119 protein-coding genes and 1 tRNA gene (2 of these 120 cut by a window edge) are annotated in these 115343 nt (G+C 42.2%); 39 read left to right on the forward strand and 81 right to left on the reverse strand.

Annotated features, from left to right (window positions below; translation table 11 throughout):
• Both J8Z24_RS18095 and J8Z24_RS18100 read left to right on the forward strand, forming a co-directional pair.
• Positions 1–700, forward strand: the final stretch of a protein-coding gene (locus tag J8Z24_RS18095; RefSeq protein ID WP_252095901.1) for an alanine/glycine:cation symporter family protein. The gene continues 719 nt to the left of window position 1, outside the view; 700 of the gene's 1419 nt are visible here — the last part of the coding sequence; the start codon falls outside the window, past its left edge; its stop codon occupies positions 698–700.
• Positions 701–863: 163 nt separating this feature from the next.
• A tRNA-Pro gene (locus J8Z24_RS18100) sits at positions 864–940 on the forward strand.
• Positions 941–1130: 190 nt separating this feature from the next.
• Here J8Z24_RS18100 and J8Z24_RS18105 read toward each other — a convergent pair.
• From J8Z24_RS18105 to J8Z24_RS18275, 36 genes are all read right to left on the reverse strand, one after another.
• Positions 1131–2141 carry a contractile injection system protein, VgrG/Pvc8 family gene (locus tag J8Z24_RS18105; RefSeq protein WP_252095902.1) on the reverse strand — a complete coding sequence of 337 codons (1011 nt, stop codon included), beginning with the start codon at positions 2139–2141 and terminating at the stop codon, positions 1131–1133.
• On the reverse strand, positions 2132–2341 hold the full coding sequence (locus J8Z24_RS18110) for a tail protein X (protein ID WP_252095903.1): 210 nt from the start codon (positions 2339–2341) through the stop codon (positions 2132–2134). Before J8Z24_RS18110 ends, J8Z24_RS18105 begins: the two co-directional genes overlap by 10 nt.
• Positions 2319–2717, reverse strand: a complete 399-nt coding sequence (locus J8Z24_RS18115; RefSeq protein ID WP_252095904.1) for a phage tail protein — start codon at positions 2715–2717, stop codon at positions 2319–2321. Before J8Z24_RS18115 ends, J8Z24_RS18110 begins: the two co-directional genes overlap by 23 nt.
• Entirely contained in the window at positions 2714–5527 is a 2814-nt protein-coding gene (locus J8Z24_RS18120; protein ID WP_252095905.1) for a phage tail tape measure protein, read from the reverse strand. Before J8Z24_RS18120 ends, J8Z24_RS18115 begins: the two co-directional genes overlap by 4 nt.
• Positions 5528–5648: 121 nt before the next feature.
• Positions 5649–6215, reverse strand: a complete 567-nt coding sequence (locus J8Z24_RS18125; RefSeq protein WP_252095906.1) for a phage tail assembly protein — start codon at positions 6213–6215, stop codon at positions 5649–5651.
• A gap of 67 nt (positions 6216–6282) precedes the next feature.
• Positions 6283–6789, reverse strand: a complete 507-nt coding sequence (locus tag J8Z24_RS18130; protein WP_252095907.1) for a phage major tail tube protein — start codon at positions 6787–6789, stop codon at positions 6283–6285.
• A gap of 1 nt (position 6790) precedes the next feature.
• Positions 6791–7960, reverse strand: coding sequence for a phage tail sheath protein (locus tag J8Z24_RS18135; RefSeq protein ID WP_252095908.1), 1170 nt, complete (start codon positions 7958–7960; stop codon positions 6791–6793).
• Positions 7960–8145, reverse strand: coding sequence for a hypothetical protein (locus J8Z24_RS18140; protein WP_252095909.1), 186 nt, complete (start codon positions 8143–8145; stop codon positions 7960–7962). Before J8Z24_RS18140 ends, J8Z24_RS18135 begins: the two co-directional genes overlap by 1 nt.
• Before the next feature lie 93 nt (positions 8146–8238).
• Complete coding sequence (locus J8Z24_RS18145) at positions 8239–8472, reverse strand: hypothetical protein (protein ID WP_252095910.1); 234 nt, start codon at positions 8470–8472, stop codon at positions 8239–8241.
• Complete coding sequence (locus tag J8Z24_RS18150) at positions 8472–9200, reverse strand: hypothetical protein (protein ID WP_252095911.1); 729 nt, start codon at positions 9198–9200, stop codon at positions 8472–8474. The genes J8Z24_RS18145 and J8Z24_RS18150 overlap by 1 nt, the downstream gene beginning before the upstream one ends.
• Positions 9201–9212: 12 nt before the next feature.
• Positions 9213–9866 (reverse strand): hypothetical protein, encoded by a 654-nt coding sequence (locus tag J8Z24_RS18155; RefSeq protein WP_252095912.1) that lies wholly within the window; start codon positions 9864–9866, stop codon positions 9213–9215.
• A 3-nt stretch (positions 9867–9869) separates the two neighbouring features.
• The gene (locus J8Z24_RS18160) at positions 9870–10175 is read right to left on the reverse strand and encodes a hypothetical protein (protein WP_252095913.1); all 306 of its coding nucleotides are present in this window, start codon (positions 10173–10175) and stop codon (positions 9870–9872) included.
• Positions 10172–10537, reverse strand: coding sequence for a hypothetical protein (locus J8Z24_RS18165; RefSeq protein WP_252095914.1), 366 nt, complete (start codon positions 10535–10537; stop codon positions 10172–10174). The genes J8Z24_RS18160 and J8Z24_RS18165 overlap by 4 nt, the downstream gene beginning before the upstream one ends.
• Positions 10537–11547: a phage tail protein gene (locus tag J8Z24_RS18170; RefSeq protein ID WP_252095915.1), complete on the reverse strand. Its 1011-nt coding sequence runs from the start codon at positions 11545–11547 to the stop codon at positions 10537–10539. Before J8Z24_RS18170 ends, J8Z24_RS18165 begins: the two co-directional genes overlap by 1 nt.
• Complete coding sequence (locus tag J8Z24_RS18175; protein WP_252095916.1) at positions 11544–12314, reverse strand: phage tail protein I; 771 nt, start codon at positions 12312–12314, stop codon at positions 11544–11546. Before J8Z24_RS18175 ends, J8Z24_RS18170 begins: the two co-directional genes overlap by 4 nt.
• A complete protein-coding gene (locus J8Z24_RS18180) occupies positions 12265–13275 on the reverse strand; it encodes a baseplate J/gp47 family protein (RefSeq protein WP_252095917.1) in 1011 nt (336 codons plus the stop codon). The genes J8Z24_RS18175 and J8Z24_RS18180 overlap by 50 nt, the downstream gene beginning before the upstream one ends.
• Positions 13247–13609, reverse strand: coding sequence for a phage baseplate protein (locus tag J8Z24_RS18185; RefSeq protein ID WP_252095918.1), 363 nt, complete (start codon positions 13607–13609; stop codon positions 13247–13249). Before J8Z24_RS18185 ends, J8Z24_RS18180 begins: the two co-directional genes overlap by 29 nt.
• Positions 13606–13803, reverse strand: a complete 198-nt coding sequence (locus J8Z24_RS18190; protein WP_252095919.1) for a hypothetical protein — start codon at positions 13801–13803, stop codon at positions 13606–13608. Before J8Z24_RS18190 ends, J8Z24_RS18185 begins: the two co-directional genes overlap by 4 nt.
• Before the next feature lies 1 nt (position 13804).
• Positions 13805–14446, reverse strand: coding sequence for a phage baseplate assembly protein V (locus J8Z24_RS18195; protein ID WP_252095920.1), 642 nt, complete (start codon positions 14444–14446; stop codon positions 13805–13807).
• The gene (locus J8Z24_RS18200) at positions 14430–14969 is read right to left on the reverse strand and encodes a hypothetical protein (RefSeq protein WP_252095921.1); all 540 of its coding nucleotides are present in this window, start codon (positions 14967–14969) and stop codon (positions 14430–14432) included. The genes J8Z24_RS18195 and J8Z24_RS18200 overlap by 17 nt, the downstream gene beginning before the upstream one ends.
• Positions 14966–15601, reverse strand: coding sequence for a hypothetical protein (locus tag J8Z24_RS18205; protein WP_252095922.1), 636 nt, complete (start codon positions 15599–15601; stop codon positions 14966–14968). Before J8Z24_RS18205 ends, J8Z24_RS18200 begins: the two co-directional genes overlap by 4 nt.
• Positions 15567–15917: a hypothetical protein gene (locus tag J8Z24_RS18210; protein WP_252095923.1), complete on the reverse strand. Its 351-nt coding sequence runs from the start codon at positions 15915–15917 to the stop codon at positions 15567–15569. The genes J8Z24_RS18205 and J8Z24_RS18210 overlap by 35 nt, the downstream gene beginning before the upstream one ends.
• Positions 15917–16903 carry a major capsid protein gene (locus tag J8Z24_RS18215; protein WP_235367785.1) on the reverse strand — a complete coding sequence of 329 codons (987 nt, stop codon included), beginning with the start codon at positions 16901–16903 and terminating at the stop codon, positions 15917–15919. Before J8Z24_RS18215 ends, J8Z24_RS18210 begins: the two co-directional genes overlap by 1 nt.
• Positions 16904–16981: 78 nt before the next feature.
• Positions 16982–17335, reverse strand: a complete 354-nt coding sequence (locus J8Z24_RS18220) for a head decoration protein (RefSeq protein ID WP_252095925.1) — start codon at positions 17333–17335, stop codon at positions 16982–16984.
• The gene (locus tag J8Z24_RS18225; RefSeq protein WP_252095926.1) at positions 17335–18690 is read right to left on the reverse strand and encodes a S49 family peptidase; all 1356 of its coding nucleotides are present in this window, start codon (positions 18688–18690) and stop codon (positions 17335–17337) included. The genes J8Z24_RS18220 and J8Z24_RS18225 overlap by 1 nt, the downstream gene beginning before the upstream one ends.
• Positions 18687–20180 (reverse strand): phage portal protein, encoded by a 1494-nt coding sequence (locus J8Z24_RS18230; protein ID WP_235367788.1) that lies wholly within the window; start codon positions 20178–20180, stop codon positions 18687–18689. Before J8Z24_RS18230 ends, J8Z24_RS18225 begins: the two co-directional genes overlap by 4 nt.
• A 14-nt stretch (positions 20181–20194) precedes the next feature.
• On the reverse strand, positions 20195–20410 hold the full coding sequence (locus J8Z24_RS18235; RefSeq protein ID WP_252095927.1) for a phage head-tail joining protein: 216 nt from the start codon (positions 20408–20410) through the stop codon (positions 20195–20197).
• Between the two features lie 11 nt (positions 20411–20421).
• Positions 20422–22467, reverse strand: a complete 2046-nt coding sequence (locus J8Z24_RS18240) for a phage terminase large subunit family protein (RefSeq protein ID WP_252095928.1) — start codon at positions 22465–22467, stop codon at positions 20422–20424.
• The gene (locus J8Z24_RS18245; RefSeq protein WP_252095929.1) at positions 22460–22954 is read right to left on the reverse strand and encodes a DUF1441 family protein; all 495 of its coding nucleotides are present in this window, start codon (positions 22952–22954) and stop codon (positions 22460–22462) included. The genes J8Z24_RS18240 and J8Z24_RS18245 overlap by 8 nt, the downstream gene beginning before the upstream one ends.
• 206 nt (positions 22955–23160) lie before the next feature.
• Positions 23161–23409, reverse strand: a complete 249-nt coding sequence (locus tag J8Z24_RS18250) for a hypothetical protein (protein WP_252095930.1) — start codon at positions 23407–23409, stop codon at positions 23161–23163.
• The gene (locus tag J8Z24_RS18255; protein ID WP_252095931.1) at positions 23406–23804 is read right to left on the reverse strand and encodes a 3TM-type holin; all 399 of its coding nucleotides are present in this window, start codon (positions 23802–23804) and stop codon (positions 23406–23408) included. The genes J8Z24_RS18250 and J8Z24_RS18255 overlap by 4 nt, the downstream gene beginning before the upstream one ends.
• A 12-nt stretch (positions 23805–23816) precedes the next feature.
• Entirely contained in the window at positions 23817–23942 is a 126-nt protein-coding gene (locus tag J8Z24_RS21860; protein WP_286037152.1) for a hypothetical protein, read from the reverse strand.
• Between the two features lie 89 nt (positions 23943–24031).
• Positions 24032–24448 (reverse strand): glycoside hydrolase family protein, encoded by a 417-nt coding sequence (locus J8Z24_RS18260; RefSeq protein ID WP_252095932.1) that lies wholly within the window; start codon positions 24446–24448, stop codon positions 24032–24034.
• Between the two features lie 125 nt (positions 24449–24573).
• Entirely contained in the window at positions 24574–24900 is a 327-nt protein-coding gene (locus tag J8Z24_RS18265; RefSeq protein ID WP_252095933.1) for a hypothetical protein, read from the reverse strand.
• Positions 24881–25117, reverse strand: a complete 237-nt coding sequence (locus tag J8Z24_RS18270) for a helix-turn-helix domain-containing protein (RefSeq protein WP_252095934.1) — start codon at positions 25115–25117, stop codon at positions 24881–24883. Before J8Z24_RS18270 ends, J8Z24_RS18265 begins: the two co-directional genes overlap by 20 nt.
• A 67-nt stretch (positions 25118–25184) precedes the next feature.
• Complete coding sequence (locus tag J8Z24_RS18275) at positions 25185–26390, reverse strand: tyrosine-type recombinase/integrase (RefSeq protein ID WP_252095935.1); 1206 nt, start codon at positions 26388–26390, stop codon at positions 25185–25187.
• Positions 26391–26558: 168 nt separating this feature from the next.
• Here J8Z24_RS18275 and J8Z24_RS18280 point away from each other — a divergent pair, with 168 nt between their 5' ends.
• The 3 genes from J8Z24_RS18280 (at position 26559) to J8Z24_RS18290 (ending at position 28921) form a co-directional block, all read left to right on the forward strand.
• Positions 26559–27170: a DUF6037 family protein gene (locus J8Z24_RS18280; protein ID WP_252095936.1), complete on the forward strand. Its 612-nt coding sequence runs from the start codon at positions 26559–26561 to the stop codon at positions 27168–27170.
• Positions 27171–27263: 93 nt separating this feature from the next.
• Positions 27264–27677, forward strand: a complete 414-nt coding sequence (locus J8Z24_RS18285; protein ID WP_138582910.1) for a LexA family protein — start codon at positions 27264–27266, stop codon at positions 27675–27677.
• Positions 27665–28921 (forward strand): Y-family DNA polymerase, encoded by a 1257-nt coding sequence (locus J8Z24_RS18290; protein ID WP_252095937.1) that lies wholly within the window; start codon positions 27665–27667, stop codon positions 28919–28921. The genes J8Z24_RS18285 and J8Z24_RS18290 overlap by 13 nt, the downstream gene beginning before the upstream one ends.
• A gap of 102 nt (positions 28922–29023) precedes the next feature.
• On the opposite strand, the gene J8Z24_RS18295 is transcribed toward J8Z24_RS18290, so the two are convergent.
• Genes J8Z24_RS18295 through J8Z24_RS18315 form a run of 5 tightly spaced genes read right to left on the reverse strand, consistent with a single transcriptional unit; the run spans position 29024 to position 33038 of the window.
• Positions 29024–30283: a hypothetical protein gene (locus J8Z24_RS18295; RefSeq protein ID WP_252095938.1), complete on the reverse strand. Its 1260-nt coding sequence runs from the start codon at positions 30281–30283 to the stop codon at positions 29024–29026.
• The gene (locus J8Z24_RS18300) at positions 30280–31638 is read right to left on the reverse strand and encodes an AAA family ATPase (RefSeq protein WP_252095939.1); all 1359 of its coding nucleotides are present in this window, start codon (positions 31636–31638) and stop codon (positions 30280–30282) included. The genes J8Z24_RS18295 and J8Z24_RS18300 overlap by 4 nt, the downstream gene beginning before the upstream one ends.
• Positions 31639–31679: 41 nt before the next feature.
• The gene (locus tag J8Z24_RS18305) at positions 31680–31877 is read right to left on the reverse strand and encodes a helix-turn-helix transcriptional regulator (RefSeq protein ID WP_138581935.1); all 198 of its coding nucleotides are present in this window, start codon (positions 31875–31877) and stop codon (positions 31680–31682) included.
• The gene (locus J8Z24_RS18310) at positions 31877–32122 is read right to left on the reverse strand and encodes a hypothetical protein (protein WP_252095940.1); all 246 of its coding nucleotides are present in this window, start codon (positions 32120–32122) and stop codon (positions 31877–31879) included. The genes J8Z24_RS18305 and J8Z24_RS18310 overlap by 1 nt, the downstream gene beginning before the upstream one ends.
• Positions 32123–32129: 7 nt before the next feature.
• Entirely contained in the window at positions 32130–33038 is a 909-nt protein-coding gene (locus J8Z24_RS18315; RefSeq protein WP_252095941.1) for a helix-turn-helix domain-containing protein, read from the reverse strand.
• 280 nt (positions 33039–33318) lie between these two features.
• Here J8Z24_RS18315 and J8Z24_RS18320 point away from each other — a divergent pair, with 280 nt between their 5' ends.
• Positions 33319–33627, forward strand: coding sequence for a hypothetical protein (locus J8Z24_RS18320; protein ID WP_252095942.1), 309 nt, complete (start codon positions 33319–33321; stop codon positions 33625–33627).
• On the opposite strand, the gene J8Z24_RS18325 is transcribed toward J8Z24_RS18320, so the two are convergent.
• Positions 33624–33908, reverse strand: coding sequence for a hypothetical protein (locus J8Z24_RS18325; protein ID WP_252095943.1), 285 nt, complete (start codon positions 33906–33908; stop codon positions 33624–33626). The two genes, J8Z24_RS18320 and J8Z24_RS18325, sit on opposite strands and share 4 nt — an antisense overlap.
• A 32-nt stretch (positions 33909–33940) precedes the next feature.
• Positions 33941–34546 carry a 3'-5' exonuclease gene (locus J8Z24_RS18330; protein ID WP_252095944.1) on the reverse strand — a complete coding sequence of 202 codons (606 nt, stop codon included), beginning with the start codon at positions 34544–34546 and terminating at the stop codon, positions 33941–33943.
• A 114-nt stretch (positions 34547–34660) separates the two neighbouring features.
• Between J8Z24_RS18330 and J8Z24_RS18335 the strand changes: the two genes are divergently transcribed.
• The gene (locus J8Z24_RS18335; protein WP_252095945.1) at positions 34661–35116 is read left to right on the forward strand and encodes a hypothetical protein; all 456 of its coding nucleotides are present in this window, start codon (positions 34661–34663) and stop codon (positions 35114–35116) included.
• Here J8Z24_RS18335 and J8Z24_RS18340 read toward each other — a convergent pair.
• Entirely contained in the window at positions 35100–35366 is a 267-nt protein-coding gene (locus tag J8Z24_RS18340; protein WP_252095946.1) for a hypothetical protein, read from the reverse strand. The two genes, J8Z24_RS18335 and J8Z24_RS18340, sit on opposite strands and share 17 nt — an antisense overlap.
• A gap of 96 nt (positions 35367–35462) precedes the next feature.
• Here J8Z24_RS18340 and J8Z24_RS18345 point away from each other — a divergent pair, with 96 nt between their 5' ends.
• Positions 35463–35726, forward strand: a complete 264-nt coding sequence (locus J8Z24_RS18345; protein WP_252095947.1) for a hypothetical protein — start codon at positions 35463–35465, stop codon at positions 35724–35726.
• A gap of 16 nt (positions 35727–35742) precedes the next feature.
• Here the strand turns inward: J8Z24_RS18345 and J8Z24_RS18350 are convergent, their stop codons facing one another.
• Positions 35743–36006 carry a hypothetical protein gene (locus J8Z24_RS18350; RefSeq protein ID WP_252095948.1) on the reverse strand — a complete coding sequence of 88 codons (264 nt, stop codon included), beginning with the start codon at positions 36004–36006 and terminating at the stop codon, positions 35743–35745.
• A 175-nt stretch (positions 36007–36181) separates the two neighbouring features.
• On the opposite strand from J8Z24_RS18350, the gene J8Z24_RS18355 reads away from it, so the two are divergent.
• Complete coding sequence (locus J8Z24_RS18355; protein ID WP_252095949.1) at positions 36182–36688, forward strand: hypothetical protein; 507 nt, start codon at positions 36182–36184, stop codon at positions 36686–36688.
• A 60-nt stretch (positions 36689–36748) separates the two neighbouring features.
• Here J8Z24_RS18355 and J8Z24_RS18360 read toward each other — a convergent pair whose 3' ends face one another.
• The 3 genes from J8Z24_RS18360 to J8Z24_RS21865 form a co-directional block, all read right to left on the reverse strand.
• Entirely contained in the window at positions 36749–37162 is a 414-nt protein-coding gene (locus J8Z24_RS18360) for a helix-turn-helix domain-containing protein (RefSeq protein ID WP_252095950.1), read from the reverse strand.
• A 79-nt stretch (positions 37163–37241) separates the two neighbouring features.
• Complete coding sequence (locus J8Z24_RS18365) at positions 37242–37562, reverse strand: hypothetical protein (RefSeq protein WP_252095951.1); 321 nt, start codon at positions 37560–37562, stop codon at positions 37242–37244.
• 514 nt (positions 37563–38076) lie between these two features.
• Positions 38077–38211: a hypothetical protein gene (locus J8Z24_RS21865; protein ID WP_286037153.1), complete on the reverse strand. Its 135-nt coding sequence runs from the start codon at positions 38209–38211 to the stop codon at positions 38077–38079.
• Positions 38212–38596: 385 nt separating this feature from the next.
• On the opposite strand from J8Z24_RS21865, the gene J8Z24_RS18370 reads away from it, so the two are divergent.
• The 7 genes from J8Z24_RS18370 (at position 38597) to J8Z24_RS18400 (ending at position 42360) form a co-directional block, all read left to right on the forward strand.
• Positions 38597–38938 carry a hypothetical protein gene (locus tag J8Z24_RS18370; protein ID WP_252095952.1) on the forward strand — a complete coding sequence of 114 codons (342 nt, stop codon included), beginning with the start codon at positions 38597–38599 and terminating at the stop codon, positions 38936–38938.
• A gap of 89 nt (positions 38939–39027) precedes the next feature.
• Positions 39028–39171, forward strand: coding sequence for a hypothetical protein (locus tag J8Z24_RS18375; protein WP_252095953.1), 144 nt, complete (start codon positions 39028–39030; stop codon positions 39169–39171).
• 10 nt (positions 39172–39181) lie between these two features.
• A complete protein-coding gene (locus tag J8Z24_RS18380) occupies positions 39182–39763 on the forward strand; it encodes a hypothetical protein (RefSeq protein ID WP_252095955.1) in 582 nt (193 codons plus the stop codon).
• Positions 39760–39990: a hypothetical protein gene (locus tag J8Z24_RS18385; protein ID WP_252095956.1), complete on the forward strand. Its 231-nt coding sequence runs from the start codon at positions 39760–39762 to the stop codon at positions 39988–39990. Before J8Z24_RS18380 ends, J8Z24_RS18385 begins: the two co-directional genes overlap by 4 nt.
• A complete protein-coding gene (locus J8Z24_RS18390) occupies positions 39990–40910 on the forward strand; it encodes an HNH endonuclease signature motif containing protein (RefSeq protein WP_252095957.1) in 921 nt (306 codons plus the stop codon). The genes J8Z24_RS18385 and J8Z24_RS18390 overlap by 1 nt, the downstream gene beginning before the upstream one ends.
• Before the next feature lie 53 nt (positions 40911–40963).
• Entirely contained in the window at positions 40964–41179 is a 216-nt protein-coding gene (locus J8Z24_RS18395) for a hypothetical protein (RefSeq protein ID WP_138581919.1), read from the forward strand.
• Positions 41180–41181: 2 nt separating this feature from the next.
• Complete coding sequence (locus J8Z24_RS18400; RefSeq protein ID WP_252095958.1) at positions 41182–42360, forward strand: phage integrase Arm DNA-binding domain-containing protein; 1179 nt, start codon at positions 41182–41184, stop codon at positions 42358–42360.
• Between the two features lie 1139 nt (positions 42361–43499).
• Here the strand turns inward: J8Z24_RS18400 and J8Z24_RS18405 are convergent.
• The 3 genes from J8Z24_RS18405 to J8Z24_RS18415 are packed head-to-tail and all read right to left on the reverse strand — an operon-like array spanning position 43500 to position 44957.
• Positions 43500–43853, reverse strand: a complete 354-nt coding sequence (locus J8Z24_RS18405) for a hypothetical protein (RefSeq protein WP_252095959.1) — start codon at positions 43851–43853, stop codon at positions 43500–43502.
• On the reverse strand, positions 43837–44082 hold the full coding sequence (locus J8Z24_RS18410; protein ID WP_252095960.1) for a hypothetical protein: 246 nt from the start codon (positions 44080–44082) through the stop codon (positions 43837–43839). The genes J8Z24_RS18405 and J8Z24_RS18410 overlap by 17 nt, the downstream gene beginning before the upstream one ends.
• Positions 44079–44957 carry an LAPAL motif-containing putative phage structural protein gene (locus J8Z24_RS18415; RefSeq protein WP_252095961.1) on the reverse strand — a complete coding sequence of 293 codons (879 nt, stop codon included), beginning with the start codon at positions 44955–44957 and terminating at the stop codon, positions 44079–44081. The genes J8Z24_RS18410 and J8Z24_RS18415 overlap by 4 nt, the downstream gene beginning before the upstream one ends.
• 717 nt (positions 44958–45674) lie before the next feature.
• Between J8Z24_RS18415 and J8Z24_RS18420 the strand changes: the two genes are divergently transcribed.
• Together J8Z24_RS18420 and J8Z24_RS18425 are read left to right on the forward strand one after the other, a co-directional pair.
• The gene (locus J8Z24_RS18420; RefSeq protein WP_147391420.1) at positions 45675–46667 is read left to right on the forward strand and encodes a hypothetical protein; all 993 of its coding nucleotides are present in this window, start codon (positions 45675–45677) and stop codon (positions 46665–46667) included.
• A gap of 513 nt (positions 46668–47180) precedes the next feature.
• Positions 47181–48695, forward strand: a complete 1515-nt coding sequence (locus J8Z24_RS18425) for a methyl-accepting chemotaxis protein (protein WP_252095962.1) — start codon at positions 47181–47183, stop codon at positions 48693–48695.
• A 186-nt stretch (positions 48696–48881) separates the two neighbouring features.
• On the opposite strand, the gene J8Z24_RS18430 is transcribed toward J8Z24_RS18425, so the two are convergent.
• Positions 48882–49274, reverse strand: a complete 393-nt coding sequence (locus J8Z24_RS18430; protein WP_128730940.1) for a tellurite resistance TerB family protein — start codon at positions 49272–49274, stop codon at positions 48882–48884.
• Positions 49275–49594: 320 nt separating this feature from the next.
• Between J8Z24_RS18430 and J8Z24_RS18435 the strand changes: the two genes are divergently transcribed.
• The gene (locus J8Z24_RS18435; RefSeq protein ID WP_147391406.1) at positions 49595–50002 is read left to right on the forward strand and encodes a hypothetical protein; all 408 of its coding nucleotides are present in this window, start codon (positions 49595–49597) and stop codon (positions 50000–50002) included.
• An 86-nt stretch (positions 50003–50088) separates the two neighbouring features.
• Positions 50089–51015 carry a M14 family metallopeptidase gene (locus J8Z24_RS18440; RefSeq protein WP_176032100.1) on the forward strand — a complete coding sequence of 309 codons (927 nt, stop codon included), beginning with the start codon at positions 50089–50091 and terminating at the stop codon, positions 51013–51015.
• Positions 51016–51135: 120 nt separating this feature from the next.
• Here the strand turns inward: J8Z24_RS18440 and J8Z24_RS18445 are convergent, their stop codons facing one another.
• A complete protein-coding gene (locus J8Z24_RS18445; protein WP_125253018.1) occupies positions 51136–51723 on the reverse strand; it encodes a CBS domain-containing protein in 588 nt (195 codons plus the stop codon).
• Between the two features lie 591 nt (positions 51724–52314).
• Between J8Z24_RS18445 and J8Z24_RS18450 the strand changes: the two genes are divergently transcribed.
• Positions 52315–53271 (forward strand): FHA domain-containing protein, encoded by a 957-nt coding sequence (locus tag J8Z24_RS18450; RefSeq protein ID WP_125253019.1) that lies wholly within the window; start codon positions 52315–52317, stop codon positions 53269–53271.
• Positions 53272–53595: 324 nt separating this feature from the next.
• On the opposite strand, the gene J8Z24_RS18455 is transcribed toward J8Z24_RS18450, so the two are convergent.
• The 9 genes from J8Z24_RS18455 to norR form a co-directional block, all read right to left on the reverse strand.
• A complete protein-coding gene (locus J8Z24_RS18455; RefSeq protein ID WP_252095963.1) occupies positions 53596–53754 on the reverse strand; it encodes a hypothetical protein in 159 nt (52 codons plus the stop codon).
• A gap of 154 nt (positions 53755–53908) precedes the next feature.
• Positions 53909–54418, reverse strand: coding sequence for an Mpo1 family 2-hydroxy fatty acid dioxygenase (locus J8Z24_RS18460; RefSeq protein WP_252095964.1), 510 nt, complete (start codon positions 54416–54418; stop codon positions 53909–53911).
• 87 nt (positions 54419–54505) lie between these two features.
• Positions 54506–54880 (reverse strand): DUF1294 domain-containing protein, encoded by a 375-nt coding sequence (locus J8Z24_RS18465; protein WP_125253022.1) that lies wholly within the window; start codon positions 54878–54880, stop codon positions 54506–54508.
• Positions 54880–57093, reverse strand: a complete 2214-nt coding sequence (locus tag J8Z24_RS18470; RefSeq protein WP_353507004.1) for an exonuclease domain-containing protein — start codon at positions 57091–57093, stop codon at positions 54880–54882. Before J8Z24_RS18470 ends, J8Z24_RS18465 begins: the two co-directional genes overlap by 1 nt.
• Before the next feature lie 232 nt (positions 57094–57325).
• The gene (locus J8Z24_RS18475) at positions 57326–60544 is read right to left on the reverse strand and encodes a response regulator (protein ID WP_176032096.1); all 3219 of its coding nucleotides are present in this window, start codon (positions 60542–60544) and stop codon (positions 57326–57328) included.
• A gap of 92 nt (positions 60545–60636) precedes the next feature.
• Positions 60637–61866, reverse strand: coding sequence for an ABC transporter substrate-binding protein (locus J8Z24_RS18480; RefSeq protein ID WP_176032095.1), 1230 nt, complete (start codon positions 61864–61866; stop codon positions 60637–60639).
• A 318-nt stretch (positions 61867–62184) separates the two neighbouring features.
• Positions 62185–62667 (reverse strand): bacterioferritin, encoded by a 483-nt coding sequence (bfr, locus tag J8Z24_RS18485; protein WP_128730946.1) that lies wholly within the window; start codon positions 62665–62667, stop codon positions 62185–62187.
• Between the two features lie 3 nt (positions 62668–62670).
• Positions 62671–63141 carry a bacterioferritin gene (bfr, locus tag J8Z24_RS18490; protein WP_125253026.1) on the reverse strand — a complete coding sequence of 157 codons (471 nt, stop codon included), beginning with the start codon at positions 63139–63141 and terminating at the stop codon, positions 62671–62673.
• A gap of 186 nt (positions 63142–63327) precedes the next feature.
• Positions 63328–64890 carry a nitric oxide reductase transcriptional regulator NorR gene (gene norR / locus J8Z24_RS18495; RefSeq protein ID WP_176032094.1) on the reverse strand — a complete coding sequence of 521 codons (1563 nt, stop codon included), beginning with the start codon at positions 64888–64890 and terminating at the stop codon, positions 63328–63330.
• Between the two features lie 164 nt (positions 64891–65054).
• On the opposite strand from norR, the gene J8Z24_RS18500 reads away from it, so the two are divergent.
• The 5 genes from J8Z24_RS18500 (at position 65055) to J8Z24_RS18520 (ending at position 69079) form a co-directional block, all read left to right on the forward strand.
• Positions 65055–65270 carry a hypothetical protein gene (locus tag J8Z24_RS18500; RefSeq protein ID WP_252095967.1) on the forward strand — a complete coding sequence of 72 codons (216 nt, stop codon included), beginning with the start codon at positions 65055–65057 and terminating at the stop codon, positions 65268–65270.
• Positions 65271–66488, forward strand: coding sequence for an NnrS family protein (locus J8Z24_RS18505; protein WP_252095968.1), 1218 nt, complete (start codon positions 65271–65273; stop codon positions 66486–66488). It abuts the gene before it with no gap.
• 78 nt (positions 66489–66566) lie between these two features.
• Positions 66567–67739, forward strand: a complete 1173-nt coding sequence (gene hmpA, locus J8Z24_RS18510; RefSeq protein ID WP_176032091.1) for an NO-inducible flavohemoprotein — start codon at positions 66567–66569, stop codon at positions 67737–67739.
• 151 nt (positions 67740–67890) lie between these two features.
• Positions 67891–68364, forward strand: a complete 474-nt coding sequence (locus J8Z24_RS18515) for a low molecular weight protein-tyrosine-phosphatase (protein ID WP_147390478.1) — start codon at positions 67891–67893, stop codon at positions 68362–68364.
• Between the two features lie 70 nt (positions 68365–68434).
• Positions 68435–69079 carry a 2OG-Fe(II) oxygenase gene (locus J8Z24_RS18520; RefSeq protein ID WP_176032090.1) on the forward strand — a complete coding sequence of 215 codons (645 nt, stop codon included), beginning with the start codon at positions 68435–68437 and terminating at the stop codon, positions 69077–69079.
• A gap of 24 nt (positions 69080–69103) precedes the next feature.
• Here J8Z24_RS18520 and J8Z24_RS18525 read toward each other — a convergent pair whose 3' ends face one another.
• The 10 genes from J8Z24_RS18525 to J8Z24_RS18570 form a co-directional block, all read right to left on the reverse strand.
• Positions 69104–70528: a hybrid sensor histidine kinase/response regulator gene (locus tag J8Z24_RS18525; protein WP_252095969.1), complete on the reverse strand. Its 1425-nt coding sequence runs from the start codon at positions 70526–70528 to the stop codon at positions 69104–69106.
• Between the two features lie 179 nt (positions 70529–70707).
• Positions 70708–71289, reverse strand: coding sequence for a thymidine kinase (locus J8Z24_RS18530; RefSeq protein WP_252095970.1), 582 nt, complete (start codon positions 71287–71289; stop codon positions 70708–70710).
• 56 nt (positions 71290–71345) lie between these two features.
• Positions 71346–72119: a transporter substrate-binding domain-containing protein gene (locus J8Z24_RS18535; protein WP_252095971.1), complete on the reverse strand. Its 774-nt coding sequence runs from the start codon at positions 72117–72119 to the stop codon at positions 71346–71348.
• 56 nt (positions 72120–72175) lie between these two features.
• Positions 72176–72637: a methylated-DNA--[protein]-cysteine S-methyltransferase gene (locus J8Z24_RS18540; RefSeq protein WP_252095973.1), complete on the reverse strand. Its 462-nt coding sequence runs from the start codon at positions 72635–72637 to the stop codon at positions 72176–72178.
• Positions 72634–73992: a DNA-3-methyladenine glycosylase 2 family protein gene (locus tag J8Z24_RS18545; RefSeq protein WP_176032089.1), complete on the reverse strand. Its 1359-nt coding sequence runs from the start codon at positions 73990–73992 to the stop codon at positions 72634–72636. Before J8Z24_RS18545 ends, J8Z24_RS18540 begins: the two co-directional genes overlap by 4 nt.
• 176 nt (positions 73993–74168) lie before the next feature.
• Positions 74169–74789 (reverse strand): superoxide dismutase, encoded by a 621-nt coding sequence (locus J8Z24_RS18550; RefSeq protein ID WP_125253036.1) that lies wholly within the window; start codon positions 74787–74789, stop codon positions 74169–74171.
• Between the two features lie 14 nt (positions 74790–74803).
• Positions 74804–75322, reverse strand: coding sequence for a DUF2753 family protein (locus J8Z24_RS18555; RefSeq protein ID WP_128730958.1), 519 nt, complete (start codon positions 75320–75322; stop codon positions 74804–74806).
• A 263-nt stretch (positions 75323–75585) separates the two neighbouring features.
• Positions 75586–78714 (reverse strand): efflux RND transporter permease subunit, encoded by a 3129-nt coding sequence (locus J8Z24_RS18560; RefSeq protein WP_252096020.1) that lies wholly within the window; start codon positions 78712–78714, stop codon positions 75586–75588.
• 12 nt (positions 78715–78726) lie between these two features.
• Positions 78727–79845: an efflux RND transporter periplasmic adaptor subunit gene (locus tag J8Z24_RS18565; protein WP_176032087.1), complete on the reverse strand. Its 1119-nt coding sequence runs from the start codon at positions 79843–79845 to the stop codon at positions 78727–78729.
• Positions 79846–80739: 894 nt separating this feature from the next.
• Entirely contained in the window at positions 80740–81066 is a 327-nt protein-coding gene (locus tag J8Z24_RS18570; RefSeq protein WP_176032086.1) for a hypothetical protein, read from the reverse strand.
• A gap of 270 nt (positions 81067–81336) precedes the next feature.
• Between J8Z24_RS18570 and bfr (J8Z24_RS18575) the strand changes: the two genes are divergently transcribed.
• Positions 81337–81804, forward strand: a complete 468-nt coding sequence (bfr, locus tag J8Z24_RS18575) for a bacterioferritin (RefSeq protein WP_125253040.1) — start codon at positions 81337–81339, stop codon at positions 81802–81804.
• Positions 81805–81818: 14 nt separating this feature from the next.
• A complete protein-coding gene (gene bfr, locus J8Z24_RS18580; RefSeq protein ID WP_176032085.1) occupies positions 81819–82283 on the forward strand; it encodes a bacterioferritin in 465 nt (154 codons plus the stop codon).
• Between the two features lie 33 nt (positions 82284–82316).
• Here bfr (J8Z24_RS18580) and J8Z24_RS18585 read toward each other — a convergent pair whose 3' ends face one another.
• Positions 82317–82511 (reverse strand): (2Fe-2S)-binding protein, encoded by a 195-nt coding sequence (locus tag J8Z24_RS18585; protein ID WP_176032084.1) that lies wholly within the window; start codon positions 82509–82511, stop codon positions 82317–82319.
• 735 nt (positions 82512–83246) lie between these two features.
• Between J8Z24_RS18585 and J8Z24_RS18590 the strand changes: the two genes are divergently transcribed.
• Entirely contained in the window at positions 83247–87734 is a 4488-nt protein-coding gene (locus J8Z24_RS18590) for an EAL domain-containing protein (protein ID WP_252095974.1), read from the forward strand.
• A 382-nt stretch (positions 87735–88116) separates the two neighbouring features.
• On the opposite strand, the gene J8Z24_RS18595 is transcribed toward J8Z24_RS18590, so the two are convergent.
• The 3 genes from J8Z24_RS18595 to J8Z24_RS18605 all read right to left on the reverse strand — a co-directional run bounded on the left by J8Z24_RS18595 (position 88117) and on the right by J8Z24_RS18605 (position 92824).
• Positions 88117–90879: a hybrid sensor histidine kinase/response regulator gene (locus J8Z24_RS18595; RefSeq protein WP_176032082.1), complete on the reverse strand. Its 2763-nt coding sequence runs from the start codon at positions 90877–90879 to the stop codon at positions 88117–88119.
• Positions 90880–90981: 102 nt separating this feature from the next.
• Positions 90982–91872 (reverse strand): cation diffusion facilitator family transporter, encoded by an 891-nt coding sequence (locus J8Z24_RS18600; protein WP_147390024.1) that lies wholly within the window; start codon positions 91870–91872, stop codon positions 90982–90984.
• Positions 91873–92338: 466 nt separating this feature from the next.
• A complete protein-coding gene (locus tag J8Z24_RS18605; RefSeq protein ID WP_176032081.1) occupies positions 92339–92824 on the reverse strand; it encodes a GAF domain-containing protein in 486 nt (161 codons plus the stop codon).
• A gap of 68 nt (positions 92825–92892) precedes the next feature.
• Between J8Z24_RS18605 and J8Z24_RS18610 the strand changes: the two genes are divergently transcribed.
• From J8Z24_RS18610 to J8Z24_RS18625, 4 genes are all read left to right on the forward strand, one after another.
• On the forward strand, positions 92893–95373 hold the full coding sequence (locus tag J8Z24_RS18610; protein ID WP_252095975.1) for a response regulator: 2481 nt from the start codon (positions 92893–92895) through the stop codon (positions 95371–95373).
• A 30-nt stretch (positions 95374–95403) separates the two neighbouring features.
• Positions 95404–96609, forward strand: coding sequence for an EAL domain-containing response regulator (locus tag J8Z24_RS18615; protein ID WP_176032079.1), 1206 nt, complete (start codon positions 95404–95406; stop codon positions 96607–96609).
• A gap of 45 nt (positions 96610–96654) precedes the next feature.
• Complete coding sequence (locus J8Z24_RS18620) at positions 96655–97866, forward strand: response regulator (RefSeq protein WP_125253049.1); 1212 nt, start codon at positions 96655–96657, stop codon at positions 97864–97866.
• A gap of 123 nt (positions 97867–97989) precedes the next feature.
• A complete protein-coding gene (locus tag J8Z24_RS18625; RefSeq protein ID WP_176032078.1) occupies positions 97990–98865 on the forward strand; it encodes an AraC family transcriptional regulator in 876 nt (291 codons plus the stop codon).
• Between the two features lie 304 nt (positions 98866–99169).
• Here the strand turns inward: J8Z24_RS18625 and J8Z24_RS18630 are convergent, their stop codons facing one another.
• On the reverse strand, positions 99170–101605 hold the full coding sequence (locus tag J8Z24_RS18630; protein ID WP_176032077.1) for a TonB-dependent receptor: 2436 nt from the start codon (positions 101603–101605) through the stop codon (positions 99170–99172).
• A gap of 946 nt (positions 101606–102551) precedes the next feature.
• Positions 102552–103454 (reverse strand): sulfite exporter TauE/SafE family protein, encoded by a 903-nt coding sequence (locus J8Z24_RS18635; RefSeq protein ID WP_176032076.1) that lies wholly within the window; start codon positions 103452–103454, stop codon positions 102552–102554.
• 256 nt (positions 103455–103710) lie between these two features.
• Here J8Z24_RS18635 and J8Z24_RS18640 point away from each other — a divergent pair, with 256 nt between their 5' ends.
• The 4 genes from J8Z24_RS18640 to J8Z24_RS18655 all read left to right on the forward strand — a co-directional run bounded on the left by J8Z24_RS18640 (position 103711) and on the right by J8Z24_RS18655 (position 110279).
• Entirely contained in the window at positions 103711–105969 is a 2259-nt protein-coding gene (locus J8Z24_RS18640) for an aminotransferase class V-fold PLP-dependent enzyme (protein ID WP_252095976.1), read from the forward strand.
• A gap of 353 nt (positions 105970–106322) precedes the next feature.
• Positions 106323–106478: a DUF2256 domain-containing protein gene (locus J8Z24_RS18645; RefSeq protein WP_147390032.1), complete on the forward strand. Its 156-nt coding sequence runs from the start codon at positions 106323–106325 to the stop codon at positions 106476–106478.
• A 130-nt stretch (positions 106479–106608) separates the two neighbouring features.
• The gene (locus J8Z24_RS18650) at positions 106609–108771 is read left to right on the forward strand and encodes a TonB-dependent siderophore receptor (protein WP_176032074.1); all 2163 of its coding nucleotides are present in this window, start codon (positions 106609–106611) and stop codon (positions 108769–108771) included.
• Positions 108772–109079: 308 nt separating this feature from the next.
• The gene (locus J8Z24_RS18655) at positions 109080–110279 is read left to right on the forward strand and encodes an alginate lyase family protein (protein WP_176032073.1); all 1200 of its coding nucleotides are present in this window, start codon (positions 109080–109082) and stop codon (positions 110277–110279) included.
• Between the two features lie 153 nt (positions 110280–110432).
• Here J8Z24_RS18655 and J8Z24_RS18660 read toward each other — a convergent pair whose 3' ends face one another.
• The 3 genes from J8Z24_RS18660 to J8Z24_RS18670 form a co-directional block, all read right to left on the reverse strand.
• Positions 110433–110939, reverse strand: a complete 507-nt coding sequence (locus tag J8Z24_RS18660) for a hypothetical protein (RefSeq protein ID WP_176032072.1) — start codon at positions 110937–110939, stop codon at positions 110433–110435.
• Between the two features lie 83 nt (positions 110940–111022).
• Positions 111023–112036, reverse strand: a complete 1014-nt coding sequence (gene ltaE / locus J8Z24_RS18665; RefSeq protein ID WP_147390036.1) for a low-specificity L-threonine aldolase — start codon at positions 112034–112036, stop codon at positions 111023–111025.
• Between the two features lie 132 nt (positions 112037–112168).
• Positions 112169–113917 (reverse strand): alkaline phosphatase family protein, encoded by a 1749-nt coding sequence (locus J8Z24_RS18670; RefSeq protein ID WP_176032071.1) that lies wholly within the window; start codon positions 113915–113917, stop codon positions 112169–112171.
• 309 nt (positions 113918–114226) lie between these two features.
• Between J8Z24_RS18670 and J8Z24_RS18675 the strand changes: the two genes are divergently transcribed.
• The gene (locus J8Z24_RS18675) at positions 114227–114700 is read left to right on the forward strand and encodes a nuclear transport factor 2 family protein (protein WP_176032070.1); all 474 of its coding nucleotides are present in this window, start codon (positions 114227–114229) and stop codon (positions 114698–114700) included.
• A 72-nt stretch (positions 114701–114772) separates the two neighbouring features.
• Positions 114773–115343: the 5' portion of an AraC family transcriptional regulator gene (locus J8Z24_RS18680; protein ID WP_128730098.1), read on the forward strand. Its footprint extends 230 nt past the window's final position; the window shows 571 of its 801 coding nt (coding positions 1–571); its start codon is at positions 114773–114775; its stop codon lies beyond the right edge, outside the window.

Genomic DNA, 115343 nt, shown 5'->3' on the forward strand with positions numbered 1-115343 from the left:
TGCAATGGGTATCGAACAAGCTGGCGCTGGTGCTATTGGCTACGCGGTAATGCAAGCTATGCTTCAAGGAATTAAACGCGGCCTATTCTCAAATGAAGCCGGTATGGGTAGCGCTGCAAACGCAGCAGCAAGTGCAACACCAAATCCGAACCATCCTGCATCGCAAGGTTATGTGCAAATGCTAGGTGTATTTGTAGACACTATAGTGATCTGTACCGCGACAGCTTCGCTTATCCTTTTATCTGGTCAGCTTGAGCCAAACTCTGGCCTGACCGGCATTGAGTTAACGCAATCTGCGTTGGTTCACCATGTAGGTGAATGGGGTGCAACTTTCGTTGCAGTCGCTATTTTATTTTTTGCTTTTACTTCTATTGTTGCCAACTACAGTTACGCAGAAACCAATCTGCTGTTTTTAGATCATCATTCAAAGAAAGGAATGATGGTGTTTAGAGCTTGTGTATTAGGTATGGTCATGTTTGGTGCAGTAAGTGAACTCGGATTAGTTTGGACCCTCGCCGACATTTCAATGGGGTTAATGGCTGTAGTTAACGTGGTTGCACTCTTTATGCTTCGCAAGGTTGTGCTGTGGCTTGCTGCCGATTATAAAAAGCAGCTTAAAGCTGGAGTAACCCCCGAGTTTGATCCGAGTACCAACCCTGAAGTAGAAAAAACACTACCAAAAGGTATTTGGACTAAGTAAACCAATACAGCGCACTAATGCTTATATTTAGTGCGCTTTCTTCTTATACGACCCAACGTTAATGAAAACGAACACAAAAATACGCACTTAAGTTCATTTAATGTCCAAACAAACCAACCACTTATTGCCTTTCAAAAAAAAATCCGTATAGTAGTCACCAAGTCGGCATATAGCGCAGCTTGGTAGCGCACTGTCATGGGGTGTCAGGGGTCGCAGGTTCAAATCCTGCTATGCCGACCAGCTTTTCCTTACCCTAATCAATAAGTTATATCAATTTTTACAATTTCTGTTTCATCTCTTGTGGTAATTCCGTGGTAACAAGGTGGTAAATCAAATTTCTTGTTCCTCAAATATACTTATAAAATTTTTTAATGCTTTTGTTATTTTTGAGCACTCCCTACACCAAAAATATTGATATGTTTCGACTGAATTATTTACTTGGTTCTGTAGCTATCACCGCGCATCGATAACCTCCAGAGGCGTCACCACGCGCGGTAACTTTATCAATTGACCAGTCTCCTGCCATTTCAGGCGGAAACGAATCGCTCAACGACATTAGGCCTTCTGCGACCAAATTAGGATCACCAGGCAAATCCATGCGAACGCACGAACCTTGGCGCTTTACTCGAGTAAGCTCGTCACGGCACGCCTGCAATGCCACAGCCTCCTCCTCATAAGACTGGCGCAATTTCTTAAATGGCGCTTGACCGTCGCTAACCTCATGTTCTTGGCCTGTCGCAACATCAGTCCAATTTGCTTTAACACCAGAAACGACCGTCCGACTGGGACGCTCAAGCTGACAATTAATAAACTGCCCCTGATCTGTTGGATCATTATTTGATGGCAACGCTACCGATACAGGCGGAATATCTTGCCCTGTTATAGTCTTAACCTGCCCACGCTTAGCAAGCACATACAGGTCATTGATAGGCTTGGCTACAGCATCACGCTCACGTGCCAGGCGTGAGAGAAACGCACCATCCGTTTCATCCAACTGGTCAACGTGGCTTAACTGTATACTTTCGAACTCAATAGCAACTCGAGGGCTAAAACCATGCGTAGATACCACTTCTCTAAATAGATCCGCCAGTGTAGTGTCAGTGAATGTGCGCGTACGCCGCTCCTTAAAACCTGTTGAATCATCAACTTGAAATGGTGCGGCAGTAGCCACAATAGTAACTGTAGGCGGAAACAAACGAGGAACAATGCGTGTAATTTTAAACTCGCCTTTGTCTACCAAGCTTCCCTCGTATCCCTCGAACCAGCGCAGCACAGCCCCCTCTTTAGGAATGCCGGTCTGGCCAGCCGTATCAACTGTTAGCGTTACCTGGTCGGACTGAATGCCGGCAGCGTCAACACGCTCCCACGATACCAGCCTGTTATTAATAATCGCCTCACCCGGGCCACTCGCCCGTACCTGAGGTCTAAAGCCTAATCCCATATATTCACCACTCTCTTAGGCTCTGATCCCGCCAATACTGGAAGACATATTTCTACGCCAGCCGGCAAAACAGGACCATACAGCTCAAGTCCAGGATTAAGCTCATACAACGCTTCTTCAGCTTCATCATCAGCTCTACCCAGCGCCTGAAACAAGACAATAGCAACGGTATCACCATCACGACTGCGTATTACTGTCACCGGCATACTCCTCTAGCTCAATGGTAAAATTGATAACAATAGCCGTACCGTCATCAATAATACGGTCCTGCTTTTCTTGAAGCTGTTTAAGCGTCCATAAGCCAAGGTTGCGACCATAACCATCAGTCAAAACTAATGGCTCTCGCCTTGCTTGCATAGCTCGCAGCGCATCCAAATTGGCCATGCCATCAGCTCGGAACCATGTGCCTCTGATACTGATTTTCTCAAGCTGCTGGCCCGTGTTTTGACTAATTGGTTTCTGGCCATAACGAGGGACGGCAACCCATCCCCCGTCACTTGAACGTTGCAAACCAGAGTAAGGCGTGCCCTCACTTAGCGAAAAAACGAAGTCACCGAGCGACATCATCTGCCTCATGTATCTCTCCTATCAGATAAACTAGCATCAGAACGAACGCCCACATCAGAACCGCCAAACATCACAGGCACCAGCTCAGCCTTCATCCTTTCTAACAGCTGATTTGCAACGCCTTTGTCATACTCAGGATTACCGCTAGGTTGTATCTGTATGACTGGTGCAAAACTGATCTGACGATTACTGTTCACCAGTTGCTTTGATTGCTCTGCCACCGATGCTGGAGCAGGTTTATCCGTTTTGTCTTCACTAAACCAGCCGCCAATGTTCTCGCCTAGCCACTGGCCAAGCTCACCACCACCAATACCGCCAACTACTGAACCGATGACACCGCCCACAGCCGTGCCTATCACTGGCACCACTGAACCTATAGCCGCTCCTGCCATCGCACCAGCTGCTGCACCTCCAAGGCCGCCAATCATGTCGCCTGCAGTACCGCCTATCTGCTTACCGTCACCATTTGCGATTGCAGAGGTCAGCGCTGCTCCGGATAACGCAATATCCAGAGGCCGGAATAGCTTACCCGCACCACCCAGTAACGCCCCACCAATAGGCAACGCATTAAATAGATCGCCTGCAGTGCCGGCTACGGCAGCACCGGTCATGGCAAGCTCGCCAGCATTGGCATTTGCCGACATCACAGACAAAGCCGTACCGCCACCTAAAAGGGCTGCCATACGCCCCCACTTGCCACCTCTAGCGCGGCGAGCTTGTCGATAATAATCCTTGCCAGCTAGAGATTGCGCCTGCAATGAAGCACCACCAAACAAATCAGTGATGCCACCAACCAAACGACCGGAACGCCTGCCAGAAGAACGACCGCGTCGACGTCGATTAGACTCATAACCACCGGAGCGACCACGGCGAGAACTCACACTATTTAGCTCTTGATTAAATCGTGACAGCTCGTTAGTAGCCTTTCTTGCATTAAGTGCCGTGTTATTAGTAACTCCAGATAATTGCTCTCGACCCAAACGCAAACGATCGAGACCATTTCCCATGGTCAGCCTAGCCAGCTTAAAAGCAATCGCTCCAGCTTTGACGACTGCAATAGCTCCCGCCACCGCCAACAGACCACTGGCCAACTTTGGATTGGCTTCAGCAAAATCACTGATCCCATCAACCACCGTCATCAATGGTGGAACGACCGCATCGATAACTGGCAGGAGACGATCTCCTAGTACAACCATCATGCGATCAAATTTGGCAGACAGCTGCGACAACGTATGACTACGAGTCTTCGCTCGGTTTGCATATTCATCATTGACGCTGCCTGCTCGGTCAGCCTGTTTCTCTACACGGCCAAACGCCGCTATCAAGCCACTTTTATCGTCATCCAGCGTGGTGACCAATTTAGCCACCGCACCTTTAACCTCTTCACCAAACAACTGAGAAATAACAGCGCCACGTTCAGCCGCATCCACATCCTGCAGCTGACGCATTACTTGAACTAAAGTGCCCTGCGCATCTTCCTGCATCATGCTGGCCAACTCATCGGCATTAAAGCCCAGCTTGCCCATGGCCTCTTTCTGACCATTTGTCGCTGCATAACCAGCTGTCAAACGTCCAGTAATATTTTTTAGTGCAGTAGCTGCCACCTCTTCAGTGGCTCCTCCTGCAATAAAGCTGGCAGACAATGCTGCTGTCTGGTTGTAATTCAGACCAGCACCCATGGCCGTAGAACCTTGCCGCACCATAACAGCAGCAATGTCTTTAGCTTTAGCGTTCATATTGTTGCTAAGATAGTTTGTGGAATCGGCCAGATCTAACGCGTTCTCCTGAGTTAAGCCCATCGCCGCGCGCCACGTAGCCAGTGTAGAGCCTGCTTCTTCTGCAGAAACATCCCAAGCTACTGACATCTTTGTTGCTGACTCAGCAAACTTGAGCAATTTGGTTTTCTCTATGCCGCTTTGACCTGCGGCTGTAACTATCTGAGCAATACCTTCCTGGCGCATACCTAAGTCGCCAGCAAGCTTCATCATCTTAGTGCGGTATTCCGCCTCTTCCTTTTCATCCTTGAAATTAACGACTTTCTTAACGTCAGCGAAAGTACTCTCATACTCGACAGCGCGCTTTCCAGCCAACACCATTGGCGCAACCATTGCTGCCGTTTCCATGGCCTGACCAACCAGCTCTCCTTTTTGTGCATTACGTTCAGCAATACGCCCATTCAGAGACTGGATCCGCTTTAACTTGGCTTCCTGCTGCGCTAACGCCTGGTTAGCCTTGTCTGTTTGGCGAGCAAGGCGCAGCTGCTCAGCGCCAAGCGAATTGAGCTTTAGACCTGCAGAGGTTAAATCATTGCGCAATGAGCCCAGCTTTTGTGACTGCTGGCCATATTCGGTGGTTAGCCGGCTGGATGCTTGCTCAGCGGTTTTAAGTGCCGACTTTTCACGCTTATACGCCTGCTCAGCCTGTCTCTTAGCCTTTGTGAGTCTAGTAACTTCTCTGCGTGCCGCCGCTACCTGCTCTGACTCTGCGCCATACGAGTGAGCAGCTTCAAGCACCGCTTGTTCAGCCAGTTTGAGCGATCGTGTATGCCTGCGCACAATGTCCGAAGCCTGAGCTTCAGAGTTTTTCAGCCTAGCGACCTCAGTACGAGCTTTTGATAATGCAGCGCGAGTATTCTCGGCTCGGGACTCTAAACCTTTGAATCTGGCGACGAGCTGCTGCTTCTTATTCAGCTCACTCAGCGTAGAGCTAGTTTCAGCAACTTTGCTTTGTAGCTTACCAACACTTTTAACCGCCGTATTAACCGGCCGGCTAAACTTGTCGATTGCCGAAAGAACGATAGACGTCTTGTTATTGTCCACAGCTACCTCTTATTAATTCCAAGCTTGGCTGCTGCCAGGTGGTACCGACGCATCGCCTCATCAATACGCCAGTTTTTTATCTCCCCAGGTGCAACGTGATACACCAAAGGAATAACATCGGTCAGGACTTCGATGTCTTTTGGCGAAAGTAATCCGCCGATTTTTGCAAAAAATCAATCAACCGCTCCTGCAGCTGATTCCAATCTGGCAGACTCATGCGCTCCAGTTCGGTATGACTAAACCCAGTGCAACTGGCTGAAATGAATAGCGTGCGTTCCCATTCATCATTGTGTGAATCCATCAAGTCGGTAGTGGCTACTGTCGGCGGACGCAACTTGTAGCCGGTCACTTCTCGGCCATCGTCACCTTGGAACGGCACTAAAAGCGTTGGCTCATCTTTGTTGAACTTGCCATCAATCAACTTGCTGCCTGGTGACTGCATCAACTCCAAAGCTAAACTCTGGATCGAGTTATAATCTGGCGTGACTAGCTTTTTCAGCTCATTTTTACCAAGTCCCGTGCTCTCACAAATACACGCTCTCAGAAGAGCCGTATCATCACCTTTGTGATCATCACTCAACTCTCGATGCTGACCCATGGTCAGAGTGACAACTTTTACTGTCTTGCATGGCTTACCACTGGCATCTTCAATAGGCCAAACCAAGTCGTGTGTTTTTGCTTTAAACATAATTCTGCTCCCAAATAAAAAAGGCCCACCGAAGTGGGCCAACTGTAGCTACACAGGGGAATTGCTATTAAGGCATGCCAATGTTGCGACGATGCTCTGCCATTAAATCACCATTACCCAAATCCAAGATTTGCGCATTGCGGTCGATGTTATAGATAACTTTGCCATCTTCGGTTTTCTTGTACGCGCTGACCGCCATCTCAAACTGATGATCAGGCAGCTCGCCCATCTTGCTGGCAGACTCTGTAATGGACGTGATTTCACCAGACAACGAATACACAATGGCAAACTTATTGCCGCCTTCATCCTGGTGCGACTCTTTCACGTCGACCTGACACAATTCACCTGCAGCTAAACCGTAGGCCGAAAGCAGCTCCTGGTTGGCACCTTTGACCTTCCATTTGCCATTCATCTTCTCAAGCCCGACCCAAATTTCGCCGGGGATAAACGCACCACCTCGCGTCTCCTGCATGGCTTTTTTGATTTCAGGTGGCGTAAATTCGTCCAGTTCTTTTACCAGAGGATTACCATTAATAATCCCCTGACGGGTAATACGTGAGCGTTGCCCTGCCATGTTATAGGACCTCCTCTAAAAACGCTTCGACGATACCGGTATCCTCAATGAGGTGATACACCATGTGCTCGTTCGGCGCGTAGCCGTGATACTTGATCGCAATATGCCATTCGCCATTGCGATAGTTATCCACGTTGTTTAACGTGGGGTGAAGATAAACCTGAGCACCTATGATGGTTTCGTCAGCCTGCAGGGACTTCAGCCAAACATTCAGCTTAGTAATTTCCTGATCCATGAATGACTTGCTCAGGTTTCTAGCCATCGCTCGCTGAGCCGTTTTAGCCAGCTTACGAATAATGGCGTACTCAAGACTTACCTGAGATACAAAGCGGCCAGTAACAGTGCGGTTACCAATCAATGAGAAACCACCCATCGATGTGCGCGCAAAATAGCTAACACCATGCTTGTTCAACAAACCACCATTTGTTGATTTATCCATAATGTTGTAATCGATGGTACGCGAAGTGCCACTAATCAATGCGCCCATGCCGCCTTTAGCTGGACTCTCCCACGCTTTCACACGTGCAAAACAGCTCAACGCAATGGCAGCTGCAGAGAAATAAACATTTCCCTTGGCCGCCTGGCTATAAACGGACACCTGAGGATCAAGCAGGTAAAAAGCGTCATACCCCGTGCCCTCACCGCCCAAGCTCAATGAATAGTCGACCGCGGCCTGATCGTTCGTGTTAGGACCATCACCAACCGGCACAGCAAACAAACGCTTACCCATGGCCGCTAACGCATCCGCAACAGGCTTAGTATTAAAGCCTGGGGCACAGATATGCGTAGGTGTCTCCATGCAATCAGCCAGCGACTCAATACCGGTTCGCTGACCTGTCGCTGCTTCCACCTTACCAATTACATTGTTAGTGGTTGCCGCAGCATCTACACCCTCATCCACAATGACGGCATAAATAGGCACAGACACAAGACGGAAAATCTCGTAACACGTACGCCACAGCGTACCTCGCTCCGCTCCTACCGTGTCCAGCTTGGCCGCATCACCAAGGTTGACAATGCGAATAGGACTGTTTTTTGGTAAGGACGCATCGGCGTCAGGTGCGGTACCGACCAAGCCCAACACAATACCACCCAACGGCCCCATCGGTGGTGGTGCTGGATGACGTTCGACGCTGATACCGTTATGCACAAATGATGCAATCTCAGGCATTAGTCTGCTCCTTTAGTTGTCTTTGTGGTCGGCAGCTTGACCTTACCGCCCAGGATTAAAAATTCGGCTTCGCTGGGAAGCAGATCAACGATTGCGCCTTTACCGTGCCAGCACTTAATGTTCGGACATTGGTAAGGGTCCGTTACTTCATACTTTTGGCGCGGTGGCTGTTTTTGGACTGCCATAGTGGCCTCCTGCTAATAAAAAACCCGGCGCATGGCCGGGCTTCAGGCATAAAAAAACCGCTTTCGCGGTCCACTTGCTATTTCAAAAAAGCGCTAAGGCAAGATCTGATACAAGTCCTCAACTTTCGGCCTCTCTGAGTTAGCCCACGCTCGACATGCATCGATAAAAGCATGCATTTTGCTTTTTTCCTCATCTGTACCAATGCGCTCAACTGTCAGTTGTTTGCCCACGGTGTAATAATGTGTAATGTGCCTTTCACAGCGTTCATTAACATCTCTTTGACTCAAAATAACATTTGAGTAATCTATGATTTCATTAACCATCATTAGCTCCCAGGTTGTGCATCATAAGGGTTTTCACCATACATCGACGGCCAGTAGCCCCATTTTGGTGAGTTTTTATTAAGTGGAACATACCCTGAAACAATAGCTGGCCAAATAAATAATACCTCTCCCGAATCAGATCCTACTCGAGGATGAGCATGCAAATATCTTCCTGGTTGACCACTAAAATGTTGACCGCAGAGCCCCCATTGAGTTGTAACTCCATATAGCCACCACTCACTGATAGAACCACTAACCAGTTTTGCATAACTAGCTGTAGTAACCATACCGCTAGCGTTACCAACTGGATTTGGAAACATCGTATAACTGCTATGAATTCCTGATTGATAGCCACTCCACGCCATTCTCATAACTCGTATTGCCGGTTGAAAGTACTGAGTGCCAGTCATTCCCATAGCCGTTAGAATTTCTTGTTCTTCAGAATCACGTTGAGACCAAGGTGTTCCAGGATTTATCACTCTATATAGAGAAACATCTATCGTATATTGTGAATTTTTAGTAAAAAAATCCAAACTATTAGCAGTTAAATTACAGTATTGATTCTTACTCTGACGAAAAATCGCATTTTCCAAACGAGCTTGAACCATAAATTGATCAAACTCTGTTTCAGCTTGATCCATTCGCTGGTCAATTTGACCCATCTTACCCGCCACTGTACCTGTCATATTATTGACTGACTGGATCAGGGCACCAATTTCTTGCGTACTCATGAATAACTCCTCTTATACGCTGTTAATTTGCGTTGTGCCGTTATCAAAAGCGGCGGTTAATTCGGTTACTAAACTACTTAGCTCCTGGTTAGTACCATCCAATCCAGACTGAGTCGCGTAATAGCTAGCGGCTTTCCCAGCCAAAAGCTGGCTGTCGGCAGCCTGCTCACTTTTCAGTAAGTACCGGCCATCAGAAACCACCTTATCGTAAACATCGGCACTGTTCGCTTTGTTAGCCAAAGTGGTGATAATGGTGCCAATACTGTCTTGGTTATCCTTTAACGCCGTAGCCAACTCATAAACTGTATTGAGTTCTTCTGGCGCTAAGCCAATCAAATCCTGAAACAACTGGTCGACTTCGGACTTGGTATAAGTGACTGCTTTATCAGCTTTGGTGGATAAGTCTGCAATGTTCACAGAGATAACCGCATCACCGCTGCCATCAAAGGACACCTGACCAGTCGCATGGCCAGCTAATGAAATTATTCGCGCCACCTTGAGCGCGTGAGCATGGTCTGCCGTAGCAGCCAACCGGTTGGTTACTGTCAGGTAATTAACGGTACCACCCGACTTGTCTAATTTATTTCGTAGTTTTCCATCAATGGTCCCAAGTAGAGTGCTGAGCTTACTCAACATAATCCCCAGTGGGCTGGCAGGATCTACCATGTGCTACTCCTGCGCCACTAGAGCGCCTATATAATGGTCCAGCGTTAACGACATGCTGCTGAACATTTGCTGCTGCTCGGCCTGTACAAAGCCCGCCAGCTGCTCAGCCTGTTGAGCTGCTGCTTTCGCTTGTTCGGCCATGGTTAAAACACTTTGCGCCACAGTACCAACTGGACCTTGGACGCCGATCGTCACCACATTAATGCGCGGATTGCCGCTTTGCAGGATAGTCACCTGGTAATCTCCGGCAGACATCCGAACAACATGACGAACAGTATGGCGCATCACGATGCGGTGAGTCGTGTTCATTGCACCACTCCTTTTGTGAGCGTGGCCCAGCCACGCACTAAGCTGTAAGTATCGTCACTAGGAAACGTAACCCGAAGCTCCCAACGAGCATCTTGCCAAGCATTTATGTCCTGGCTTACCGTTTTAATCGGTGCGATATGTACAGCAATATGTCCCTGACTTGGCTCAGGTAATGTGATACTGCCTTCAGCACTGGTACAACTCAGCAGTAACTCATTACTTGCCCCATCGCGCACCTGCAGGACAACACTGCAGCCCGTTATATCAACCGGCTGCAGACGACCATTGTCAGCTTCCATTTCCCAAATCAGTTCAAAGTTAAACGTGGTACCAGACACTAGCTCTAAACTTTGCTCGTCCATTACTCCGCCCTGATAATAAAGTGTGAAACGATGTACGGCGGATTTTCAACGCCACGAATATCAGTCACAATTTGTCGCCATCGATCTGAATTATTTACAATCTGCAATGATTCACGTTGAACATAAAGACTCTGATACGCATTTTTAAAACCTAAGGGGTTATTATCACTAAAGCCAACCAATCGACGCCCTAGCGTATCTGGTACTTTATTCTCGCCATACGTATCTTTTAATGCTGCTTTCAACAAAGGGTAATGAACTGGATCATAGACAGCACCATTACACCATAAGAAACCTGATGGAAGGTCATGCCCAAAGTACGGCAGCACACCACCAATTGGAATGGCTTGAATATCTCCAACATTACTCACATCCGAGATTATTTGACTGATTTTCTGTTCTAATGTTTTAACCTGAAGGTTGAGATTATTCGCTAAATCCACTGCAACATTCAGCTTTTCCTCAGTGTTCTCAGATGTCCCTAAAATATTTTTCTGCAACTCATCATGCTTAAACTGCTGCTGTATTTGACGATGCATGCTATCCACTTGCGCAATTGCTAAGTGAGTAAACTCTTCTTCAATCAGAATATTGAGGTTCTCAGTGCCGACGACAACCGTCACCGTTTCACTTGGCAGCGCACTAAGATCAAGCGTGAGCGGCTGAATGCAGTGACCGTCTTTAGCTTTGTAGTTCAGCGTGGTATTAGGTGCCGAAATAACTCCAAGCAAAGTACCAGATGCTAACCAAAAACCGAGCTCACGCACTGCGTACTCTTGCGGCCCTGAAAATTTAGCAACAGCCTGTAACTGGCCAGTCCCCAAGTCTTTATATTCGCTAAACTCAACACGCTGCAGCTCATTTTGCAACGCTCGCTGATCCGGGTTGGGAGTATATGCCCGGTCACCAGCTGACACGTAATTAAGTTCGGCTTTCAATCCCTTTTCTTTTGCACTGATACATTCGTCCAAACCTGCTCTGGTTATGACTAACTTTAAATTCTCACTCATAAGTCCGCTCTTGCATTAATTACTGTATAGTTGATGCTGCCATTCACGTAGCCAACCATATTCAATTGGCCATACGTTCTGACAACCGGTATTTTTGCGCTGACACAGATAGGACAAACATTGATTTGGTTAGGTATTGCACCGGCGACCGATACACCGATGTGTGCCTCCGGCATTGGCCACAACTGTGCATTACCATCCGTTTCGCTGTAGTTCGTCACCGGCGCTCTAGCACCAGCCATACCCATACTGGTTTCAACCCCGAACATTAATGACAGTTCGATTTTGTCCCGCTCAGACTGAACTTCTTTTAAGTAGGCTTTGAGTTTGTGTACGTTCTCAACGTTAACGGGTTTATTTCCACGCTCCCAGGCAACAATCTCCAAACTGTAGGGCTCACCAACAGGGTTTTGCTGGTACCAGGGCTTGATCTCGTTTTCAAACTCAAAAGATGCCAGCGCCATCTTCAGCCCAGCGCGAGTACCAGATAACTTGCGAACTTGCCAGGCATTACCAGCAAGGTTTCGCTTTACATGCTCTGAGTCTGCAGTATCCCAAACAGGCAGTTGCTTCTCTGCCGCCAAATAAGGCACCACATTCAACGGAGTGCGCCAAGCGTTTAATAAGTTTGGATAAATACTGTCAACAGCATACAACTGCCTGCTTAGAGATAGTTCTAAACCGTGCTCCAAATGGCTGCTGTTGTCTGGCAATACACTATATGTTGTCAACGCTTTCAGTGCTGACGATGATTTGGATTGACTCAAGATAAGGTGCCTCGCTATACGCGCAGCGCAGCGGTTGCGCTGGCTCAGTTATTTCGCCTCGATGCGCACCAGTTGACGTCATTATCACGTTATAAAGCATCGATGGCTCAATCCTACCGCCAAGCCGATGCTGCTCTGCTGCATAACCCCGGACTGCCATTTCTGCAGCAGCCTTAACCACCTCTGCATCAGGACCCGGTCTGATATATAAATGCGCATCACAGCGCCACGTTCTTATTGTTGGCGGCTTCACAGTGATCAAGTCGGTTTCTTGTGCAATATCGTCACGCTCTAAATACGCCTGTGTGGCATCAATTAACTCAATAGAGGGATAGCCATTACCTTCATGCGACAAGATATAGCAATCAACCACACCAGGCTCTACTTGACGCGCTTGAGCGTCTTTCGTTTCACCCGCTCGTTCATGCTCTAAAAATTCATACTTAACAATGACTGTCTTTGGTTCAGGACTCTCAACCTTAACAATCGGCCTGCCGCCTAGCGTCATTGCATGAAAACGGTAACCGGAACGAGTTCCTGTGCTTGCCAGTGCATACGCTGCGAGATAGTAACGTGTTAAAACCGATTCATTACTTTCCATCGTTGGCGGAACTGGTGGAAACGCATCCGGATTACCAGGAGATAAAACTTGTCGCTGCACACCTAGCTGACTCGCTATTAAGTTAACCATGGTATTATCCGTCGCATACATACCGAACATCTGTTGCGCCTGGCTGTTAAACTGCCGGATTTGGTTCTGCAGAATAATGGTAAATCCCTCGACAAACTTGGTTAACAGCTCTGCCTCATTAGCCAGCGTTTGTTTAACCTCTGCGACATCTTCAGGCGAGCTCTCCGCTATATAATCAAGCAGTCCTGATTTAACCTTGCTCAGTAGCGTTTCAAATGGCGGCGTCTTAATGATGTCCGATTTAGGTAATGGATTCTGATGTGGAAACATTTTCTAACGGCACTCCAAACTTAACCGGCCGACCTTGCCACCGACCCTCAAAATACAAATGCAAACCACTGGCATGGCGTACAGCCACACAACTTGTCGGCGCAAAATCCTGCAACCCATTCGCTGGGTTATAAAACGCTTCGATGGCTGCCGCTTGTGTTCGTACCAACATGCTGTCTGACATATTTGCGGCAAGCGTATCTCGCACCCGGGAGCCAAACTTTGGCCGCTTGGCTCGACCACCTAGCGGTGTTGTCATCACCTGAGTGATTCGACTGACCAACTGGTCAAAGCCGCTAATCTGTCGGCCTGTTTTGCGATCAATACCTATCATTTAATCTGGTAACTCCCTGCCGAAGAGCCTCCTGTAACGGGTACCTCTGCGGCACTCGTAAAATGCTCTACCATAGCCTCTGCTATCGCCTTCGCGATAACACCCACTTGCGCATGCTCACCTGACGTTTTGAACCCTGCCGCTTGTAGTTTCTGAATGATCAGCCCTTCAAGAGCTCCGGAACTTAACGCCATATCATTTACCTGCTGTAACTGTTGATGAACCATCACCATGCGGATTACCAGTAAAGTGACAAATATGCGCGGTCGTCACACATGACGAACCACCATTTAAATGGATCTTGCTGCCGTCAACTTTCACTTTCCCGCCAGCCTTAACCGTTGCATTCTCACCGATGTCAACCGTGGCTGACTTAGCAACCCTTACCGAAGCCTCTCCCTCGATAACGACATCAAGCTTATGCGTTTCCACGCTGTAGCTGACCTTAGTGCCATCCGGATAAACCCTGAGAATCTCATTAGGGTCAGAACTTGGTGAGGGGTATTTGTCACTAAACAGCCCTATCAGGGCTAACGTTTGGCTACCGTTATTGCCGGCACCAAAATTCAGTAGAACACACTGCTCATCGACCGAGGGACAGCGATACTCTCTTACTTCACCTGCCGCTACCGAAAACCAACGGATAAACGGAGTGGTCAGCTTGCCGTGTTTTACTTTGATTAACCAACCTGATTCGTCAACCTCAATGACACGACCCAAGCGGATCATGCTTTGAGTTCGTCGACGTAAGTCCTCAACTTCAGATGAAAGCTCTTCGATGCGCTCGAGATACGGATTCAACATCTCCCGCATAATTTGCTCAACCAGCTGGCGCATTTAAGGTCTCCAAAGGTTTATATTCAGTAGCGTCCTCGATGTTAACCGGATCCACTGCCAAACGAATTGCTGCACGGTATTCTTCGGGTTCAAATTCACTCACACCCACCGTCGCCGGCTGCACAAATTGAACAGACCAGACCGCATAATCATCGAGCTCAGGATGCAATGCGTCAGGACTGGCGCTGATTACCCGTGCAGGCTTAACCCCAGAGATATCAAAATTGTTATTATCCACCTCAATACTGAGCGCCATAGCCGCATTACGAACATCAAGCTGGTGCGTGCTGTACTTAACGCTAAATGCGATTAATATCTCGCAATGTAGAGTCAACGACAGCTGGCCGTTGCCTGGTTGATGATCGTCTGGCTGCCAACCTGACACAGCGAAAAAGGCACGCGGTGTCTCTATCGCTCCGCTAGATTCCGGATAATATTCCACTGACTTTAGCCACTGGATATTCGATAGCAGCCATCGTCTGACTTCTTTGTGGTAATCGTCTAAATGTATGCCCTTGCTCATCTGTAACTATTCCAACTTCGTTGCCTTTGGCCTATCACATCACTCGCCTTAACCCGACCTTTCAAATCCGTGGAAAAGTGAACAATGAAAACCTCCGGAAGTTCATCAAAGATCTCATCTTCTAATTGCACATGCAGCTCATCAGAAACATTCATTTTTGATTCTCGGACAGGGAATCGGCGTTCGCCTTTACGTGAGAATATCGACTTACGTTTATTAATCTTGGCCACAAAACCATCTGTATAGTCCTGCCTGCCAAGCTTGCTCGATGTGAAAGACGCGCCTGCCGGATTGCGTTTGGTACCTATGCGCGTCATTCGACCTTTAAGCTTCGATACGGCCACATCATTCAGACCATACCAGAGTTTTAACTCATCCATGCGGCCATCATTGCGATCAACACCAAACGCAGACTGATAAGCTTGCATCCGCCTGCGGACCGCTTTGAAGCTTTTAGCATCCATGCCGTCACGCATAAGTTTTAAACTACGTGACTTCATGGTGACACTGGTGCGCTTTAGCGCACGAACGTAAGCGCCACGTACTTGTTCAGTAGTGGCACCAAGGGCTGCCTGGATACGCTCAAGCTCATTAACATCAATATCGAATAGCAGGCTTTGGTGATTGTTCATTGTCCAAGTCTAATGTAAGTGGCAAGCTAGAAAGCCCTGTACCATCTGATTTTGGTGGGCGCATTACACAGGCTACTAAGGATTCACCGCTGTCTTTAGCTATATTAAGATGTTCACGAAGTTCAACATTAGAGATCTCGTTTTGTATAGCTGTTAGTTTTAAATCTTGGTTTTCAATGAACCCACCCAGCTTTAAATCACCCGACTCGATTTTGTTTTGAACCAAAACTCTTATAGCTAATCCATTTACTATAATCGTAGCGTTTGCCAGCCGCTTCAAAACCCGGCGGCTGGCCTTTTGGAACGGATCACGCATTAAGGGTTCTTAGTGCCGACTTTGATGCCCACAACCGCACGGGGAGCCGTGTTGATGCTGATTGTGTTGGATTGCGCTTCTAATTCGTGACCTTTGCCAAATTTCATTGGCTCAGCCTTGGCGTAGTAGGGTAAGCCTAAAGTGTTCACGGTTTCTTCATAATCCGCGGGGCCAAAGTAGGTGTTATACATACCACGCACCCCTTCTGGAACCAGTAACCCTTCGTTTGGTAAAATGAACTCCTGATCGCCCACTTGACCTTCGTATTCTTCCCAAATGAAGGAGCCAAATGAGATGCCGCTAGTTACATCATCACGCAGGGCGCTGCCGCTGTCATAGCGTTCGTACGCTCGCTTGAAATCGTCATTTTTCAGCAATTCATCCATTAGCTCTGGGCCAGCTAAAACGCGATAACGAGGTGCTTTAATTGCGCCCTGAGCTTTCTTAGATTCACGCTTGGCCGCTGTTAGCTGGGTGCGCAAGTCTTTGGTGAAATCCAGTGTTTTCACAAAGCGGCTCATATCAAACTTTTGGAACAGGTCAACCAGCACCGTGCCATCATGATCCAAGATCTTGCCCGCCAGTGCGCCCATGCGCTGCCACTCAATGGTGACATCAATGGAGCCGCGCATTCTGTCCAGCTCTTCATCAATCTTGGCTTGCACCATGCCTTCACGGGTTTCACCGCCGAAAGGCTTAACGTTCTGCACAGAATCCGCCAGAACGGCCCCAGACATTGGCAAGTGAACCAGTGGGAAGTTCTCGCCCTTGCGCTTGTTATCTTTCAATGATGTGCCTTCACTACCGCGAGACTTAGCAGGCACTAAGATGATCGAGTTGTTCTTTTCCACGATATTGACACTGGTTGTGTCAATGCGCTTTTCTTCAAACAAACCCAGCTCACCAATGCGGCCCGGCGTTTGTTCAGTACGGTTGATTGACTCGGTAAGGTTTTCAACCGTAAATAGTTCTTGAATTTCGTCCATTCTTTTTCTCCGAACGGTAAAAGCAACACGGCCAGTGATTCACTAGTCGTATTTAAGGGTGGTTAGCCAGCAGGGCGCTTAACGCACAATGATGTGGTTCGCGTTCAGTTGCTTAATGGCTACGGTTTTCTCTTCTTCGGTGATGCCGTCCGGCCACACCAGTGATGACGCTCGCACAGCTGTCAGTCGAGCATTCACCACGCCTTTTTTGGTTGCTGCGCTGGCATCCACTGCACGATACAAGATAGCGGCGGCCACTTCGCTGCCGTCACTGCCTGCCGGGTCAAGCTGAACCATCTCACCGCTGGCCGTAACTTCACCCAATACCGTTGCCGTGAGGTAGTTACCACCACTTAATAGGGCATCATCACGGCTCAATCCGCCCACCTCACTCAGGATGTGGCTGCCTACGTGCGCTTTTTCTTCAATCATTACTTACCTGCCTTTGCCTTACGTTTTGCCATGATGGCGTTACCGTCAATTTTGGCGGTCTGCTTTTCTTTGCCAACCACCTGCCCTTCAATCTTGCTGCTGTCATCCCCTGCCGCTTGCGCTTCGTGGATAGCTTTGCCTGCCAGTTTCACCGGATCATCAAGGTGAGCTAGCAAGGCGGTGGCGCTGCCTCCAATGCCTGCCGCTGAGCACATATCCTTCAAGCCACAGGCTGCGGCGATCTGCCTTTCTGCGCTGGCTTTAGTTACATCCGGCTTGAGCAAGTTGGCCGCCAGTTCAGGAAAGCCGGCACTGGCACAAGCTGCGGCAATGTCACCAGCATGTTCCAAGGCGGTAGCCTCCGGCTCCACTTTTGGCTGTAAGGCTTTAAGCACATCCGGGCGCTGCTCTTTAATCGCTCCGATCAGCACATCGGCGCTGGCTTCGGTCGCGGCTGGCAACGTCACCACTTTTGTTTTCTTGTCTGTCATTTTGTGTTTTCTCTCTGCTAATTGACTGATCACGCCTTCAAGGCTGCCAAGTCGGTGGGCCATCCCCTGATCCACAGCGTTCTGACCAATCAAAACGCCCCCCTGCCCAAAATCGGACAATACCGTTTCACGGGTTGCGCCCATATTGCGGGCCACCCGGTCAATAAATACATCCGCCATCTGATCAAGGCGGCCTTGCCAATCGGCGCGACCCTCTTTACTGGCGGGATCAAGGCGCTTTTTCGGGGATTGGCTGGACACAAATTCCAACCGTTCCACGCCTTCATCCGTGTCTTTGTAGCGGGTCAAGGTGGCAACTACACCAATTGAACCCACCATAGCCGTGGCATCAATCACCAGCTCATCAGCGGCACTGGCCACCCAATAAGCGGCACTGGCCCCGGTTCCTCCGACATAAGCCACAATAGGCTTATCACCACGAGCAGCATGTATCATTTCCGCCAGTTCGTGAATGCCATCCGCTTGACCGCCAGGACTGTCAATATTGAGCACAATCGCTTTCACGCTGGGGTTGTTCAGGGCTTCGTTAAACTCTTTCGCCACCAGCTGGGTAGATGCACCGCCACAAATGGCCTGAAACCATGTGGCATAGCGGCTGATCACGCCATTGACGTGCAGCACCGCCACCCCACCTTCTCGCAACTCCAAGCATTGCCCCAAGGCTTTGCCATCTTTTGCCATGACGGCTTGATACTGCGGCAAGTTCTCAGCGGTGGTTTTCAGTTCGGATAAGTCCAGACTGTCCACGTCTCGAGCCGCTAACTGGCCCATGATGCTCAACAATCGTTCATCAAGCGCCCAAGCAGTACTTAGCAGGTACTCAAGAGCTAGGTGCTTTTTCATGCGCTGCTGTCCTCCTTATCTTGTGGTGTCTCGGCTTCTTCTGGGGCATTAAAAAGCCCGGCTAAATTGCCGGGCTTCTCAACACCTTCTTCCTTGCAGATTGTTTCCCAGCGCTTCAATGCCTTGGCATTTCGACGCATGTTCTCGTCAAGGTCCCGTCCATACTCTGCGGCCTCTGCGTCAATATTAGATAGTTGATTTGATACCGCTTTTTGTCGAGCATTAACATCCTGCTCAGGATGAAGCCATTTAAACGCATCTGGGCGAATGTCTAACGCCAGATAGTAATAAGGGTTATCGGCATAACCGGGCGCATCGAGCTTGCCCACCAGCACCGCATCCGCTAACCACCATTGCCAGATCTTAAAGGCAACTTGGAAGCCACTGAGATTGACTTGATCAAAGCCAATGCCTCTGCGGTACTCGTTGAGGAGTGCCCGCACTAGCCTGTCATTCAGGCCAGCCCAGTCCCCGGTTAATAACGGGTAAGGAATTTCCTGCCCTGCGGCCATTTGCAAGGCTTGCCAACGCACAAAATCACTGTAACCGCTGCCCGTGTTGTCCCCATCAAACAGTTGGAGTTTTTCACCTGCCACCCCGCGCAACATGGTGCCGGTGGTCACTCGCTCCACTGATTCCACGGGTTCGCCATCGTCAAACATTGGCTTACCCGTCATAGGGTCATACTCAAAGTCGTCTTCATCGAACGATTCTCGATACAAAAAGCCTGTGAAGTTGCTTCGCTCTCTCTTGCGCACCAGCTCGGCATCATCATAATCATGGAACGTGCGATCTTTTAGCAGCACCGCCGCTGGATCAGGTTCGCCACGAACTTGACCGGGCCGAAGCTGCTTGAAATGGTGGATCACGTCATGAGCCGGAATTCGCTCCAAGTCGGCCAAGCTGACCACATCCACCCCATCTTGCGGGTGATGCTTATAAAACCAGTACGCCACACGCACTTTGCCTTGAAACTCTACCCCCTGCACCACTCGGTTGCCGCTCTTAAGCTTACGGTTAAATTCCACTGGACAAAGGTCGGACTCCATCACATCCACCTGAATGGGTACCGCCAAACCAGAAGATAAACGACGGCGTAAACGGCGAATAAATACTTCACCACTCATGCGCCTTGCTCGCACGCACAAATCTACCAACGCGCCAAAGTTCTTGATACCTTCGGGATCAAGCTGCGTGCAGCTCAGTTTCCACAATTCATTGGCGGCTAGTCTAAATTCATCATTCCGACAAGTACTGAGTAACCAAAAACCACGACCTACCTCATTAGTAGTGTTTTTGTTGATGGCACTTCGCAATAACGGGCTGTTTCGGTAAGCCGCGCGGCTGCGATTTCTCAGTGGCTTTATAGCCGATGCTAGTGCACGATTTGGCCCCGCTGCTGTGGCTTGCCAACCAATTGAGCGTGGTGCTCTTGTTGCCCCCTCATACGGGACTGTCGGTGTGGATAGCGGTTCCCCATCCAGCCCCAAAATGATGCTTTCTTTCATCGAATTCCCCGATCGCCAACAGTAACAACTCCCGTTAATGGACTGCGGCGGCGGCCTGCCCGTTTCGCCATGACGCGACCAATGTAACGTTTTGCGCGTAACAGCTCGGTCATACTGCGATATGTCACCTCTCGTCCGTTGATTTTTACGGTCAGTTCTCCGCTGGCAATGGCTTCATCGAGCGCATCCAAATCATCTTGAGTAAATGCCATTGCGTTCCTCTCTAGGTTCTACGCCTCCTGCGGCGCTTAGGTTGCTCTGTTGCTTCCCCTGCTCCCGTTAATATCTCGCTGTTTTCATCAATCGGCTTGGCCCACGGCGGTGGATTGTCCCAACTGATCCTATCTGCTTTGCGATCAAAGATAATGGCCCAGCAATACACCAACAGGTCAAAGGCTTCGTTTCGGGCTGAGTTAGACGGTTTGCGCCACTTTCCATCTGGGCCACGAGTTTCACAGCTCAACTCATCGAAAAAGCTCTCTGGCAGCCAGTCAGGGAAATGCACATAACGGCGGCCTGGTTCCTCACGACCCAAAGCATTTGCCACCACGTCTTTGATTTTGTCCGTATTTAGAAGCCACACAGGTACATCACCCGCCGCGCTGGCCTTACGGTCATTACGTTTGGTGTTATCCGGGTAACTCTTTTTCAATAACGGGGCCGATATACGGCTGGCCCCTTTGACCAACATAAACCGCCGAGACAGCCCTAACTTTTTCAAATTACGAAAATAGTTGTAAGCGTTATCTGTCACCCCTTCTTCACCGCCGGAGTCACATGCAGTGAGTAAGATAGGCATGTGCCGGCCTGATTCATCATCAATTTGGTAGGTTTTGTTGATCACCTTGTCGGTGATCACGTCCCAATCTTCCAGATAACTGGCTGGGTCAATCTTGGCATAGCCGCTGGCCGTGTCGGGATCTTCGCGCTTGCTCTTGGTTAGGGCATATCGGTCAATCACAATGTGTTCCAGCTCAGCCCCCCAGCCCACCACTTGCACTTCAAATCGAGGCGTTTTCTTACCACCCTGCACGTCAATGGCTGCGGTCAAAAAGCGCACCCAGTCCAGCACCACTTTCACGCCCAGATCGCTGCGCCTGTCCATCAGGTCATTGGCGTTTCTGTCCGTGTTTCTTGGTGGTGTGAACGGCTTGCCTTGGTCGGTGTTAGTTGTGGCCTTGAGGTTTTCAAGACTCCCTGTGCGTTCATAGTCATTCATGGCCGCCAGATACTTGTAAACCAATTGGTTCCACGTTTGGAATGCGGCACTTGGGCCTTTCTGCCAAAAGCTGGCAATGCGGCTCACTCTGGCTTCACCGTGAATTTCTCGGTTTTGGTCAAGCCAGAGCCCTTGAGGCAGCCACACCCCATTGCGGTTAAAATCATGTTTGAATTTTTCTTGGTGCATAACCCCGCAATGCGGGCAGCCCAGATATACTTCCCGGCTCGCCTTGGTCGGGTCGGGTTCGTTGGTGTCATACACCAACAATTCAAAATCTGCCTCAAACCATTCCCCGCAATCCGTGCATTGCCAATACCTCAAGCGGCGATCCCCTTGGTTAAATAAGGAAAGAATGCCTTTGGTTGGCGGCGCTTCATGCGGACTTTCTGGCCGATACATGGGATCAAGAATGTCATAGCCCGGTGAACTCTCCGCCAACACCATGCCACTGCTCATAAAAGTTTGGGTACGTTTACCCGCTAACACCCAGCCGGAGCCCTCGCCGCCCACATCCTGTTCCATTCGGTCATAATCCGTGAGCGCCACCCGTTTCCAGTCGGATGAAGCAAAAATGTTTTTACTCGGCCAGCCGATCTTAAGGTAGTGCCCGGCTTTGAAAATCTTGTCATGCACGTTGTTATCATGGGCACGCGGCGATAATGCCGCCCGCACTTCCGGGCTGGATTCAAAGCTGCGGCTCAAGCGCTTTTTGCTGTACTCCCGCGCCTTTTCCTCAGAAATCTGCACCACCAACATATCCGCGGGGTCATTGACTACAGTGTGCATGATCCACGCATCAAGCAAGCTTACTGTTTTACCTGTTCGAGCTGGGCCAACAAACACCACACCATCATATTGCCGCGATTGCAGGCAATTCATAGGTTCGTGCATGTATGGGATCAGCGAACCATCCCAAGGCACCATTGCCCCACCTTGCTCCACATACAACAACCGTGAGGCACTTTGTGAAATCGGTTCGCGCTTGGGAGCTCGCACTAAAGCGGCGGATTCACGGCGAACCCTTGAAGCTTTGGCATAATTACTCATCCGCAACATCCATCAGTTCGTTGTATAATTGGTCGCGGAATGTATCAGTAACTCGCTCCAGCACATCCAACTGCTCTGGGTTGAACAGCCGGGTGCGCTCCATCTTATCAGGCAAGCCTTCAAAAAATGCCACATTAGCTTTTAGGGTTCTAACCTGATCGGCTCGGACTTCTTCCACAGGGATAAGCTGTTTGGTTTTTTCTTCAAATTTCAGCCGTTCGTTTTCCGACTGGTAATAGTCTTTTCTGTCTTTGGGATGCAACTCATCCGGCTTATATGTCGTTGGCACTACATTGGCTTCACCAGCAAATAAAGCTGGTCCAACATCAAGGAGCGGATAAAGGGGTATACCCTTCACTTTTTTCACTGGAGCAACCCCAGCAGTATTTAATCGCTTTCGTACCGTGTCACGGGATACCCCAAACGCCTGAGAAATTCGGGTTATGTTCCACAGATAAGCGTCATCAATTTTTGTAACGTCACCCACACTTCGACATCACCTCTTGCATAATGATCTAGTGACGATCTTAACCGTCAGAAAGGATCAGATTTTAGTCAATACCTTCAACCCCAACCCCTTGCCAAACTTGATAATTATCAAGGTGCTGCTGACGAACATAGAAACCCCGAAAATTAGCCATTCCCCGCGAGTCAGTGACCCGTGGTTTAAAATCAATGTTCTAGGGTCCCCAGCTAGTTCGAGCTCAGCAACATATCAAGCTTTTTGTCTATCGAGTCCAATCGTTTTTCAATCCGCTTTTGGTCTTCGTTACGCATCTGCTTTAAATGTGTAAGCTCTTGGCTATTAGTACTTATTCTCTTGTCTAGGTCTCCAAGATACAAAATACCCGAAACCAATAGCGTTACGGTGGTAATTATGTGTGCTAGATTAAACTCTTTCTTCATATGCCATTGGTTTGGGTTCTGGGTTGGCTGCGTCACTTAGCAACTCCTTTAATCTTTTCTACTGTGCGTAATCCGGCTAACCCTAACATGCCAAGTGTTAACTCAAGCATTACATCCAGAGGCAACTCGGGTGCGCCCACTTCTGGACACAACCACTGTAATATTGGATTCACTACAAATGAGAAGAGAAAGCCCAAGCCGCATACCCATAGTAGAAATGGTCTAGCGCCTGCTACAAATACACTACGGTGCGATGCGCTTACTGCATTTATCTGCGCTTGTACTTCATATGACTTTGCGATTACCCGCGCTTTCAGCAGTTCAATGTTTAGTTCCTCTTCTTTACTTGTGAATAGCTCATCGAGAATGCTGCCCACCGCATCAATTGGGCCAACTGCTTTAGATGCAAACAAGTCACGAATCCAGCTCATGTCTTACCTTTACTAAATGAAGATTACTAAACCGACTGCTTTTACAACCTGTGTAATTATTTGCGCATATACTTTTAAACGTTCTGTTTTAGCTTTGTACTGCTCAACTTCTTGTTTTTTATCATTACTTTTGTTCATAGTAAGCTTCTATAGTTAATAAATTTACATAGAAGCTTAACGTTGTTGGTTTTATCGGATAATTAAAATGTCATTATTTTTGAAATTAGTTACTGCCATTCGCCTGTAATCATTTGCTGAGCTAGTTCGTTGGCTCGATTAGGTACTTGTTTAGCCCATCGGCTGTCTAACATTTCAATCGACGCCAGCTCATAGTTACCGTTTTCTATATGTCGTATCATTTTTTTAAAAGCTATAAGCCCATCAAGCCCAAGGTTAAAGGCCATGTTAACTAATACTGCTAAACGCGCCTCATTGCATTTACTCGTATCGATACGACGCATTACACCAGCTTTTGCCTCTCGAACATCTTTAGCAAGTAATTGCTCAGCCTCTTCTTCATCTAAACCAACGTCATCAAGGTTTCTGCCATAGCCGATGGTTAGCTTTCCGCCAGTACAATAGTATGGATGACGTTTATAACCCTCATGTTTTTTTATTTGTTCAACTAAAAGCATTAAGGCCATTTCCTTACTCCCAATAAAAAACCCGCATTAAGGCGGGTTGTATAAGTCACTTGCTCGTTGCTACTGCGGAAAGCATATATCAATCATACGCTTTTATTCTCAAACTCAAAGTCCAATAATGACACCTAAAACTCAACTAAAGCACGCTCGGCATGTACCTGCCTAAACTCAAATTGAGTTTTTGTGATACCTAGCTTGGTTGCACCTCGCTCTGAAGCAAGTTGATGACAATAAACGGTATTTAATACAGCTATATACTCAGGCCTCAATGCGCTTACTTTCCCTTCCATCAACTCGTAAATTGACTTGACAGCTCTACTCTCTTCTTCTAAACCTTTACTTTCCATATACTGGTGGAGCATGTTTTTACTCTTATAGCCGTTCTCAAAATACTCTGAACGAGAGTAGGCACCCCAAATACTCAAGTACGCTTTAACCGTTTTTATATTCATTATCCAAACTCTCCAAACGCTCTCTTACTGCAAAAAAGTCCTGACAAAATACACTGTCAAAAATATCAATCACATCGCTAAACGCAGGCTCAGTTCGGCCACTTTCCCAACGCTTCAAAGTGCTCTCTGCAACACCATATTCCTCAAACACTTCCTGCTGCGTTAGTCCCATTCTTGTTCTGGCTATACGGATATACTGACCACCTTTTAAACGCATGTTGACCCTTTAAATTTTCCTTTGTGTAAAACACTTTTTATTAACGCAAGCCCTTTAACTCTCTGGCTTACAACCACTTTTCAAAATTATTCCGTGTCGGAATAGTGTCGGAGTTTATTAGGCGCTCAATCTTGTTGTGCCATTGCTCCAAAGCCTCACGTTTTCGACTCTCAAGATGTGAGTGCATATACGCCTGATCTACCCCTCGTAATGCGTGGTTTAATAAACGCTGTACGACTAAATAATCCACTCCAGCTTCTATCCAGCAATCAGTTGCCAACTTTCTTAAGTCATGAGCTGACCACTTTCCACCACTAACCGATTTAACCCAGCTGTCGGTGGTTGATTCCCCAACTGATTCACCTCGGGCATTTGCAAACAAATAGCGGCAATTACCCCCCTGTTCTTTGCGAAACAATGCCACTTCTCGCATCACAAACTCAGAACATGGAATTACTAACTCGTCATCCGTTTTTGTCACTCGGGTTGGCAATATAAGGCGTGGATTTTCAGACGTATCAAACCAGGTATACTCAATTAAGCTCGTCTCGGTTTTGCGCGTACCAAAGCACAGCAAACACAAGGTAAACAATCTTGGCTGCCTTTCTGCTTGTTTTATTTGGTCAATAACATCACGTAATTGGTAAGGTCTTAACGCACCGGCTTTAGGCTTAATTTTTGATTTATGAAAATTCTTGAATGGAACACCAGCTAAAGCCGTAGACTGAATAACCGCGCTATCCGCCCCCTGCTGCAAAATACGTTTTAACTGTGCATACACTTGGCGAATGGTACTTGGCTTATAACCCTCCTCCATCATTGATTGAACCAAGTGTTCATCCACAAGACCTTTGTCTAGTTTACCGACGCTAAAAGCACCAAGGCGGGGCAATATATGTTTTGTAACCAAAGATAAGGATGTAGTTTTATATTTCTTTGAGATTGAAGCATTGCGCTGCTCACGCTCGACGTACCATTGACTAAGCTCAGCAATATTAAAAAACGCGGTTAATTTCGCGGTTTCATTTTGTGCGACAGCTAAAAGTAAACCTTCAAGCTGCTTTCTCGCGCCTGCGGCCGAAACTAACGGCCAGTCACCAATCTTTGGTCGAGACGTTTTTCCGTTACGGTTTAACTCCAACAGCCAACTACCAGTCCTATCGGCTTTATAACGAAGGAGCAAAGGTATTTTTTGGTCTTTAACTTCACTTACAGATAAATCTTTACTGTAACGGTGTAAAGCACCTTCCGAAAGCTGAACTGTTATTCTCATGCGATTTTCGGTTGTTGGAAACTGTCCAATATTCTAATCACTGATAACAGCTCAAATACGACACCTCATGCCTTGTTAATAAAACCAATACTTTATAACCAACTTGAAACAAGGCAATTAATCCTATAGCTTTAGTTTTACATCGTTAAAAGACTAGGAAGTTCCTTTATGAAAATGACCGCTCTAGAAGCACTACATAAAAGTATGCTAAAGATACCAACCGACGTGCAACAGTTCCCTCTTAAACTGGGGGCGACAAGCTTCTCATGCTTGTTCACAACAAGATGTACAGAAGATCGACCCTACTTTGGCCTTTCACTGACATCAAAAGGAGCAAATCCGACATTTATATTGTTTGATGTTAAACCTGGTTACTACATTAGCCCTGCATTTGAGGAAGATACTATATACTACCCGCTTTTAGATGCGTTACGGACTCATGGAATGGGTGGCAAGCTATACCCAAAAGAGTTTTTGAAACAATTAAATGATGCACTTCCAAAAGCAGCACAAAGAAAGTCAATACCAAGTCCAAAGCAAATTATAGATTTGCGCCCCGATATAGTTGAAGATAGAAAAAAATCGAATTTTTGGTACTGGAAACCTTGGCCTATTTCGAACGATCCAAACAAACCCTCTCCTCCATCAAAAGAGAATAGACACAAAACACTTATGCTACTGGGCCCACAAGCCCTTCGGTATAGTGAGCATACTAACTCCTCATCATGCTGGACAGCAGATGAAAGCAAAGCCACAGAATGGGATTGTCCAAGCCAGTGACGTTAGGCAGGCTCTCAAATTCACTAACCTTCGCATTGCACATCCAATAAATCGCAATTATACTGTATTTATGTACAGTGTAATTTATCGTGTATGAAAGTTATTCCTATTAAAGCGCAAGCGGGTATTGTTGGATTTGAGTCCCCAGCTTCTGAATACAAAGAGCTTGGGCTTTCACTTGATCAACTCATTATCAACAACCCAAACGCCACATTTATCGGCCTAGCATCGGGTGAATCAATGCAAGGTGTTGGTATATTCGACGGTGACATCCTAATTGTCGACCGCTCGATTTCACCAAAACAATACGATGTGATTGTTGCAAATTATAACAATGAATTTGTATGTAAGATTATAGATATAACTAACAGAAGACTGTTATCAGCCTCGCGTATTTATGCGCCGGTAGCAATATCGGAAGCAGATACATTCCAACTTGAAGGTGTTGTGATCAGCACCGTTAGACTCTTTAAGAAAAACGTAGAACTTGCCAAATGTATGCGCTAGTTGATGCTACCTCATTTTATGCCTCGGCCGAAAAGGTATTTGATCCAACAATTCGTAAAAAGCCTGTCGTCGTGCTTTCAAATAACGATGGTTGCATTGTTGCTGCATCACCAGAAGCAAGAGCCCTAGGCATTCCAAAATTTGAGCCCTACTTCAAATTAAAGCAAATACTAGAGCAAAATGGTGTGATCATTCGCTCTTCTAATTACGAACTATACGCCGATCTATCAGACAAGATGATGGCCGTGATTGGACAGTTCTGCGACCAGCACTACGTATACTCAATAGATGAAGCATTCCTTAAATTCGATGGTTACAGCTCAATCGTAAATAACTGGTTCGATTATGGCCAACTCATCCGCCGCACAGTTTGGCAAAGCACTAAGCTGCCGGTTGGAGTAGGTTTTGGCCCTACCCCCACACTAGCCAAAGCCGCTAACCACGCCGCCAAAAAGTTTGCAGACGCAACCGGTGTAGCCGTCATTCACAACGAGCAATCACGTAAAACAATACTTTCACGTATGGCTACAGGTGACGTTTGGGGTATAGGTAAACGTCTATCTAAAAAGCTCTCAATGATGGGGATTGAAACAGCGTTAGACTTAGCAAAGCAAAGCCCAAAGCACATCCGCAAACAGTTTAGCGTAGTGCTAGAGCGCACAATTGAAGAGCTAAACGGCAACACATGCCTATCGTGGGATGAAGTAAAACAACGCAAAAAAGAAATTTACAGCACCCGCAGCTTTGGTGAACGTGTTACGACTCCCGCTGCACTCAAAGCTTCATTAATCACACACTGCTCAGTAGTAACCAAAAAGCTGCGACAACAACAATCGCTGGCAAAGCGCATTATCGTTTTCGCACACTCTTCCCCCCATGAAGACGGCTACTTTAAAAAGTCATTTATTCAGTCGCTACCCGTAGCGTCGGCCGATAGCATAGTATTTGCCAACGCAGTCGAGCAAATATTTAAAGAGTTATTTAAGCCTGGTGTTAGGTACTACAAATCAGGAATTGGCGCATTAGAGCTGGAAGACAACAATTTCCAACAAGCAGACATGTTCAACGTCTCACAAGACAACCCAGAACTAATGAAAACAATAGACGACATTAACAAACGATATGGCATCACGGCAGCAAGACTAGGTAGCGAAGTTCAAAGTAATGATTGGGTAATGAAGCGTGAGTTTTTATCACCACGGTACACTACCCGGTGGCCGGATATCCCGAGAGTTAAGTGTTGAAAGTTGTCCCCTGCTTTAACATCTCCATGTTAGAGCCCACAAACTTAGGCGTCTAAATAGCCACTCATCAGAAAATATGGAAAGCTTAAGTATAGGTCTAGCTTAAATCCTCTTAAGCGCTTTTGTTACATCTGAAACAATCAAACGAAAATAGATAGCATATATAATGTAAACTTTAATACTATACGAAAAAACTAACCACGTTAATATAGCACTTCTTTCAACCTTTTCACGTTTTATATATTCAACCCTTTTTCGCGCCTCTAACTTATGATTACAATTCAGACAGGACCAATAGTGAATAAGAGAAACTGGGAATAAAAAAACAAAAGCAAACGATATGAGAGCTAAAAAGGAACTCCCATAAGCGTTGTACAATTCATTACAGTTATAAATGCAATAGTAGTTAAAGTAATGAAAAAGTATAGAAAAAAAGAGGTAAACTGATGAAGTTAACAAAGTTAGCGAGATAAGAAGTGACTCTGAAGAAATTAAAAATATGGAAAGACCATAATCTTTATCCATAAACTTATATTCAATTACAGCCTTTAACAACCTCAACGCAAAAACTATTGACAACAAAAAAGGGGGAATTAAAAATTGCGTCCCTTTAAAATACTCAAACTGCTTATTTTTATCCAGTTTACCCCTTATTACATCAAGCCTTTTTTCAACATCTTTTTTTACAATCATTGCCAAGTCAAGTAATTCAGGTTGTTTATAAAACTCAACCACATTATAAAGTCGTAGATTATACAAGTGAAACTTCTCATAGGTTTTTTCAATCACGCGATTCAACTCGTAATTGTTCAACTCCACTTGAAACTTATTTAACTCTTCACTTTCACGTAAAATATAAGATGAAATCCCATCATTCAAATAAACCAAGTCAGCTTCTAATGACTGTTCAATTGCACTCTCATAAGAATTCAATTTAGAAAGATAGTCACCACCAAAAAAAGCAGCTGACAGGAAAAACACAAGAACAACAGAAGCTAAATCAACAAATTTAACAAGCTTTTTCGAAACGCCGAAAAAGCACAATACAAGCATTAAAGATAGGCCAAAAATCAACCCACCAAAAAAAGCATAATAAAATGAAAATAAAACACCAGGAGCTAAAGTGTAGTAAATAAAATCATATATTAAAGAAGATTCTATATAGTTTAAAAACACAAAAGTAAAAAAAATAAAAGAAGCAGAAATAAACAATAAGAACACACCAAAAACTTTCTGACAGAAAAGTAATTCCCTCAATGCACTGGGCTTTTTGTTGTAAACTCGCTTTCCATTTTTTGGGGAGTACATCATGCTAAAATATATTTTTTTTGCTTTTTTTAAGCGCTTTAGTCTGTAATTCAAACTTCCCCCCGCATTCGTGCAACTTTCTGCTCTACCGGCGTTAATGGTTGATATTTAACATAGCTACTTTTTGCTGTAGCAGAGGCTTCACCAGCCGTAAACAATCTCTGAAAATCTAGTTTTACATTATTTCTCTCAGCAATCATACGTACAAGCCCTTTAGTGATCGACTCCCTAAATTTATACATTCTCGGCCTGCCCTTTATACCTGTATCAACAATTGAGCCAAAAGGTTTGCGCTTCAGGTTCGATAGCTCTTTCATGAGAGCACTATTATCAATTGGCTCTAAGCTTAATTTTTTGCACACTTCGCTATAAGAAAAAGCTATATGCTCTAAATGCCTAATTTGGTCTGCTGAATCGGCTAGTGCCCATAAAATATGATGGTAAAATTCATCTCTTCCTAAAGTTGCCTTGTCATAAGATTTCTTCTCGTCATGTACAATGGTCTGAATCGCTAGATCCAAAGAGTTTAAAAACACCCCAAAGCTAACAACACTATCACCATCATCTCGCCTAAACATCTCCGCAAGTATTTTTTCACATATCAAATGAATGTAATGCGGGTAGCCATCACTTAGGCCAGCAATGCGCATTCTGATATCTTCAGGTAGAACAACGCCAAAATGAGTAAAAGCCCTATCAATAATTTCAAAGCGGCCAGTCCAATGCAAAGGAAAAACATTAACTTGATGAATTTGCCTAGTACTTGACGAATGTCCACCGAGTAAGTCTTCAAGCGATTCAGCAATACCTGTAAAAATAAACCTGACCTTTGCACCCATATTACTCAAGTGTTTAATCAAAACAGCAAACTTCTCTCGCTCTTCTTTCACTTCAATCGTGTCAAACTCATCAACAACCACAACACTATTTTCAGAGTATTGTTCAGATATATCATTCAGCACATCCGCAGCGCTTGAAAGATCAGTAATGGAGTCGGATAAATAAGTCTTCTTTGCTTGCTCAGCATTAGACTTTTCGTATTTAAAACCAGCAATGTTTAAACCAAGTTTTTCAGTAGAAAGCATACTCTTATCAATCACGCTGCTTTCCATTCTTCGAACTACTTGCTTAACAATAGACAAAAATGAAGAGTCTTTATCACAATTTACAACCAGATAAGGTTTATCAGAGCTTTGAATCTTATTAGCAACGGTATACGCCAAAGACGACTTACCCACGCCACGCTCACCGTAAATAAAACAGTGTCGGCCAGGTGCAAACATCGCTTCTTCAATGTTATCTATTTCTATCTCTCTACCGCATAAAAACTCTATAGATTTTATTGGCTCTGAAGGAGTAAGAACCTCATGTAGCTCTTGAAAAAATTCATTTCGTGATAGCTTTTTCATCATATTTCCTTTAATTATCTGATTAATAATAACTCAATTAATCATCCAACCAAATCCCTAAACTCAACTTTAAACACTCCCTCAATTAGCCCAACCACGTCCACAAACTTAGGTTGGATCTCATTGTTCTCCCACCGTTGATACGTTCGCTCAGACACACCATAAGCAATAGCAGCATCCACTTGCTTTAAACCAGACTGCTTACGCGCGCATTTAAGAATGTTACCGGCTTCAATCATTAGCGTTGGCTCTTAATCCAGTCAGACACACTAAGCACACCAGCATTCTTAGCCCACTCAGCCATAACACGATTACCAGCTGCAGCTGCTCGGTTTTTATCACGCAAACTTGGCTCACCGCCAACCTCAGCAAGTACACGTGCTTTTTCAGCATTAGCTTCAGCCGCAGCAGCGTTGTATTTCGCACCTAAAATTGTCTTAAGTGCATTTTTAAAAGTGATTTGGTCAAAACGATAATTACCCATAACGGCCTCACAGCAAAACATTTTGCTTCTCAAGCAACGAAACCAACTCAATCCGTAAACGCCCTGCTCGCCACTCACCAATTAAGTCGTTTTGATGCCGCTCTGGTAACGCCTTAAATGGCATTCCTGCCTGCAAAGCCAAACTCACATCCTTGCGACTCGAGTGATTAGTAATTTGGCCAGACTGCTCAAAGTCAGATGAACGATGCTGATTAGCCCGCAAACGCCCTAAACCCCGAGCCTTAATCTCGTCACTCAGCCAATCAAACTCAAACCCACGCCAATTTCGTACTACGCACTCGCCCAAACAGTCATCAACGCTCACCCCTTTGTTAAACGCAATCGTCAATTGAGGCGCCAGCCGGTTGATCACAGTTTGAGTTACATCCGCCTTCATCCGCTTTCGCATTGCCAGCCAATCGTCCAATGTTTGGTTCGAGGGCATTTCAGGCCAAACAGAAAAATCCAAATTTTTTGATTTATTTTTTATTGGTTCTTTGACTGGATCTAAAGAGTGACTGGTTCTGGGTGACACAATGTCACTAGGGGGTGGTGTCACGGTGTCACTAGGGGGGTGACTTTCTGACACTACCCCTAGTGACAATTTGTCACTAGGGGTAGTTGGCTGGATCATACTACTTAATAGCATTTCTCTTTCCAAAAAGTACACATTAGACCTATTTCCCTTTATCCCACCTTTTCGCACTTCTTTTCTAATGAGCCCATCTTCTACTAACTTATCGATGTGGCGCATAGCAGAACGTTTAGACATCTCACATTGATCAGCAATATGCTGATAAGACGGCCAACACTCTCCTTTATCACAGGCATTATCAGCAAGCTTAATCAACACTAACTTTCTTGCATGGCTTCCAACGTGAGTTTTCATTGCCAGAACCATAAGCTCCATGCTCATCACGCCACTCCTGTTGCTAAATCAACCAAACATGTCATACTAACCTCCGTCATACTTAAACCCGCAAAGCCGCGTCGCCAAACAAGGTTTGCGGGTTTTTGTTTGTCGGCCTACCCCTTTGGGGTGGGCTTTTCTTCTTTACTTACGGGCGGTGTCGCCTGCGGCTTGTTTTTACCCGGCATATGTCCTGGGTAACGCTCATATAAATTTTCAAACATCGCTTTCTCCTCAATCGAAAATATTGACTACTATTAAAACTCCACAACACGGAGGAATACTCATGCCGCAATACGACGACCTATTTCAAAAACATGCAAAACCACTACTTGAGCAACTACTCAATACTTTTCCAAATAGCATAAAACCATCATACGAAGTCGTTCATAACCCACCTGACGGACAAAACACCCCAGACCACGAAATCATCGCACTAAAAGAAGTAGTAAACTTCTTTCTCGAAGAGGGCTACACGCGACCAAGCAAAAACGTCCTCGGCAATATCGTATTGACAAAGTTAGGTCTTGAATGGCTCGAGAAAGGTGCCCCACTGCCAAATATCGGTGAAAACCCATTCGATGATTGGCTCTAAACACCCACAATGCCCAAACGCTTCAAATGCGCTGCACGTTTACTTTCAAGCAGCGCAATTTGCGTACCCATCAACTTTAATTGCGCCTCGTCCTCAAATGGAATTTGGCCCTTAACTCTCACCGTTTCCCATGCAACCCACCGGATGCTTTTATCCGGCATATCCACTTTCACCAACTCCGTTTCATGGTTTAAAGAGCTAAAATCCACACAGACCAATGGCGCCGTCACCGTTTCGCCATCATCAGTAACTGCCGTAACCGTAAAATTATTAGGGTGCATACCCCTTCCTCCTATTTGTACCAATCAATTACTTAATCCATTGGTACAGTTACACATTGCCCCTTACTCACTTCCACCATCTGCATTGCATCTCTAATGCAATCGTGTAAAGAGTGATGAGGCACCAACCAACTAGGCTGCTCCCAATTTTCTAGGTAGCCCTTAGTGCCACCACTGAGCGCATCAATAAACGTTCTAACGTCGCGCACCTGGTTATACTTCCATGGCGCTTTTAAACCCGCGCTTTTATATAAACTCGCGAGAATAGGCGGATCAAAATCAGTACCACGGCAAAACACTTGGGCGTCTCCAATAAATGCCGTAAGTAAAGCCAGCGCATCTGCAAGTAACATAGTGCTACCACTTAAAACACTTTGTTTTGCTTGATTGCTCTGGCCATTCCACCAAGCAATAGTCCCGGCTGATGTCGTCCGTCCACTAAGCAGCTGCTCAGTCACATTTGGCATAATATGCAGAATGTTTTCACCAACCTCATTGAGCACACCGTCATTAACAGGCAGGCTCAAACCAGTATCCAAAGATACCCGCACAGCAGATACAGTTAACACCACCGCACTTGGCGATGTATCTAGTGTTTCGGTATCTACCACTATAATTTCTTTATTGCTAACAGCCACTTGCAATCCTCATCTCATTTAGTAAACCGGCTAACATGTGCATTTTAAAAACCCCTTACGTCTGCTAATCTGCAAGTGCGAACAAACAACATCAACAAACGAAAAGGACTAACCATGAACCACATGCAAAATATCCAAAAAGAAGACCATGAATATGCATTTACCGCATTTTCTACATTTATTCTCCACCATGCAGCAGAGCAGTTTCCTCTCGATGTATACATAAACAACAACTCTAAGTTTTGGACGGCATTCAGCAAATACTCATTTGATCATGCTGTCGATACTGCTATAAACGTGCTTGAGCCCACCCTTGAATGGCTTCATCAGGAAAACTACATTTGCCTTAAACATGCCTCTTTGGACTTCACTTCAATTCCAACAGTCTTATTAAATTACTCAATAACCGAAAAAGGACTCGATGCAATTAATCACAAGTTCATGCTATCTCCATCAAACGCACAGCACGTGCTTAGGCAAGATAACGACGAAGTGTTCCTCATTAATAAAGAACAAGAATCATTCAAAGCACCTAGCTTTGCATCAAAACTATTTAGTCGCGACAGCTAATTGGCTCAATAGTGCGTTCAACATTGCCAAGCAATTCAGCTTGGCTTTTGCACAGTGCTGCTTTTGCCTCAAAGCTCTGCAGCGCATTTTTAATCTCTTGTCTTTTCTTAAAAATAAAGTCGAGTTCATATTGCATTAAAGCCGTTGTTACTTGTTGACCATCACTTATATAAGTGATTGTTCCAACGCTATTTGCTCCACTATCTTTTAAATTAAGTTGGTCAATCACATGGCTTGCAAAATCTGTCATCACTCCTCCAATTTCATTAATTTAATCGTTTACAAAAATCCGAATCTCTCTGCTATGCTTAATACGTAAAGGACATCAACAAAAAGGAATTGTTTAATGACTCAATACTCACACCATAATCGTACAAACTCCCAACCAAACCCCAATTCACTTAAAGCTCGTGCCGCCGCTGAGTTCAGCCTTTATATGTTCGGCAAAAAACTAGTAGAACAGGACGACTACGCTAGCTATCGCCTTGACGGATGGTTTGAGGCCATCCAGCACTACATCGTGCAAAAACATAAGCTCCCTCTAGCTCAAGTCGCTTCGATGAACACAGAAGCACTGCTCGATATACTTGGTGCCGACATTACCGAGTAACCTTTGGCTCTACTCTTTACTGCTTAAGCATTTCCTCATCATCATTTATAGGTGTAGGATTGCTATGAACGGTATCATGTTGCTCAGGATGAGTTTGTATGGCATTACTTAATAACTCTAAGTTAGCTTTCACTCGCGCATAACCATCTAACTTAATAAGCCCCGTTCCGACTCTATAAGTCCAGTTGTGATCTAGCCCTGTTTCAACGCAAAATGCCTTGAGCTCTCTATTCTCAATCTTGCGTTGTAAAAAAGAGCGAATTTTGCAGATGTCGATCATTAAGTCTCCGAGCGTTGTGTTTATGCAATATTAGTTGCATATAAACAACTATTCAAGTCCAATTTGACTTTTAGACAAATTCAGTTTGTAATTGCACTTATGCAACAATGTTTTTCGACTCTAGCCAAATACCAGCTAGATATTTTGAAATGAATACGTTTAGGGCTAAATGTAGATGGATGATCCAAATTTATTACTAAGTCGAAACTTAGCCTCTTTCTTGAAAGATAAAGGCATTAATGCAAAGGCATTCGCCACAAAAGCACAAGAAAATGGTATACCTTTGGATTACTCTTATTTAACACGCCTATTAAATATGCATTTAAAGGGCGCGGGGGCTGTGAACGTTTCTCTTGGCAAGCTTTCTGAGATCTCAAAAGCTATAAACCTATTCGATAATCATTTCCTAATTACAGAATCCGCACTTTTAAATCCTGAATTCCCTCCAAAACAAAGTGAAGCTTTGTCACATCCAGAAAGCTTGAAGAAAGATTACATTCAATCGATTCAGAGATTTGTTATTGAGACTGGACAGTTAGGGTGGTTAGAAGTAACTAAAGATATTGTTACATTAGAGCTGCTAGCCGACATTGCATTAGCAAAATTTTTGGAAACAGAAAGTGGTTCTTTATTAACTAACAATATCGAAAGTTCTGATTATGAGAAAACCAGCGTAAAATAGCTGACGAAAGGAGATAGTTTAGCGCGCAATTGTGTTTTTAGATCTATTATGGAAAGGTTTTTAATCAGAGTTTTCGAAGCTTTTTTGAAGATTCCTGATCATCACATCAGAAAGCATATCAACATCAATACTTTCTTTCACTGAAACCCAACCAATATCCGATATTTCGAATAAGGTTTTTCTAAACGCTTTACCGACATTCTTCATAAGCAGCTCAGCTGACTTCCCGTCAACTGTGTTATATGCTGATTCTAATGGCTCCTCGGATTTACCAAAAGCCAAGAACTCAATGGGTACGCCGAGGAAGGCTGCCAATCTTGACATCCTTTCGCCTCTTGGAGAAGTTTGTCCACTTTCCCATTGCTGCACTGACTGATGGCTAACATTCAAAGCGCGAGCTATATCTGACTTCTTTAAGCCAATACCTTCTCGCGTCTCTTTGATTCTGTTGCCAATATCTATTTTCGTATTCATGCGCTTTAGATTACAAGTAAAGTTTCTTTAACATTCAAACTATCGGCTTCACCCTCTTGCTGTTGTCTTTAATTTTAATCTATTTCTTTGTGAAAGGTGTTTTAAGCTCTCTGCTAATTGCTGTTGGAAGAGCCACGACATTACTAGATGCCATATTGATCATAGGTGCCTCAACCTCACCCTTTATAACAACGGCTTTTGATTTGATATCCTTGAGCTTTTGGATGCAGCCTAGATTAGGGTTATTCACTTCTTCCTCAACAAGTTCGCAGAGAGGAACAACAACTTCTATATAAGATTTACTCTCTATAGAAGCATCATAATAGACACTTTTGCGTAGAGAAAGCATGAAAAACAGCAAGGATACCGCAAGGCAAAATCCCATTATTAGTACGAACATGACTCATCCCTATCTTTTTTAACAATTAGGTGTTTTGCTGTAAAACAAACAACAACTAAGACAACACAAACATTTATTGAGACAATTGAGCTCTTATAAATTGGCCCTAAGACATCTGTACCAATGATCATCCTATCAAAGTAGCGCAATATTTGTATGGAACTCAAGGCTAAAAATGAGAGGCCTATTGTTATTGATATTTTAGACAATTTGACTCTTGTAATAGCGTGAGATGCGTAAATTGATATTATTGCGAACGTGTTAAATATGACAAACGTTGTGTACCACATGGTTCGCCTAAATCCTACATCACCAATTGATAAGATTAATGGCTCAGACAAATCCATTAAAAAATTAGCAAGGATCAAAACTGCTAAACTTAATTGGGTTGACTTGCAAAAACCTTTTTTTACATTTCCGATCAATAGAGCTAGAAAACTTATTAAAACTAACGAATTTCCAACCCTAAACAGTAAGAGTTCAAATCCTTGCCATTCCATCATTCACCCTTGATTTAATTTCCGTCACTTTCAGCTTTAGCAGGTGGCGGTACAAAAGAGTAAGTACCCGCAGTAGCAGCTGGTTCATTACCATTCCCGTTACCTCCCCCAAAAACTTTAGCTAGTTGTTCTACATTAATTTGCTTCATCAATTTCCTCTCCTAAGTCGTTAAATTGTTGCACTCGCATTATATTGCCTAAATAGGAGTCAAGCAAAAGTAAACCCAAGGTTAACATTATATTCATATATGTAAGCATGTAAAGTAACTTGAAATTTATTTTGCATTTGCACAATTTAAAGTTGCACATTTGCAATTTAGACTCTATTCTAACCTTGACTATTGCAAATATACAACACTGAGTAAAAAATGAAAAATAAGTTATCTAAACAGCTAGCCACTTTGTTGACACTTCTTTCGCTTAAGCCTCATCCATCAATCTCAGTTTCGCTGATGACATTTCCGCGCACTCAAATGGTCGATGTGTTGATTCACAAACAAAGCTAATACTTTGAGCAACTAAGGATTGTACAGCATGGAAACAGAAATTAAACGCGCCATTTTACAAATGATAACATTAGGCATAACACCTCACCCGCGGGTGCATGTGTGCATTAACACATATCCTACGATGCAAATGGTAGGGGTAATGGTGTATCTAGACCCAGACTTTTCTGGTGTAAGCAAGACCAAAACACTGCTCAACAAGAACATCCATATCAACAAAGCAGAAGCACTAAAAGAGCTAAATGAGGTTAACGAACAAATACAAATGTTGTGCGATCAATACTCCGAACAAGAGCAAATAGAAGCACAACCAACACCTACCTCAAGAACAGGATTTTTATCTACGCTGCTGTACAGGTTAGCAGAGTAGAAAGCGGTAACTATTTCTCCATGTAGCACCAGAGACGTGCCCCCACAAGGGCACACCTCTTTTAACTGTTAAGGAGTAGATAATTCAACATGGACATTATTACCGCCACCGCATTGCAATTGGCGTGGTACAAAGGCAAAGACAAGCCTGACGCCAGTGACAAACGAGAGGCTACGAATTTAGTAGCCAAATGGAACAAGCGGCGAATAGCGCTTGGACTAAAACCTTGGTAGGAGAGCTACAATGACACCTAATATGATTAAAGAAATTATCAGCAAAGCAGCACTGCGCGCAGGCCAGTTAGAAGAACACGATTATTTACCAAAAACAGAAATTCAAGCAGCTCAATTTGTGCCACACAGCTGGGTGGTGAGCGCGATGTATGAGCTAGCCAATATGTCACATAAAATGGAGTCGGCTATTCGCCAATATACAATTGGATCAGACTCTGACACTCAGATGTTGCTTGACTCTCTCCCCAAGGCAAAACCGTTATCGCCGGTTGAAGTGGTGAAAGACGAACATGGTTACTGGGATCATCCTAACTGGCCAGCATGGGATGAAATGAACACATTAGCCGAGATTAACCATTACACACTTCAACAAGGTTACCGGCTAAAGTTTTTGCACTTTGAAGACTACTTTAGCAATGAACGGCTCGAGCGCTATTTTGCAGATGGTGACGCCGATATTAGCGACTGGAATCCTGTTTGTGAGCATGACGGTTCATTCCTTCTTTCAATCTACGAAAACGAAGATGGCCCTCGAGCAGTGTTTGCAGTCCCCTTAATTAATAAGCCAGCAAAAAGGGAGCAAGCAGCATGAGCTTAGGAGCATTAAACGACCATTTGTTCGCACAGTTAGAAAGATTATCTAATCCAGACCTAACTGACGAACAATTAAAACATGAAGTGACAAGAACTGATGCAATAGACAAAGTTGCTAAGTCAGCAATAAGTAACGCAGCTTTAGCGCTTAAGGCAGAGGAAATGAAAATTGAGTATGGCCGAACCAACATGCCTAAGATGCTGCAAGTGGGGGGTGGTAAGTAATGTTCGTTTACAGTGAGGAGCACAGAGCGTTTCTTGAAAGAGCAACTAAGCATTTTGATATGACAGGAGTTGCTCAGCAATTCAACACGCATTTTGGTCAGAATAAAACAGAGCGCCAGCTTTTGGCCATAATGCAAAAACACAAGATTTCGGTTGTGACCAAAAAACCAAGAGATAAAAAGTTTAACTTAACTAAAGAGCAACAGGATTGGATAACCGAGCGGTTTGATTCAACTACCATCAATGAGTTAAGGCTTGGTTTTATGAAGCAATTTGAGAGTGATTTTACTCAATCTCAATTTATCAATATTTTGCGAAATCTTAACTTTAAAAAAGCCACTCCAACAACAACCAAAGGCCAATTTAAGTTTCAACTGAGTAATGATCAAGTAAGCTGGCTTGATAGTCAGTATCAAACCCATACAGCTTCAGCGTTATTAAACATGTTTAATGTGAGATATAAATTAACTTTAACATTGGTTCAGTTTAAAAACGTACTCGCTAAACACGGCATCAAAAACAGTGCGAAGCTCAATAAAAAAGTTGGCTATAAAGTAAATAAAACGGCGTTTAAAAAAGGAGATCCGCATTGTACAGCCGTACCGCTGGGTTCAGAACGTACTGAAAACGGCTACGTTCTTGTAAAAATTAAAGAACCAAATGTTTGGCAGGCCAAGCAACGCCTCGTTTACGAACATCACTTTGGACCATTAAAAGAATATGAGGTCGTACGCTTCAAAGATGGTGATAAGCGTAACTTTTCACCAGAAAATTTATTTAAAACGACACGCAAAGGTCATGGTTTTTTATCTAAGTATCAGCTGCTCTCTCAACCCCAACAGATTCAAGATAGCTTACTTATACTAACTCAAGTTAGAGACAAATTAGATGAAGTGAAGTGTAAGCCTTATTTGAGGTAACACTTTATATAAGTGGTAAGTGATGTCCTGATTTAAACACTTAAGGAGTTGTTATGACCCCCAAATTAATGAAAGTACGCGACTGGTTATCGCGCGAATTTGTAGAAGGTAGCGCACCGTCGCTAGAAACCATTAGACGCTTAATGGATAACGGCGAGATCCAGGGGCGTATCGTTGGGAAAAAAATGTATGTGTTTGAAGATCAGCGTTTTGGGGTGTCTCAAAACGTGTCAAACGCCGTTGATAAATTGATCAGAATGAGCTGCTAGTGATGAGCCCTAAACGTAGACACTATAAAAATAGCGACTTACCCGCACACCTTTATCACGATGCCAATAAAGGCTTTAGATTTAAGCTGATAAATGGTGAGCGGGTTTCGCTCGGCTATAACCGTGCTGAGGCTATCGCCATAGCGCAAGAGTACAATATGCGTATGCGTGGCGGGAACAAACAAGGTATAGAGGCGCTTATTACTCGCTCTGCACCAAAACAAGAAGCACTAGCAGCTTACTTAGATAAGATCCAAACAAGGATAATCGACGAGGAAAAGCCCGCACACGACACCATGAAAACACTCATGAATGATATAGAACGAGCTAAAAAGTTCTTCGCCGAGACGCACCCAAAAGACATAGAACTAACGCATGTAAACGAGTATTTATATACCTTTCATGACGGGGCTAGCAACCAGGTTACAAACCGCAAAATTTCGTTTTTAGGTAAAATCTTTGCCTATGCGATGGACGAAGGGCTAATGACAAAAAACCCTGCCAAGCTCAAAAAAACCAAACCTAAAGAGGAAAAGCAGCGAGTTAGGTTAACACCCGACGACTTTAAACGTATTTATGCTGCTGCCCCACTTAATATAAAAGTAGCAATGGATTTGGCATTACAAACCACTCATGCCGCGCTAGAAATATCACGAATTGAATACAAGCTGAGCAAGCCAATGCCAAATCGCTGCGGGTGCGTTTGGTTTAAAGAACCACAAATGCAAAACGGCGGTAAAGTTTACGGCACGTTATACATTCACCGTCAAAAAGTTAAAAACAAAGAAGCTGCGCACGTTGCAATACCCATTGGCCAAGCGATAAAAGACATTATTGATATGAGCAAAAAAGACCTGTTTTTTTCGCCTTATGTGGTCCACAAACGTGCTACTAACTACAACATAGTCAGCCAAGAATGCACCCACGCCACACAGTTTAACCCGTCGTACCTAAGCAAAAAGTTCAGCGACGTGCGAGACAGCATTGGTTTGTACAAACACTTACCCAAGTCCAAGCGCCCTACTTTTCATGAAATACGCGCTCTATCGGCTTTCTTATATTCACAATCAGGCATAGACCCACAAGCGAGAATGGCGCACACAGACGCTAAATCAACCAAGGTGTATACAGAGAACCACAGAGATTGGGTAGAAGTACCGTTGGCGGAGTTGGTGATCTAGACCTCATTCAGCACATGATCAATATATTGACCAAAGAAAGGGGCTCACGCCCCTTTATGAATGACTAAACATAGTATTAATGCCACGGCCAAAAGCGAACCAAAGTGGTTGATGCAATAAGAAATTGATAAAAGCTTATCATTACAGCATCAGAAATTTCGATTGAAAAATTTACTTTCAATTCAAAAACTCCTTCATCAAGTTTAAAAACAACCTTGCTGATACATCAACTTTGATATAATCTTTGGTCTGTGAATCAAAGAAAAGGTGTGCTCAACAAGAACCTTTTCGTGATGGCACTATGCCCCAACATAGTGCCTACTTCCATTCTCTCACGCCGGATAGTCCTACCATAAAAATTTCAAATAGCATTTTATGCGCGTTTTTTATCCGATACCAATAAGATAGAGGGCTAGGGAAAATTTTGCAAGAGAACAACTTAGGCGCAATTGTGGATAAGTTTGGTATAATTTATTTATGTTAGTAGCCACCAACCTATGACCGTTCATCTATTTGACTACTAAGAAAAATCAACAAAAAGATGGGACTTTTCAGCAAAAATGAAAAAAAAGTTTAATTGATTTTTTTCTACACAAATTTGTAGATATAACAGCAAAAACACAACATATCGTCTCTTGAAATAGATATTGACACTACATGTAGTTTAAAGAGTAAAACTAGCTCCCTTCAAGAAACCTACAAAAACCCCTTTCAAAGTTCTTTGGCTTAAAACTAGTCATATAGCCAGCCCAACCCATCTTTTTTAGTAAGGAATGGAAGCATTCGCAGTCAAATAGACTTATATAAATGTGGGTTATGGTGCGTGTAATTCACATGCAGGTAAAGACCACAGGCGAGAACGGCGCGCACAGACGCTGAATCAACCAAGGTTTAAACAAAAAACCATAGAGACTGGGTAGAAATGTCGCTGGCGGAATGAGTACTGCCCACATATTGAACGAGACAGTTTGAGTTTAATGCTAAAGAATAACGGTAATTGCTTTAATGGATTTTTCGCGTCCTTCGCAGATAGCAATCATGAAATATGCCCTTTCAAATATATTATCAGCCGGCAAAAACCATAAGGGCTAATAGAACACCTACAAACTAAATGTCAGCTCTCGTCTGAGCTAAGACAATTATGAAGTACTTTTACTTAACTGAATCTCTGTTTTTCTCGAAATCAGCTTTTTTCTTTCTTCTTTCAAAAATTTCAAATCGTCTTGATTTAATTCCTTTTTTATCATTCTATCCAATTCTCGGATGCCATTGCCTATCTTTGATAGCTCTTTAGCTTCCACTTCACTGAAAGGTTCAATTCGGGCCATTACACGAGTAATGAACCATACAACCATTGAAACTAAAAAAGGGCATAATAGAATCATGGATCCTGACAGAGGCTCGTCTAAGGACAGCTTCTCTATCACGCCAATTGCGGCAGTTGATAATCCTCCCGCTGTAATAGTTGAATTTGGTTTAATTTGCTTTGTCATTAGTTCCTTGCAACAACTCAATTACCTTACGCTTATCAACTTTATCCTTAGACTCAAAGAAATGTTCATTACCATTTGAGTCTATTAAAACGATTTGATGCCGAGTCTCCCATTTTACCGAAATATACTTACCAAAGGCACGACCAAAACGATACATAAAGGGGATGGAGATAATTAACCCTATATATATCATCAATTCAGCAATAGTCGTGACTAGGTCTTGGTTCATAGTAATTTGTTTTCTTTAGCGGCAATGTGTTTAAGGACTTCTTCAATAGTATAGGTGTATCTTGGCGAGCTTCCCACGTTATAGTTAATTTTAACTTTTAACTTAACTTCAAATAAAGCATTTTTTACTAGCGCTTGTTCGCTACGCTCTATCTTATTGATAAACCTATTATCATTAATTTTTACGGGCACAGGGGCATCGTTATCTTTTAAAGTCATTTTCCACCCTTTTGTGCCACTTTCAAAATTTACTTGAACGAAGCGGATGTGAGTGACTTTGGTCTCCTCTTTGGATTCGACGGCTCGTGTGTTGATTCGTTTAAAGCTTTCAGAGTCTTCTCGAGTAATTGTCTCAATAACATCACCAGATTCATTTTTAATGTGAATTTTTGCATCCTTTTGTGTTTGAACTGGGCTATAGAATACTTCTTCAAAATTTTTCCTAAATTCGGGATCCGTGAGCAATGTCTCAACTTCTCTTTCACACTCTACTTTTGTCCCATCATCAAAACTGATAATTGACTTCCCTTTATGTTGTTTATTAACCGAGACCATTTTTTTGGAACCATATTTCTTTATTAGCTCCATAACCGTTCCTGAGACGAAGGCTCCAGCTGCTCCCCCTATCCCTAATATTTGAAGCACATCTTTTGCTTCACGGAGCAACTGAATCACCTCGTAAGAGACTTCAAATGAGCTCTTTTTGTGTGCTTTTACCTTGACTTCAACTGATGACTCCTCACCATTCAGAGCTTTGTCTGCTTTTTTTATTGCTCTAGAGAGGTTTATAAGGCTCTCACCTAGATGCTCGGCATTAATACTGTGTTTTTTTGTTGATTCCGCGTCATAGGAAATGCTAAATGATTTTGATGACATCATCATTCCTGTAAAATTCGAGTTACTTTAAATGTTAATTCAAAGATAACATGTCGTTATCTTTTAAATCCAGAATTTTCAGCCTTGATAAATCAAATACAGAGCGCTTTATCGAACAACAAATAAAGCGACATCAGATTAAAATTTCTACTTCATGATCAAATGCAGAGCTTAGTGGACATCAAAAACTCGGTGGTAATTGAAAACTTAACTTATTGTTTTAGCTAACATAAAAAATGTACTAGAACAGGTAAAACAACTGTTTTTATATACAGTCAATTTTAAAATAAATCTATTTAAAACAGATTGTTAAACTGTAATTTATAGTTGCTATGGGGTGTCAGGGGTCGCAGGTTCAAATCCTGCTATGCCGACCAACTTTTCCTTACCCTGTTCAATAAGTTATAGCACTTTCCTAAGCTGTGCATACACATTGCTTTCGTTCTTATTTATTTTGACGCTCGTAACAATCGCATACCGTCATAGCTATGACCGAATCTTGGTAAAAAAGCACAGAAACCCCGTCAGAAAACTAAGAATATTTCAGGAAAATCTATTATAACTTACCTCAAATACCAAAAAGTAATAGAGCCTATTTCTTTTTGCATTTTTTACACCAATCGATACTGTAATAACCTGTAACAACGTGTAATTACGATTTTTTAGACGCTCAACTATTCTAAAAATGATATTAACCAAAGTCATTAAGGAAAAACCATGAGCGTATATGAAAACATTATTGCAGACCTAAAAACCAGTTTTGAAAACGTATTTCCGAATTGGGCGGAAAAGTTTGAGCAAGCACAGACGGCTGAACAACTCTATGACGTTCAAAATGAGATGCTCTTATCACTTTCTTCTACTGATCAACCTAGTAATCAGGGTGCAATTGCCATCACATCTGAAATGTTTGAAAAGATGAATTCTGCAGAGGGTGATGAAATAGAAACCTGCTGTAAGCAGTTACTCACGTTGTCTGCTGCACTTAAAGATCTTCCTCCAAACCCTACATCACAGCAGGTTACTGCAGTTTTTATTAAACATGAAGTCGCTGCAATTACTAATAAAATGTGTGAACAACTGAAGAAAAAGCTCATTAAAGATGAGGGAAAGCTCACCAAGCAGTTAATGGAAGAAATGATTGATGAGCTACTTGCTGATAGTGAAGAAGTAGCTGAAATCCTAGACATCGTAGTCGCAACATTTATTGCACTTGTGATCCCTATCCTTTGGTTTTTTGATAAGTCAGCACAGTGTATTCTTTATGTCGTCAATAATACTGGCGAAGACATCAAGTACCTTCATCGACATGACAAACATGGTAAGTGTCTCGTTTATACGAGTTTGATACCGGGCATGGTTGAAAATAAATCTGATCCTAATGACTCTTGCAGATTTGCAGGGCTTGTGTCAACTTCTAAAAAGGAAGGCGCTCTAATTGGCACGCAAGCTGGGTTTTCATTTACCATCAACGATCCCGTAACTGGAGAAGAATTAAATGAATTCGCTATTGGTATTGAGTGTCCTTATAGTGAAAAGAACTGCTTTAGTTGCGCGTTTAACTATTCCGCAGAAAAAATCTCAAATGATCAGAGTACTTCTCATGGCCACTCACAAACAAAAACAGATAAGGATTATCAACTCAAGGTATCCTTGAATAGCTTCGAGCACTCTCCAGCATATTTTATCGCTGTGTTATCAAAAGCATAAAATATGTCTCGATAGAACTTTGTTGAACAACGGGTAACTGGTAAAGGTACAATTTATGTTGACCATTTCTGCCCGTTGTTTTTACAGAAGCTTTGTCTAACTGATAGTTATTGCCAACTAAGCAAACACTCCAAAATAATGCGAATGGTTCTCAATAATTTTAGCCTGCTTCGGCTAAATTGTTTCCTCGTAAAAAGCTTCATTGAGTAGACTATCTAGATTCAAAATTATTAACTTAATCTGCGAAAATTGAGTGTAAGCTCAACCCCGAGATTCACGGCTTCTGAAGTTAACTCTTAACATGATTTATAGTGACCGCTATTGATTTGTCAGACGCAATGTTGCTTGGCTGTAGGTGACTTACCAAATAATGATCTCAATCATAGAACATCGCTTTAGTATCCCACTTTTGTAAAAAATACTTCTGACTATAAAGTCTTAGATTTATATTTCTCCAGTCTTAAGCTACCGAGATAAACAATAATGCCAAAAATAGTAGGTAGGGAAATAAAGTTGGATAAGCATAGTATTTTACTTTCAACAACAGACTTGGATAGTCGTATTACTTATGCAAATCAGTCTTTTTGCGAAGTTGCCGGATATACCATTGGGGAAATGTTAGGCCAGCCACATAATTTAGTTCGAAATAAAGATATGCCAAAAGCTGCTTTTAAGAATATGTGGTCTACTATTCAACGTGGTGACTCTTGGATGGGTCCAGTTAAAAATTTAGCGAAAAATGGTGATTATTATTGGGTCAACGCGTTTGTTACACCAATAAGAGACACTAAGGGAGAAATTGTTGAATATCAGTCTGTGAGGACAGCACCAAGTCCTGAGGTGGTAGCGCGAGCACAGAGCGCCTATAAAACTCTTGATAATAAATCCAAAATTTACAGGTTTGACAGTACATTAATTATCTTATACTTGTTAGTCGCAACCATCCTTTCACTTGCCCTAACGCCCGTATTTAATAGTCACTGGTTTACACTATTTCCTGCTTTTTTATTACTAATAGTTACTCTGCTTACACTTAATTTTAGGGCCAAATATGTCCGTGTTCTTGCCCAAGCAAAGTGTATTTTTGATAATGATATTATGTCGACGATATATGGTGGTTCGAAAGATAGGGTTGCAGATATTATGCTTGCCTTTGAAATGCAAAAGGCCAAGATTGCCGCCGTAGTCGGACGCGTAAATGATGTATCAATACAAGTGAGTGAGAATGCTCGCCTCACTACAAAAAGTGGCCAATTTGTATCTGAGTTACTAAAACAACAGACTACAGAAACAAAAGAGATGGTAACGTGCATGGGTGAGTTCTCACAGACGATTGATGAACTCTCTGAAAATGTAAATCATGCAGCCGATACAGCCTCAAAGTCTGAACAGCAAGCAGGACTGGGGAAATCAGCAGTCAAAGATGTAATAGATTCAATTCATTATCTTGATACCCACCTAATGGAAGTAAATAATGCAGTTAACCGCTTAGTATCGGGAAGCGACAAAATACAAAATATTCTCGGTGTCATCAATTCAATAGCTGACCAAACCAACTTGTTGGCGCTGAACGCCGCTATTGAGGCTGCACGAGCAGGTGATCACGGTAAAGGGTTTTCAGTAGTTGCCGATGAGGTTCGCACTTTGGCACAAAGAACCCAGTCTTCCACAGAAGAAATAACTCAATTACTACAAGAACTGAACGAGATTTCAAATTCTGCAGTCGAATCAGTTCAAAAAAGTAATAATCTGTCGAGCCAAAGTGTCAACCTAGCGATGAACAATGGCTCTAGTCTGGACACAATTCAGAGCTATGTTATCCGCTTGGCGGATCTAAATCGCAGTGTAGCTGCAGCTATTGAACAGCAAAGCTGTGTTGCTAAGCAAATCAGTATTAACGTCGAGAGCGTAACCACATTGGCTGAAAAAGGTACTGAACATGGAGACAGATCTTTTGAGTTAAGTAAGGAGTTACTTGCGCAAATTGAACAACAAACTCGGTTGATCCAACAGTTTTCAAAAACTTAATAATTTACCCTAAAGGGTTATCAGGTAAGGTCTAAATATTCACATATAAACTAGTAAACCTAGATTTCTATTCAAAATCTCACAGAGAGGAGCTTTTTGACTTACTTTGAGTATCAAGTATCGAGTGAACCACCATAAAAGTGCCTTGGTTCACTCTATTTTGCTTAAATGATGGCGTATAAGCTATCATAGCTCAGCTTCAAGAATGGCTAATGCTTCTTTTTCAGCTTGCTTGACGTTACCGTCAGCTTCAATCACGCGTATAGCGAGATCTTTTGCTAATTTTCTCATCGGCTCATCCACAATGTTATTCATACGATGTTGCACATAAGCCTCAATATCATTGTTTTTTATCGCAACGACAGATTTTGATAAGCTGTCCTCTATATAACTATCCAAATCTATCGCGGAATTCCATTGCAAACTTTTTGCCCACTTTCTGACAATATGTTTCTCGCTTTCGCATATCACCCCATCTACTCCAATGAACAATATTGCGATGTCGATAAGCGCCTCTTTTTGCATTTGATCAACACAAATACCAGTGTCAAAATGATTTAGTAGTTGTTCAAATTTCATAATTTTTCCTTAACCTTTTTAATGCAAAATACCAAAATAGGTATTTCAAGACTAAAAGTAACCCACATAGACTTAAACAATATGCTAACTTTTAGTATTTGTCATATTAAAAATATCACATGTTAAATTACAGACGATGTGGCGACTATTAACCACATTACAACTCCTCGGAATGTTAACCATACTAATTAACCAAAAAGAACCGCACCTATCATAGTAAAGAATGAATTAGATAGAAAAGTTCCTAGCCTCCACAATTGATTCATCTTGTTGCAATAATTTGCACGCTCTTTGATTAATAGAAGTAAATAGGAACAATTGTGAAAGAGTTAAAACTAGGAATGAACCTCTCATTTTTTATTTCCCTGTCTGTTTTTGCCCTCGGCTTAGTTGCATTAGATGCGTTGCTCATATCTGACAGCATCTACATGTTTTCTTTTGCACAAATGGCACTATCAGCAGCCATCATCTTTTATATCATCGTCGGGGTTTGGGCTATTTTCAGTGGTCAAAGCAGAGTGATTGTTTGTAATCAAGGAGTAGCTTATCAAACCCTATTTGGTCAAAAATACTACATACCCGCTGAAGAAGTAGAAAAAATTTCGGTTGAACGCATACTTTGGTTTAGTTATACCAAGCTCCATATGGCTAACAGGACGCTAAGGCTTTGGTCGTTTAAACCGAGCCAAGCGCAACAGCGCAGTTTAAAAGTACTTGGCTACTTCTAATCTAAGACAGTTTCAAACGCTGGTAGTTGGGGTTGCGTTACAAACAAGCTATTGCGTATGATGATGCAAACTTTAAAGAGGTTAGCATGCAAAGACAATATCCGATAGGTACACCAGGTGTACCTTGGGGCAAAACAGAGAAACAGCAATGGCTTGAACGCCAGTCCGTAAAACGTTCCTATAATGATGAAGTAGTTTCTCAAATTGAGCAATTAAAACATGCTTTTGAAACAACAGAGTATGGTCAATTACATTACCAAACCCAAGATTACACTTTATACGCCCTTACTACTTCGCACTGGAACGAAAACAACCCAACAGTTTTGGTCACCGGTGGCGTACACGGATACGAGACAAGTGGAGTACATGGCGCGCTTGACTTTGCTAGCACTCAAGCTAAGAAGTATGAGGAACAATATAACTTTATTATCCTACCATGCCTTAGTCCTTGGGGTTACGAAACAATTAACCGCTGGAATCCTGACGCTATCGATCCCAATCGTTCATTTTATGATAATAGTCCAGCACAAGAGTCTGCATTAGCTACTCAATTTGTACTGCAAAAATCAAATAACATCTTATGCCACATTGATTTACATGAAACGACGGACTCTGATAACTCAGAATTTCGACCAGCTCTAGCAGCAAGAGATGGCAAAGAAAATCACAACTGGAACATTCCTGATGGTTTTTATTTAGTCGGTCACACTCAAAAACCAGCGGCAGAGTTTCAAAAGTGTGTCATCGAAGAGGTCAAAGCAGTCACCCAAATAGCTCCTTCAGATATTAACAACCAGTTGATTGGTGTACCAATAGAGCAATTTGGTGTAATAAATTATGATGGGACAGCACTGGGGTTATGTATGGGGATGACAAATGCACCTTACGTCACGACAACCGAAGTGTACCCAGATGGTAAAAATGCGACGCCAGAAAGCTGCATAGTCGGTCAAGTAGCCGCAATTTGTGGGGCGCTAAAATTCTTACAAAGCAACTCCCGACCCTCATATTAAGCTTTTGCTGGGGCTTTTTGCAGTACCTAATTACCTAACTCGCTTTTGTAAAACGAAAAGCCTGCAAACCTAGCCTTTGGATGATTAATGAGTTTCCTCACTAATCATCTATATTTTTGCTTAATTAGTAAAATCTTCACGTCCACTGATCACATCGAAAATTTCTTTAAATGAGGTTGGTTTTTGTAAAATACTAACAGGTATATGGAGTGCTCTTGCGATGTCGCTGGCAGAAATCATACCTCTCAACCCATCAGCTCCTGACAACAGCACGTGCTGTAAACCTAACTGTTGTAGCGTCTCTAGCACGTCACCGATTGTACTTTTAGCCACAACATCATAAGAAACAGCATGAAGATCATCCTTTGTTGTCATCACATCCTCGACGCAAACTTCTTCTCTTGGTATTTGCTTCCTTTGTGCTACGCTCAATACTTTACGCCCTGAAAGATCACGGCAATTAACCACACCAAGAAAGTTATCGTCATCATCAACAACCAACTTTGAACGTACGTGGCCGTTTTTCATCATGTATAACGCATGATCTATATCCACATCTTTTGATATTACTTGCGGTTGCCTTCGAGTAAAGTCGGTCACTACTTTTAGAGCAGTGCTGTCTAAACTTAGTGGCTCTGAATCAAAATGATCACAGAGTGGAAACTCTCCTTGTAATTTTATTGTTTTCAGCGCTTTGTATTGGCCCATGATATACTCCTAGCATGTCTGGAGACGCTACGATTAGTACGTATGTCATCATTCAAAAACGTGATAATAAAAAAGGAAGAGCCGACGCTAAAACCGAAGTCAGATCTCATTAGGTTTGGGTGAGGTATTGATACCTATCGCTCTACAAACATTACAAAATTTGTGCAACTGCTTTTATGTTGGTCTCTTCATTAACTATGGTTTATGTCAGAAATTAATTCAAGCTGATATGCCCAACAAGGCAGTAACTTAAGTGTAATGCTGTGTAATGGCTTAATTTCCATAAACCTCTTAGACTGTTAGTGTTGACTAGGATTTATCACCCTACAGACAAACGGCCTGACCTATTGGGTTTCGCATCAAACTAAAACAACTGTTATGCCAAGTTGGGCCACTCCAGTATTAAAGTACTGGTTAAATCTTCCCTCAACGAGACCCACCTCGTGGGTCTTTATTATTGAGTAGAAGGGAATAAGATTGTATGCTGCTCGGCACTTATACCTCTTATAACCCAAATGCAGTCTCTGCTGAGTTAAATATGGTAAAATGCGACAAGCATGAAATTTTCATCAAAGTTATACGGAACTAACTATGGCTTATTTAATCGACGAACAGAAACTCGAAAGAGTCTATCTTAAAAGCTACCACACTATCGGTCGCTATAAATACAGTGTAGATACTCTGATAGACAAGCCTGGAGTTTCACGACACCATGCCATTATTGAACTCAATGAGAACAAATGGTTTATCAGAGATGTGAGCACCAACGGTATTTGGATCAATGATAAAAAACTTGATAAAAATTTACCCTATCAACTCTTTGAAAATGACAAAATTGACTTTGCAGCGCCAGGTCAAAACTCTTTTGTGGCAGCAAATTTACAAACCGAATGCCAATACTTAGTCTCTCAGTCTAACAACCAAAAAGTGATAGAAGTCACTAATCAGTTACTTCTTCCAAGTGAAGATGAGCCAAAACATATCATTTACTATGATAAATTACTCAGTTATTGGTTCTTAGAAGATTTAAACACATCAGATCGTCAGGCGCTTATCGATGGTAGTATTATTTCGTTAATGAATGATCAGTGGATGTTTTTTTCCGCTACGACCATTGCAGTGACCAAACATTTGGAGTGCCAAAAAGCAGCTAAGCCCATGGCACTTGAGTTTAATGTTAGTCAAGATGAGGAGGATACACAGTTATCCTTAAACATAGACCACAAACATTTAGATCTGGGTGTAAGAAGTCATCACTACTTGTTGTTATTGCTCGCTAGAGCTCGAATTCAAGACAAAGATGCAGGTCTAGAATCGGATGTTCAAGGCTGGATGTATCGCGATGATTTAGCCAAAGCATTAGGCGTTCAGACCAATCATATGAATATCATGGTGCATCGTGCTCGAAAGCAGTTTGTTGATTCAGGCGGTGATGACTATCCTGAAGCCTCATTTTTATTAGAAACACGCTGTGGTCGTGTAAGGCTAAATTGCCAAGATATCACCATAATAAAAGGCTCTAAGCTAGAAACTCGGATGACGATATAATACCAATTTGACTTAATACTTGCTCAATTTGAAGGAGTAAGTCTGACGCTAACAGCGGTAAAAACTTCTTATTTAGAACAACGAAATAGCAAAATTTTTGCCTTGCCTACACGGAGGTAGGTACCTTGGTGATAGCAGGACGCGGTAGCGGGGTTATCAATAAGATTTTCTCGCCTCAAAATAGACCACTTAATTAAGAAAATTGGTATAAGCTACTTTCTTCCTGATAAATGTTGCAATAATTCTATTCTCAGCATTGCAACTAGGAGCCACATATTCACCCATACTGCTAGCTGAGTGAAAAGGGATTTTACTCAGCCGACTTTAGGCTAAACCACTAAGTTCAATGTCAATTTGCTTGACTAATCTACTTGTAGGCGAAATCTCGTAGATAACTTCGCTGCCACCGCGCCCTGCTTTCGCTAAAATATCTACGCCCGTAGGCAGGGCGAATGTACACGCCAATAGCTTGGCAGTTTTCACTTGAACCGACTACTAGGAGGGCACTAATAATCCAAAGCTTAGGATATTTGGTTGTTTCAAATAAAAAATGCTAACGTGGTTAGGGTAAAGCTTTTAGTTTCATGGTGTAACGCAACTATTGTCGGTAATAGTAGCGAAGAGAGTAGAAGTTCATTTACTTGTATTCTCCCGCATTGTTAATAATGGTATTTTCCAATTCTTTGAATAGACCAAGTAAAAACAAAAATTCAACCAACACAAACAATGGCCCTATCGCTAAGCCAATCAGATCATCAACAAATGCAGGCTTCTTTCCTTCAAAGTAATGACCAATAAACTGTAATACCCATCCAACAAAGAACATACCGGCCCAAAACAATGTTGTTGCTATCTCAGCTTCGATAAGCATTGGATTGACGATAAATACGGTGTAGTAAAATCCAGCAATAACAATACTCATCATTAGCGCAAATAAAGGGGATAGAAAAAGGTAGTATAGACACAGCATTACGCCAAGAAGCGCAGAAAATGTGATGGTGATCCCTGAAACTTGCCATAACGGTACAAAAGTGAGGCCGACAATGGCAAGCACAATTAAGGGTATACCAAAAAAATGGGTTAATATATTCTTTCTACTGCGATGGTACTTACCATACTGACTCAAAAGTATTTCAAGTTTACTCATTATTATTCTCTATTTAACACCTATTCAGTGTATTGATAATTAGCCATATACTAAAAATTTTCAATACAAAATGCTAAAAACCGCTATTTAGCGCAAGATAAATAGATTAACGAATAACACTCCGAAGACCAAAGATTGAAAAAACAGTACCGCTAGCAGTTTAAAATTGAAGCTTGGTTTAATCGTTTTATGTTTGAGAACAAACATGGCTATAGGTGTTGCGATATTCAAACCTAGTAACCCTGCCAACAGTAGATTTTTCTCTGCTACACGAGAATGTGCGAGTGTTGAAGAACGCTTGTCCCACCAGAATAAAATGAAAATACAAAGGTTATTAAACACAAGTATTGCTATCGTGAAAATTACATGCCAAGGAAGCTGACTGACACATAAAGCCCCAAGCCATACCGCTATTCCCCAAAATAATGCCAATTGATGGTGTACCAGCCGAGTTATCGACATTATCGTGCTAACCTAAGCTGGTTGATATGTATAAAAATTTCTGCGGCCGCTAAAGCGTCAGCCATCGCTCTATGGTGGTCTTTTAGGCTTACACCTAATGACTTTGATAATGGGGCAAGTGCGTATGAATGTAAACCAGGTATTAGTTGCCTCGCAAGTGTTACAGTGCAAAGCTTAGCGCGGTAGAAATCAACATTCGCTCGCAAAAACTCGTGTTTTACAAAACCATAATCAAAGTTAACATTATGCGCGACAAAAATAGCACCCAAACAAAATTGCTCTACCTTCTCAATCACTTCAGCGAACCTCGGAGCCTCAGTTACCATCGACTGTGTAATACCTGTTAACTCCGTAATTCTTTGAGGAATACGTCTCATCGGATTGATAAGTGACTGCCATTTTTCAACTATCTCGCCATTAATGACTTTAACTAATGCTATCTCTGTAATTCGATCAAAACCTTTATTTCCGCCAGTCGTCTCAACATCGACAACCACATAGGGTTGATCTGGCGTGATTTGCCATTTCACTGTTTTGATTGCTGTTGGTATGCCACAGTTTAATAACTTGGAGATATTCACCAGCTGGCTACGACTCAAACTGTCACCCGGAGCCTTAATTTCCTCAAACCGCATGCGTGATTGTTGATCGATCACCATTAAATCAGGGAAGCCAGAGCGCATCGAATTAAAGTTTTTACACATCATTTGCAGGACTTTTTTTAAGCTACTAACCGGTATATGTTTTAATAACAATTCAATTGGTTCGAGTAGTTTTTCATGCCAGTGAAACAAACGATTAGGTTCTGCGTAATGCTCACTCATTTGTTTGAGCAGCCACATCCGCCAGACTTGAGCGTCGCTCAGCTTAGCAAGCCGCTCATCGATCTCGGCTTCAAGCACTTCATAAAAACGGTTTTCTTTTAATATCGAGGGCGTTTTTGAAAATTCATTCGCCATTATACTCTTGGGGTGACGGTATAACTCCTGCCAAAACGTTAGTCCAAACAAAGAGAGCCACAACTTATTTTCCACATGATACGCATTTATCCCTTGACGTTTGTAATGCGCGATAACTCCTGCTTCAGTTTGCCCTTTATATGCCTCTTCAATCGAAATCGGTGGCGGGCTCGCTCTGAGCATGTCGGTTAAAATAGAAGTGCGCTTTTTATTAAACTTTCGCTCGTAGAAGTCCTCAGCAAATATCATCAACGTTTCATCATGTTGACCTTCAATGACCTTTTCCAATCTCTGTCGCGCAAGTTCTTCATTACCAGATTTATACAAAAACCGGATCAGAACTTCTTCTGCTTTGGGGTGTCCACTTACCTCTAATAGCTCAGCATAAATAGGGCTTTCTACTCCAAGCTTTTGAGCTAGTAACAAAACATATTTAGAAAATTCAGCTTCTGCGTATGAGCCAATCACTTCTGGTACTTGGTGTGAAGCTATTCTTTGGCTTTGTTGGATTAACTCTTCTGGTGTCTTATCTTCCAATGTACGACGCTCAGCTGCATAATAAAAAGCACTCGTGGCTTCACTGCGATGTTCAAAATGAGCATGATACACCTGAGTATCCGTGCGGGTCTGCATTACGCCTAGGTCTCGCATCGAAAAATGTCCCAAGCTATAACCTAACTTACCAAAGTATAAAAATAGAAAATAATCAACATCATGCAAAAATGAAAGAGTTAGGAAGGCTGCTAAACTTGATTGCTGAATAAGCTTCTGAGGTTCCGCAGCACATAGCAAATGGTCAATCCAAGTTGCTTTCTTAGCAGATTTTGCTGGCTGCCCTTCAAGCTGCATTACCTCGGCTAGCAGTATCAACTGCGATTTTGTTTGGCACGACAGCAGCGTTTTTATTTCTTCTATATCTCCAGGTCGAAGCAACCCCATCTTTCGTAGATTGATCGAAACAGTCTCAATGTCAGCTATTTCTTTATAGTTCAACTCACGAATATCGATAAAAGGAGTTTTGCGCGACATAAAGCGAACCAACAAGCATAATTCATTTTCTGGTAATCGCTGTAATTGTTGTAATAGCGAGTGCTGTTTATCGCTCAACAAAGATTGGCAAGTTGACTGTAAATAACCTAATAACTCATTAAAATGACTTAGGTAGTATTTGTTGGGGAGTTCTTTTCTCAAAAGGCGGCAAAAAAAACTGTTTATATATACAGTAAAAGTAACATGAAACAGTAAGACTGCCAAGATTGTAATACCAATTTTCTTAATTAAGTGGTCTATTTTGAGTCGAGAAAACCTTGTCGATAACTCCGCTACCGCGTCCTGCTTTCGCTAAGGTACCTACATCCATATAGGCAAGGCAAAATTTTGCTATTTAATTGTTCTAAATAAGAAATTTTTAACACTGTTAGCGTCAGAGTTACTCCTTAAAATTGAGCAAGTATTAAATCAAATTGGTATAAAGTGTGCCTCTGTTTTATGCTCCTCCCCCACTATCATCATTGGCCACACTCGCGCTACCATACAGCCAATATTGCAGCTTTGCACTGAGTGACTCCTCAGAGATTGGCTTACTAAGGTAGTCATTCATTCCAGAGTTTAGGCACTTTTCTCGGTCTCCCGACATTGCGTTCGCGGTCATCGCTATCACTTTAATGTCCCTGTAAATATCTCCCGCTTCTCCTTCACGGATCAACTCAGTTGCTCTGTAGCCATCCATTTCTGGCATTTGACAATCCATTAAAACTAACTCAAATTGACATTGCTTTTGGTGACTTTTCAAATGTTCAATAGCTAACAAGCCATTTTCTGCCACTGTGATATGCTCTATTCCGAGTTTTTTTAACATACTCAAAGCAACTACTTGATTAACTTTGTTATCTTCAACAAGGAGGAGCCGACATGGCGTTGGCCACTCGACCTTTAATTCTTGTCCTTGCCTCACAAGTTTTAGATAATGACTAGTAACCAGAGGTCTCGCGTTCGCCAAAGCTTCCCCATCTTCGGCGACTATCGTTAACGCATCAAATAAATCTTTTGTTGTGGCGGGTTTCGGAAAATAACCAGAATACCCCTGCCCAGCATAAAACTGACCATCACCTTTCGCACCCATTTGGGTCATCATAATAAGTTTTATGGCTTGGAAGCGCTTATCAGCCTTTAGTGCTGCACCTAACTGTTCACCAGACATTCCTCTTAGCGTCATATCAAGTAACGCTATATCAAAAGCATGCCTATCTTTTTGATATTCAGCTTCGCATAGTGATAATGCTTGTATTCCAGAGCTTGCCTTGTAAACATTCGCGCCCCAATGTTTTAGTTGAGATTCAAGTGCCTCTAGAGTCGACAAGTTATCATCTACTAGCAATATTTTAACGCCTTCTAGATTAACTAAAGGAGCCTCAAAGAGCGTATTATCGCTGGGAGTGAGTCTCACAAAAAAAACAAAACGGCTTCCAGGCTTGTATGTGCTATCAATTTCGATATCCCCACCCATTAATTCGCATAATTGTTTAACAATAGCCAATCCAAGCCCTGTTCCGCCATATTTCCTTGTTGTAGATGCGTCCACCTGAGAGAACTTTGTAAAAAGTCTGTCCACTTTATCTGATGGGATCCCTATTCCGGTATCCTCCACTGCACAGTGAAAAACAAGTTGTGATTCTATTTCTGAAAACCAAGCACGAATTACAATTTCACCTTTTTCAGTAAACTTAATGGCATTGCTTAACAAATTGATGATAATTTGCCTTAATCGACTTGGATCTCCTTTTACCAAGGGCTTTTCTAGAGTGGTAGTGTCTAGAATTAACTCTAGTCCCTTCTTCTGTGCTTGTAAGGCTACGGACTCAACTAACTCTCCAAGCAGTGCTCTAACATCAAAATCTAGCCACTCCAGGTCTAGCTTCCCAGCTTCAATTTTAGAAAAATCTAAAATATCGTTAATAAGATTTAATAACGACCCAGCACTGCTCATAGCTAAGCCAACTTTGTGTAATTGCGCATCAGTTAACGCTTCATCCTCCAAAAGGCTAAGCATGCCGATTACACCATTCATTGGCGTCCTAATCTCGTGGCTCATCGACGCTAAGAATTCGCTTTTGGCTTTTGCTGCTTGTTCAGCTTGTAGCTTCGCTTGCTCCAACTCTTTTTTTGCTGCAACCGCTGTGGAAATATTTTGTTGGATACCAACAAACGCAGTTAACTGCTTTTGGTCATTGAATACAGGTGAAATCTGAAGACTATTCCAAAACTGCTGACCCGATTTTGTGTAGTTAATCAAATCTACCTTTATAAACTCACGTTTATGAATAGCTTGTCTTATCTTTTCTATCGCACCTTGTTGCGTATTTTTACCTTGAAGAAAACGACAGTTTTCCCCCAGTACCTCATCACCATATCCCGTGATTTGTGTAAATGCTTCATTTATAAACACGATGGGTAACTCAGACTTACTAGCATCTGCTATCGTTATCCCGACATTGGCACACTCAATTGCTTGAGCTAGTAAATCATTCTGCTCTTTTGCTTTTTTTAGTGCCTCTTGATGAAGCTTTTGTTGGGTAATGTCAGAAAGAGAGCCAACAATGCGTTTTGCATGCCCATTTTTTAACGCTGCGGCTCCTTTGAGCCAATAGTAACGATAGTTATTTTGTCTCGTTTTGATGCGGCACTCTACGCCAAAAGGCTCCTCTTCTGTCATGTGATATTTAATCGAATTCTCAAGGTTAACTAGGTCTTCTGGATGTACGCGGTCAAATAAGCTTGAGATGTGTGCTCGGAATAACCCTTGCGTATCCACCGAAAACCCCAGCAAAGATTTAAATCTATCTGAGTAAAATACAAGTTCACGTTCTAAGTCCCAATCCCAAAGTCCATCATCACTTCCTATAATCGCGAGCTTAAACCTTTCTTCACTTCGTTGTAGTGTTTGTTTTGATTCTTCGAGTTTTTTAAATGGATTGAGTAGCAACTGCTTACCAAAAATAAATAGCAAAGCGAATGCCAAAAGCAGGCCAAACGCAATAGCGCCTATAAGATCCCAGACAAACCCTTTCACTTCGTTTGTGACAAGTTGCTTGCTTAACCTATAATCAAGCTGAAGCCCCGTACTTCCGATTGCCAGGGTACGAATACTAAAAAAATCATCGAGATTTTTTACATCAGAAAAGTCAACCCAACGACCTTGCAATGAAATGCTATGAAACTCATTATCCATTGACACTGATAACAAGGTTTCAAGACTTGTTGAAAACTCTCCAATCAGCGCCCCTTCAGCAAATCCGTTGTAGTAGATGGGCACAGCAATAGTAAAGTAGTGTTGATTTTGGACGGCGGTCAAATCAATTGCGCTTCCGATATCTGCGTTGATGATTTTTTCGAGCCATTGAGGTTGTTGATCTAGCACCTCATGATAATTAAAATTGGCGTATACAACTTCTCCCAATACATTAATCACCATTAATTTTTCTTCTTTACCAATAATTTGGAAATTACGTAAAAAGTCTTGTAGCTTAGCTCCGGATAATCCAGTGCCCATTGCGCCGTTAACGATAATTGGATTTGACGACAGATCTGTTAATACCTGCTTTCGACTCTCTAGATATTGCGTAAGATTATTTACCGCCAAGTGAGCTTGTGTTTCATTAGTCTCTCGAACAAGGTCTTCGACTATTACGTTTGCCCGTAAGCTCATGAATGACGCACTTAGCAAGAGTGACACCAGTACAGTCAGACTCAAAAAAGCATAGAATGCTCGGTTGCTCGTTAAAGCAAATTTACTACTATTCAATGCAGCTCCAGATCGCTTAGGAGCAATTTGATACTACCATCGCTCTGATATTGGCCCATACAAAGATCATTTTCCGTCAGCGCTTCGTGTGCCGAATCATTTTGTTCACTCCAACGAGTAAATGGTTGTCGATAAGATTTAACCAAACCTTGTATAGGTATATCTAGACTTTCAAATGCCCGTTTCAGCTGCTTGCGGTTATCAGCCATAGAATCCGTTAGGGTGACTTGCTTAGCAGCTGCTATCAATAGTTTGCCAAGATCATAGCCATGAGCAAAGCCAGGCGTTGCTTTTACATATCCATCTTGAGCAAAGGCTTTTGGAAAAAGAGCGCTTGCACGATTAAATACCTGTTTAGCATAAGTGGTGAGAGGTTTGTTTTCAAAAGAAAAACAGCTTTGTAATACCGCTAGAGATACATCAGAGGCAAGCAACTCTCCCGCGATATCAAAAAAGCTCCCCGCGGTGATCCCCCAATGACTTACGATAGGCAACCTTAATGCTTTATCGATACTGGCCATCGCTTTAACAAACTCGCCCCCCTCTATCGCATTACCTACAAAAATTACACATTGCGGATCACTTTCAATAATATTCCTGATGATGATACGCGCTTCATTTTCTTTGGTTGACCAATTAAACCATGAAACAGGCAACACATTGTTAGGCTTGCGTCTTTTAAACTCTTCCAGAAGCGTATCGTAATTGGAGCGACCCCAAGCGGTGTCTTCTAGCAACAAATGCGGGGCTGTACAATTGTTATCCTTGGCATAGTTAATCAGAACTTTTCCTGCTTTTGTGTCATCGACTGACAACCTGAAAACCCAATTTTGTTCACTGGGATAGCGTGTAATAGGCCCTCCCGCAGCCCAGGGAACCAGTAATAGTACTTCGTTTTGGTTAATGAAGTCTCTGAATTTAATATAAGGAGGAGAATGCACTCCCCCCAGCATAAGCAATGCCTGTTTATCTTTTAAAAACTGTTTAAAATGCAAAAGGCTTCTGTTGCTATTTCCTCGATGATCTTTCTCGACCAGCTTGATGCGATAACCCTGAATTTGATAATCAACGGAATCAAGCGCGGTTAAAAAGCCCATCCTTATTGCTTGTGCTGACTCACTGAGGTTAGAGTAATCAGCATCATGATAAATGCGCAGCACTTTTTCACCATTTGAAGCAACGCATATTGAGCTTACAAAGTAAAAAAACAGGAGTAATTTCTTCATCAAAGTGCTTCTTACCTAATACATATTTAAATCTTAGCTCAGATCATTGTGATTGCTTGTTTTTATTATAATCATACTGATCAAATATACTCTCACAATAATGACTATCGAAGTGCTGTACAGCAGCAAAGTCGTAATATGGTGATTTTGTGAGTAACCTGAATTGAACAAAAGAAGGGAGTTCGCTCTTTGCGTTGAAAGTCATGTTAAATCATCTTCTTATCAAGCCCAATTCAACGCAGTAAACGCTAAAAAACTACGATTAGCCTTAGCTCCAAGGCAGAAAACCGCATCAAATTTTTGATGCGGTGGCTGGGATCATTCAGAACTTTTAGATAACTGGCTCTGAATGTAATTGGGTAAGCCGATAAGTTTTATCAAATTAATGTGCTGTTCAAGCCAATATATATGATCCATTTCGGTGTCATCTAAGAGACTTTCTAGCATTACTCTAGTAACATAATCTTGCTCTTGCTCACATACCGCGATAACTTTTTTGAGATGATCTTTGACCAAAACCTCAGCGGCGAGGTCATTCTCTAACATCTCTTTGACGTCACTTCCAATATGAATAGGAGCTCGGGATGCAGTATCTGGCGTCCCTTCAAGAAATAAAATTCTTTCAGTAATACGCTTTGCGTGATCCAACTCTTCCTCGTATTCATGAGCTAACTTTTGGTGTAACTTATCCAGTCCCCAATCCTCATACATTTTTGAATGGGCAAGATACTGATCCATTGAAGAAAGCTCTAATGTTAGCTGCTTGTTTAGCAAGTCAATGATAGTTAAATTACCTTGCATAACTTACCCCTCAATCTGCGACTGCAGATAGTTTTCGATGCCAGTATTTTTAATTAAGAAATGTTGTGTCTCGAGCCAATCAACATAGTCCTCTTCATATTCAAGAATTGCCTCAAGTAGCTCCCTACTAACATAATCTTGCTCATTTTCACAAAGCGCGATGGCTTCACGCAGCACTGGTAGCTGGTCAAGTTCAAAAGCTAAATCGCAAGCCATCATTTCTTCGCAATGTTCACCGATCCGAAGCTTTTCTAGGTGCTGTAAATTTGGTAACCCTTCAAGGAACAAAATGCGTTCGATCAAATCATCCGCTTGCTTCATATCTTTGATAGACTTTTTATATGCTTTTTCATTGAGCTCTTCTAAGCCCCAGTTTTTGTACATTCTTGCATGTAAAAAAAACTGGTTAATCGATGTTAATTCTAGCGTCAGCACTTGATTTAGCGCTGTTAAAACTTGTTTGTTACCCTGCATAGGGCCCCCTAAAATGTCAGTTGACGCTTTATAACACTAGTTCAATATTTGTTCTTGGCAAGATTAAATAAAAATAACAATTTTCTTAATATACTCTTTTAAAATAAACAACTTATAAGAGTATTAATAACAATTTTTATTAAGCTTAGAGTTCCGTCTGAATAGCTAGAAATAATCAGCAGATGGTCAACCAAACTGCTTTTTCAAATCAACCCCAAGACGTTTTGCAAGTCTCACTAAATTCGCTCTATCAAGCTCCAGTTGACGGGCTGCCGCTGACCAGTTCATCTTATTCTGTTCCATCGCGTCAATAATGAGCTGCTTTTGCAACCCCTCGACAGCAGATTTCATGCTGACTTGGTGTTTTGAACGAGGAGTACCCGATATCAATGATGCAGACATTTCGGAGGTTGACTTAATAGGTATATCAATTTGCTGGATCTCTATGATGTCTGCCTGCCACTGTTGATGCTTGGCTTTGAGTGCCGCGCGACTAATACAATGCTCTAGCTCCCTGACATTTCCCGGCCAATCATGTTGCAACAGTTTAGTTAGCGTTAATTTGTCCATGACAACTTGTTTTACATTTAACGTCGCTCGCAACTGCTCAAGGAAAAAGCCTACCAAAAGCGGTATATCGTCTAGCCGCTCTGTCAATGTTGGCACATGTAAAGGATAAACACAGAGTCGATGGTATAAATCAGCCCTAAACTTGCCTTGCTTAATTTCGTGTTGTAAGTCTCGATTAGTCGCGGCTACTACCCTTACATTTACCACGCGGATCTCGTCAGCACCAACTGCTTGAACTTCACCACTTTGTAAAGCTCGCAGTAGCTTGCTCTGGAGTAACAGGCTTAACTCACCCACTTCATCTAAAAACAAAGTACCGCCATCTGCCATCAAAAATTTACCTAAACGGTCTTTATCTGCTCCTGTAAATGCGCCTTTGACATGACCAAAAAGTTCACTTTCGGCAATCGTATCAGGTAACGCCGCGCAGTTAATTTGAACAAAGGGCTTATCCGCCCTTGCAGAAAGCTGATGTACGTGTTTTGCGACTAGCTCTTTTCCTGTGCCCGTATCACCTTGTATTAATACATTGAAGTCCGAGCTCGCCACCAGCTCTACTTCTGCTTTCAGTGTCTGCATGCTCACACTTTCACCCACCAACGCGTGTTTTTTTTCCATCTTTGGAGGTTGAATAGTCGTGTGCGCACGGGCTTGATTGTAAAACGTAATCGACTCTTGCACACGTTGAGTTTGATATAACACTATATTGCTCAGCATATTCAAATAGGTATCTGAATATGATTGGAAACTCTCTGGTCTGAGACTGTCGAACGTCACTACCAATATATTATTGGGTAACATCAACTTAAACCCCATGCAAGCATGTACGGGTAGCCTATTCTCTTGCGCCAATAGTAAGCCATCATAAGGATCTGGGTGAGTGCTATCATGAGCAAAGCTGACTATGCCGTCTGCCGCAACGATCGCGTTGAGGCGCGGCTGCTGCTTTAGTAAAAAGCGCCTCCCTATAGCATCTTCACTCAAGCCATTACTGGCTAGAATAGTCAGCGCTTGTTTATCGCCGGATAAAACCGCTATGGCGTCTGCGGTGACGCATTGATTCAATGAAAAGATCAGCGTTTTTGAATATTGCTTGAGTGCAGCACTATCCTGACCAACTACGTGCTTCGATAAAGCCATACTCAGCTCAAGCAATTTTGAGAGTTCTAAAGCATTCATGTCAAAATGACTCTTATGGTTTTTATTAACACAGAGCAATAGTGGGTCAAAATGACTCAAATGACAATAACAAAAACATAAGACGTTGAATAATAATGGTTTTAAAAGTTGGCCTAATACATGCTGTAGCCACTCATACTTATCTTGTTAAATGAGTGCACCACATGAGCCATCTTTTAAAGTACAGCAATATTGTCATCTTGATGTCATTTATTGCGTTTTTGCTATCGCTGCAAATTAGTTACATCAATGCCGAACACTTTAGTCTGAACTCGCAAATTACTGCACATATTAGTACGATTATTTTCGCAGCCATTATTAAAGTTGCCTATGTTGTACGCTGTACTTGCCTTTATCACTTGGGTATGGAGGTAAGATAAATGCCACTGCTCCAGCCACAAGATCCAACCGCTATACAATTCAGATGGCATAAGTTAACAACTTGGCCATTACTCATGCTTGGCTTCAGACCCTTGTTTATGCTCGCTGGTCTAAGCGCCGTTTTGAGTATTTCAGTCTGGATATTCATATTGAACGGTCAACTAGAGTGGCACCATAAATATCCAGCCATTTACTGGCACGCTCATGAGATGTTGTTTGGCTTTGCAGGCGCTGTCGTTGCGGGTTTTTTATTAACGGCCGCTCAAAACTGGACACAAAAAGCCACACTCAATGGCGCAGCCTTACTGTCTCTCTGTGGTATTTGGCTCGCTGCAAGATTGAGCTTTTTTATTCCACAAAGCTCCGTTACCCTTACGCTATTATTGCAAGCTACATTTTGGCTACTGTTACTGACTAACTTAAGCTCAGTTATTATCACAGCAAGGTCAAAAAACAATCGAGTTTTTATATTTTATGTCGGTGTGATTGGATGCTGCAATATCGCATTTTTAACCGCACTTAATAATGGTGACTTCTTACAAGTAGGCCTACTTAGTCAATCTTCTTTGATAGCATACATGTTGTTAATTGGTGTTGTTAGCGGCCGTGTGATCCCATTTTTTATTGCCAGAGGTCTACAGAAAGATCAAAAACCCGCTATCCGAAAGGTAGACCGTGCCATTTTTTATCTGGCGATACTGTGCGTATGTATCTCACCGCTACAATCATCATTTCTTCATGCGCATTATTTGAATGGCTGCCTTTTGATATTAGGTTGTTTACACCTTGTCAGAGCTGTGTACTGGTTTGATATACGACTGGTCAAAGTTCCCTTGCTCTGGTCGCTCTACGTGTCTTACTTTGCAATCGCTGCTGGGCTGTTGCTATGTGCCTATAATCGTATCTACCATTTAGCATTCTGGCGTGACCACTTACATCTTGTCGCTATCAGCGGGATGAGCTTAATGATTTTAAGCATGATGGCTAGAGTTACCCTCGGACATACCGGTAGATCTTTAACTACTCATCTCAGCACAACGATTGCGTTTACCTGCATTGTAGCAGCGGGTATAAGTCGCGCGTTTCTCATTCACTTTACTAGCCCCCACAACGCTTGGCTGATCAGTGCATTAATGTGGGTGTTTGGTTTTTTTCTTTTTCTTATCACCTTTAGCCCAATGCTGTTAAAACAACGCCTCGATGGGCGACAGGGTTAATACTTCACCTGAGGTTTGGGTAAGGCATTCATTATTCAAAGCTCAGGCTACTCACATTACATTGGAGACAAAACAATCATGCTTACAAATAAAACGATTAGATTGGTGAAGCAAAGCGCGCCGTTACTCGCAAAAGTTGGCCCAGAAATTACCGCGAAGTTTTACCACAACATGTTTACTGAGCACCCCGAACTGAGAGGCGTATTCAACCAATCTCATCAAGCCTCAGGTAGCCAACCATTAGCTTTATTTTCAGCGCTGGCCGCCTACGCTACTTATATTGATCAACCTGATGTACTTAATGATGCAATTTTACGGATCAACCATAAGCATGTCAGTCTAGGAATATCCCCAGCGCAATACAACATCGTTGGTCATCATTTAATAAATACGCTTAAAACAGAATTAAAAGAACAATTTACCCATGAGGTAGAACAGGCTTGGATCTCTGCATACCAATTTTTAGCCGATCTATTTATCACCGCTGAACATGGGCTTTACCAACATGTGCTTCAGCAAGTAGGCGGTTGGCAGGGGACACGAGATTTTTATATTGATGAAGTTGTCAATCACACGCCAAACATTAAGAGCTTTTATTTAAGCCCATGTGACGGCAAGGCCATACCTAAATTTAAAGCAGGACAGTTTGTTTCAGTATTTCTGCCAGCAAGCGCTCAAACAACTTCACAAATACGCCAATACTCTCTGTCAGCGGCACCTAACTGCAAACATTTTAGAATTTCGGTAAAATCAGATGGTCTCGTTTCCCAATATTTACACACTTTGAAAGCAGGAGATACGGTAAAACTAACGCCACCAGCCGGAGATTTTACTGCTAAAGAGACAAACCGTCCAAAGATCTATATTAGTGCTGGTGTGGGAATTACACCGATGCTTAGTATGCTAGCAGTCCATAGTCAAACGACGCCCGACATTGAGGCATACTTTTTACATGCCAACAAAATGTTCGAAGACTTAGGATTTCTTGGTGAAATTAACGAGCTAGGTAAAGGCATTAAACAATTTTCTGTAACTAATTGGTTGGAGTCAAAAGAGCATAACGCATTACCTGGGTTTATGGATATCAGTGCAGTCGCAGCATCGTTACCCTGTGCACATGGAGAGTTTTACTTGTGTGGGCCACTTTCCTTTATGGCAGCAATTAAGGCCCAATTGTTAAGAGCAGGCGTAAGCCCTTCACGTATTTATTATGAAGTCTTTGGCCCACATGAAAACTTGCCCAGTTCATAGCACAGACATCCACGTGTCTTAACGCTCAATTAATTTCACCTGAGCTTCGGATAATTTAGGCATAAAAAGCACCGTGATTGGTGCTTTTTGTTTTGCTCTTATCAAAAAATCGGTAAACTTTCGCCAAGGTGAAGTTAAAAAGGATAGACGCGTGAACTCAATTTCAAATATTTTAGTCGTATGTATGGGTAACATCTGCCGCTCTCCAACTATGGAGGCCGTACTAAAACATCAACTAGCACAAACAGACTGTAGCATTGAGATTGGATCCGCAGGCACCATTGGTTATCACCAAGGGAGCTTACCTGATCCCCGCAGCGTCATTGCTGGCGAGGCTCGAGGATATGACTTCTCAGGGATTTCAGCACAACAAGTAAAGCCCAGTGATTTTGAAGACTACGATATAATACTATGTGCAGATAAGTCAAACCGTCGAGATTTACTCGCACTTTGCCCAAGTGGATTAGAAGACAAAATAATGCTTTTTCTTGAATTTGGTGACCTAAATGAGCATGAGATACCCGATCCTTACTATGGAGGTACTCATGGTTTTGAGCTAGTACTTGATTTAATAGAAGCTGCGAGTAAAAACATCATTAACAAAATTTGTTTGTCGACAAGGTAAAATTAACTTGCTGGATTGCAGCACCACAACAAGGTAAAAAGGCGTCTTTGCGAATATAAGGACGCGGCTTTTGTTAGATTTAGACTTAACATTCCCATTCGAGAAAATAGCACAAGACTTACAATCAACTGGGATCAGCATATTACCCAACTTTATCGGTTCAGAGATTTTATCCAAATTAGAAATAAGGCTCGCTGAACTGACGAGCTCAGATTTTGAGCAGACAGGTATTGGCCGCCTTACCGAGCATGAACAAAACCAGAAAATTCGCAGAGACAAAATACATTGGCTCGATGCTAACAACGAGCTAGAAGCTGCTTGGTTAGACAATATGGCAGAGCTGAAAACATACCTAAATAGACGCCTATTTATGGGACTTTTTAGCTATGAAAGCCACTTTGCTGTCTACCCTCCGGGTGCTTTTTATAAAAAACATGTGGATGCTTTTAAAGGTAAAGCAAACCGAGTTTTGACGACGGTACTTTATTTAAGCCAGTCTTGGTCAGCTAAAGATGGCGGAGAATTAATGGTGTATAACCCTAACAACCACGAGCAAATTTTGACAACGGTAACGCCCAGCGACGGCACATTGGTCACATTTCTAAGTGACGAATTTCCTCACGAGGTGCTCGTGGCCAACAAAAAGCGTTACTCAGTCGCGGGGTGGTTTAGAGTGAATACCAGCATTAACCATGCGATTGATCCCCCAAGGTAGCTATGTATGCTAACGAAAGCACAACTATTTACCGTCAGACGTATTTCTGTTCAAAGCTGGCTGAGCTAAAGGGATGGTAATTGTAACATCAGTGCCTTTGCCTACCTGAGATTGAATGTGTAGCTGCCCACCATGAGACTTGATAATACTTGAGGCAACCGTTAGTCCTAAACCAACATGCTTGTCAGATAATTTAGTGGTATAGAAGGGATCAAATACTCTATGGATCAGCTCGGTATCTATTCCTTCTCCAGTGTCAGACACTGTAAATTGGATATGCTCATCAATAAGTTTGACTTTTACTTTGATGGTTTGACTTAGCCTACTAGAGCTTTCTAAGGCATTTCTAATGATACAGTATAAACTGTGTTCTAACAGCGCAGGAGCACAAAATAGCTCAAATCCGTCTCCTTTATCAAACTCAATCAATTGTAAACTTACGCCATCGAGTTCTAAATTAATCACTACAGGGTCTAAAATCTGCGTATAAAAGTCAACTAATTGAAATTGAGTCTGATTGCTCTCGAAAAAAATGCTCAACTCTTTAACAATTAACTGGATCCTATCTAACCCTGAATGCATATCAGCTATTACATCGTCACTTTCACTTAGTGTCCAGTTAAGTTGGTACTCTGTCTCTATATTATTGAGAACTTCATTACAAAGCTGAGATTGAGAAGCGACCGTCTGCCAAGCTTTATAAAGTTTAACTAACGTGCTTTGTACAAACTCTAAATTACTTTTGAGGTAAGCTAATGGATTATTAATTTCGTGGGCAACGCCAGCAGCCAATTGACCAACTGACGCTAGCTTTTCAGATTGAACGAGTGCTTGTTGCTGCTTGGCTATCCGATCATATGCTTGTCGTAATGCTTTATTAGAGGCTTCTATTTCATGTGTTCGCTGTTTTACCTTGTCTTCTAAGCCCTCATTTAATGCCGTTAACTCTTCGGTAAGTAACGCTAAACGTTGAAGATCTTGGTAGGATCGCAGTGAGCTGGTTAATGTCGTAAACAGTCTGGATTTAGTAAGATCAGTTTTATTTTTATAATCATTAATATCATAGCGTAACATTAGCTCATGCTCAGGTATGGCAGCGGGCTGACCTGTTCTGAGTACGATACGTACTTGATGATAACCTAGTACTTCTCGGATATATTGTACACACTCCAAGCCCGCTTCTTCACTTTCCATTATCACGTCAAGTAGAACAAGTGCGACATCTGTTCTTGAGTTAAGTATGTTTATCGCTTCTTTTTTACTGTAGGCGTGAACGAGCTCAAGTGGTTGTTGTTCGAAGCGGTATGAAGACAGTACAAGTTGAGTGACTTGATGCACTTCTGGCTCATCATCCACTATCAAAACAACCCAAGGTTTTACTAGGTTTGCAGATATAGGTTTAGCCGGTTCCGAGTGGCTTAAAAATGATAACGTCCGCTGCTTGTCCATCGTGCTCACACTCTTTCGTTTTTTTAAAGCATGGTACAAGCTACGTGTTTTTCCAAATCATACGGATAAAACAGAAATTGTTTTTTGCGGTTTATCTAACCCAAAAAGCCTCTTGAGGGTGCTGTTATTATATCCTCAAGAGGCTCAATCACGAGAAATTTAGCGGTCAGTCTTGATGATTAGTTACTGCTCAGTGCCTCTTTATAATGTTTACGACAAAGCGACACATACCTATCATTGCCACCGATAACGACTTGATCGCCATCCGCAATCGCTTTTCCATGTTCATCCGTTCGTAATACACGGTTCGCTTTGCGACCACAATGACAGATAGTTTTGAGTTCAATTAACTTGTCAGCCCAAGCGAGTAAGTATTGAGAGCCCTCAAAAAGCTCCCCGCGAAAGTCGGTCCTAAGTCCATAACACAGCACTGGGATACGCAACTCGTCAACGATATCTGTAAGCTCAGCCACCTGAGATTTAGTCAAAAACTGACATTCATCTACTAAAACACAGTCAATTTTATTATTACCATGGACATCACTGAGGAGTGCTTTAACATCGGTATGGTTTTCAAAAACATGTGCCTCGGCCTCTAAACCAATACGAGAAGCAACCTTGCCGACTCCTGCGCGGTTATCTATGGCCGCCGTGATAATAAAAGGGCGCATGCCCCGCTCTCTATAATTAAATGCCGATTGTAGTAAAGTCGTTGATTTACCAGCATTCATTGCCGAGTAATAAAAATAAAGCTGAGCCATAATGGTTATTTGTAGATAAAAATTCGTGGTAGTTTACTGACTAAGCGAACAAAGGTCTATTGCTTATCTGAGTCTTCAGACTGGGCATCCAAGTACAGCTGGTACATTTTATCAAGATCAATCCGCTGACTTTCACGCCACAACAGCCAACTGGCGTCTGGATATAGCTGATAGAATTGTTTAGAAAAAGCCATAAAGCCAAAGGTGGTCTCTAGTGGCGGGAACACTGGCTTAAGACGATTAAATGGAGGTGAAAGCGTAATCGGCATATTACCGATCTGGCACAACCCTATTGTCGCATCTAGTAGATCATTTTCAACTAACGTAATTGCATTTTCTAAGGAATCGGTTTCGAATACTGAAAAATTGGCTGGCATACTCTCTTTAATTGCGTATCCTCTTGGCACAGCAAGTTCAACCGCGTCTTGGAGTGTAATTTTGGTGTCGTTAGCGATACTTTGTAATAAACACACACCAATCTTATTTATAGCGTAGCGGTTGTCAATTTTACCATCTGCTCGCTTGGGATATGCCATGTGTTTATCTCTTGATTGACGATAGCTCGCTACCACTGCATCTACCTTGCCCTGCTCTAACTCGTGTAAGCAACGGCTCCAAGGTTTTCTTACATAATTAATGCGAATGGGTGATAGCTGAGCGTCTAGTTGCTTTACAACCTCTATCGTCACCCCCGGATTTTCAGCAGGTACTACTTGCCCTGCTCCATGTATAAACGGTGGTGCATGTTTATCCTCGTAACAAAAACGTACCTCTGTAGCAGCAATCAGAGGCATACTAGCAAAAAAACAGAGGACTAAAAAAAATCTCAACCGTATCTCCAAGTGTACTTTGCAAACTAACTATACGCCTTGTTTAACAGTATATGCTATTTTTCGCAGATAACCCCTTCATGTTGTAAAAGCCAACGTTTAGCCTCAATTCCACCTGCATACCCTGTCAGTTTGCCATTTGTGCCAATAATGCGATGACAGGGTACAATAATACTGATGGGATTTTTACCATTTGCAGCACCAACCGCCCTTACCGCGTTGGGGTTAGCTAATTGTTTGGCTATCCAACCATAGGAGTAAGTCGCGCCAAAGGGAACTTTCGCCAATACATGCCAAACCTGCTTTTGAAAGTCTGTACCTGCTACATCCAAAGACACATCAAACTGCTTACGCTTGCCTGCAAAGTACTCGCGTAACTGGCACTTCGCCATGGTTGAATGTTGATTCTCCCCGAACTCGTATCGCGTTTTTGGGAAGAAACCGACATAACTTAACCCCTTATCGGATGCTTGAATTATCCACTCGCCAACAGGTGACGCCAATGTAGTTTCTATCATAATAGTTGCCAAAGTTGAAAAGTTAAATAAGAACGAAACGGCGCACATTTATCGACATTTATTGCTTGCTGCGACTTTTCTAGGGCTTTTTTTACCCCTAAGTCGCCGCCTAAATAAATATCAGGGTGACTCAATCCTCGCATTTTTGCATAATTCACAGTCCACGGACCAATCCCTTTTATATTTTGCCAACTATCAATGTCAACTTGTGGTTGTTCAACATATTGCTGCGCAAACGCGCGAATAGCAGCTTTACGACTTGCTGGCATATTAAAAAATACCAATTCGCTATCAAACACCGCCTGCGCTGATGGAAAATATTGCATGCCATCTTCGGTCTTCTCCCCCAGTTCACTCACCAGTAAGGTCAATAGGTTCTTTGCTGCCTGAACACTGATTTGTTGACCCAAAATGGCTCTGATCCCTGCTTCAAATTCGTCCCAAATTCCAGGTAATCTTAGCCCTTCTTGTAAACGTAAATCAGGCGCTGCTTTGCGAAGATGTGATTCGATAAAATGTGTATCTGCATCTAAGTCTAGCACTCGCCTGATCTGTGCAATCATCGGCACTAATAATGATAAATCAGACAAGGTAACATCAACTTTAAAACGATGTTTGTGTGGTTCTATGGTTGCGCAAAAACGCCCTGTTATCCCCTGAACAGTGACAGTGCGACCATAACTTTGTTCATTCAGCCATTCTAGATTTGGGACAATTCGTTTAGCCAAAAATTGCTGCATGCTTTGCCAATTATATGGAGGGCGGTAAGATAAATAAATTGAGATCAAAGCGTCGCGGTTTGTTCCCTTTCTAAACCGGCTTGGTGATAACTGATATAACTTCTGAAACGCATCGTTAAATCGCCTCAATGACTTAAACCCTGCGGCAAAAGCAACTTGCGTTACAGGAAGGTCGGTTTGTTGCAACAGCTGTTTAGCCAAGTCACACTGCTTGTACAACGCATATTGTTTAGGGCTGGTACCGAAATAATGACTAAATATCTTATTGAGGTATCTGACGGATATACCTAGTCGCTCTGCTAAACATGAGGTTGAACTGCGCAACAAAGCTCCCTCATCTATCAGCTTTTTAGCTCTGACAGCTGTCGTTTCTGTTCCAAGCCACGCATAACTTCCAGGCGCACTATCGGGGCGGCACCGAATACAAGGCCTAAAACCTGCTTGAGCAGCATTATGGGCAAACTGAAAGTATTCCACATTACTTTCTTTGGCAGCAGGTGCTGGACAAATTGGCCGACAATAAATACCGGTGCTTTTAACAGCAACAAAAAATAAGCCATCAAACCTAGCATCGCGGCTATTTCTGGCTTCAGAACAAACCTCTGGTGTATACATGACCGTAGCTCATACATCGTTTTGTATCAGTCTACTGGCTATGGAAGTGGCAAACTAGCCATTTTTGGCACTCAATCACATAAGTTATGATATTAATAAGTACAAAAGCAGGGGTTAGCATTGAGTTACGACCAGTACTAACTCCTGCGCTAAAAATGCTGCTCTATTTTTTAAAGTTAGGCTAGTTTACCGACGGCTTCGTTATATCTTCTTTCTACTTCTGACCAGTTTATAACATGATAAAAAGCGGCGATATATTCTGGGCGGCGGTTTTGATATTTAAGATAATAAGCGTGCTCCCACACGTCTAAGCCAAGGATAGGTGTTTGTTGAGCCATAAACGGACTGTCTTGATTAAGGCTACTTGTTATCAATAACTTGCCATCTTCATCAACCACTAACCATGCCCACCCACTACCAAAGCGGCTCACCGCGGCGTTGGTAAACTCTGTCTTAAATTGCTCATATCCACCGAGTTCCTGCTCTATCGCTTGTTTCAGCGCACCATCACCTAACGGGAGAAAATTAGGCGTCATTATTTGCCAAAATAAACTGTGATTATCATGACCTCCAACGTGTTCTTGTACTGCTTTTTGCAGATTTTCTGGGAGGGCTTTTATGTTTCGCAGCAGACTTTCAGTGCTGTCATCAGCAAATTTTGTACCCTCGAGTGCCGCATTCGCTTTATTTATATATGTTTGATGATGCAAAGTATGATGGATCTCCATTGTCTTTGCGTCGATATGTGGTTCTAACGCGTCATAAGCATAAGGTAAATTAGGTAATGTAAAAGCCATTCGACCTCCAAGTTTTAGTGTAAAGCGCGCCCTCGTATATGCGTATTCAGCATCGCTTCGTTAATATGATGAATGAGCTCAGGTAGGTGTGGGTAGCGTTTGGCAAAATGTATGAGTTCTTGACGCGTTTTATGCAAATGGTGAAGGGCAATAGCCGCGACTTCACTCTCCAACTGACTAAAAACTTCGTGCACTTTAAAATGAACGGAAGTGAGCTGTGCACAGGCACGATTAGGTTGTTCAAGCGCAATGAATGTGTCTGCAAGATTATGCGCCGATACCACTACTGCTGGCAAACTGTGCTCAATGGCACCAATCACGATATTATCTTTTTGGTACAATAAGAACTCGTCCAAAATCCGAGTAGCCAGCACCAATGCGGACTGATATTCATCACGGGCACGCAAGAATGTTTGTGCTTTATATGCTTGATTACCCGACATTATTTTAGCTTGCCAAGGAGACAACACAGCAGAAAACTCGCAAGTATCAGAGATTGTGTAGTTCGCATCGCCAACCATAGAATCTTTCATATTTAACCCTTATTTAACCTTAAGCTTTACCAGAAGCTAACCCGAGCTTAGGCACACTATATGATCACAATAACACTAATGCAAACCATTTCTATTTACATTGACATAACTCAAGAAGTGAGAATAATTCCCGGGTAAGCTCCGCTGTATAGTGGTGTAGTGCTAACTTTTGAGTAAGACCATCGTTAAGATCTGGTGAGGTTTTTTGATAACATGGTCATCAATGACACTCTTTGAATGCGGGTGAGAACCACCCGCTTCATTTATCTATGATTGCTCCGTTTGGAGAATAGAGGATAGAACGCAGGCAATACAAACAGCGTCAATAAAGTTGACGTTAATAATCCACCAACAATAACACTAGCAAGTGGCCTTTGAATTTCCGCCCCAACACCGGACGATAACAACATTGGTATAAGCCCTAAAGCTGAGGTAATAGCGGTCATCAGTACGGGTCGTAAGCGAGAAGTAGCACCTTCAAATACACTATGATGTATAGTTTCACCTCTGGCGATATGTGCATTGATACTATCAACCATCACCACTCCATTGAGCACCGCAACACCGAATAAAGTAATAAACCCGACCGAACTTGGCACCGATAGGTACTGACCTGAAAGGTATAACGAGAATACCCCGCCAATCACCGCGAGGGGCACATTAACTAAAATGAGCAGAGCCTGCGCAATTGAACCAAATGCTAAATAAAGTAACAATGTGATCAATAATAAAGACATAGGGATAACCAAAGCCAGCCGTTGCTGAGCACGTTGCTGGTTTTCGAACTGGCCACCAATTTCAATCCCATAACCGCTAGGTAAATCAACTTTACTATCAATAGCTTTGCGAATATCGTTTACAACGCTCCCCATATCTCGACCTTGCACATTGGCTTGTATGACCACTCTACGCTGAACATCATCTCGCCTCACTTGGGGTGAACCAGATTGGTACTCAACATGCGCCACATCAGACAGCCGGATCCAAGCGCCGGAACTTGATTGTATACGTATCTGTTCAATCGCCTCTTTAGTTTGGCGATACTCAGGTGCTAAACGCACATATATGTCATAGCGCTCATTGCCATTGATAACTTGCCCAGCCTGCTTCCCCCCGATCCCATCTTGTACCAAGGTCATTACATCACTCACAGCCAGTCCATAGCGGGACAGAACTTGGCGCTTAGGTGTAACAACTAGCTGCGCTTCCCCTGTAACCTGTTCCAATTGCACGCTCTGTGTGCCTTCAACTTGTGACACTACGGCTTCTATTTCTTGGCCCTTTGTTGCTAATACTGCCAACTCTGGGCCAAACAGCTTTATGGCCAGCTGTGCCTTTACTCCTGAGAGTAATTCATCTACACGAGTGGCGATTGGCTGCGAGAAATTGAAAAGTAAGCCGGGATGCGCTTGCAGCTTTTCTTCCATCAGTGTTTGTAGCTCGTCTCGGCTGTGTGCACTTTGCCACAGTGCTACAGGTTGTAGTCCAACATAAATTTCAATATTATTTACAGGTTCAGGGTCGCCGCCAATCTCTGCGCGACCAATCCGGCTTAAGGCATAAGTTACTTCTGGAAATGTTAGTAATATTCTTTCTAGTTTAGGTGCAACATCAAGAGCAGTCTCTAGGCTTGCAGAGGGGGCTAAGGTAACCCTAAGGTTAATCGTTCCCTCCTCTAGCTCAGGCACAAACTCAGTGCCTATTTGAGTAAATGTGAAACCCGCCATCGCCGTGAGTGATAGAACAATCATAAGTAACGACTTTCGCCAGTACATTACTCGGCTTAAGCTCAGGCGATATGCTTTTTCTAATCGCGTCAGTACATAACTTTCTCTCTGTTCGACGCCAAATTTAAAAACATAAACAGCCAAAGCCGGTACAATCACTAATGCAACAAATACCGCAGCCACCACCGCCAAAATGATACTAATTGCCATAGGGTGAAATAACTTTGCCTCAACCCCTTCAAAGCTAAAAAGTGGCGTAAAAACAACTAAAATAATACTGGCAGCAAAAAAAATCGGCCTTGCAACTTCCTTTGAGGCAAGTTTTACGACTTGAATAATAGCGTTATCGCCCTTGGGATCGTTTTGTATGATACGTCTAAAGATGTTTTCTACCATTACAACCGAGCCATCGACTAACATCCCAATTGCCACTGCAATTCCCCCAAGCGACATCAAGTTAGCTGACACTCCATACCAAGCCATTACAAAAAGTGCCATCGCAATAGAGGTTGGGATAGATATAAGTACAAGAAAGGTCGCTCGAAGATTCATAAGAAATAGTGCCAGTACGACGACAATAAAAACAAAAGCCAATATTAGCGCTTTCACAACAGTGTGTACGGCTTTACTGATCAAATCTGATTGATCATAGAATGGCTCAAATATTACCCCTTCCGGTAATGCTTGATTTATCAGTGTAATACGACTTTGGATACTATCTATCGTGGCTTTGGTGTTAGCTCCCATTCTCTTAAGTACAATACCGGTAACAATTTCACCCAATTGTTCTACCTCGCCGGACTCTCGTTTCTTTGACATCGTTACAGCACCTTGGCGGATCTCAGCTCCGACAGAAACCGTCGCGACTTGTGCCACCTTTACAACAGTGCCATCTATGGTTTTGATTGGCGCATTAGCAATCTCTTCAACTCCCCGCTCACCACTTTTAAACCAACCTGTGCCCCTGACCACTAACTGTGTTTGACCATGTTGCAGATACCAGCCCCCAACATTTTGGTTATTACGCTCTATCGCATTGATAACATCCTGCTGAGATAGCGCATAAGCTAGCAGCTTATTTGGATCGATATGAACTTGGTACTGACGCACATCACCACCAAATGACAATACCTCTGTCACACCATCAATTGGCATTATTAATAGCTTTACGACCCAATCATTGAGGCTACGTAGCGCCATCGCATCATACTCAGCTCCCTCTTTAGTCCTAAGCATATACTGAAATATTTGCCCAAGTCCTGATGTATTAGGACCCATTTCAGGCGTGCCAACGCCATCCGGAATAAGTGCTTTTGCAGCTTCTAATCGTTCGAATACCAGCTGCCTTGCAAAATAGATATCAGTGCCTTCTTTAAATACAACTGTTACACCAGATAACCCTGTTTTGGAAATAGAACGTACTTGCTCCACATCTGGCAGGGCATACATAGTTGCCTCAATTGGATATGTGATCAGTTGTTCAACTTCTTCTGCTGCAAGCCCAGGAGCTTCTGTGTTAACCGCGACCTGTACATTGGTGACATCAGGAAACGCATCCAAATTAAGTTTGGGAATACTGACAGCGGATACCGCAACAATCACTATTAAGAACAGCACACTGAGTAGCCGGTTATTTACTGACAAGTCGATTATTCTATTAAACATCATGAAGCTTCCTCAGTGATTATGTGGATCAAAGCCTGCCTTCGCCTGCTCTGATGCAATAAAAAACGCACCGTTGATTGCAATACGTTGACCTGGACTTAATCCAATAATTTCAACCTGTTCACCAAAACGTTCGCCCAGTTGCACTTCTTTGGGATAAAACGTACCTGGCGAGGCTTCAACATAGACCACCCAATCACCATCAGTGCTGCGACTCAGCGCATCATCAGGTACAGCTATAGCTTGTGCTGTTGAAGGGATACGGAAATAAACATTAACAAACATACCGGCATGCAGTTTGTGTTCTGAGTTTTTTACCAACAGGCGTACCCGTCGAGTTCGAGTGATTGGATCTAGTGTGTGGGCTTCTTGAATAACTTGGGCTTCGTGATCTTTGCCTTCAACATTAACCCATGCTTTTATATCGGACGTTAATTTAAGTTGTGAACTCGGTTGTATCTGCGCATCTACCCATAACTCGTTTTCATCGGAGATCGCCATTAAGGTTTTGCCTGCTGCGACATGCTGCCCTTGAGTGAATGAGTCTTGAGTCACAATCCCTGCACGCTGGGCAACTAAGGTATAGTGCCCAAACTCACTTGCTGGTTTATGTTTAATTGCATCGATCGCAGTGCCTTCGACTCCCAGTGCTATTAACCTCGAATAAGCGGCACTAAAGTCAGCATTCGCTTGAACACGTGCTCGCTCACTAATGGCTGTTGAACTCAAGCGTTTAACTCTATCCCACTGCGTTGACGCAATTAGATACTGTGACTGTGCTTGCGCCATCGCTTCGGAAAACAAAGTGATTAAAGGCTCATTAACCTCGACCATTGAACCTAATGTGGTATGGCGCTCCAGTACAATAGAGTCCACTCGAGGTGCAACAAGATAGCTGGTATAACCATTAGCTTTCACTTCACCTGGCGCAAAATAAAGTCGCTCATGATGTTGCAATTGTAGCGTTTCGATTTTAACTCCAGCAAAATCTAGTTGTTGTTGGGTGAGAACGATTTGATTGTCATTTTCATGCACAGCGTGGTCATCATCATGACTTTCACCTGAATATACAGATGAGCTAAACATCGCCGTGAACATTAAACAGAAAGTGCAATTTTTTAAGATTTGCATTTGACACTCTTATATTGTGAAACGCGCTTACCCTGCGGTTTGAATGAGGCATAAATTTAATGTGAGCTTAATACCGCTAAGTAAGCTCACTCCTTATTCAAAACTTGGGTGCTACCAATTCGCTTAATTGATATTTACCACACGTTTAAAATGGTTCTGTTGTAATACGAGGAGCGATGTAATACCCGCACAACAGCTCAAACTCGTAAACAAGCTTCGACTTTATACCAATTTGCTTAATTAAGTGGTCCATTTTGAGGCGAGAAAATCTTGTCGATAACCAGGCAAAAATTTTGCTATTTAGTTATTCTAAATGAGAAATTTTTAACGCGGTTAGCGTCAGATTTACTCCTTCAAATTGAGCAAGTATTAAGTCAAATTGGTATTAATATCAATTTGCTTAATTAAGTGGTTTATTTTTAGGCGAACCACTGTTGGCGATAACACCGCTTGCACGTGTTGTAATCGCCAAATTTGCTCATTTAATTGAGCCGCTTTGGGACAAAATGGTATTGAAAAAAGTGGGCGCTATATCAGAAAAGTGATACCAATTTTCTTAATTAAGTGGTCTATTTTGAGGCGAGAAAATCTTGTCGATAACTAGGCAAAAATTTTGCTATTTAGTTGTTCTAAATGAGAAATTTTTAACGTGGTTAGCGTCAGATTTGCTCCTTCAAATTGAGCAAGTATTAAGTCAAATTGGTATGAAATCAAAGCCAAGTCGATAAATTAATGCAATTGACATGAATGCGACTGAGGCTGACCTTTTTGGTATAGCGCTTTATTGGGCAGTATCATCAAAGAACACAAAAGACATTAGCTTTATAAAAAATCAAAAAATAGGATCAGTAAAAAGCTAATATCAATGACACAATGTTCGTTGATTGCTACTGCTTAAACGATTGGGGGGCGGTGAGTTTGCTCAACAAAAGTACGAACTTTGGCAGGAGCCTGACTATAGGCTTCGCTGTGAGTATACACAGACAGCACGGCTGGAGATCTCACAATGACTATCGTTAAATGTGTGCCACTGCAATGGCCACAATGGTGGCAATCCTGAGTATGGTGTTCTTTATTCTCCATGCTAGCGTCTTCAGCATGGTCATGAGGTTGCTGCAAGTGAGCTATTTCTATTTGGTGGAGGTTAGCTTCAGACGCAAAAAGGTTGACGGACTGAACCGATACCAGTAGCACCAATATCAACATAATCAGTTTTGCCAAACCTGCCCTGCACCTAATTTAGAAATTTCCTTAAATTTACCACTTACTTATAGCGTGTCAATAGCAGCTTAATATTTAATCTTTAAAAATTTCGGTATTGCTCGTTTTTTATCCAAAGTGAAATAACAATAATTTGTATTGGCAGGCCATAACATCAACTTAAATGCGAATTATAATCAATATATAACACCATGTTTTATAAAGATTTTTTATTGACACTAAAAATTAATTCGTTAGACTAGCGACATATTCATAGTTTGAGGTAACAGCATGCAAGGTAAACAAAAAGTCATTGACGCATTTAATAAGCTATTAGCCAACGAGCTTGCAGCTATCGATCAGTATTTCATTCATTCACGCATGTATGAAGACTGGGGTCTAGATAAACTTTATCAGCGCCTCGAACATGAACGTGAAGAGGAAACTACCCACGCAGATTGGCTAATCAAGCGTATTCTATTCTTAGAAGGTGTTCCAGACATGACTAAGCGTCGTGATCTACTGATAGGTAAAGACGTAAAGTCCATGATGCAGAATGATTTAAAATTAGAGCTAGAGGTGGTTGAGTGTGTCAAAGACGCAATAAAAATCTGTGAAGAGGAACAAGATTATCAATCGCGTGAAACCCTCGAAAAGTTATTATTCGATACCGAAGAAGATCACGTTTACTGGCTTGAACAGCAGATCCGATTGATTGATCTTATCGGTGCGCCTAATTATATCCAATCTCAGCTTTAAAGAAGGAACCGACTATGAAAGGTGATAAAGACGTCATCATAGGGCTGAACAAAGTGCTCGCCAATGAGTTAGTTGGTATCAACCAATACTTTCTGCATGCACGCATGTTTAAAGATTTTGGTTTTTCACAGCTTGATAAAGCAGACTATAAAGTATCAATTCAAAAAATGAAGAACGCCGATCGCTTGATTGAACGTATTTTATTTCTAGAAGGATTGCCAAATCTACAAGATTTAGGTCGATTACAAATAGGTGAAAATAGTGCTGAAATGATCGACTGTAATATGACGTTTGAGCAAGCGTCTTTGGTAGATTTACAAGCAGCAATTAAGCTCTGTGAAGAGAAGCAAGATTATATTAGCCGCGAGGCGCTCGACAAAATTCAAAATGAGCAAGAAGAACAAATAGATTGGCTGGAGACTCAGCAACACCTGATCAAAGTGATGGGTATTGAGAACTACCTTCAGTCTCAACTGTAGATTGAAACACAACGATGGTTGCGTATAGTTTAGTTACGCAACCTGTTCGGTAACATCAACGATTGCAATTAGCTTTTCATTTAATATCTTCTTTGCACAGTTACAACACTTACCACACTGCTTTCCTACTGATAATGTCTGGCTAAGATCGCGCATCGAGCGAGCACCATCGTCGATAGTTTCTGCAATCTTTTTATCTGTCACTCCATGGCAAATACATACGTACATAAATAAAAACCAATCTCAAACTCATTAACTGGATTTAGTTTAATCTAAACGATAACAATTATCAACAGTATCATTATCGATAAATAAGAATAATTTTCTTTTCACTAAAAGAGGTAGGGACTATCCCCTGCAATCATAGCTGTAAACAAAGATGATCCGTTACTTCCGACTACACATTGCATCTATCAATTTGCTGTTGAGGTTAGCAGGACTTAATACCAATTATACTTGATACTTGCTAAGTTTGAGGGAGTAAATCTGACGCTAACCGCGTTAAAAATTGCTCATTTAGAACAACTAAATAGCAAAACTTTTGCCTTGCCTATATGGATGTAGGTACCTTAGCGAAAGCAGGACGCGGTAGCGGAGTTATCGACAAAATTTTCTCGCCTCAAAATAAGCCACTTAATAAAGATAATTGGTATAAGCAGATAGAAAAAAAGCTGCTAACCTCTAAGGCATCAGCAAAGCAACGTATAAATGAACCACGCACAACAACAAAGCTTTTGAACAATAGTCCTATGACAAAACTATGTCGCACCATGTAAGCACAAACAAGGTATATAAAATGTTAAGTTTATTGTGAGGTAGTGCTATTTCTTGTTGATCTTTCGATAATAATTCCGCTAGACTTCGCGTCTCAGCTGAAGCGTTATAAAAGTAGATCATAACAGCTTGTTTTTTATGATTTCGGATTAAAGGACTAAGCCAGATTGGATATAGAAAGGTCTTTTAATGAAGCAAACGCTATTGTGTTTTTTAATATTATTTTTTTATTGCTGCATAATTCCCCCCAGCCATGCCCACAATGTTGGCCTACATACCTCTAGGCTGTCCGTTGAAGAGGGGCTGAGTCAGTCAGCCATTACCGCTATTACTCAAGACAAATATGGCTTTATTTGGATTGGCACTTTGCAGGGCTTAAACAGGTATGACGGCAATACAGTAACCAATATTAACACCAGCGCTAATTTGAATGAGCAAGAAATCGTCGGCCTTTTTCCCCTATCAGAAAATAACATCTTAGTTTCTACGCGAATGAATGGTGCTTTTTTACTTGATATTAATAGCTATAAAACCAAACATATTTACAAAGGCAAACACATAGATAGCAATGGCTTCCCTATACCAATCACGACCGCTATCCCTCATAAAAATAATATCCTGTTTTCAATAAACAGTGTCCTTTACAGCTTAAATCTCGATACGCTTCGCTCTAGAGCGCTCGTTCACCTCGATGCTGATAAGCATATCCGCGCAATTACGCTCGTAGACAACTTTGTTGCAGTTGGAACAACCGAAGGGCTTTTTACCTACTCACTCGCAAGTGGACAACTAACTGAAATTAAATATAACCGATCTAATTCCGAACTATCGCGCAATGTTAAATTGTTAAAAAAAGACTCTGCTTTGGGTCTTTTGGTTGGGACTGTCGAAGGGCTATTCGTAGTTCCGTTAAGCAAGGAAGGCTTAGTTGTACCCAAAAGTTATAAATTGGTTTCTGATAAAAATATATGGGGACACCAAATCACACCGTACGGAGAGTTTATTGCAACTGAACATGGCTTGTATTCAATAGACAGAACAGATAAAAGTAGCGAGAAAGTGCTGTCTTTAACTGAAAGTAAGTATCATATAGCAGATCCGAGTATCACTCAGCTTTACGCTGATAAACACCACAATCTGTGGCTGGGTACTCACAACAGTGGCGTATACTTTTGGCCGTCTAACTCATTACGATTTCGCCCTATCGCTGCAGTGCAGGATAAATTCACCAATAACAATATCTGGTCAATTACCACCACTGACAATCGTACAATACTACTTGGCACAGAAAATGGTATTAATGAGGTTGACGCGCGTAGCCATCAGTTCATCACCACTTATCTACAAAATAGAGACCCCAAAGCTGTATATGGTAGCAATGCCGTTTTCACGGTCATGAAATCTCAGCATTTACCGACACAGACTTACCTGATCCAGAGCGCATCAAAGACCTCATTATTCAACACTAAAACAAGAAAGATTCAGCATATTCCAACACCAGATGGCACGCTCTTTTCTCGCTATGGCTGGGGGATGGCAAAATATTCAGAACGTTACTTTCCTTTTATCAGTAGCGATGGTTATTACGAATATGATGCTAAAGATAACATTGTACGCAAGCTCATTGGCTTGTCGAGGCAGCTACCGACATCTGAAAACTTTTTAATGCTACCACCAATATTTGGTGATAATTCAAACTATTGGATTAGCACAGATCAAGGTCTATTAAGATATAACAAAGCAACCAATACGCTTAATACTGTGTACCAACCACCGAATGACTCACCATCTTTTGCAATCACCAGCTGGCGTAGCACCTCCTCGGGTCAACTATGGCTCGCGACATCAACACAAGGGTTGATACAGCTGAATCAAACAACCTTTGAAACAGAGCTGCATCTAACCACTAAACAGGGGCTACCAAGTAACACCCTTTACACTGTCTTAATCGATACAAATGGCATCGTGTGGTCGAGTAGTCAAAGAGGGCTTATCAGGTTTGATCCTACAAGTAAAAATCTACAAATTTTTGCAGTGCCTCAAGGATTACCCAGCTCCGAATTTAACGGTGGTGCAGCTGCAACATCTCACACTGGCGAACTATTATTTGGCACTGTAAACGGCGCCGTGCAATTTAATCCAGATCAGTTTCTAGACGGCCCTAATCCCACGAGAAACCTACGACTAACCCAAATAGATGTGCTGAGCCAGCAACGACGCTATATAGCACCGAACGAAATAGCAAACGCATTAGATTTTAAGTTCGACGATATGGGCATTGAGTTACAATTTTCAGATTTTAATTTTAATGCCTACCATCAGCCACAATATCAAGCGCTGTTAAACGGCAAAAGTCATTCATCACTTTCAAATTTAAAAGGAAACAAGCTATTTTTAAATCAAGTGGCACCGGGTAATTACACTATGGCCATATCTGCGCGCTCAATGGTTAATGATAACTCACAAGCGAGTGTAGATTTGGAGTTTAGCGTTGCTTATTCACCATGGCGTTCACCTCTCTCTATTACTTTATATTGCCTTGCTGCTGCTCTACTATTGGTCTTTTTTGTGATTAAACATAAACAAAAGCAACGGCAACTAAAAACCGCTTTAAAGGCCGTTACTCAAGCAAGTGAACAAACAAAACTGGCTCTGCACTCTACTCAAAGTGGCGTGTGGTCAGCTAACATATCGACCAAAAAAATTACCCAACAACGTGCGTTGGCATTGGGGTTTGAGGGTGAAACGATGACACTTCAAGAGCACTATAATGCTATTCACCCTGATGACCGGGAGATAGTTGAGCGTGCTTGGAAGAAGTTCATCGCTAACCCGACAAAAGAGCAGCTTTCTCTTGCTTATCGGCTTCGTTGTAATGACGATAACTGGCATTGGTTTCACGACTTTGGTCAAGTAGCTGAGTTTGACGCATCGGGAAAGGCGATAGAGCTACACGGCATATATACGAATGTAACCACACAAAAAGCACATCAAATGCGTGCAAATATGCTTGGTGAAGCATTCAGCCAAGTCAATGACTGGATTTTAATTCTCGACCCTCGCTTACAGCCGATTTCTGTAAATAGTAGCTTTTGCAGAGCCTTCCAATTGCAAGAAGATGAAGCATTAAGTGCACTAACTGCAGAGCGTTTTATCAACGCGATAGGAGAAAAGCGCTTTCAAGGGCTCATTGGCAAGCTCAAATCGCTCGGCCCAAACCAATATTTACGACAAGAGGTTCAAGTAACTGATAGCTGGGATAACCTTCATCCAGTCCAACTTAGTATCAGTGCCGTTTCAAAAGACAACATCACGCTTGAGTACTTCGTCGTCGTGGTGACAGATCTCACTGAGCAGAAAAAAGCCGAAAATGAATTAAGGTATCTGGCAAATTATGACGCACTAACACAGTTACCTAATCGCAGTTTAATGTTACAACACATTGAATTTGCGATTTTCAATGCTAGCAACAGCCATCAAAGCTGCGCCCTGCTCTTTCTCGATTTAGATAGATTTAAACCAATAAATGATGCTTATGGTCATCGGATTGGAGATAAATTATTGATTGCAATCACCAACAGAGTTCAAGAGCAGCTCTGTGATGATTGTATCCTCGCACGTCAAAGTGGTGATGAGTTTCTGGTTCTCATCAAGTCCTTTGCAAGCATTGAAGATGTCAGTGATATTGTCAAACGTTTGGTACAGCGGATCCCTGAACGCATAGAGATTGATGGAATTACTATGAGTGTTTCTGCAAGTATCGGGATCGCTGTTTATCCATTCGATGCACCAGATTCCGATACCCTAATTAGAAATGCAGACATTGCGATGATCCATGCAAAACAGTCTGGGCGTAATGCTTTTAAGTTCTTTACTGAGTCCATGAATGCAGAAATCAGTAAAAAGCTGAACCTTGAAACCGCAATGAAAACAGCAGTAAAGGGCAATGCGTTTTTTAATCACTATCAGCCTATAATCAACACCACAACGGGACACCTTGCAGGCGTTGAGTTACTTCTGCGTTGGGATCATGATGGTGAGAGGATCCCTCCGAGTGACTTTATCCCTATCGCCGAAGAAAATGGACTGATAGAAATTTTAACTGAACAAGCCCTGCTCAGAGCTCTGTCCGAGTTGAGACCTTTATTTGAACAGTCGCCGAATTTCTATTTATCAATCAATTTAAGCGCAGTGCATATTCTACGATCTGATATTGCCTACCAATTCAGTGAAGTACTTCAGGCACATGGCCTGACCAGCAACAATTTAAGACTAGAAATAACAGAGTCAATATTTATGTCTGATTTAGTTAAAGCGCGCGCTACAATAAATGAAATGAAACGTGCTAATTTTGTTTTGTTATTAGATGACTTTGGTACCGGCTTTTCGTCTCTTACCTACCTTAATGAGTTTCCCTTGGACTTTATTAAAATCGATCAAGGATTCGTTAGAAATATGACTGAAAAGCCAGCAAATAAATCAATTATTAGAACTATTCATTTACTCGCGCAAAGCTTGAATATGAAATGTATTGCCGAGGGTGTTGAAAACGAACATCAACTGAGCTATTTACGCGATGTGGGGTGTGAGTATATGCAAGGCTATTTCTTTGCCAAACCCATGGCCATCAAGGCACTTCTCGAGTTTTATACCCAACATGAAAGCGCTCGGGCATAATACCAATTAGACTTAATACTTGCTCAATTTGAAGGAGTAAATCTGACGCTAACAGCATTGAAAATTTCTTTTTAGAACAACTAAATAGCAAAGTCTTTACCTTGCCTACACGGAGGTAAGTACCTTGGCGATAGCAGGACGCGGTAGCGGGGTTATCGACAAGATTTTCTCACCTCAAAATAGACCTCTTAATTAAGATAATTGGTGTAATAACCACGACATTAGCTAGCGCAGCTAGTTGCGATAGGCTCTAGCTGTGCTGTCCATGTATTTGTGTAGGCAGAGAAAGAACGTATTATTTTATTCTAGATGAAAGTATAAACTATACTTTCAAAGGCGTTCACTTGTTAAGCTTTATCTCTGCAAGCGGCAAAAATCGATTTTATACCTTCATTTCAGTTTGCTGCCACTGTGCTAGCTTCTGATAAAGTTCATTTACATCTATAGGTTTAGATAAAAAATCATCCATCCCGGCTTGCAAGCATTTGTGCTTATCTTCCTCATAGGCATTTGCAGTGATAGCTATGATATATGGTTCACCAAACACTTCGGGCTCATTTCTAATTGCTTTTGTGCAGCTAAAACCATCCATATTCGGCATTTGGCAATCCATTAATACTAACGCATAGCTTTTTGCCTTTATGGCAGATAATGCTTCTATCCCATCATTTACCTTGTCTAGCTTACACTGTGTCTTCTCTAGAAGCTTACCTACCACAACTTGGTTAATCATGTTGTCTTCAACGAGTAATATCGAGATCCCATTTAACCTAGGTACCTCCACGCTTTGCTGCTCAACTTCGACTTTTTCTCCTATCTCTGTAGGAATATTGACGACAAACTCGCTTCCCACCCCAAGTTCACTACGCAACGTAATCTCACCGTCCATTGCTTCTATCAACTTTTTGGTTATTGCAAGTCCAAGCCCCGTTCCACCAAATTTACGGGTTGTTGAAAGATCTGCTTGAGTAAACTCCTGAAAAAGCAATTCCTGCTGGGCTTGTGAAATGCCAATACCAGAGTCTGAAATACTTAGATTTAATCGACTTTGTCGATATTCTACCGCAAGTATTATATGACCTTGATGTGTAAACTTACCCGCGTTATTTAACAGGTTATTGATTATCTGAGTCACTCTCAACTCGTCAAGTAAGAGGTATCGGGGCAGCCTAGGATCTTTTTCATAGCGAAACGCTACACCAAGCTTCACATTGGCGAGCTTAAATACCCCGACTAAACTATCTAGCATTTTGTGCACGTCAATGGCGCGGCGATCAATTTTTAATGCTCCTGCCTCTATCTTTGAATAATCTAATATATCGTTGAGTATTAACATCAGGTTTTTGGCTGATTGGGCTATTATCGTTAGCTGCCCGCGCGTATCATTTGATAGCGACGTTTCTCGGAGCAAATTGTCAGCCATACCAATAATACCGTTTAGAGGAGTTCTAATTTCATGACTCATGTTAGCCAAAAAGCGGCTTTTAGATTTACTTGCTGCATTGGCATCCTCTAATGCCTTGGTAAGCTCACCCGTTTTTTCAGTAACTTGTTGCTCTAGTTCACGATTGAAGTCGGTTAGCTTGCTATTAAGGCGCTCGTTTTCAATTCGTGCTTGATTTTGTTTGGTAAAGCTTAGCGTAAGTTTAAAAGCAAGTTGGTTGAACTGCTGCTGCAACTCTACTATCTCAAGGAAGCTGCTGTCTGACGTTGCTGAGTTTTCGATTAGAGTAGATGGTTCATACGCTCGAATATCTCGGCTTAATGTAACTATTGGACGAACGAGAAGGCGTGTTAGTTGACGAACAAAAACAGAGCTGAGCAAAATAATAACTAACGCAAGTCCTGCAGCATACAACCAAGCTTCAGCCGCGACAAAATTGAGATATTTGCGATCGAGTAGTGTGATCACCGACCACTCATATTGCGTTGATACAGCTGCTTGCTTGAACAATAGCTGCCCAGTTGAGTCTGAATAGACAGCCGCCTGAGTATCAAATAATGCACTTAAGACATCGCCACTTGGCATATCTAGTGTTTTAAATTCTGTCATTAATGAGCTAAAAACGACGCGCTTATTCTTATCTATAACCACCAAATTGGCATCTTGCGCAAGAATTTTGGGAATAAACCGCTCAAAAGAGCCAAATATCAACGAGCCTTCGACTATTCCGTTAAATACACCCTCTTTGTAGATCGGCGCAGAGATGGCAACAATTGGCGCTTCATCAAACCCTCTCCCTTGAAATATTCCAGATACATAGCCGTTTGGGTTATCAATAGCGTATGTAAAATAGTCTCTGTCACTCACATTCGCAGTGACGCCTTTCATCGTTGCAGCAAAGTGCAGAGGATAAAAGTGGGTAACGTTAGCTTCAGCATCAGTAACAATTGCTGTTCTAAAGTTGCTGTACGTATTAAGTAGTCGTTCAATAACGTACGCTTTATCAATACCAAGAGCCACATCACTGGCAGATATAACCATAGCACGTCGGTAAGCATCTAAATAATCATCTATTTGCGCTGTGATGGACTGAGAAGCTGCCTCTAGCTGTGTGTTAATCTCTTTCTCAATTCGCTGATAGTAATTGTTTGTTAGTACTATCGTTGTTGTTAATACCACTAACACGATAACGAGATTAACCGTAGAGTTTAAAATTTGATTAAGTGGCATGCCTTGCCACTTACTACGAGTAAAGAAAAAGCTCAGCAAATCAACGACAGCAAGACAAATACCGGCGTTAATTAAGTACTTAGCAAGCGCGGTGAAAATGACTAAAAGTGGTAGCTCTAGCGTAAAATAGCCAAAAATAAAAAGTATCGGCAAGCCGAATAAGAACCAAAAAGCCAAACCTCGTACAAAAAATGGCTTTCCAAAACGTGCGCAAACAAACTGTAGCCATAGCACTTCCAGCAGAAATACCAGAGATGGCCAACAATGACCCCAGCGATAAAACAGAAAACTTGCACAAACTGCTACGGCAATCACGGCATACCGCCAGCCACACAGTAGCAACACAAACAAGACAAATAACTGACCGAATAAAAACTCTGAGCTGTCCAAAAACCAAATGGGTAGCAAGTTTGCCAAGCCACCCAAAACACCGAGGGCAATTGTTAAAATTAGCGCTTGTTTTTGATTCAAATGTCGCACCAGTTATTTATCTCGTAATATAGGTATAACAATAATACCGAATGAGTGAATTATCTAACCTATACTTCGGATAATCTATTTTAACCACACCATTTAATGGTGAGGGCAATCATGGCTTTCAATCTGAAGTACACTGTCATCTACTTTGAGTAACTTTTTAAGCGCCTCTTCCACTTCTAAACGACATGCTGAGTCATGAGATTCCAAAGTACAATGGTGCTTTAATACAATATGAGCTCCCACAACTAAGGCGCCATCTACCTTACTGATAGTTATATTATGCGCACTCTCAACATGCTCTGTATTTACAATCGTACTCTCAACATCCTTAACCGTAGGTAAAACCTCTGCTGGGATCGCAAGCCCTTTGATACATGACCAAATCACCTTGATACCAGTGAATAAAACAAACAATGAAATCAGCATACTTGAGAGGATATCAACCACTTCCCAGCCAGTTAAGTGAATTATCACTCCAGCGATAAAAGTTGAAACTGTGGACAACAAGTCAAAGAATGAATGCAGGAACACCGCGTATACATTGATACTATCTTTACGTCCTTTATACAGTACCCAAGCCGAAGCACCATGGAAAAGAAAACCGATAGCAGCGATAATTGACATTAGATAGCTGTTAACTTCCAGCTCGTGACCACCAGCATGGTGAGAGAGCCGTTCTCCGCCTTCAAGCAAAATAATTACCGCAATAGAAAGGTACAAAATACCGTTAATTAAGCCGCCGGTGTATTCAGCTCGCTTGTAGCCATCGTTGTATGTATTTGCAAGATAAACAGCAACACTGGAGGCGATTAAAGCAATAAATAAAGAGCTGTTATGAACGAACAAATGTCCTGCATCAGCGAGTACAGCAAGAGAATTAGCATAATATGCACCAACAACTTGAATAACCATAAACGAGCATGTAATTGCAAGCGCAATCAACAGCCTGCGACGAGAAGCTTGGTGCGTTGTGATATCTGTCATGAAAGGAGTCGAGTACCTGTATAATATTGAGCGTTACATGTGCTGTATGTGTCATTTTAATTGACATTATACTCAAAACCCAACTTTACCTTATATTACTTATATCAAAAGCCCATTGCTCGAATTAAGTACAAGTAAAGTGTGGTAAAATAGATATGTAACGGTAGTCTAGTTTTTGCTCTAAATAGCAATGATATACAGTCGCAATTGTAACCTCTTAGCCATACAATTGCACCAACAATTGAACGACTCAATGAATAATTAAGACATCCCATTTATTTCTTTAACTCTACATAGCAGCTCAAATAACCTTAGCCCTATCCTACAATCTATTTAACCGGAGTTTGTGTTTGATACCAATTGCTCTAGATACTTGTTCTGTTTACAGGAAAAAAAGAGGGTACTGAATATATTAGAGAAGACTGCTAAGCCTATGTTATTCATACAAAGAAATCATTTTCATGGCTTACTTATTTTGGATAGCAGTAACAATATCTTGTGCAAGTTGATGTAAAATACCACAGTCGACTTGAGTAAACTCTCTGGGCTCGACATCAATGATGCAGATAGTACCAATGGTAAATCCAGATGATAATTTTAAAGGCGCTCCGGCGTAAAACCTAATATGGGGGTCACCTTGAACCAAAAGGTTGTCGCAAAATCGAGGGTCTTCTAACGCATTGTGTACAACAAATATGGTATCTTCCAAAATAGCGTGTCCGCAAAAAGATATATCACGCTCAGTCTCTCGTGCATCTAACCCAAACCTTGACTTAAACCACTGCCTGTCCGTGTCAACTAGGCTAATAAGTGCGATTGGTACATCGAAAATATGTGCTGTGAACCGGGTTACTCTATCTAGGCTTTCTTCTGGCTCTGTGTCTAAAATTACTAAATCTTTGAGTGCTGCTACTCTCTCTTGCTCATTATCCGGTTTTTGAGGAGTCTTCATATTTATCGCATTAGACACTGTTTGTTTTTTTACTATAGTTGGATTTATGAAAAACGCAGATAGTTACTGTGAACAAATACCTAAAAATAACGGCACTGGTGCTCCTGTCTCTGATCTGCTTAGGTGGATTTTATTTCGAGATTAATGAGTTCAACAAAAATCGCGTAGCACATAAAGGCCAGGTTCAATATCACGATAATCTCGTCGCGCTAAGCAGCGTGGTTGAATTAGTATTTAGCCTGCAACGTGAACGAGGTATGTCAACAGGATTTGAGTCAGAGGCTGAACACAGTATTAGACTCAAGACTTATCACCAAGAAACGGACGCACAAGTAACCGCATTACTTTCAGAAACGTCCGCTAATTTGCCAAGTTTTAACCTACTAAAATCAACGATTGAAAATGATATTAAAAACCTGCGAGATACTCGCCAAAACACAACCACCGATAGAGAACAGTTGTTTCTGAGATATACCATCTTAATCACCAAATTAATTGATATTGTCAGGATGATCCAGACCGAGCAAACCTTTATACGTGGCCTGAGTGACACTGGGAATGTTGAGTATCAAAATATCTATGGTCTAGTTCGCGCCATCGAGCTTGGTGGTAAATTGAGGGCTAAAGTCAGCCGATTTTTAACCGCAGCGGAGCAGGATACTAGACTACTTGCAATGCGTAGCGCGTTGCAGTTTTATTCCACACATTTGTCACTGTTAGAAAGCCTAAAAGGCAATTTAAGTACAAAAACTCTCTACTCAAACGCCTCTACACCTAGTGAATTTAATTACTTACGTAACCAGATGAGTAACTTTAACCAAGGAGTAAATAATGATGTGCCACAGTATGTTTGGTGGGACAACAGCACAGCTTACTTAAATTTATTGGCCGACGAGAGTAAAGTGTTACTCAGTGAAATGCAGCTATTAGCTGCTGTAGCTGTATCCCAAACCAACAATAGCGCCCAAGTTTCACTGGTTTTATCCTGCATGATTGCCCTGTTCTACATTATATTAACTGGTTTACTAATCAGAACATTTTCTGCGCTAACACTCTATCAAGCTACTCCAATAAAAATGCAAACGGCACAGCTCGTTGTCATATTCTCATCCGTACTTTCTGTATTGTTCGTCGAGCACTTCGCCAGCCAAAAGCAATTACTTTATTTATCTGAGTTACAAACACAAAAGCAGTTGAACCAAGATGTGTTACAGCGGATCAACAGTTTAAAAATCTTTTGGTATAAACCAACAACCACCGCAATCAGACAAGCGAGTGTTGATGCAGCTCCCCTACCCCAGCAGCTAAATTCGTTGAACATAATTCAACTTAATATACCAAGTGATACCTACTACTTCTCAAAAGAACAAGTCATGGTGCTTTATGCTGAGCATCAAAATCAGCTTCGTATTCACGAAGCGCAATGCGAGATATTCCCAAGAGAGCTTTTTAACGCACAGCTCATTACAAGCCAGCAATTTGATTATCTCGTGATCACGGCCGAAGCATTCCAGCAACTTACCACCGAAGGAAAAGAAGTCTTCATTGCAACAAGCAGGTGCAAATACATTCTATTAGATAACAGCCAAGCTGTATTACCTAGCCCTACTAATATTAGTGTTTCCCATCTATCGTTGTATCCTTACTACGCATATAAAGTAGTATCTCATATCGCCGCCTTGGAGGGTTTAATTGAGCTTGAATCAACAAACGAAGTAACTTCACACCCAAGTAACATTTCAATGCCAAGGATTGAAGAAGCACAAGCTCAAAACCAGCTTATCTTGGTCGTTGAAGATAACCTCTATAACCAAGACTTATTTAAACGTCAACTCGCTATGCTTGGTTACCAATGTATCATTGCTGATAATGGTAAAGTAGCATTACAGCTTATCGAGCAGTATAGTTTTGCACTTATTATCACTGATTGTCATATGCCGATAATGGATGGCTACGAATTTGCAAAAACGCGCAGGACACAAGAACAAACACAAGGTCTGCACTACCTTCCGATCATTGCAGCCACGGCAAATGCGTTAAGCGGAGAACGCCAAGTTTGTATTGATGCAGGTATGGATGATTATATTGCCAAGCCTATTGTGCTGCAAAAGCTAAACGCAAAACTCAAGAAGTGGATTACTACAGATATTCACCATAATGCCGACACCGCTATCTCAATTTCAGCGCCTGCTGTAGATAACCCACAAGAACTGCACCATATTGACCTAGCCATATTGAGTGAATATGTGGGTACGGATAAAGAAATTCAGAGTATATTTTTAAAGAGCTTTGTCAGCGATACAAAAAACCTATTTGATCAAGTTGACTTATCTCTTCCCGAGCGTATACGAGATATGGCTCATCAAGGGAAAACATCAGCCAAAGCAGTTGGTGCAACACAACTTGCTGGAAAATTAGCAGAGCTTGAGGAGTCGATTAAGGATGGTAGACCAGAAAAAGTAGAAGCCTTATTAAATTATTGTTTAGCGTTATTTGATAATGCACAAGCTGAAATAGCTTCTATACTTAGCGTAGAGGATATTCCATGATCATTTGTTCAGTATCTAGGTCGAACATCTATGGCAAATAACAAGCCCCTAATCATTGCAATTGACGATAGTGAACTGATGCTCACCCAACTACAACTACTCGTCGCCAACCAAACTCCTCGCAAATTTATGGGATACAACAGCGGCAATAAAGCACTCCAAAGTAACCAGCTCAGTAAAGCTGCGCTTATTCTACTGGACATTAACATGCCTGAGATAGAAGGCGTCGAAATGCTAAGAAATTTTGCTGAATTAAATATCAAAGCACCTATCGCATTATTAAGCGGTGAAAAAGATATCTTTATCAAAAATACCGCTGCACTCGCGGAGCTTCACGGCCTTACCATTATCTCTAGTGTAGAAAAGCCTTTATCTGCGACAAAGCTTCAAGAGCTATATAATCTCTTATCCGCATCAAAAACAAACGAAAGTAATAGTGGTACTCAACTCATTTACAGTAAAGAGGAGATACAAGAGGGTTTGCTGCGAGAGGAGTTTTGCGCTTATTTCCAGCCTAAAGTTGCCACCGGCACTGGCGCGATTATTGGCGCAGAGGTTCTAGTAAGGTGGCACCACAACAAAGATGGCACCGTTCCTCCTTCACAATTTATTGCTGTTATCGAGGAGCATGACCTTATTCACCTTCTCTCTTATAATTTGCTTAAACAAACATTGTCTTTGCTCGAACACAATAATGATGTCATTGGCCACCTTCAATTTAGTATTAACCTCAGCGTAAAAGAGTTGGAAGACATTAAATTACCTGAAAAACTAAAATCTATTTGTGACACTCACCATATTCCAACGTCACAGATCACCTTAGAGTTAACAGAAAGCCACCTACTCGAAAACATCAAACGTGCACTGGATGTATTACTACGTCTTAAATTAAAAGGATTTAAACTTTCTATTGATGATTTTGGTACCGGCTACTCTTCTATCAAACAACTCAATGAACTTCCTTTTGATGAGCTAAAAATTGATCGCTGTTTTGTTGATGGCTGTGCGGCTCAATCGAATAAACGAGTGATTATCTCAAGCACCTGTGAAATGGCACATCAGTTAGGGCTAGAAGTTGTTGCCGAAGGGGTAGAAGAAGTTGAGGATTTAGTTGTAGTGCAAAGCTACGAAGTGGAGTGCATACAAGGTTATTACTATTACCCTCCTTACACGCCATCAAAGTTTTTAGAAGCAGTTTTACAGTCTGCATCTCAACAATCACAATCCAGCAAATAATACTTTAGCTTCAAAAATAGGGAACAATATCAAGCGAGGTCAATTATGCACAAAAGAGATGTAGAACACGCTCAGAGGCACCCTAAAGTTATCATTATATGTGATGACCCTGCGGAGCTTACCGGTGTTGTGGATATTGTGGCATCTCAGGTAAAAGAATATCGGACTTTTACCAGCCACAAAGAAGTTGCGGAATTACTCAGTGAGGCGCCTCCTGGCGTCATTGTAATTGCAAGAAAAACCGTAGCAAAAAGCGTAGAAATATACAGCCTACTAGCCAAACATGGGTTGCTTAACTACGCCCACGAGAATATTTTACTGTGCGAAAATAAAGAGTCAGGCATCGCCTTTAGATGCTGTATGAAAGGGATCTTCACAGATTATTTTGTTTACAAACCCATGTATGAAAACTATCGTTTTCGTATGATCCTGCACAACGCGTTAGTACGAACAGAAGGTAAATCTGAGGTTGCAAAGATTCGAGAAGAGCATTTTGGCCGCATTGATGATAACTTGAAACAGTTAATCGATGATGCCGCTGCTTATCATCAAAAAGCAGATGAAACACTACAAAATGCTCGCCGTAGTTTAGACAACGAAAAAGGTATAAACAAAGTACAAGATGACCTGTTAGAAGAATTAAAGCAAAAGCATTTATCTCCGCTATTGGATGAGCTTGAGCAACAGTTGTCGGAAAGTGTTCACGAATTAACAAGGCGACTAAAAGACAAACAGTTTTCTATTGCTGAGCTTACTGCGCTGTTGACTGAAAAAGACAATTCTACTCATGCACAAACCGCTCAACATGTATCCCCTGTCGGTAATAACGGAGAATTGGATATAACCGAGCCTAAATCCATTGCAGCTAAACAAGAAGAAATAAAGATCATGGTTGTCGAAGATAACGAGATTTACCGTGAAATGATCGCCAAAATTTTACGAGATGAAGGCTACAAAGTAGAAAGTGTAACCAGTGGCCTCAGTGCCATCAAGACGTTAAGAAAGCATAAGTTTTCTATGGTTTTTATGGACTTATTTATGCCGGAGCTAGACGGTTACAACACCACCAAAAATATTCGTAATATCTCTCATTGCAAAAAGCTTCCTATCATTGCACTTACCAGTAATAAGAATAAGGAAATCATAAGAAAGTGGGCGTCTTTAGGTTTGACCGGTTATATTACCAAGCCGTCAACGAAGTCTTCCATTCTAAAGGCTGTAGATAAAGCACTGGCGGAAAATAATGAGTTAAACTAAACAACCTGAGCAAATACGCAAACATTATCAAATCAACCTCTGTCATTATCATTCATAGCTTCTCCACCTATGTGAGAGGGGGAAGCTTTCACTGGCTGAAATAAACATATGAAGAAGTATCTTATGACAACTAAGGCATCAACGTTATCCCATTACATCCATCGCTTAAATCAGGTTATTGATTACATCTATAACAATATTGATAGCGAGTTGGACGTAATAACACTGGCCGAACAATGCCATATGTCTAGCTACCACTTCCATCGTGTTTATCGCTCAATCGCTGGGGAAACGATTAACGTTACAGTAAGAAGAATGCGTCTGCAATTTGCAGCTGGTATGTTAATTCGAACTCAAAATCCGATTGCAAAAGTGGCGAAACTCACCGGCTATGCCAGCATAGAAGCATTTAGCCGCGCGTTTTCTCAACGATATAAGCAATCTCCCAGCCAATTTCGCCAGCAAGAACAAGCCAAAGCACGTTACTGTGCTGCGGATTTTTATATTATGAATGCTGAAGAGGACTCCAATATGTTTACTGTAGAAATTGATAACACTGAGGCAATGTCTCTAATTGGCCTAGAGCACAGTGGTGATTATATGCAAATAGGTCAAGCGTTTGAGAAGTTAAACATGCTCGCTCAGCAGCATGGACTTTTAAGTGAAAATACACGCTTTTTTGGGATATATTTTGACGATCCACAAACAATAGAGACACAACAATTAAGAGCGATGGCAACTATTTTAGTACCTGAACTTCCCACGCCACTACCGTCAGAGTTTAGCATATTTTCACTTCCTAAAGGGAGAACGGCAACCTTATTGCATCAAGGGGATTATGCTTCTCTAGAAACTCCGTATGAGTATCTATTTGGCCAATGGTTACCAAACAGTCACTTTGAAGCGGCAGACATACCTGTAATTGAAGAATATTTAAATGATGTTCGAGATACTCAGCCCTGCGAGCTGTTAACACGTATTAGCTGTTATTTAAACTAAACGTCGTTTGTTATACCAATTAGAGCCAGTTAACCTTCCAAGTATGTTTTTACAGCAGTTCAATTGGTATTTATATAAGACAGAGCCTTTGTCGCATGGTTATTCTATGTGAGCCAGGCGATAAAGACTTTGCGTTCCTGCAAAGTCACCTAAACCCACAGCCCTTCGGGTTCACCCAAGTGCGCTTTATTCATTGTTGCTCGACTTTTGCTTAGATTACTAGGCGGCAAGTCGAGCGACGCGAGCAGTTATTATGAACACCCGAAAAAAAGAGGAAGCATACTTCCTCTTTTTACCAGTAAGCTTAGAACTTGTAGTTAAAGCTCAATTTAGCATTTCGCTCGTTACCTGGCATGCCACCGAGGAACATAGCTTTGCTGTAGTAACGTTCATCCGTTAAGTTTTCTAGGTTTAGTTGAACATTAAAGTGTTCAGCATCAAACTTAACCGCAGCATCCCAACGAGTATAACCATCTATCGTTGCTGTTGGTAAACCAAATGAAACTGAGTTTATGGTTCTCTCACTTTCATAGTTAACACCAACACTATATTCGAAAGCACCGTTAAGTAACCCAACAGGTTGCGTATACTTTATCCAAGTACTCGCAAATTTTTTCGGGATCCCTTTCTTCTGGCCAGAACGCGTATCAGAGCGAATTTCAACCGCATCTTGATAAGTCGCGTTAACATTCACACTAATTCGTTCATTTAGTGCTAAATTCAAATCAAGCTCGACACCTTGTGACTCATCTTCATCATCGAAGAAATACCGAGGAACACTGACATTATAATCATCACCCGGTGTATCATTATACTCAGGATTCGCGTACATCAGGTTAGTACGTTTTGTTTCAAACCATACAAGTGAGCCAAGTAAGTCTTCATCAAACGCTGTAAAACGCATACCAATATCAAGTGTTTCAGACTCTGAGTCAGGTCTATTCTTACGGTTTGCATCTGCTTCGTCCTGAAGGCTGCCCAATACGCTGTACGCAGTACGACCTTTCGCCACATTTATAAATGTAGAAAGTTGCGGCATTACCTGGTAGTTGAGGCCAACATTGAATGTCATTCCAGCATCATCAGTATCTAACTCTTTACCTTCTTCAGGTGAGCGATCAGTACCTAAATGTTGATACTTCTGCTCAACTGAAGTATAGGCAAGACCCGCTCGAGCAGTTAGCGCAGAAGTAATATAAACCACTTCTTGTGCACTAATCCCGTATGCTGTAAGGGTTTTGTCATAGTTACTACGAAGCGATGGCGCGTAATCCTCAAAAGTACCTGTTGGCCAGTTTGGATTGCGAATATCTAAAATGTAAGGAACAGAGCCTTTGCCATCAGCGTCATAGGCAGACCAGCTTTGTAATCGCATATCACGATTTTCATAGTTGACACTCACTAAGTGCTCACCACTAATCGAGTCCATATCCCATGTTAATTGCAAATCAGCAAAATATTGCCACGTTTTCTCACTTGCAACCTGACGACGATACTCTTGTCGACGAGCGGAATACGGATACAGCTCACCATCAACAACTAAAGGTGCTCTTGGTGCTGCATTGATAATATCGTAGTACTCATCGTTATACTTGGCTCTGCGTTCCCAGTAAACATAGTTATAAGCACCTGTTTGACGTACAAAATCTGAATCATAGCTACGCCATAATACTTGTTGAGTCAGTTTTGAGTTGCGATTTAAATACCAGTCATGGCGTAATTTAACACGTAACTCTTCACCTTCATTTGGACGAGAGAGTGGTGAAATCAGATTGCCATCACCAAGGTCGAACGGCTTTAGGCCATCAGATGCTAAAATAGATGCTGCTAACTGAGCTCGCTGCTCATCAGTGAGTTGCTGACCAAGCCACTTTTCAGCATCGACTATATAATTGCTGTCATTGGGTAACTGATCAGCAGTTACTAGGCCTGGTGCACCATCGATACTATCCCAGTTAATAATACGAACTGGATCACCAATCGAGTCAACCTGCTGTGTATCATCAATAAAGGCTGTAGATAGTAATAAAGAATGATCACTGTTTGGATCAAACCTTAAACTCGCGTACACCTCATCACGACCAGACTCAAGATCTCTATACCCATCACTACGCTCGTGATTGGCAACTACGCGAAATGCTAACTTATCTGTAATTGCATCGGTAAAATCTACACCGATGCCATACGTATTCCACGCACCAACTTTACCGCTGATCTCAAGCGCTCGCTCAAACTGTGGTTTTTTCTCGACTAAGTTAACCACGCCTCCAGCAGCACCAATACCATACAAACCAGTTGCAGGGCCTTTCAACACTTCAATGCTTTCGATGTTAGTCAGTGAACGTGTTGGGTTGAAGCTATTACCCAAGTCTGCACCACCGTACATACCATCATAAGTATAGTTTACGCCCAAACCACGAACCGTTAGCGAGTCACCGATACCATAGTTATTACCGGCTTGTGATAAACCACTGACATTACGTAATGCTTCTTGAAGCGTAGCTGCACTTTGTGAATCCAATAGTTCTTTATCCACAACCACAACAGCTGCGGGAGTTTGCATTAGATCCATGTTTGATTTAGTCGCAGTACCTGACTGTAGAATTATTTTGTTATGTTTGCCATAAACACTAATTCGTTCAATGTCATCAGCAGCAAGTGCTGATGAACTGGCGCCTATAAGTGCCAACTTAACTGCAATACAAGATGCAGATAGCGCTGATGAGCGAGAGATTTGCATATTAGAACTCCAAACTACGCAATTGGGCCTGATACTATGTTGACTTAATACTTAAATAACTTCAGCGCGTGGTTCTGCCACCAATCAAGTTAAACTTTACCTGTTTAGAAAACTAAACAGAGATTTTTCAACTGGTTATCGATAAAGTTTCATCACCTAAAAAGAGGTTACGTATTAAGCAAATTAGTATTAGAGAAATAGAAAACTATTTCCATTTCATAAATTATTTATTCTGAGGGAGTGGAGTTTATCAAAACAATCGCAATGATAACAACTATCATTTACATTTTATATTTGTAATGTTTTTTGCAACAAATAGAATTGAGTAAACAAATAGATATCCATGTAATTAATCTGTATCTATTTCATAATAGAGATGGATCAAGTAAGTCACTCGTATGGTTTATTTGACCTGAGGTTTGGATAACAAATGTTCTAACTTATTGTTGCTAGAGCACAACTTGGTTTTTCCTTGTCTAGCCATAGAGTTTTAGGGGAAACATCAGAGTTTTAGGGGAAACATCGCTCACGCGTCCTGCTCTCGTTAAGGTACCTAAATCCTGTAGTAGGCAAAGCGAATTTACGCGCCAATCGCAGGCTATCGGGAGTGAATTCAACGCAATTAGCACTAAAACTGGTTGCCAGAAAGACATGAATAATCCGCAGTTCAGGGGATTTACATTCAAAGCCTTCACTTAAAATTGAAACACAGGATGAATTTGGCTCTCGTTTTCACCCTTCTTTGACAACCACAGTGTATGGTGAAAAGTTTAGGTATCACGTAATTGGCTTTTCCTCTCAAATTACATCAATATAAGTAACATGTTACGCAGGTATCGCCACTCATCGGCTGATGGCACGAAATCAGCCATCTGTGCTTTGCTCTCCCAAGTGTTTTTTGGTCGTCGCGCTTAGCTTGCTTACTAGTATTCTGGGAAAAAGTTATTTAATACCAATTACGTAACGTTGGATATAACTCATAGCAGGTAAAGCTCACTTCCAAAGCAATTAAGATAAGCAAAAAGCTCACCAAATGCCCAACCTTAACTTTAGAACATACATAAGCACCTAACGGCGCCCCGACTACGACAATCGGGATAGCTGCAAGCAAATAGCTGTTTATCTCTGCGGTAATAGTATTGAGATGCCAGGCATTGATACTGCTTCCTACAAGGGAGGTAAAAGTCATGACAACGACAGATGTTGCCGTCGCTTTTTTAACGTCGGCGTTATAAGCAATTACTAACAATGCAAAAAGAGCGATATCTGCACCTGAGCCAACAAGGCCACTGGCAACTCCACCGATGAAGGCCACTATCATAAACCTTACCATCTTTGGCTGAATAAATTCACTGCTTGGTTGATGGTGGGCTTTACGCCACCACCTAAGCACCAGAGTCAACGCAAAGCAGAGTAATAAAAAGCTAAAAATAGATTTCACAAGGAGCCGTGGCGCAAACGGCGCAATAAAAAACAAACTTAGCGTTACACCTATGCCTGCCATAGGTAAGGCCATGATGATCACGTTCTTATAGACTGGGATGCGACGGCAAAAAATAGTGATAGTCGCCGCGGTCATACCGAAGCTTTGGATAGCGAGAGAAAATACTTTGGCAGTTGCAGGGTCGATATTTAATAGTTTTGTCATCACAGGAAATGCCACAGCTCCACCACCCAGTGCTGTGCCACCCGCAACAAAAGAACCTATTGCCATGGTTAACGCGATGCTCGATTCGCTAACGATTTGCCCCAAGGCTTGATAAAAGCCCTGGATCCAAATGAGCGTGGCATATACTCCCAAGGTAAAAAACAGCGGCCACATTGTTGGTCTTGCTATTCGTTGAAGCATGATATTTCCGTCTATAAATAAGAGGTTAATTCCTTACCAAAAGGTGATTTTAAAAAATACCTATTAAGTGAACGCAATTAAACACGATGAAAACATATTTTTCAAATTAATTTTACATTAACCGTACTATATTTTGAAATGAAGAAACCCACCAACAATAGTTGAATCCCGCGCGTATCTGCCTTACTATAACTATAAATAATTACTTATTACTTTTTGTTATATGGGTAATTTGCTTATACCTTAAGGCACAGTCATGACACAAGAAACTCAGTTATCTCAAATCTACCTAGATGCTAATGCGACAACACCAGTGTTAGAACGAGCAGCAGATGCCGCATTGATGACCATGAAGACCATGTTTGGAAATCCAAGTAGTAGTCATATTACGGGATTACAAGCAAAGCAATTGATGGAGCAGACTCGCCAAAAAGCACGCACAGTGCTGGGTTCAGGTAACGGCCGCGTTATTTTTACCAGTGGCGCGACAGAAGGGATCCAAACAGGTATCTTGTCGGCTCTTTGCGCAGCAAAGAAGCAAATGAAGCCAAAGCAGCAATACACCTTACTGTATGGTGCAACGGAACATAAAGCGGTTCCAGAGTCATTAAAACATTGGAATAAAATACTTGAAATCAATGCTGAGGTTAAAGCCATTCCCGTCGATGGTCATGGTCGCCTAGACCAAGATTTCATTGCCAAAGAAGTGCCTAACGCTTTGATGATTTGTACCATGGCAGTCAATAACGAAACAGGTGTATATCAAGATCTCGCTGAGTTAGAGGCGGTGATAAGAACAAACCATGCTACTGTTTTTTGGATGGTTGACTGTGTTCAAGCATTAGGTAAACGTAAGTTAAATCTTGCCCAAACAACTATTGATTACGCACCTTTTAGTGGCCATAAACTTTACGCTCCTAAAGGTATTGGCTTTGTCTATATACGAGACAATGCACCACTTACCCCCTTTATTGCTGGTGGCGGTCAAGAAAGTGGACTTAGGTCTGGCACGGAAAATCTGCCTGGTTTAGCTGCACTTAACGTTATTTTTGATGAGCTATTAAAAGAGGGTAACAGCGAGTTTGTTGACGTAGAAACACTCCGCCAATATCGCAACCAATTGGCAAAAACACTAAAACAAGCATTTCCTACTATCGTGTTTAATAACCAATTCACAAATAGTGTACCGACCACATTAAACTTTGCGATACCAGGCTTTAGTTCAAAAGAAATTATGGACTTATTTGATGCCGCAAATATCCGAGTTAGCTCAGGCTCAGCCTGTAGCTCAAAGGTAACGCGAAGTTTTGTTCTCGATGCGATGGGACTGCCGGCATGGCAAAGTGAATCTGCTATTCGCATGTCTTTTGGTCCTGCTACCACTCAAGCAGAAATCGATGCTGCATGTGAACGTATTGGTCACTGTGCTCAAGCTTTGGGTCACAGTTGTTTAATGCAAGCCAGCAATGAGATAAGTAACAAAGAATCACTCGATGGTCTGGTACAATTTAAAATCGGTGGCGCTTGTTGTTGGTTGTTTGCCGATAAACAGTCAAAAGTCGCAATCATTATAGACCCGTTACCAGAGCTGGTTGAGCGCCTAAAAACCATTTTAGAATGCCAACAGCTTACCCTGCTTGCAGTTTTAGATACTCATGGCCATGCAGATCACGAATCAAGCAGAGTCGCCTTTTCGCTAGCAGCAACTGCGAGCGACCACCTTGGATGGCCACCTCAAACAGAGACAATTGAATATAATGGCCAACAACTCGCGAGTCTATCTTTTGGACGTTATCAGCTTGCTTTATTGCCCACCCCAGGACACACCGCCGACAGTGTTTCTTACATTCTATTGGAACAACTGCCAGCAAAACTGGTGATAAAGTATGTATTTTGCGGAGACTTAATTTTGATGGGAGCATTGGGTAGAACGAATTTTACCACCAGCTCCAATGACGCAATGTACAACAGTATCCAAGCGCTCGCCGAAGTAATCACTGAAGAGACCTTGTTATGCCCAAGCCATGATTATAATAATGAATTTACAACGACACTCAGCGCTGAAATGTCTAGAAATTCAATACTAAATCAAGTCATACAAGGTGAACTTTCAGCAACAGAGTTTGCCAAAGCAAAGAGACTTATTGATGCTGACATCAATGATGAGACGGGTACTGAAATCATGTGTGGTGCAGCAGTTTGCGGTAAAGACACATTTACCCTGCAAGAATATACGGCCACGGAGTTAGAAACACAGATAGCGAATAACCAAAACCTATTACTGATAGACATTCGTGAACCACATGAGTATGCACTTAACCACAACCGTGCGTTTGATCAAAATGTTCCACTTACACGTTTAACCGATTTTGTTGGTAAGCATAGCCATAACAAAGCACAGCCGCTGGTTTTAGTGTGTCGTAGTGGTAGTCGCTCCCAAGCCGCTGCACAAGCCCTAGCCCGCTTAGGCTTTAATAATATCGGGCACCTCAAAGGGGGTTATGCGCTCATCTAAACCATGTAGGTTGTAATAGTTTCCTTTCTGAAGCCCCTTTTTGCACAAGCAAAGGGGCTTTTTTCGATCGGGCCTGTGTTAGTTTACGTAATGATACCAATTAGCCTTGATACTTACTCAATTTGAAGGAGTAACTCTGACGCTAACTACGTTGAAAGTTTCTTATTTAGAACAACTAAATAGCAAGTTTTTTTGCCTTGCCTATAGGGATATCGGTACCTTGTTGGTAGCGGAGTTATCGATAAGATTTTCTCGCTTCAAAATAGACCACTTAATTAAGATAATTGGTATAAACCTGGAATTCGGATAATTAATGCCTTATCCAAACCTCAAATGAATATCGAAAACGCTAGATGGCACATAAAAAACCACATTTACCTCAGAAGATATGCCCAGTTTGCAACCGTCCTTTCTTATGGCGAAAGAAATGGAGACAGAACTGGGAAGAAGTGAAGTATTGCTCTAAACGCTGCGCAAGCAAGCGTACAAGCATTTCTAACTCACAATAGAAATGTCTAAGCGCATGATATTAATAGAAAGATAATTTATTGTAACATTTGCAAAATACGGAACAACACTATTGATAATCACTATCATCTACAATATCATTTGCAAAAATTAAGTTTATAGGGATTAATCATGCGCTCATTCAAACATAAATACCCGACGCTTTTCGCCAGCGTTGCTCTTGCCTTATCATGCTCAGTAACCGCTCAAGAGCAGAGTAAAACAACCCAAGAGGACATTGAAATCATTGAAGTTAGTCCAAGAGGACTGATTTCGTACGTTAGTGCTACGGCTTCAAAAACAGCGGTTCCAATTATCAAAACACCTGTTTCTGTCTCTGTTTTGACCGCACAACGTATCTCAGACTTAGGTGCTGAAACGTTACAGGACGCAATTGGGTATGTTGCTGGTGTTTATAACGGTCCTTATGGTGTTGACACACGTGGTGACTGGTCAAAAATTCGTGGCGTTGATCCCCTACTGTATGTAGATGGGTTACAAAAACTGTTCGGCAACTACAACAATACTCGAACAAACCCATACGCACTTGAAAGTGTCGAGATCCTAAAAGGCCCCTCTTCTGTTCTATATGGTCAGGGCTCTACCGGCGGAATTGTAAACGCAGTATCTAAGCTGCCAAATGCAGATACCGGCGGTGAAATTTGGGCACAAGTTGGTAACTATGAGCGCAAGCAACTAGCCATTGACTATAACACTACATTTGGTGAACAACAGGAATATCAAGCTCGCGCCGTAGCTATGTATCGTGACAGTGGCACACAGACGGATTACGTTGACGACAACACACTTATGCTGGCTCCAAGTTTTACCTGGCTTGCGTCAGATGAAACTAAAGTCACCGTGCTGGCCAACTTACAGCGTAATGAGTCAGGTTCGTCTACCCAATTCTTTCCACACGAAGGCACTATATTACCTGCAAAATACGGTCAAATTCCAAGTGAGCGCTTTGTCAGCGAACCAGGCTGGGATAAATATGATACTGAGCAACAAGCCATCACAGCGATTATCGAACACAGTTTTGATTTAGACACCCACATTAAATTTTCTGGCCGATATAGCGACAGTACCGCTGAATATCGCACCATTTACTCTTGGCCACCTAAATTTGAAGCGGATAAACGTACTGTAAATCGTATTGCTAGCCTCACAGATTCAAGCGCGCGTAGCTTAACCATGGATCTGCAGTTCCATAAATACTTAGAGCTAGATGCGTTAAAACTCACTATGGTATCAGGTGTAGATTATCAAAATGCTGATACCGACTCAGATCGTGGCCGTGGAGTTGCAGCACCGTTAGACTTGTATAACCCTGTTTATGGCTTAAGTACAGAGTTACCAACGGCGGTAGTAGATAACCCTGAAAACACTCTAAATAATAAACAGCTGGGCGCTTACGCTCAAGTCACGGCTGAAGTAAACAATTGGGTACTCAATGCAGCACTTCGCTATGATGATGTGTCAAATCAGCTACAAACTGAAGGCGCAAATAAAAATAGCCAAACTGCGACTACAGGGCGAATTGGTGTGTTATACCAGTTCGAGAATGGCTTAGCTCCATACGCAAGTTACTCGGAGTCATTCAAAGCTGTATTTGGTCAAAAAGCGCAAGGTGGTGCCTACAAGCCACTAGAAGGTGAGCAAGTTGAACTTGGCTTGAAATATCAACCAGCAGGCACTGAGCACTTAATTACAGCATCAATATTTGAAATAAAAGATAAAAACCAAGTTCGCAAAGTGTCTCCTGAATTTGAAGTGCAAGACGGTGAGATAGAGGTGAAAGGGTTTGAGTTAGAAGCTCAACTTGAGTGGCAGCACCTTGATGTATATGCTGCATACTCTTATTCTGATACCGAGCAAGATATCACACCACTTTCCAGCATGGAGCTATTTGCAGCACAAGACTTGAGAACACTTATCACTGATGATGCTCCGCTTTCAGCAACTCCTAAACACCTTGCATCTATTTGGGCAACGTATAGAGCAGACAACCTACTTCCAGGGCTTAAGTTTGGTGCAGGTGTTCGACATGTAGGTGAAACATATGATGGTAGTCGTACAATCGTCCTTAACGGCCAAACACTACATGAGCAATTAGTCACTGATAATTTCAACCTCATTGACATGATGATTGGCTATGATATTGACCAGTATCAGTTCAGTCTACAAATCGATAATGTGAGTGACAAAACGGTCATCACCAGTTGTTTGTATCGAGGCGACTGTTTCTATGGGCAACGTCGTACCGTTAGCGCCAACGTAAAATACAAGTTCTGATAAACCAAGTATCAGGATAAGGGTTACACCAATTGACTCGGTCAGTTGGTGTAACAACATAGCTCAGTGTTTTTACCTGCAACGAGACCCATCGTTATGTGTAAATCCACAATTATGTAACCCCACCACATACACCTAACCTTCATCTTTAGTCACTGGTTTCATGTGCCTTTGCGATGACGCCTACTCATTTTCTCCTTAAAGACAGTGGGTTCGCCTGTTAACTTTTAAAGTTTAGCTAGAAAATGTACCTGCAAAAGGGTTTTATGAGTTATCATGCACAAAAATAAGATTTATGAGAAAATATCGTGAAAGAAAACATAAAGATAATAACTAACCTATCAATATCTAAACTTATTTTTAATTACCGGAAAACTGTAAGAGATGTTGTAAAAAAAATTGAAGTTGAAGACACAACTAACCTCCATAGGTATTTTTCTCACCTTACATCAAAATATAAAACTACACTCAGTAACGCGGATAACACTGAGCTTCACCAGCTTGCTAACCAAGCGGTTAACCTTGGTGTAATCTCTATCACTAAAAAAGATGTCGATCCGCCAAGTGGGTGTACAAAAGATTATTTATCCTTCGCCCCTTATTACTACGTTAATGAAAACACAAACCCTTTAATAAAAAGTAAAGAAACGGTACAGCATAGAGATAGTAGATCAAACCCATTTTTGGCGAGTATATCTGATAAGCCAAAATTGGCGCAGGTATGTGCAAGACTACATCTCGTTGCTTTGTCTTATTGTGATGCTCCAGAGCAACAAAAGATTGAATATATCCAAGCGCAAATAAACACTTGGTTTATTGATGGTGAAACAGCCATGAATCCTCACATGGAGTTCGCACAAATTATGCCATGGACTGGTAATCAGTATGGGTTGGGGATCATTGACTCTCGCTGGCTGTTACTTGCGATCGAGGCTTGTGCACTACTTAACGATAAGTTGGACACCGATACCCTGCACGGCTTCAAATTATGGCTAAAAGCATTCGCAGCGTGGATCCTAAATTCCAAGAGTGGTCTTACTGAAGTTGCAAGAAAGAATAACCGCGGAAGTTGGGTTGATGTCCTATTATCTTATATTTTATTATTTTTGAATGAGGAAAGATGTGTAGCACTTATTTGCAATCATACTTTAAAAAATAGATTTGACGTTCAGTTTGATAATAATGGCGACCAACCATTAGAACTAACGAGGTATAACCCCGTAAGTTATTCTCTATATAACTACTACCCTATTAAATATATACTTTTAATAGATGAATTAATTAACAATCAAGGAAATAAAGAAAAAAAGTTAAAAATGAATAAAACTATTTCCAGGCTTGAGGCAGCAATCACATGTCATGAGCGTGGCTCTATAGAGCACATTGACTTAAAGCTAAGCAACAACTTAAACCTTTATTATCCTTATAGCTTCGCCCAAGTAAATACATTTCCAGCTGTGATGCCAATCACTTCACAGGTGAAGCTGAATAGCCTTAGTGTTGAATAACTAATATCTTCCTTGCTGCCAAACTTATCAATAACAGCGTGTAATTCACTTCCAATAGCCAAATATTGGAAGTGAATTACATTAAAAGGACATAAAAATATCTAGAGCAGGAATTATCCACCACTGAGCTTATATTGAATTAGAGCCATTACATTAGAATTGGTAACTTATCGCCACACTGCCATCCGCACGCTTTTTATTCGAATCACTACTTTCGCCGTAGCCTGCTATGAACTTCACATGCCAGCCCCTTTGGTTAATGCTTGAAAAGTAATAACTGTAACTTAAGCCGACACCGTTGGTGGTTTCATCATCAAACAAGTTAATAATTGGCTCAAAAATACCACAAACAATATCATCATCTTCTTCACAGGCCGGACCGACATCTCTCGCTCCAAGCGCGCCCGCAACAACACCTACAGCATGTTTATTATTCGCTGATACCGCACGCTCATAACCAAGCAATAAGCCATCATCAAGTCCAATGCGATAACTACCATACCATTTACTCTGACTTTGCGCTTGAGGAACCGACACCTCAAGTTGACCAAAAAACGGATACCCTGTTCCAACTGAAAACTCCACAGGGTTCGCTAAGCTACTTAAACTACAAAAAAGTGCAGTAACCCCAACGGTTGTATTGACTAAAAATGATGACATTGACTTATTCTCTTTGTGAAAACGCAGAAAATAGTGAGTCACGTTCCTAAAGTCAACACGATATTTGTGAAAATTTGTTCAAACTAAACCTGAGTAATGCGTGAAAGTTCAGTAATAAATGTATCGATATCCGCCTGCTCAATCCCCAAGTGGGTAACCAATCTACACCCCTGGTAGCCTGGAGTGATGTTTATCCCTTTTCTCTTTAACTGCTCAGCGATAGTGAATAAATCTATGTGAGGCTCAACTTCAACAAACACAATGTTTGTCTGTACTGTATGCTTACATGGCTTAAACCCCGGGACTCGTTCAAGTTTTTCAGCTAAATATTGTGCATTTTGATGATCTTCGTTGAGGCGCTCTACATGATGCTGTAACGCGTAAAGGCCAGCCGCTGCAAGCATACCTGCTTGACGCATTCCACCGCCCAGCATTTTTCTTAGTCGACGCGCTTTTTCGATAAATGCTTTATTACCCAATAATAAAGAGCCAATTGGCGCACCAAGTCCTTTGGAGAGACAAATCGTAAAAGAATCAAAATGCTTGACAATTTCTCTAATATCCACATTTTGTGCTACAGCGGCGTTATACACACGAGCACCATCTAAATGCAGCATTAATCCGTGTTCGTCACATAATGCTCTTGCCTTTGCTAGATACTCAAGGCTAAGTACCTTACCACCAATGGTATTTTCTAAACTGAGTAGCTTGGTATTAGCAAAGTGAAAATCGTTGGGCTTGATAGCTTGTTTGATCCGTTCTAGACAAATACTACCATCAGCCTCATTTTCTAGAGGTTGTGGTTGGATTGAGCCAAGCACTGCCGCACCACCCGCTTCAAACCTATAATTATGCGCCTGTTGGCCACATAAATATTCGTCACCTCTTTCACAATGACTCATTAACGCCAGAAGGTTTGCTTGCGTGCCAGAAGAGGTAAATAGCGCAGCTTCAAACCCATGACGCTCAGCCGCAAATTGCTCTAGGGTATTTACCGTCGGATCGTCGCCATAAACATCGTCACCAAGTGCTGCATCAAACATGCTTTGCTTCATCTCAGGCGTCGGTAGCGTAACTGTGTCAGATCTAAAGTCCATCAATCATATCCAAATAAAACGAGGGGTACTCAGCATAACCGAAAAGTGTCCACAACAGAAAAGCTGGACGAAAAAAAGGAGTGTCGGTTTGAACCTGCTCACTCCTTAAAAAGTCTATTATTTTTGTTACTACTATTGCAGCCCAGGCCAAGTGCCGTTATCAATTACTTTAGGATAACCTGGATCTACTTTATCTAATGTAATGCTGTATCTCAGATAACGACCGTCATCTAAAAAGAAGTAAGCACGTGTACTGTTCCACTTTAAAGCAGCGCTTATCTTGCTCGCATAGTCGCCCACCCCCGGCCAAGTGCTATCATTAATGGCCTTAGGGTAGCCACTATCAACACTGTCATCTCCTAAATCATAGCGTAAGTATCGACCATCATTTAGGAAAAAATATACTTTGTCAGACGTCCAGCGTAGTGTCGCCGTTATTTTGTTCGCATATTCAGCAAGCCCCGGCCACGAGCTGTTATCTATGGCTTTAGGATAACCCGTTCGTACCCTATCATTTTGTACGTCATAACTTAGGTACAGCCCCGTAGATAAAAAGTAATAGACCGTATTACGGTCTTTGTAGAAACTTGCCTGAATTTGCTCTGCATATTTTGCAAGCCCCGGCCAATTGCCGTCCGTCACCGCCACAGGATAACCATCATCAGTTTTATCTAACAAGGTGTCGTAACGCCAATAGCGTGCATCTTCAGAAAAAAAATAGCTTTTAGTGTTGTGCCATTGATGTGCTGCGGTCAAATTAAGCTCAGTCACACGATAGCCAACATAGACGCCCTGCTGCTCAAAGCTATAGTCATTGATACCAGAAGTTGGGGCTGAATCTTGCCACTGCGACACACCCGCGGGTAATGTCTCAAGCAATTGATTATTACGATAAACCCGAGTAGGCGCATGTGCATCATCAAGCCAGGTAAAAAGTTTATTGGCGTAATTTAGCTTACGGATCCCTACATCACCATACAGTGATGTACTCTCAAACCCCGCTTGGACACCCGTCTCTATTCCCATAAAGGATAAGATAGTCGGTACAATCGCAGTTTGTGCCGGGTAGCCATACAAACCAGAAAAGTCCGTATTAGCAGGGTTAACAGCCTTCGAACTAAATTCCTTATTCAGTCTCTTGTTAGAAGCTATGAAAATAGTTTTTTCTGGTTCTGTTTGCTCACCATGGTGACAACCAACAATCGGCGTGCGACCGTGATCTGTCGTGACCATCACTAACCAGTTTTCACCTTTTCGCTCTTTGGCTTCAACGGCATCAAGAAGCTTGCCTAATCTCTTATCTGCATCTTCGACCGCTTTATTGTACGCAGAGCCGAAGCATAAGGCATGCCCTACGGCATCTGGCTCATCTAAATGTAGAAAAACGAAGTCTGCAGAGTCATTATTTAATGTCGCCAACGCTTTGTTCAAATTATCATCATCACTGCCGCCTTCTGACCTTTGCTTCATTAAACCGAGATCGCGTCGAAAGAATTGGCTATGGATAGGCCCCCAAGTGCTAAAGCTCGCAATATGAGCGCTGGCGTCATGCTCTGCGATATAACGATAAAGGCTACGATAGGCGTTATTCGCCAAGCCAGAGTCATTACTTGGGACTTGATGTTTGTTCACCCAAACTCCCGTTAAAATCGTTGCCCAGCCTGGGCCACTTTTGGTTTTTTGCTGTGTTTGAGTTTTTGAGAGCCCGCCTGTATACGCTTTACTTAGAAATAAGCGGTCAAAATTTGGGGTATGATTGCTGCCAATTTTTTCGTATTGTAATCCATCGATCCCAATCAGCAATACTTTATTTTCAAGTGCATTTGCACAGGCGGTGAATGAAAGTGCAAGTAATGCACTGCGAAGCACGGGTAATTTCATTATCTTTCCTTTACTAAGATTATCTGGACTAGTCCAAAAAAGATAATAGGAGGCTAACGTTAAAGTCTATTTACAAAATAATTACATTGAAGTTTATTTACCCGACTTTTAGATCTGCGGCACTACCGCTGTGATCCTCCAACAGCTCAAGGCGCTATGAGTAACTATACTACTTTGCTCAAATATCGTCGGCACATGAAAAACACACAAGCGTAAGCGCTTTTGAAATAAACGGCAAAAATGGTGTTGCTTGACAAGAAACCAGCATTACCTGAAATTAACAATCATCATTCAACATGGATAATAAATATGAAAGTATTCGCTGCGCTTTTTGCCACACTTTTACTTACGACTGGCTGCATGTCTACACAACCTAAAAATACCCACCTTAAAAACTGTGAAAAGACACTACAAGAATACATAACGTATCGAGATGCTCAATCAGCGGCTGATTACCGCAGTGTTTTCACTGATAACGCTACATTTACCATACCCGCACTCAAGATTAGTCTAACAGGTGCAGATGACATCGTCCTGCGGCAACAGCAAGCCATAAGCAAGACAAAAAGTATGCACATGATGACTAGTGCCAATATTAAACATGTAAAATCTAATCTGTATGAGGCAAACAGTTACTTTGTGCTCCATCAACAGGCAATAGGACAGCCACATGCACCAACCACTATCTTCAACGGCACTTATGAAGATACATTAATAGTGCAAAATAGTCGGTGTCTGATAAAAAGCCGTCAGGTCAATATTATAAAAAAACAAGTCTGGTGAGCCAATTGTGCAATTTTGTACAAGACATATCGCGTTAAGGCGGATACCCTTCTTATCAATGGGGAGAGAAATATGCAACATGCAAAGTTTAGTTTTCATCGTGATCTCGGTGGCTTAGAAGTACTTCATAATATTGATAAAAAAGAGGATTTTGGCAGACATAGTCACAGTGGCTACACCCTAGCCTTTGTTGAGAGTGGGGCGCAGAAATTTTATCGCTCTGGTGGAGAGCACGTTGCTCAGCAACATAGCATTATTTTGATAAACGCAGAGCAAGTACATGACTGCCGAAAAGCTTCCGCAGGCCCTTCTTCATATCGCTCTTTGTACCCAACGCCCGAGCTTTTTAATCAACTTTTGGGAAGTGGCAGCGCCATGGCACCGTTTTTTCAAGATGCCGTAGTACATGATCCAACGCTTGCACAACTAATGAATACTACATTCAATGTATTAGAGTCTGAAAGTGGCTTATTAGCAAAACAATCTCAGCTGGTAGCCTTACTGTCTTATCTGAGCCAAAAGCAAGGTAATGTGAGGCTTGAAGGGAAACAAAAGTCGGTAAAAGCGCGCATCCGCACCGCCCAGCAGTTTTTATTGGACAATCTGTTTGAAGAGGTTTCACTCGATAAACTTGCCAGCCTTG

The organism is Pseudoalteromonas sp. SCSIO 43201, assembly GCF_023716725.1.
In the GTDB taxonomy this organism is placed as follows: Bacteria; Pseudomonadota; Gammaproteobacteria; order Enterobacterales; family Alteromonadaceae; genus Pseudoalteromonas; species Pseudoalteromonas peptidolytica.

What these genes read in the sequence shown, in the direction of transcription:
- J8Z24_RS18105 (WP_252095902.1), bottom strand. Translation starts at nt 2,141, where the DNA reads ATGGGATTAGGCTTTAGACCTCAGGTACGGGCGAGTGGCCCGGGTGAG.
- J8Z24_RS18115 (WP_252095904.1), bottom strand. Translation starts at nt 2,717, where the DNA reads ATGAGGCAGATGATGTCGCTCGGTGACTTCGTTTTTTCGCTAAGTGAG.
- J8Z24_RS18125 (WP_252095906.1), bottom strand. Translation starts at nt 6,215, where the DNA reads ATGTTTAAAGCAAAAACACACGACTTGGTTTGGCCTATTGAAGATGCC.
- J8Z24_RS18130 (WP_252095907.1), bottom strand. Translation starts at nt 6,789, where the DNA reads ATGGCAGGGCAACGCTCACGTATTACCCGTCAGGGGATTATTAATGGT.
- J8Z24_RS18135 (WP_252095908.1), bottom strand. Translation starts at nt 7,960, where the DNA reads ATGCCTGAGATTGCATCATTTGTGCATAACGGTATCAGCGTCGAACGT.
- J8Z24_RS18140 (WP_252095909.1), bottom strand. Translation starts at nt 8,145, where the DNA reads ATGGCAGTCCAAAAACAGCCACCGCGCCAAAAGTATGAAGTAACGGAC.
- J8Z24_RS18145 (WP_252095910.1), bottom strand. Translation starts at nt 8,472, where the DNA reads ATGATGGTTAATGAAATCATAGATTACTCAAATGTTATTTTGAGTCAA.
- J8Z24_RS18150 (WP_252095911.1), bottom strand. Translation starts at nt 9,200, where the DNA reads ATGAGTACGCAAGAAATTGGTGCCCTGATCCAGTCAGTCAATAATATG.
- J8Z24_RS18155 (WP_252095912.1), bottom strand. Translation starts at nt 9,866, where the DNA reads ATGGTAGATCCTGCCAGCCCACTGGGGATTATGTTGAGTAAGCTCAGC.
- J8Z24_RS18160 (WP_252095913.1), bottom strand. Translation starts at nt 10,175, where the DNA reads ATGAACACGACTCACCGCATCGTGATGCGCCATACTGTTCGTCATGTT.
- J8Z24_RS18165 (WP_252095914.1), bottom strand. Translation starts at nt 10,537, where the DNA reads ATGGACGAGCAAAGTTTAGAGCTAGTGTCTGGTACCACGTTTAACTTT.
- J8Z24_RS18170 (WP_252095915.1), bottom strand. Translation starts at nt 11,547, where the DNA reads ATGAGTGAGAATTTAAAGTTAGTCATAACCAGAGCAGGTTTGGACGAA.
- J8Z24_RS18180 (WP_252095917.1), bottom strand. Translation starts at nt 13,275, where the DNA reads ATGTTTCCACATCAGAATCCATTACCTAAATCGGACATCATTAAGACG.
- J8Z24_RS18185 (WP_252095918.1), bottom strand. Translation starts at nt 13,609, where the DNA reads ATGATAGGTATTGATCGCAAAACAGGCCGACAGATTAGCGGCTTTGAC.
- J8Z24_RS18190 (WP_252095919.1), bottom strand. Translation starts at nt 13,803, where the DNA reads ATGGCGTTAAGTTCCGGAGCTCTTGAAGGGCTGATCATTCAGAAACTA.
- J8Z24_RS18195 (WP_252095920.1), bottom strand. Translation starts at nt 14,446, where the DNA reads ATGCGCCAGCTGGTTGAGCAAATTATGCGGGAGATGTTGAATCCGTAT.
- J8Z24_RS18200 (WP_252095921.1), bottom strand. Translation starts at nt 14,969, where the DNA reads ATGAGCAAGGGCATACATTTAGACGATTACCACAAAGAAGTCAGACGA.
- J8Z24_RS18205 (WP_252095922.1), bottom strand. Translation starts at nt 15,601, where the DNA reads ATGAACAATCACCAAAGCCTGCTATTCGATATTGATGTTAATGAGCTT.
- J8Z24_RS18210 (WP_252095923.1), bottom strand. Translation starts at nt 15,917, where the DNA reads ATGCGTGATCCGTTCCAAAAGGCCAGCCGCCGGGTTTTGAAGCGGCTG.
- J8Z24_RS18215 (WP_235367785.1), bottom strand. Translation starts at nt 16,903, where the DNA reads ATGGACGAAATTCAAGAACTATTTACGGTTGAAAACCTTACCGAGTCA.
- J8Z24_RS18220 (WP_252095925.1), bottom strand. Translation starts at nt 17,335, where the DNA reads ATGATTGAAGAAAAAGCGCACGTAGGCAGCCACATCCTGAGTGAGGTG.
- J8Z24_RS18225 (WP_252095926.1), bottom strand. Translation starts at nt 18,690, where the DNA reads ATGAAAAAGCACCTAGCTCTTGAGTACCTGCTAAGTACTGCTTGGGCG.
- J8Z24_RS18235 (WP_252095927.1), bottom strand. Translation starts at nt 20,410, where the DNA reads ATGGCATTTACTCAAGATGATTTGGATGCGCTCGATGAAGCCATTGCC.
- J8Z24_RS18240 (WP_252095928.1), bottom strand. Translation starts at nt 22,467, where the DNA reads ATGAGTAATTATGCCAAAGCTTCAAGGGTTCGCCGTGAATCCGCCGCT.
- J8Z24_RS18255 (WP_252095931.1), bottom strand. Translation starts at nt 23,804, where the DNA reads ATGAGCTGGATTCGTGACTTGTTTGCATCTAAAGCAGTTGGCCCAATT.
- J8Z24_RS21860 (WP_286037152.1), bottom strand. Translation starts at nt 23,942, where the DNA reads ATGAACAAAAGTAATGATAAAAAACAAGAAGTTGAGCAGTACAAAGCT.
- J8Z24_RS18260 (WP_252095932.1), bottom strand. Translation starts at nt 24,448, where the DNA reads ATGGCCTTAATGCTTTTAGTTGAACAAATAAAAAAACATGAGGGTTAT.
- J8Z24_RS18265 (WP_252095933.1), bottom strand. Translation starts at nt 24,900, where the DNA reads ATGAATATAAAAACGGTTAAAGCGTACTTGAGTATTTGGGGTGCCTAC.
- J8Z24_RS18270 (WP_252095934.1), bottom strand. Translation starts at nt 25,117, where the DNA reads ATGCGTTTAAAAGGTGGTCAGTATATCCGTATAGCCAGAACAAGAATG.
- J8Z24_RS18275 (WP_252095935.1), bottom strand. Translation starts at nt 26,390, where the DNA reads ATGAGAATAACAGTTCAGCTTTCGGAAGGTGCTTTACACCGTTACAGT.
- J8Z24_RS18280 (WP_252095936.1), top strand. Translation starts at nt 26,559, where the DNA reads ATGAAAATGACCGCTCTAGAAGCACTACATAAAAGTATGCTAAAGATA.
- J8Z24_RS18285 (WP_138582910.1), top strand. Translation starts at nt 27,264, where the DNA reads ATGAAAGTTATTCCTATTAAAGCGCAAGCGGGTATTGTTGGATTTGAG.
- J8Z24_RS18290 (WP_252095937.1), top strand. Translation starts at nt 27,665, where the DNA reads ATGTATGCGCTAGTTGATGCTACCTCATTTTATGCCTCGGCCGAAAAG.
- J8Z24_RS18300 (WP_252095939.1), bottom strand. Translation starts at nt 31,638, where the DNA reads ATGAAAAAGCTATCACGAAATGAATTTTTTCAAGAGCTACATGAGGTT.
- J8Z24_RS18305 (WP_138581935.1), bottom strand. Translation starts at nt 31,877, where the DNA reads ATGATTGAAGCCGGTAACATTCTTAAATGCGCGCGTAAGCAGTCTGGT.
- J8Z24_RS18310 (WP_252095940.1), bottom strand. Translation starts at nt 32,122, where the DNA reads ATGGGTAATTATCGTTTTGACCAAATCACTTTTAAAAATGCACTTAAG.
- J8Z24_RS18315 (WP_252095941.1), bottom strand. Translation starts at nt 33,038, where the DNA reads ATGAGCATGGAGCTTATGGTTCTGGCAATGAAAACTCACGTTGGAAGC.
- J8Z24_RS18320 (WP_252095942.1), top strand. Translation starts at nt 33,319, where the DNA reads ATGCCGCAATACGACGACCTATTTCAAAAACATGCAAAACCACTACTT.
- J8Z24_RS18325 (WP_252095943.1), bottom strand. Translation starts at nt 33,908, where the DNA reads ATGCACCCTAATAATTTTACGGTTACGGCAGTTACTGATGATGGCGAA.
- J8Z24_RS18335 (WP_252095945.1), top strand. Translation starts at nt 34,661, where the DNA reads ATGAACCACATGCAAAATATCCAAAAAGAAGACCATGAATATGCATTT.
- J8Z24_RS18340 (WP_252095946.1), bottom strand. Translation starts at nt 35,366, where the DNA reads ATGACAGATTTTGCAAGCCATGTGATTGACCAACTTAATTTAAAAGAT.
- J8Z24_RS18345 (WP_252095947.1), top strand. Translation starts at nt 35,463, where the DNA reads ATGACTCAATACTCACACCATAATCGTACAAACTCCCAACCAAACCCC.
- J8Z24_RS18350 (WP_252095948.1), bottom strand. Translation starts at nt 36,006, where the DNA reads ATGATCGACATCTGCAAAATTCGCTCTTTTTTACAACGCAAGATTGAG.
- J8Z24_RS18355 (WP_252095949.1), top strand. Translation starts at nt 36,182, where the DNA reads ATGGATGATCCAAATTTATTACTAAGTCGAAACTTAGCCTCTTTCTTG.
- J8Z24_RS18360 (WP_252095950.1), bottom strand. Translation starts at nt 37,162, where the DNA reads ATGAATACGAAAATAGATATTGGCAACAGAATCAAAGAGACGCGAGAA.
- J8Z24_RS18365 (WP_252095951.1), bottom strand. Translation starts at nt 37,562, where the DNA reads ATGTTCGTACTAATAATGGGATTTTGCCTTGCGGTATCCTTGCTGTTT.
- J8Z24_RS21865 (WP_286037153.1), bottom strand. Translation starts at nt 38,211, where the DNA reads ATGAAGCAAATTAATGTAGAACAACTAGCTAAAGTTTTTGGGGGAGGT.
- J8Z24_RS18370 (WP_252095952.1), top strand. Translation starts at nt 38,597, where the DNA reads ATGGAAACAGAAATTAAACGCGCCATTTTACAAATGATAACATTAGGC.
- J8Z24_RS18375 (WP_252095953.1), top strand. Translation starts at nt 39,028, where the DNA reads ATGGACATTATTACCGCCACCGCATTGCAATTGGCGTGGTACAAAGGC.
- J8Z24_RS18380 (WP_252095955.1), top strand. Translation starts at nt 39,182, where the DNA reads ATGACACCTAATATGATTAAAGAAATTATCAGCAAAGCAGCACTGCGC.
- J8Z24_RS18385 (WP_252095956.1), top strand. Translation starts at nt 39,760, where the DNA reads ATGAGCTTAGGAGCATTAAACGACCATTTGTTCGCACAGTTAGAAAGA.
- J8Z24_RS18390 (WP_252095957.1), top strand. Translation starts at nt 39,990, where the DNA reads ATGTTCGTTTACAGTGAGGAGCACAGAGCGTTTCTTGAAAGAGCAACT.
- J8Z24_RS18395 (WP_138581919.1), top strand. Translation starts at nt 40,964, where the DNA reads ATGACCCCCAAATTAATGAAAGTACGCGACTGGTTATCGCGCGAATTT.
- J8Z24_RS18400 (WP_252095958.1), top strand. Translation starts at nt 41,182, where the DNA reads ATGAGCCCTAAACGTAGACACTATAAAAATAGCGACTTACCCGCACAC.
- J8Z24_RS18405 (WP_252095959.1), bottom strand. Translation starts at nt 43,853, where the DNA reads ATGACAAAGCAAATTAAACCAAATTCAACTATTACAGCGGGAGGATTA.
- J8Z24_RS18410 (WP_252095960.1), bottom strand. Translation starts at nt 44,082, where the DNA reads ATGAACCAAGACCTAGTCACGACTATTGCTGAATTGATGATATATATA.
- J8Z24_RS18415 (WP_252095961.1), bottom strand. Translation starts at nt 44,957, where the DNA reads ATGTCATCAAAATCATTTAGCATTTCCTATGACGCGGAATCAACAAAA.
- J8Z24_RS18420 (WP_147391420.1), top strand. Translation starts at nt 45,675, where the DNA reads ATGAGCGTATATGAAAACATTATTGCAGACCTAAAAACCAGTTTTGAA.
- J8Z24_RS18430 (WP_128730940.1), bottom strand. Translation starts at nt 49,274, where the DNA reads ATGAAATTTGAACAACTACTAAATCATTTTGACACTGGTATTTGTGTT.
- J8Z24_RS18440 (WP_176032100.1), top strand. Translation starts at nt 50,089, where the DNA reads ATGCAAAGACAATATCCGATAGGTACACCAGGTGTACCTTGGGGCAAA.
- J8Z24_RS18445 (WP_125253018.1), bottom strand. Translation starts at nt 51,723, where the DNA reads ATGGGCCAATACAAAGCGCTGAAAACAATAAAATTACAAGGAGAGTTT.
- J8Z24_RS18450 (WP_125253019.1), top strand. Translation starts at nt 52,315, where the DNA reads ATGGCTTATTTAATCGACGAACAGAAACTCGAAAGAGTCTATCTTAAA.
- J8Z24_RS18460 (WP_252095964.1), bottom strand. Translation starts at nt 54,418, where the DNA reads ATGAGTAAACTTGAAATACTTTTGAGTCAGTATGGTAAGTACCATCGC.
- J8Z24_RS18465 (WP_125253022.1), bottom strand. Translation starts at nt 54,880, where the DNA reads ATGTCGATAACTCGGCTGGTACACCATCAATTGGCATTATTTTGGGGA.
- J8Z24_RS18475 (WP_176032096.1), bottom strand. Translation starts at nt 60,544, where the DNA reads ATGAGCTTACGGGCAAACGTAATAGTCGAAGACCTTGTTCGAGAGACT.
- J8Z24_RS18480 (WP_176032095.1), bottom strand. Translation starts at nt 61,866, where the DNA reads ATGAAGAAATTACTCCTGTTTTTTTACTTTGTAAGCTCAATATGCGTT.
- bfr (WP_128730946.1), bottom strand. Translation starts at nt 62,667, where the DNA reads ATGCAAGGTAATTTAACTATCATTGACTTGCTAAACAAGCAGCTAACA.
- bfr (WP_125253026.1), bottom strand. Translation starts at nt 63,141, where the DNA reads ATGCAGGGTAACAAACAAGTTTTAACAGCGCTAAATCAAGTGCTGACG.
- norR (WP_176032094.1), bottom strand. Translation starts at nt 64,890, where the DNA reads ATGAATGCTTTAGAACTCTCAAAATTGCTTGAGCTGAGTATGGCTTTA.
- J8Z24_RS18500 (WP_252095967.1), top strand. Translation starts at nt 65,055, where the DNA reads ATGAGCCATCTTTTAAAGTACAGCAATATTGTCATCTTGATGTCATTT.
- J8Z24_RS18505 (WP_252095968.1), top strand. Translation starts at nt 65,271, where the DNA reads ATGCCACTGCTCCAGCCACAAGATCCAACCGCTATACAATTCAGATGG.
- hmpA (WP_176032091.1), top strand. Translation starts at nt 66,567, where the DNA reads ATGCTTACAAATAAAACGATTAGATTGGTGAAGCAAAGCGCGCCGTTA.
- J8Z24_RS18525 (WP_252095969.1), bottom strand. Translation starts at nt 70,528, where the DNA reads ATGGACAAGCAGCGGACGTTATCATTTTTAAGCCACTCGGAACCGGCT.
- J8Z24_RS18530 (WP_252095970.1), bottom strand. Translation starts at nt 71,289, where the DNA reads ATGGCTCAGCTTTATTTTTATTACTCGGCAATGAATGCTGGTAAATCA.
- J8Z24_RS18540 (WP_252095973.1), bottom strand. Translation starts at nt 72,637, where the DNA reads ATGATAGAAACTACATTGGCGTCACCTGTTGGCGAGTGGATAATTCAA.
- J8Z24_RS18545 (WP_176032089.1), bottom strand. Translation starts at nt 73,992, where the DNA reads ATGTATACACCAGAGGTTTGTTCTGAAGCCAGAAATAGCCGCGATGCT.
- J8Z24_RS18550 (WP_125253036.1), bottom strand. Translation starts at nt 74,789, where the DNA reads ATGGCTTTTACATTACCTAATTTACCTTATGCTTATGACGCGTTAGAA.
- J8Z24_RS18555 (WP_128730958.1), bottom strand. Translation starts at nt 75,322, where the DNA reads ATGAAAGATTCTATGGTTGGCGATGCGAACTACACAATCTCTGATACT.
- J8Z24_RS18560 (WP_252096020.1), bottom strand. Translation starts at nt 78,714, where the DNA reads ATGTTTAATAGAATAATCGACTTGTCAGTAAATAACCGGCTACTCAGT.
- J8Z24_RS18565 (WP_176032087.1), bottom strand. Translation starts at nt 79,845, where the DNA reads ATGCAAATCTTAAAAAATTGCACTTTCTGTTTAATGTTCACGGCGATG.
- bfr (WP_125253040.1), top strand. Translation starts at nt 81,337, where the DNA reads ATGCAAGGTAAACAAAAAGTCATTGACGCATTTAATAAGCTATTAGCC.
- bfr (WP_176032085.1), top strand. Translation starts at nt 81,819, where the DNA reads ATGAAAGGTGATAAAGACGTCATCATAGGGCTGAACAAAGTGCTCGCC.
- J8Z24_RS18585 (WP_176032084.1), bottom strand. Translation starts at nt 82,511, where the DNA reads ATGTACGTATGTATTTGCCATGGAGTGACAGATAAAAAGATTGCAGAA.
- J8Z24_RS18590 (WP_252095974.1), top strand. Translation starts at nt 83,247, where the DNA reads ATGAAGCAAACGCTATTGTGTTTTTTAATATTATTTTTTTATTGCTGC.
- J8Z24_RS18600 (WP_147390024.1), bottom strand. Translation starts at nt 91,872, where the DNA reads ATGACAGATATCACAACGCACCAAGCTTCTCGTCGCAGGCTGTTGATT.
- J8Z24_RS18605 (WP_176032081.1), bottom strand. Translation starts at nt 92,824, where the DNA reads ATGAAGACTCCTCAAAAACCGGATAATGAGCAAGAGAGAGTAGCAGCA.
- J8Z24_RS18615 (WP_176032079.1), top strand. Translation starts at nt 95,404, where the DNA reads ATGGCAAATAACAAGCCCCTAATCATTGCAATTGACGATAGTGAACTG.
- J8Z24_RS18620 (WP_125253049.1), top strand. Translation starts at nt 96,655, where the DNA reads ATGCACAAAAGAGATGTAGAACACGCTCAGAGGCACCCTAAAGTTATC.
- J8Z24_RS18625 (WP_176032078.1), top strand. Translation starts at nt 97,990, where the DNA reads ATGACAACTAAGGCATCAACGTTATCCCATTACATCCATCGCTTAAAT.
- J8Z24_RS18630 (WP_176032077.1), bottom strand. Translation starts at nt 101,605, where the DNA reads ATGCAAATCTCTCGCTCATCAGCGCTATCTGCATCTTGTATTGCAGTT.
- J8Z24_RS18635 (WP_176032076.1), bottom strand. Translation starts at nt 103,454, where the DNA reads ATGCTTCAACGAATAGCAAGACCAACAATGTGGCCGCTGTTTTTTACC.
- J8Z24_RS18640 (WP_252095976.1), top strand. Translation starts at nt 103,711, where the DNA reads ATGACACAAGAAACTCAGTTATCTCAAATCTACCTAGATGCTAATGCG.
- J8Z24_RS18645 (WP_147390032.1), top strand. Translation starts at nt 106,323, where the DNA reads ATGGCACATAAAAAACCACATTTACCTCAGAAGATATGCCCAGTTTGC.
- J8Z24_RS18650 (WP_176032074.1), top strand. Translation starts at nt 106,609, where the DNA reads ATGCGCTCATTCAAACATAAATACCCGACGCTTTTCGCCAGCGTTGCT.
- J8Z24_RS18660 (WP_176032072.1), bottom strand. Translation starts at nt 110,939, where the DNA reads ATGTCATCATTTTTAGTCAATACAACCGTTGGGGTTACTGCACTTTTT.
- ltaE (WP_147390036.1), bottom strand. Translation starts at nt 112,036, where the DNA reads ATGGACTTTAGATCTGACACAGTTACGCTACCGACGCCTGAGATGAAG.
- J8Z24_RS18670 (WP_176032071.1), bottom strand. Translation starts at nt 113,917, where the DNA reads ATGAAATTACCCGTGCTTCGCAGTGCATTACTTGCACTTTCATTCACC.
- J8Z24_RS18675 (WP_176032070.1), top strand. Translation starts at nt 114,227, where the DNA reads ATGAAAGTATTCGCTGCGCTTTTTGCCACACTTTTACTTACGACTGGC.